This window comes from Pseudomonas sp. JUb52 (genome assembly GCF_004341115.1).
In the GTDB taxonomy this organism is placed as follows: domain Bacteria; phylum Pseudomonadota; class Gammaproteobacteria; order Pseudomonadales; family Pseudomonadaceae; genus Chryseomonas; species Chryseomonas oryzihabitans.
The window spans coordinates 1-113,541 of sequence record NZ_SLYS01000010.1; the positions used below are offsets into that span (position 1 = coordinate 1).

97 protein-coding genes, 3 tRNA genes and 4 pseudogenes (1 of these 104 only partly in view) are annotated in these 113,541 nt (G+C 66.6%); 56 read left to right on the top strand and 48 right to left on the bottom strand.

From position 1 onward, the window contains the following. Positions 1–859 precede the first annotated feature (859 nt). The 6 genes from uvrY (at position 860) to EC839_RS16715 (ending at position 4,365) form a co-directional block, all read left to right on the top strand. Entirely contained in the window at positions 860–1,504 is a 645-nt protein-coding gene (uvrY, locus tag EC839_RS16690; RefSeq protein ID WP_132832913.1) for a UvrY/SirA/GacA family response regulator transcription factor, read from the top strand. A 1-nt stretch (position 1,505) separates the two neighbouring features. Continuing rightward, positions 1,506–3,332, top strand: coding sequence for an excinuclease ABC subunit UvrC (uvrC, locus tag EC839_RS16695; RefSeq protein ID WP_007161860.1), 1,827 nt, complete (start codon positions 1,506–1,508; stop codon positions 3,330–3,332). A gap of 31 nt (positions 3,333–3,363) precedes the next feature. After that, on the top strand, positions 3,364–3,924 hold the full coding sequence (gene pgsA, locus EC839_RS16700; RefSeq protein ID WP_007161859.1) for a CDP-diacylglycerol--glycerol-3-phosphate 3-phosphatidyltransferase: 561 nt from the start codon (positions 3,364–3,366) through the stop codon (positions 3,922–3,924). Positions 3,925–3,985: 61 nt separating this feature from the next. Next, a tRNA-Gly gene (locus tag EC839_RS16705) sits at positions 3,986–4,061 on the top strand. Positions 4,062–4,097: 36 nt separating this feature from the next. Next, positions 4,098–4,171: transfer RNA gene (locus EC839_RS16710), tRNA-Cys, on the top strand. A 107-nt stretch (positions 4,172–4,278) separates the two neighbouring features. After that, positions 4,279–4,365, top strand: a tRNA-Leu gene (locus EC839_RS16715). Between the two features lie 42 nt (positions 4,366–4,407). Here the strand turns inward: EC839_RS16715 and EC839_RS16720 are convergent. The 6 genes from EC839_RS16720 to sseA all read right to left on the bottom strand — a co-directional run bounded on the left by EC839_RS16720 (position 4,408) and on the right by sseA (position 9,114). Continuing rightward, positions 4,408–4,668 carry a hypothetical protein gene (locus tag EC839_RS16720; protein ID WP_007161858.1) on the bottom strand — a complete coding sequence of 87 codons (261 nt, stop codon included), beginning with the start codon at positions 4,666–4,668 and terminating at the stop codon, positions 4,408–4,410. A 126-nt stretch (positions 4,669–4,794) separates the two neighbouring features. Beyond that, positions 4,795–5,022: a TIGR02450 family Trp-rich protein gene (locus EC839_RS16725; RefSeq protein ID WP_007161857.1), complete on the bottom strand. Its 228-nt coding sequence runs from the start codon at positions 5,020–5,022 to the stop codon at positions 4,795–4,797. Continuing rightward, entirely contained in the window at positions 5,019–5,684 is a 666-nt protein-coding gene (locus EC839_RS16730) for a gamma-glutamylcyclotransferase (protein WP_007161856.1), read from the bottom strand. The genes EC839_RS16725 and EC839_RS16730 overlap by 4 nt, the downstream gene beginning before the upstream one ends. A 214-nt stretch (positions 5,685–5,898) precedes the next feature. Continuing rightward, positions 5,899–7,458: an alkyl hydroperoxide reductase subunit F gene (gene ahpF, locus EC839_RS16735; protein WP_007161855.1), complete on the bottom strand. Its 1,560-nt coding sequence runs from the start codon at positions 7,456–7,458 to the stop codon at positions 5,899–5,901. Positions 7,459–7,541: 83 nt separating this feature from the next. Beyond that, complete coding sequence (gene ahpC, locus EC839_RS16740) at positions 7,542–8,105, bottom strand: alkyl hydroperoxide reductase subunit C (RefSeq protein WP_007161854.1); 564 nt, start codon at positions 8,103–8,105, stop codon at positions 7,542–7,544. A 157-nt stretch (positions 8,106–8,262) separates the two neighbouring features. Continuing rightward, positions 8,263–9,114 carry a 3-mercaptopyruvate sulfurtransferase gene (gene sseA / locus EC839_RS16745; RefSeq protein WP_007161853.1) on the bottom strand — a complete coding sequence of 284 codons (852 nt, stop codon included), beginning with the start codon at positions 9,112–9,114 and terminating at the stop codon, positions 8,263–8,265. Between the two features lie 116 nt (positions 9,115–9,230). Here sseA and epsC point away from each other — a divergent pair, with 116 nt between their 5' ends. Beyond that, positions 9,231–10,175, top strand: a complete 945-nt coding sequence (gene epsC, locus EC839_RS16750; RefSeq protein ID WP_007161852.1) for a serine O-acetyltransferase EpsC — start codon at positions 9,231–9,233, stop codon at positions 10,173–10,175. Here the strand turns inward: epsC and tcyN are convergent. The 6 genes from tcyN to EC839_RS16780 form a co-directional block, all read right to left on the bottom strand. After that, positions 10,166–10,930 (bottom strand): L-cystine ABC transporter ATP-binding protein TcyN, encoded by a 765-nt coding sequence (gene tcyN, locus EC839_RS16755; protein WP_007161851.1) that lies wholly within the window; start codon positions 10,928–10,930, stop codon positions 10,166–10,168. The two genes, epsC and tcyN, sit on opposite strands and share 10 nt — an antisense overlap. Next, positions 10,927–11,601 (bottom strand): cystine ABC transporter permease, encoded by a 675-nt coding sequence (gene tcyL, locus EC839_RS16760; RefSeq protein WP_007161850.1) that lies wholly within the window; start codon positions 11,599–11,601, stop codon positions 10,927–10,929. The genes tcyN and tcyL overlap by 4 nt, the downstream gene beginning before the upstream one ends. Then, on the bottom strand, positions 11,598–12,395 hold the full coding sequence (gene tcyJ, locus EC839_RS16765; RefSeq protein WP_007161849.1) for a cystine ABC transporter substrate-binding protein: 798 nt from the start codon (positions 12,393–12,395) through the stop codon (positions 11,598–11,600). Before tcyJ ends, tcyL begins: the two co-directional genes overlap by 4 nt. Before the next feature lie 112 nt (positions 12,396–12,507). Then, positions 12,508–13,500, bottom strand: a complete 993-nt coding sequence (locus EC839_RS16770; RefSeq protein WP_007161848.1) for a D-cysteine desulfhydrase — start codon at positions 13,498–13,500, stop codon at positions 12,508–12,510. Positions 13,501–13,569: 69 nt separating this feature from the next. Continuing rightward, positions 13,570–14,223 (bottom strand): 7-cyano-7-deazaguanine/7-aminomethyl-7-deazaguanine transporter, encoded by a 654-nt coding sequence (locus tag EC839_RS16775; RefSeq protein WP_007161847.1) that lies wholly within the window; start codon positions 14,221–14,223, stop codon positions 13,570–13,572. A gap of 167 nt (positions 14,224–14,390) precedes the next feature. Beyond that, a complete protein-coding gene (locus EC839_RS16780; protein WP_007161846.1) occupies positions 14,391–15,530 on the bottom strand; it encodes a glutathione-independent formaldehyde dehydrogenase in 1,140 nt (379 codons plus the stop codon). 203 nt (positions 15,531–15,733) lie between these two features. Here EC839_RS16780 and EC839_RS16785 point away from each other — a divergent pair, with 203 nt between their 5' ends. From EC839_RS16785 to EC839_RS16795, 3 genes are all read left to right on the top strand, one after another. Next, complete coding sequence (locus EC839_RS16785) at positions 15,734–16,771, top strand: NADP(H)-dependent aldo-keto reductase (protein ID WP_007161845.1); 1,038 nt, start codon at positions 15,734–15,736, stop codon at positions 16,769–16,771. Positions 16,772–16,949: 178 nt separating this feature from the next. After that, positions 16,950–17,654: a gamma-glutamyl-gamma-aminobutyrate hydrolase family protein gene (locus EC839_RS16790; RefSeq protein WP_007161844.1), complete on the top strand. Its 705-nt coding sequence runs from the start codon at positions 16,950–16,952 to the stop codon at positions 17,652–17,654. After that, on the top strand, positions 17,651–18,007 hold the full coding sequence (locus EC839_RS16795; RefSeq protein WP_007161843.1) for an antibiotic biosynthesis monooxygenase: 357 nt from the start codon (positions 17,651–17,653) through the stop codon (positions 18,005–18,007). Before EC839_RS16790 ends, EC839_RS16795 begins: the two co-directional genes overlap by 4 nt. On the opposite strand, the gene EC839_RS16800 is transcribed toward EC839_RS16795, so the two are convergent. Together EC839_RS16800 and EC839_RS16805 are read right to left on the bottom strand one after the other, a co-directional pair. Continuing rightward, positions 17,973–18,347: a hypothetical protein gene (locus EC839_RS16800; RefSeq protein ID WP_007161842.1), complete on the bottom strand. Its 375-nt coding sequence runs from the start codon at positions 18,345–18,347 to the stop codon at positions 17,973–17,975. The two genes, EC839_RS16795 and EC839_RS16800, sit on opposite strands and share 35 nt — an antisense overlap. Before the next feature lie 150 nt (positions 18,348–18,497). Continuing rightward, positions 18,498–18,980 (bottom strand): hypothetical protein, encoded by a 483-nt coding sequence (locus EC839_RS16805; protein WP_223855430.1) that lies wholly within the window; start codon positions 18,978–18,980, stop codon positions 18,498–18,500. Positions 18,981–19,219: 239 nt separating this feature from the next. On the opposite strand from EC839_RS16805, the gene galU reads away from it, so the two are divergent. Both galU and gorA read left to right on the top strand, forming a co-directional pair. Beyond that, the gene (gene galU, locus EC839_RS16810) at positions 19,220–20,050 is read left to right on the top strand and encodes a UTP--glucose-1-phosphate uridylyltransferase GalU (protein WP_007161840.1); all 831 of its coding nucleotides are present in this window, start codon (positions 19,220–19,222) and stop codon (positions 20,048–20,050) included. Between the two features lie 126 nt (positions 20,051–20,176). Continuing rightward, positions 20,177–21,550 (top strand): glutathione-disulfide reductase, encoded by a 1,374-nt coding sequence (gene gorA / locus EC839_RS16815; protein ID WP_007161839.1) that lies wholly within the window; start codon positions 20,177–20,179, stop codon positions 21,548–21,550. Positions 21,551–21,574: 24 nt separating this feature from the next. Here gorA and EC839_RS16820 read toward each other — a convergent pair whose 3' ends face one another. Then, complete coding sequence (locus EC839_RS16820; protein ID WP_007161838.1) at positions 21,575–22,585, bottom strand: bile acid:sodium symporter family protein; 1,011 nt, start codon at positions 22,583–22,585, stop codon at positions 21,575–21,577. 76 nt (positions 22,586–22,661) lie between these two features. Here EC839_RS16820 and EC839_RS16825 point away from each other — a divergent pair, with 76 nt between their 5' ends. Beyond that, positions 22,662–23,456 (top strand): helix-turn-helix domain-containing protein, encoded by a 795-nt coding sequence (locus tag EC839_RS16825; RefSeq protein WP_007161837.1) that lies wholly within the window; start codon positions 22,662–22,664, stop codon positions 23,454–23,456. Here EC839_RS16825 and EC839_RS16830 read toward each other — a convergent pair whose 3' ends face one another. From EC839_RS16830 to EC839_RS16855, 6 genes are all read right to left on the bottom strand, one after another. Next, entirely contained in the window at positions 23,457–24,113 is a 657-nt protein-coding gene (locus tag EC839_RS16830; protein WP_007161836.1) for a glycosyltransferase family 2 protein, read from the bottom strand. Beyond that, entirely contained in the window at positions 24,110–24,697 is a 588-nt protein-coding gene (locus EC839_RS16835; RefSeq protein ID WP_007161835.1) for a trans-aconitate 2-methyltransferase, read from the bottom strand. The genes EC839_RS16830 and EC839_RS16835 overlap by 4 nt, the downstream gene beginning before the upstream one ends. Before the next feature lie 8 nt (positions 24,698–24,705). Further along, complete coding sequence (locus tag EC839_RS16840; protein ID WP_231501018.1) at positions 24,706–25,467, bottom strand: PIG-L deacetylase family protein; 762 nt, start codon at positions 25,465–25,467, stop codon at positions 24,706–24,708. Further along, positions 25,455–26,465 (bottom strand): acyl-CoA dehydrogenase, encoded by a 1,011-nt coding sequence (locus EC839_RS16845; protein WP_372237669.1) that lies wholly within the window; start codon positions 26,463–26,465, stop codon positions 25,455–25,457. Before EC839_RS16845 ends, EC839_RS16840 begins: the two co-directional genes overlap by 13 nt. A gap of 117 nt (positions 26,466–26,582) precedes the next feature. Continuing rightward, on the bottom strand, positions 26,583–29,156 hold the full coding sequence (gene ligD / locus EC839_RS16850; protein WP_007161832.1) for a DNA ligase D: 2,574 nt from the start codon (positions 29,154–29,156) through the stop codon (positions 26,583–26,585). 11 nt (positions 29,157–29,167) lie between these two features. Further along, complete coding sequence (locus tag EC839_RS16855) at positions 29,168–30,043, bottom strand: Ku protein (RefSeq protein ID WP_007161831.1); 876 nt, start codon at positions 30,041–30,043, stop codon at positions 29,168–29,170. A 143-nt stretch (positions 30,044–30,186) separates the two neighbouring features. Between EC839_RS16855 and EC839_RS16860 the strand changes: the two genes are divergently transcribed. The 8 genes and pseudogenes from EC839_RS16860 (at position 30,187) to EC839_RS16890 (ending at position 42,116) form a co-directional block, all read left to right on the top strand. Then, positions 30,187–31,176: an XdhC family protein gene (locus EC839_RS16860; protein ID WP_039976120.1), complete on the top strand. Its 990-nt coding sequence runs from the start codon at positions 30,187–30,189 to the stop codon at positions 31,174–31,176. Between the two features lie 2 nt (positions 31,177–31,178). Beyond that, positions 31,179–31,661, top strand: a pseudogene (locus EC839_RS24595) (NTP transferase domain-containing protein); the annotation flags it as partial. Positions 31,662–31,826: 165 nt separating this feature from the next. Further along, positions 31,827–32,336: a CinA family protein gene (locus EC839_RS24600; protein ID WP_039976138.1), complete on the top strand. Its 510-nt coding sequence runs from the start codon at positions 31,827–31,829 to the stop codon at positions 32,334–32,336. After that, entirely contained in the window at positions 32,333–33,163 is an 831-nt protein-coding gene (gene nadE, locus EC839_RS16870; protein ID WP_007161828.1) for an ammonia-dependent NAD(+) synthetase, read from the top strand. The genes EC839_RS24600 and nadE overlap by 4 nt, the downstream gene beginning before the upstream one ends. 455 nt (positions 33,164–33,618) lie before the next feature. Beyond that, positions 33,619–35,622 (top strand): alpha-1,4-glucan--maltose-1-phosphate maltosyltransferase, encoded by a 2,004-nt coding sequence (locus EC839_RS16875; RefSeq protein ID WP_007161827.1) that lies wholly within the window; start codon positions 33,619–33,621, stop codon positions 35,620–35,622. 133 nt (positions 35,623–35,755) lie between these two features. Beyond that, positions 35,756–39,085, top strand: a complete 3,330-nt coding sequence (gene treS / locus EC839_RS16880; protein WP_007161826.1) for a maltose alpha-D-glucosyltransferase — start codon at positions 35,756–35,758, stop codon at positions 39,083–39,085. Continuing rightward, the gene (gene glgB / locus EC839_RS16885) at positions 39,082–41,301 is read left to right on the top strand and encodes a 1,4-alpha-glucan branching protein GlgB (RefSeq protein ID WP_007161825.1); all 2,220 of its coding nucleotides are present in this window, start codon (positions 39,082–39,084) and stop codon (positions 41,299–41,301) included. Before treS ends, glgB begins: the two co-directional genes overlap by 4 nt. 89 nt (positions 41,302–41,390) lie before the next feature. Continuing rightward, a complete protein-coding gene (locus tag EC839_RS16890) occupies positions 41,391–42,116 on the top strand; it encodes a polysaccharide lyase family 7 protein (protein WP_007161824.1) in 726 nt (241 codons plus the stop codon). A gap of 8 nt (positions 42,117–42,124) precedes the next feature. On the opposite strand, the gene EC839_RS16895 is transcribed toward EC839_RS16890, so the two are convergent. The 10 genes from EC839_RS16895 to EC839_RS16940 form a co-directional block, all read right to left on the bottom strand. Further along, on the bottom strand, positions 42,125–43,171 hold the full coding sequence (locus EC839_RS16895; RefSeq protein WP_007161823.1) for a YbhN family protein: 1,047 nt from the start codon (positions 43,169–43,171) through the stop codon (positions 42,125–42,127). Continuing rightward, a complete protein-coding gene (clsB, locus tag EC839_RS16900) occupies positions 43,168–44,415 on the bottom strand; it encodes a cardiolipin synthase ClsB (RefSeq protein WP_007161822.1) in 1,248 nt (415 codons plus the stop codon). The genes EC839_RS16895 and clsB overlap by 4 nt, the downstream gene beginning before the upstream one ends. Next, a complete protein-coding gene (locus tag EC839_RS16905; protein WP_007161821.1) occupies positions 44,412–45,173 on the bottom strand; it encodes an endonuclease/exonuclease/phosphatase family protein in 762 nt (253 codons plus the stop codon). Before EC839_RS16905 ends, clsB begins: the two co-directional genes overlap by 4 nt. Further along, positions 45,170–47,359 (bottom strand): glycogen debranching protein GlgX, encoded by a 2,190-nt coding sequence (gene glgX / locus EC839_RS16910; RefSeq protein ID WP_007161820.1) that lies wholly within the window; start codon positions 47,357–47,359, stop codon positions 45,170–45,172. The genes EC839_RS16905 and glgX overlap by 4 nt, the downstream gene beginning before the upstream one ends. 249 nt (positions 47,360–47,608) lie before the next feature. Further along, positions 47,609–48,115, bottom strand: a complete 507-nt coding sequence (locus EC839_RS24605) for a DUF2934 domain-containing protein (protein ID WP_007161819.1) — start codon at positions 48,113–48,115, stop codon at positions 47,609–47,611. After that, positions 48,112–50,919, bottom strand: a complete 2,808-nt coding sequence (treY, locus tag EC839_RS16920) for a malto-oligosyltrehalose synthase (RefSeq protein ID WP_132832914.1) — start codon at positions 50,917–50,919, stop codon at positions 48,112–48,114. Before treY ends, EC839_RS24605 begins: the two co-directional genes overlap by 4 nt. Beyond that, positions 50,916–52,982, bottom strand: a complete 2,067-nt coding sequence (malQ, locus tag EC839_RS16925) for a 4-alpha-glucanotransferase (RefSeq protein WP_007161817.1) — start codon at positions 52,980–52,982, stop codon at positions 50,916–50,918. Before malQ ends, treY begins: the two co-directional genes overlap by 4 nt. After that, complete coding sequence (gene treZ, locus EC839_RS16930) at positions 52,979–54,784, bottom strand: malto-oligosyltrehalose trehalohydrolase (protein ID WP_007161816.1); 1,806 nt, start codon at positions 54,782–54,784, stop codon at positions 52,979–52,981. The genes malQ and treZ overlap by 4 nt, the downstream gene beginning before the upstream one ends. Positions 54,785–54,943: 159 nt before the next feature. After that, the gene (gene glgA, locus EC839_RS16935; protein WP_039976118.1) at positions 54,944–56,527 is read right to left on the bottom strand and encodes a glycogen synthase GlgA; all 1,584 of its coding nucleotides are present in this window, start codon (positions 56,525–56,527) and stop codon (positions 54,944–54,946) included. Between the two features lie 348 nt (positions 56,528–56,875). Continuing rightward, positions 56,876–57,997, bottom strand: coding sequence for a mechanosensitive ion channel family protein (locus EC839_RS16940; RefSeq protein ID WP_007161814.1), 1,122 nt, complete (start codon positions 57,995–57,997; stop codon positions 56,876–56,878). Between the two features lie 337 nt (positions 57,998–58,334). Between EC839_RS16940 and EC839_RS16945 the strand changes: the two genes are divergently transcribed. Next, positions 58,335–58,706, top strand: coding sequence for a response regulator (locus tag EC839_RS16945; protein ID WP_007161813.1), 372 nt, complete (start codon positions 58,335–58,337; stop codon positions 58,704–58,706). 205 nt (positions 58,707–58,911) lie between these two features. On the opposite strand, the gene EC839_RS24610 is transcribed toward EC839_RS16945, so the two are convergent. Both EC839_RS24610 and EC839_RS16950 read right to left on the bottom strand, forming a co-directional pair. Then, entirely contained in the window at positions 58,912–59,046 is a 135-nt protein-coding gene (locus EC839_RS24610) for a hypothetical protein (protein ID WP_007161812.1), read from the bottom strand. 104 nt (positions 59,047–59,150) lie between these two features. After that, positions 59,151–60,374 (bottom strand): acyl-CoA dehydrogenase family protein, encoded by a 1,224-nt coding sequence (locus EC839_RS16950; RefSeq protein ID WP_007161811.1) that lies wholly within the window; start codon positions 60,372–60,374, stop codon positions 59,151–59,153. A gap of 634 nt (positions 60,375–61,008) precedes the next feature. Between EC839_RS16950 and EC839_RS16955 the strand changes: the two are divergent. Together EC839_RS16955 and solA are read left to right on the top strand one after the other, a co-directional pair. Further along, positions 61,009–62,007, top strand: a pseudogene (locus EC839_RS16955) (fatty acid desaturase). A 134-nt stretch (positions 62,008–62,141) separates the two neighbouring features. Beyond that, positions 62,142–63,311 (top strand): N-methyl-L-tryptophan oxidase, encoded by a 1,170-nt coding sequence (gene solA / locus EC839_RS16960; RefSeq protein ID WP_007161808.1) that lies wholly within the window; start codon positions 62,142–62,144, stop codon positions 63,309–63,311. On the opposite strand, the gene EC839_RS16965 is transcribed toward solA, so the two are convergent. Continuing rightward, entirely contained in the window at positions 63,308–63,964 is a 657-nt protein-coding gene (locus EC839_RS16965) for an ion channel (RefSeq protein ID WP_007161807.1), read from the bottom strand. The two genes, solA and EC839_RS16965, sit on opposite strands and share 4 nt — an antisense overlap. 90 nt (positions 63,965–64,054) lie before the next feature. Further along, a complete protein-coding gene (locus EC839_RS16970) occupies positions 64,055–65,287 on the bottom strand; it encodes an MFS transporter (protein ID WP_039976114.1) in 1,233 nt (410 codons plus the stop codon). Between the two features lie 176 nt (positions 65,288–65,463). Between EC839_RS16970 and EC839_RS16975 the strand changes: the two genes are divergently transcribed. Both EC839_RS16975 and EC839_RS16980 read left to right on the top strand, forming a co-directional pair. After that, complete coding sequence (locus tag EC839_RS16975) at positions 65,464–65,916, top strand: MarR family winged helix-turn-helix transcriptional regulator (protein ID WP_007161805.1); 453 nt, start codon at positions 65,464–65,466, stop codon at positions 65,914–65,916. A gap of 50 nt (positions 65,917–65,966) precedes the next feature. Continuing rightward, positions 65,967–66,233 (top strand): hypothetical protein, encoded by a 267-nt coding sequence (locus EC839_RS16980; protein ID WP_007161804.1) that lies wholly within the window; start codon positions 65,967–65,969, stop codon positions 66,231–66,233. Here the strand turns inward: EC839_RS16980 and EC839_RS16985 are convergent. Then, entirely contained in the window at positions 66,230–67,420 is a 1,191-nt protein-coding gene (locus EC839_RS16985) for an MFS transporter (RefSeq protein WP_007161803.1), read from the bottom strand. The two genes, EC839_RS16980 and EC839_RS16985, sit on opposite strands and share 4 nt — an antisense overlap. A 161-nt stretch (positions 67,421–67,581) precedes the next feature. Here EC839_RS16985 and EC839_RS25050 point away from each other — a divergent pair. Together EC839_RS25050 and EC839_RS25055 are read left to right on the top strand one after the other, a co-directional pair. Further along, positions 67,582–68,397 (top strand): annotated as a pseudogene (locus EC839_RS25050) (MCP four helix bundle domain-containing protein); the annotation flags it as partial. Positions 68,398–68,475: 78 nt separating this feature from the next. Continuing rightward, the gene (locus tag EC839_RS25055; protein WP_371100803.1) at positions 68,476–69,252 is read left to right on the top strand and encodes a methyl-accepting chemotaxis protein; all 777 of its coding nucleotides are present in this window, start codon (positions 68,476–68,478) and stop codon (positions 69,250–69,252) included. A 13-nt stretch (positions 69,253–69,265) separates the two neighbouring features. Here the strand turns inward: EC839_RS25055 and EC839_RS16995 are convergent, their stop codons facing one another. Beyond that, entirely contained in the window at positions 69,266–70,297 is a 1,032-nt protein-coding gene (locus tag EC839_RS16995; RefSeq protein WP_007161801.1) for a diguanylate cyclase, read from the bottom strand. A 168-nt stretch (positions 70,298–70,465) separates the two neighbouring features. Beyond that, entirely contained in the window at positions 70,466–71,245 is a 780-nt protein-coding gene (locus EC839_RS17000) for an IclR family transcriptional regulator (RefSeq protein ID WP_039976112.1), read from the bottom strand. Between the two features lie 98 nt (positions 71,246–71,343). Between EC839_RS17000 and hmgA the strand changes: the two genes are divergently transcribed. The 7 genes from hmgA to EC839_RS17035 all read left to right on the top strand — a co-directional run bounded on the left by hmgA (position 71,344) and on the right by EC839_RS17035 (position 78,825). Next, entirely contained in the window at positions 71,344–72,666 is a 1,323-nt protein-coding gene (hmgA, locus tag EC839_RS17005) for a homogentisate 1,2-dioxygenase (RefSeq protein ID WP_051119482.1), read from the top strand. Next, positions 72,663–73,961, top strand: coding sequence for a fumarylacetoacetase (gene fahA, locus EC839_RS17010; protein ID WP_007161798.1), 1,299 nt, complete (start codon positions 72,663–72,665; stop codon positions 73,959–73,961). Before hmgA ends, fahA begins: the two co-directional genes overlap by 4 nt. 121 nt (positions 73,962–74,082) lie before the next feature. After that, the gene (gene maiA / locus EC839_RS17015) at positions 74,083–74,721 is read left to right on the top strand and encodes a maleylacetoacetate isomerase (RefSeq protein WP_007161797.1); all 639 of its coding nucleotides are present in this window, start codon (positions 74,083–74,085) and stop codon (positions 74,719–74,721) included. A gap of 137 nt (positions 74,722–74,858) precedes the next feature. Beyond that, positions 74,859–75,938: a 4-hydroxyphenylpyruvate dioxygenase gene (gene hppD / locus EC839_RS17020; RefSeq protein ID WP_007161795.1), complete on the top strand. Its 1,080-nt coding sequence runs from the start codon at positions 74,859–74,861 to the stop codon at positions 75,936–75,938. Between the two features lie 93 nt (positions 75,939–76,031). Then, positions 76,032–77,126, top strand: a complete 1,095-nt coding sequence (locus EC839_RS17025) for a sugar diacid recognition domain-containing protein (protein ID WP_007161794.1) — start codon at positions 76,032–76,034, stop codon at positions 77,124–77,126. Positions 77,127–77,208: 82 nt separating this feature from the next. Next, on the top strand, positions 77,209–78,345 hold the full coding sequence (locus EC839_RS17030) for a glycerate kinase (protein ID WP_007161793.1): 1,137 nt from the start codon (positions 77,209–77,211) through the stop codon (positions 78,343–78,345). 78 nt (positions 78,346–78,423) lie between these two features. Continuing rightward, on the top strand, positions 78,424–78,825 hold the full coding sequence (locus EC839_RS17035; protein WP_007161792.1) for a hypothetical protein: 402 nt from the start codon (positions 78,424–78,426) through the stop codon (positions 78,823–78,825). A gap of 87 nt (positions 78,826–78,912) precedes the next feature. On the opposite strand, the gene EC839_RS17040 is transcribed toward EC839_RS17035, so the two are convergent. Next, positions 78,913–79,755 (bottom strand): GNAT family N-acetyltransferase, encoded by an 843-nt coding sequence (locus EC839_RS17040; protein ID WP_007161791.1) that lies wholly within the window; start codon positions 79,753–79,755, stop codon positions 78,913–78,915. Between the two features lie 183 nt (positions 79,756–79,938). Between EC839_RS17040 and EC839_RS17045 the strand changes: the two genes are divergently transcribed. The 11 genes and pseudogenes from EC839_RS17045 to argE all read left to right on the top strand — a co-directional run bounded on the left by EC839_RS17045 (position 79,939) and on the right by argE (position 93,430). After that, positions 79,939–81,414 (top strand): aldehyde dehydrogenase, encoded by a 1,476-nt coding sequence (locus tag EC839_RS17045; RefSeq protein WP_007161790.1) that lies wholly within the window; start codon positions 79,939–79,941, stop codon positions 81,412–81,414. Between the two features lie 165 nt (positions 81,415–81,579). Continuing rightward, positions 81,580–82,251 (top strand): haloacid dehalogenase type II, encoded by a 672-nt coding sequence (locus EC839_RS17050; protein ID WP_007161789.1) that lies wholly within the window; start codon positions 81,580–81,582, stop codon positions 82,249–82,251. Between the two features lie 27 nt (positions 82,252–82,278). After that, positions 82,279–83,571 (top strand): FAD-binding oxidoreductase, encoded by a 1,293-nt coding sequence (locus tag EC839_RS17055; RefSeq protein WP_007161788.1) that lies wholly within the window; start codon positions 82,279–82,281, stop codon positions 83,569–83,571. Between the two features lie 438 nt (positions 83,572–84,009). Next, positions 84,010–85,647 carry an ABC transporter substrate-binding protein gene (locus EC839_RS17060; protein ID WP_007161787.1) on the top strand — a complete coding sequence of 546 codons (1,638 nt, stop codon included), beginning with the start codon at positions 84,010–84,012 and terminating at the stop codon, positions 85,645–85,647. Positions 85,648–85,718: 71 nt separating this feature from the next. Beyond that, positions 85,719–86,675, top strand: a complete 957-nt coding sequence (locus tag EC839_RS17065) for an ABC transporter permease (protein ID WP_007161786.1) — start codon at positions 85,719–85,721, stop codon at positions 86,673–86,675. Next, positions 86,672–87,574, top strand: a complete 903-nt coding sequence (locus EC839_RS17070; RefSeq protein ID WP_132832915.1) for an ABC transporter permease — start codon at positions 86,672–86,674, stop codon at positions 87,572–87,574. The genes EC839_RS17065 and EC839_RS17070 overlap by 4 nt, the downstream gene beginning before the upstream one ends. A gap of 1 nt (position 87,575) precedes the next feature. Beyond that, a pseudogene (locus tag EC839_RS17075) lies at positions 87,576–89,420 on the top strand (ABC transporter ATP-binding protein). Continuing rightward, positions 89,417–89,722 carry a (2Fe-2S)-binding protein gene (locus tag EC839_RS17080; protein ID WP_007161782.1) on the top strand — a complete coding sequence of 102 codons (306 nt, stop codon included), beginning with the start codon at positions 89,417–89,419 and terminating at the stop codon, positions 89,720–89,722. The pseudogene EC839_RS17075 and the gene EC839_RS17080 overlap by 4 nt, the downstream one beginning before the upstream one ends. Next, on the top strand, positions 89,707–91,128 hold the full coding sequence (locus EC839_RS17085; RefSeq protein WP_007161781.1) for an NAD(P)/FAD-dependent oxidoreductase: 1,422 nt from the start codon (positions 89,707–89,709) through the stop codon (positions 91,126–91,128). The genes EC839_RS17080 and EC839_RS17085 overlap by 16 nt, the downstream gene beginning before the upstream one ends. Continuing rightward, complete coding sequence (locus EC839_RS17090) at positions 91,125–92,282, top strand: FAD-binding oxidoreductase (RefSeq protein WP_007161780.1); 1,158 nt, start codon at positions 91,125–91,127, stop codon at positions 92,280–92,282. Before EC839_RS17085 ends, EC839_RS17090 begins: the two co-directional genes overlap by 4 nt. Beyond that, a complete protein-coding gene (gene argE, locus EC839_RS17095; RefSeq protein ID WP_007161779.1) occupies positions 92,279–93,430 on the top strand; it encodes an acetylornithine deacetylase in 1,152 nt (383 codons plus the stop codon). The genes EC839_RS17090 and argE overlap by 4 nt, the downstream gene beginning before the upstream one ends. Positions 93,431–93,445: 15 nt before the next feature. On the opposite strand, the gene EC839_RS17100 is transcribed toward argE, so the two are convergent. Next, entirely contained in the window at positions 93,446–94,372 is a 927-nt protein-coding gene (locus EC839_RS17100) for a glyoxylate/hydroxypyruvate reductase A (RefSeq protein ID WP_007161778.1), read from the bottom strand. A gap of 232 nt (positions 94,373–94,604) precedes the next feature. Here EC839_RS17100 and EC839_RS17105 point away from each other — a divergent pair, with 232 nt between their 5' ends. Next, a complete protein-coding gene (locus tag EC839_RS17105; RefSeq protein ID WP_007161777.1) occupies positions 94,605–95,318 on the top strand; it encodes a cupin domain-containing protein in 714 nt (237 codons plus the stop codon). 52 nt (positions 95,319–95,370) lie between these two features. Here the strand turns inward: EC839_RS17105 and EC839_RS17110 are convergent, their stop codons facing one another. The 7 genes from EC839_RS17110 to EC839_RS17140 all read right to left on the bottom strand — a co-directional run bounded on the left by EC839_RS17110 (position 95,371) and on the right by EC839_RS17140 (position 103,349). Next, the gene (locus tag EC839_RS17110; protein ID WP_007161776.1) at positions 95,371–95,862 is read right to left on the bottom strand and encodes an Lrp/AsnC family transcriptional regulator; all 492 of its coding nucleotides are present in this window, start codon (positions 95,860–95,862) and stop codon (positions 95,371–95,373) included. 29 nt (positions 95,863–95,891) lie between these two features. Continuing rightward, positions 95,892–96,581 carry a hypothetical protein gene (locus EC839_RS17115; RefSeq protein WP_007161775.1) on the bottom strand — a complete coding sequence of 230 codons (690 nt, stop codon included), beginning with the start codon at positions 96,579–96,581 and terminating at the stop codon, positions 95,892–95,894. A gap of 55 nt (positions 96,582–96,636) precedes the next feature. Next, positions 96,637–97,926 (bottom strand): 4-aminobutyrate--2-oxoglutarate transaminase, encoded by a 1,290-nt coding sequence (gene gabT / locus EC839_RS17120; RefSeq protein WP_007161774.1) that lies wholly within the window; start codon positions 97,924–97,926, stop codon positions 96,637–96,639. Positions 97,927–98,069: 143 nt separating this feature from the next. After that, positions 98,070–99,533 (bottom strand): NAD-dependent succinate-semialdehyde dehydrogenase, encoded by a 1,464-nt coding sequence (locus tag EC839_RS17125; protein ID WP_007161773.1) that lies wholly within the window; start codon positions 99,531–99,533, stop codon positions 98,070–98,072. 132 nt (positions 99,534–99,665) lie between these two features. Then, positions 99,666–100,577 carry a LysR family transcriptional regulator gene (locus EC839_RS17130; protein WP_007161772.1) on the bottom strand — a complete coding sequence of 304 codons (912 nt, stop codon included), beginning with the start codon at positions 100,575–100,577 and terminating at the stop codon, positions 99,666–99,668. 61 nt (positions 100,578–100,638) lie between these two features. After that, on the bottom strand, positions 100,639–102,693 hold the full coding sequence (locus EC839_RS17135; protein WP_007161771.1) for a pyridoxamine 5'-phosphate oxidase family protein: 2,055 nt from the start codon (positions 102,691–102,693) through the stop codon (positions 100,639–100,641). Between the two features lie 44 nt (positions 102,694–102,737). Beyond that, on the bottom strand, positions 102,738–103,349 hold the full coding sequence (locus EC839_RS17140) for a glutathione S-transferase family protein (protein ID WP_007161770.1): 612 nt from the start codon (positions 103,347–103,349) through the stop codon (positions 102,738–102,740). 309 nt (positions 103,350–103,658) lie between these two features. Between EC839_RS17140 and EC839_RS17145 the strand changes: the two genes are divergently transcribed. From EC839_RS17145 to EC839_RS17180, 8 genes are all read left to right on the top strand, one after another. Beyond that, positions 103,659–104,171 carry a sigma-70 family RNA polymerase sigma factor gene (locus EC839_RS17145; protein WP_039976107.1) on the top strand — a complete coding sequence of 171 codons (513 nt, stop codon included), beginning with the start codon at positions 103,659–103,661 and terminating at the stop codon, positions 104,169–104,171. Beyond that, positions 104,165–105,112, top strand: a complete 948-nt coding sequence (locus EC839_RS17150; protein WP_007161768.1) for a FecR domain-containing protein — start codon at positions 104,165–104,167, stop codon at positions 105,110–105,112. Before EC839_RS17145 ends, EC839_RS17150 begins: the two co-directional genes overlap by 7 nt. Positions 105,113–105,182: 70 nt before the next feature. After that, entirely contained in the window at positions 105,183–107,579 is a 2,397-nt protein-coding gene (locus EC839_RS17155; protein ID WP_132832916.1) for a TonB-dependent receptor, read from the top strand. Positions 107,580–107,590: 11 nt separating this feature from the next. Beyond that, positions 107,591–108,508, top strand: a complete 918-nt coding sequence (locus EC839_RS17160) for an iron-siderophore ABC transporter substrate-binding protein (RefSeq protein ID WP_258196663.1) — start codon at positions 107,591–107,593, stop codon at positions 108,506–108,508. Beyond that, complete coding sequence (locus EC839_RS17165) at positions 108,505–109,506, top strand: iron ABC transporter permease (RefSeq protein ID WP_007161765.1); 1,002 nt, start codon at positions 108,505–108,507, stop codon at positions 109,504–109,506. Before EC839_RS17160 ends, EC839_RS17165 begins: the two co-directional genes overlap by 4 nt. Further along, entirely contained in the window at positions 109,496–110,527 is a 1,032-nt protein-coding gene (locus EC839_RS17170; protein WP_007161764.1) for an iron chelate uptake ABC transporter family permease subunit, read from the top strand. The genes EC839_RS17165 and EC839_RS17170 overlap by 11 nt, the downstream gene beginning before the upstream one ends. 10 nt (positions 110,528–110,537) lie before the next feature. Further along, on the top strand, positions 110,538–111,335 hold the full coding sequence (locus EC839_RS17175) for an ABC transporter ATP-binding protein (protein WP_132832917.1): 798 nt from the start codon (positions 110,538–110,540) through the stop codon (positions 111,333–111,335). Further along, positions 111,326–112,096, top strand: coding sequence for an IucA/IucC family C-terminal-domain containing protein (locus tag EC839_RS17180; protein WP_039976106.1), 771 nt, complete (start codon positions 111,326–111,328; stop codon positions 112,094–112,096). Before EC839_RS17175 ends, EC839_RS17180 begins: the two co-directional genes overlap by 10 nt. A 13-nt stretch (positions 112,097–112,109) precedes the next feature. On the opposite strand, the gene EC839_RS17185 is transcribed toward EC839_RS17180, so the two are convergent. Then, the gene (locus EC839_RS17185; RefSeq protein ID WP_132832918.1) at positions 112,110–113,006 is read right to left on the bottom strand and encodes a LysR family transcriptional regulator; all 897 of its coding nucleotides are present in this window, start codon (positions 113,004–113,006) and stop codon (positions 112,110–112,112) included. An 86-nt stretch (positions 113,007–113,092) separates the two neighbouring features. On the opposite strand from EC839_RS17185, the gene EC839_RS17190 reads away from it, so the two are divergent. Next, positions 113,093–113,541: the 5' portion of an SDR family NAD(P)-dependent oxidoreductase gene (locus EC839_RS17190; protein ID WP_007161760.1), read on the top strand. It continues 328 nt past the right edge of the window; 449 of the gene's 777 nt are visible here — the first part of the coding sequence; the start codon lies at positions 113,093–113,095; its stop codon lies off the right edge, out of view.

Genomic DNA, 113,541 nt, shown 5'->3' on the forward strand with positions numbered 1-113,541 from the left:
GTGAAACGATGCATCGCCGATGGTAGTGTGGGGCTTCCCCATGTGAGAGTAGGTCATCGTCAAGCGCCTAACACCCAGCACCCCCGCTCAGTTCACTCTGGCGGGGGTGTTGTCTTTGGGGTGGGAAAAGTTTGGCCGGACGTCAGCATGCCTAGGCGCTGGGGGCAGATGATCGGCCAGCGAAAGCCTGGGGCTAGGTAGCTGAGGTTGCCCTCACCCTAGCCCTCTCCCGGGGGGAGAGGGGACCAGGAGCGGAGCGTCGGAGAGCTTGGCGCAGGGCCTGCTAGACGGGCGCTGCTGGCATTCTGCAAAGAGCCAAAGAGCCACAACAGCCCGGCTGCGCCGGGCTGTTGTGGCCATGGCGGTCCGCCGATGCGGCCGCTCCTGCTAGAAGGCATGCAGTAGGAGCGGCCCATGGCCGCGATCGGATGGCTGGATGTTGGGCTTCGCTACGATCAACCCAACCTACCGTAGCGCTACGCGAGCAAGAAAAAGCCCGGCATATGCCGGGCTTTTGGCGTTCAGGGTTTGCGGGCTATCAGGGTGGCGCGCAGGGGGCGGGGAGGCCTTCGACGGTCAGGCGTGGATCTTGCGGATTGAGCCAAAAGCTCAGCGAACCATTGGTAACCTGACCGGGAATGATTCTGATCTGCTTCATTTCTCCGGCTCTTTTCGGTATACAATGCCCAATGGCCTAAGGCCGGCAGGCAAGGGGTGCGAAGCGTCGTACCCCTTTTTTCTTTGCATGACCAATCAAATTTATAGCGTAGCCTAGGATCCTATTCTTTAACGGGTAGGGCCAGCGGATAGTTGTTTAGGTGACGCAAGCGATGAAAGCGCAAGCGAAGGGGATTCGATTTTGATCAAGGTGCTAGTTGTCGACGATCATGATCTTGTTCGTACCGGCATTGTACGGATGTTGGCGGATGTAGCAGGAATCCAGGTCGTCGGCCAGGCAGACAGTGGTGAAAATGCACTGATGCTGGCCCGTGAGCTCGAGCCGGATGTCGTTCTGATGAACGTTCGGATGCCTGGTATCGGTGGGCTGGAAGCTACCCGCAAGCTCCTGCGCAGCCGGCCCGATCTGAAGGTGGTGGTCGTCACTGCCTGCGAGGAAGATCCTTTTCCGACGCGTCTGCTCCAGGCGGGTGCTGCAGGGTATCTGACCAAGGGTGCGGACATCGAAGAGATGATCACCGCCATCAAGCAGGCCTTCGCCGGTCGGCGTTACATCAGTGCGCAGATCGCCCAGCAGCTGGCCTTGAAACCCTTTCAGTCCAAGGCCGAAGCGTCGCCCTTCGATCAGCTGTCCGAGCGAGAGATTCAGATCGCGCTGATGATCGCGGGTTGCCAGAAAGTCCAGGTCATTTCCGACAAGCTCTGTTTGTCGCCGAAGACCGTCAACACCTATCGCTATCGGATCTTCGAGAAATTATCGATTACCAGCGATGTCGAACTAGCCATGTTGGCTGTTCGCCACGGCATGGTAGATGCAACGAGTTGATATGAGTCAATCTTTCGATGCTGCAGCCTTTCTATCCGGTTGCAGTGGACGTCCGGGTGTCTACCGGATGTTCGATGAGGGCGGCAAGCTCCTCTATGTAGGTAAGGCCAAGAATCTCAAGAACCGACTTTCCAGCTATTTCAGAAAGACCGGCTTGGCTCCCAAGACGGCTTCCATGGTGTCCAAGATCGCTCAGATCGAGACCACCATCACCGGCAACGAGACCGAAGCGCTCCTGCTGGAACAGAATCTCATCAAGCAGTGGCGCCCGCCCTACAACATCCTGTTGAGGGATGATAAGTCCTACCCCTATGTCTATCTCTCGACCGAGGATCAGTATCCGCGGCTGACCATTCACCGTGGAGAGAAGAGAGGGAAGGGGCGTTACTTCGGTCCTTATCCCAGCGCGGGTGCCATCCGCGAAAGTCTTAATCTGCTGCAGAAAGCCTTTCAGGTACGGCAGTGCGATGACAACTACTTTCGCAATCGTACGCGGCCGTGCCTGCAGTATCAGATCAAGAGATGCAAGGGCCCCTGCGTGGCGCTCGTCAGCGAGCAGGAATATGGCGAGGACGTTCGTCATTCGGCCATGTTTCTCGAGGGGCGCAGCAATGCCCTGGCTGAAGAGCTGCAAGCCAAGATGGAAAGCGCCTCCATCAATCTGCAGTTCGAGCGGGCAGCGGAGCTGCGTGATCAGGTGGCCCTGGTGCGACGGGTTCAGGATCAGCAGAGCATCGAGGGTGGTACCGGTGATGTCGATGTCATCGCCGCTCTCGTTAATCCGGGCGGTGCCTGCGTGCACCTGGTCAGTGTCCGCGGCGGGCGAGTTTTGGGCAGCAAGAATTTCTTCCCGGAGGTAGGGATCGAGGAGGATTCCAGCGAAGTGCTGGCCGCCTTCCTGGAGCAGTACTACCTTGCCTACCTGGAGCGGGATCTGCCAGACGAGATCATCGTGAATTCCGTCCACGAGGACTTCGCTACCCTGATCGATGCCTTTGCCGAGGTTCACAAGCGGCAGCTGGTCATTGCTCATCGCGTCCGGGGGACCCGAGCCCGCTGGCAGCAGTTGGCAGTGACCAATGCGGAGCAGGCGCTGAATACGCGACTGGCCAATCGGCAGCACATGGGGGTACGTTTCGATGCCCTGGTGCAGGCGCTGGATCTGCCGGAACCGCCTCAGCGGCTGGAGTGTTTCGATATCAGTCATTCCAGTGGCGAGGCGACCGTGGCGTCCTGCGTGGTCTTCGGGCCGGAAGGACCGCTCAAGTCGGATTATCGTCGTTACAACATCGAGGGTGTAACCGCTGGTGATGACTACGCGGCGATGCATCAGGCGCTGACCCGCCGCTTCAGTCGGCTCAAGGCGGGCGAGGGCAAGCTGCCTGACATCCTGCTGGTGGATGGCGGCAAGGGCCAGTTGGCCATGGCCCGTGAGGTGCTCAGGGAGCTGGCGGTGCCGGATCTGGTCCTGCTGGGGGTCGCCAAGGGCGTTACCCGCAAGCCGGGTCTCGAGGTCCTCTATCTGGACGATCCGTCCAACGAGTTCACCTTGCCGGCTCATTCGCCCGCGCTGCATCTCATTCAGCAGATTCGCGACGAGGCGCACCGATTCGCCATCACCGGGCACCGCGCACGCCGCGGCAAGGCACGCCGGACGTCATCGCTGGAGGAGGTTGCCGGGATCGGGCCCAAGCGTCGGCAGGAGCTTCTCAAGCACTTTGGCGGACTCCGTGAGCTGCAGCGTGCGAGCATCGAAGAGATCGCCAAAGCGCCAAGCATTAGCAAAAAGCTGGCCGAGCAGATTTATGCGGCCTTGCACAGCGAGTAGAATCGCCTCACGTTCACCAACAGCCGCGCCAATGAATATTCCAAATCTGCTTACCGTACTGCGCGTCTTCCTCATTCCGCTCTTTGTCATCCTGTTCTATCTGCCAGTCCACTGGAGTTACTGGACCGCCAGCACCATCTTCGCCATCGCCTGTGCGACCGACTGGCTGGATGGCTATCTGGCGCGGCGCCTGGGGCAGAGCACGCCCTTCGGGGCCTTCCTGGATCCGGTAGCGGACAAGCTCATCGTCGCCGTGGCCCTGGTGTTGCTGGTGCAGGAGCACGCCAATGCCTGGCTGACGCTGCCCGCCGTCATCATCGTCGGTCGCGAGATCGTGGTATCGGCGCTGCGGGAGTGGATGGCCGAGTTGGGCGCCCGGGCGCAGGTCGCAGTATCTAATCTGGGCAAGTGGAAGACGGCGGCGCAGATGCTGGCGCTGGTCATCCTGTTGGCCAACCCGCCGCAGATGACCTTCTGGGTCATCAGTGGTTATGCGTTGCTCATCGTCGCAGCAGCCCTGACCCTATGGTCCATGTGCACCTATCTGATGGCCGCCTGGCCGCATCTGATGAGCGCCGAGAAAAAGAAATAAGTTTTTTGAATCAATGGCTTGACATGAAGGGTAGCTCAGATAGAATGGCGCCCGTCACCAAGCGGGAATAGCTCAGTTGGTAGAGCACGACCTTGCCAAGGTCGGGGTCGCGAGTTCGAGTCTCGTTTCCCGCTCCATGTTTTACATGAGTGTCGCAAGACATTCAGGTTTGAGGCCGGGTGGCAGAGTGGTCATGCAGCGGATTGCAAATCCGTGTACGCCGGTTCGATTCCGACCTCGGCCTCCACTATTGAGAGCCCCGTAGATCCCAGGTCTACGGGGCTTTTCATCATCCAGGGATGTATGAATACTGGATCAGGTTCTACGAATCCGCTTGTCTGAGGGTTCGGTTCTGCCCGAGTGGTGAAACTGGTAGACACAAGGGACTTAAAATCCCTCGACTTAACCGTCGTGCCGGTTCGATTCCGGCCTCGGGCACCATCCAAATGAAAAGGCCACTCCTGTTCGAGTGGCCTTTTTCGTTCAGGAGGGAATCGTCCAGTAGGGCGTTTCATCCGCATCGCGCTCGATACGTGAGCGGCTGTCGAGGATGAAGGCTTCGAGCATGGCCGCGTCGAGCAATTCGGTGCGGGCGATAGGGCGATTCAGTACCGACTGACCGCTGCGGGAAAAGACCTCGACATCGTAGGCGCGCTGATCACGCGTGGATATCACGCAGCGCAACGGCTCGAATCCGCCTTTGAGGGTGTTGAAGGCGCTGGCGAGTTCGACATAGAGGGTCATCCGGAAAAGCTTCCTGTTCAAAGGTGGCACTGTGACAGCATTGGCTGCTACAGGGTTTCACCTTTGCAGAAAAGTGCCGTCATATCGCGATGCTAGTCGCAAAATCCCGGCCCTGCTTTCGGAGTTTCATTGCCAGCCTTGCAGCCAGCATTCTGCATCCTGCAACTCGTGCCAGTCCAGCGTCCAGGTACGACGAGTGAGAACGGCTTGCAGATCTATCTGCGAGATGGGGTCGGTCTCGACTTCCGGGGTATGGACCCGGGTGACGATGAAGTGCTTTTGCCGTTCGCGTGGCTGGACGGCCGTCCATTTGCTGAGCAGCAGCTTGTGGGGGTTGATCTGACGTTGCTTCATCCCTGCATGGCCTCCAGCAGGGGTGCGCTGCGATAGCGCTGCAGCAGGGCTTCCAGGTTGCGATCGGGCATGGCGTGGGCCCTGAGCGCCGTGATGGTGCGCTCGACGTATTCCAGGGTGGTGCCGAAATGGCCGCAGGCCTCGGTCAGGACGCGATTGAGGATGTCATCGGGCAGGCTGCCGGCGTAGCAGGGCAGATTGCGCTTCAGCACGAAGCCGAGCGCCTGCACCTTGCTGCCGTCTTCCAGGTGGCATTGCAGCCAGCGGGGGCGGTAGGACCCATCCGGCATCTCGCGCTTCCAGAGGGCCAGCAGGTGGTCGTCCAGCTGGTCATCCGGCAACTGGTAGGCGAAGCCCGAGCAGGAGCCGCCGCGATCCAGGCCCAGTACCAGGCCGGGTTGCTCGGGGGTACCGCGATGCAGCTGGGACCAGAGATAGAGACCGCGGTGGTAGCCGTGCACCCGCGCCCGGCGCACGGCGACGGCGGGGCACTCGGGGCGCCAGATCAGCGAGCCGTAGGCGAACAGCCAGACCGGGCCGGGTTGGCGTTGAGCCAGGGTGGCTTCCAGGGAGGCCACCAGCTCGGGAGGGGTGAGCGGCGTGGCGGGTGCGAGCTTGGGGGGATAGGAATCGTGGATGCTGGAAGAAATCTGTCTGTGCATATGCCGCCTGGTCCTCTACCGCTGGAGCTGCCAGGTTCAGGAACCCGGCCCTGAGATCCTAACGAAAGTCCGGGAGGAACTCCTAGACCGTTCGTGCCCATCTTTATGACGCCTGGTTAGGTCGCAGCGAGAAACATGCCAAGGTGGACGCAGAAAACGGCGGACGAAAAAAAGCCCGGCAGATGCCGGGCGGGAAAGGGGGGCGTGAGATCGATCAGGCGCTGGTGCGGATCAGGTGATCGAAGGCGGCCAGGGAGGCCTTGGCGCCTTCGCCCAGGGCGATGACGATCTGCTTGTAGGGCACGGTGGTGACGTCGCCCGCGGCGAAGACGCCGGGCAGGGAGGTCTGGCAACGGGCGTCCACTTCGATCTCGCCGCGCGGCGACAGCTCGACGGTACCCTTGAGCCAGTCGGTATTGGGCACCAGGCCGATCTGCACGAAGACGCCTTCCAGGTCGATGTGGTGGAACTCGCTGGAGTTGCGATCCTTGTAGACCAGGCCGTTGACCTTCTGGCCGTCGCCCTTGACTTCGCTGGTGAGGGCGCTGGTGATGACGGTCACGTTGGGCAGGCTGAACAGCTTGCGCTGCAGCACGGCGTCGGCACGCAGCTGGCCGTCGTACTCGATCAGGGTGACCTGGGCGACGATGCCGGCGAGGTCGATGGCCGCCTCGACGCCCGAGTTGCCGCCACCGATCACGGCGACGCGCTTGCCCTTGAACAGGGGACCGTCGCAGTGCGGGCAGTAGGCCACGCCGCGGTTGCGGTATTCGCGCTCACCGGGAACGTTCATCTCGCGCCAACGGGCGCCGGTGGCCAGGATCAGCGTCTTGGCCTTGAGCGAGCCGCCATCGGTGAAGCGGACTTCGTGGAGGCCGCCGGCTTCGTGGGCCGGAATCAGCTGCTCGGCACGCTGCAGGTTCATGATGTCGACTTCGTACTGCTTGACGTGCTCTTCCAGCGCCATGGCCAGCTTCGGCCCTTCGGTCTCCTTGATGGAGATGAAGTTCTCGATGGCCAGGGTGTCCAGTACCTGGCCGCCGAAACGCTCGGCGGCGACGCCGGTACGGATGCCCTTGCGTGCGGCATAGACGGCAGCGGCAGCGCCAGCCGGGCCACCGCCGATGACCAGGACGTCGAAGGCGTCCTTGGCATTGAGCTTGTCGGCGGAGCGAGCGGCGGCGCCGGTGTCGAGCTTGGCGACGATCTCTTCCAGACCCATGCGGCCCTGGCCGAAGGGTTCGCCGTTCAGGTAGACGCTGGGCACGGCCATGATCTGGCGGCGCTCGACCTCGTCCTGGAACAGGGCGCCGTCGACGGCGACGTGCTTGACCCGGGGATTGAGCACGGCCATGAGGTTCAGGGCCTGCACCACGTCCGGGCAGTTCTGGCAGGAGAGGGAGAAATAGGTTTCGAACTGGTAGTCGCCGTCGAGCGCCTTGACCTGCTCGATGACGTCCTGGCTGGCCTTGGACGGATGACCGCCCACCTGCAGCAGGGCCAGGACCAGGGAAGTGAATTCGTGGCCCATGGGCGGACCGGCGAAGCGCAGGTCGATGTTCTGACCGGGGGTCAGCAGGGCGAAGGAGGGGCGACGGGCATCGGTGCCGTCGGTGCTGAGGCTGACCTGATCGGACAGGCTGGCGATATCCTGCAGCAGGCTGTGCATTTCACGGGACTTCGCGCCATCGTCGAGGGACGCGACGATCTCGATGGGGCGCGTGACGCGTTCGAGGTAGGTCTTGAGCTGGGCTTTCAGATTGGCGTCCAACATGGCGACGTGGCTTCCGTAAAAAATGGGCAAAAAAAGAGCGCGCGGGCAAGGCGCCCGGGCGCTCGGGCTAGATCAGGCGGGTGTTAGATCTTGCCGACCAGGTCCAGCGAGGGGGTCAGGGTCGCTTCGCCTTCTTTCCACTTGGCGGGGCAGACTTCGCCCGGGTGGTTGGCGACGTACTGGGCGGCGCGGACCTTGCGCAGCAGTTCGCTGGCGTCACGGCCGATGCCGTTGTCGTGGATTTCGCACAGCTTGATCTGGCCTTCCGGGTTGATCAGGAAGGTGCCGCGCAGGGCCAGGCCTTCTTCTTCGATCAGCACTTCGAAGTTGCGTGCCAGGCGAGCGGTGGGATCGCCTACCAGCGGGTAGTTGACCTTCTTGATGGCTTCCGAGGTGTCGTGCCAGGCCTTGTGCGCGAAGTGGGTGTCGCAGGACACACCGTAGATCTCCACGCCCAGCTTCTGGAACTCGGGGTACAGGTCAGCAAGGTCTTCCAGCTCGGTGGGGCACACGAAGGTGAAGTCGGCCGGGTAGAACACGATGGCGGACCACTTGCCCTTCAGATCGGCCTCGGTCACCTGGACGAATTTGCCGTTGTGGTAGGCGGTCGCGGTGAAAGGCTTCACTTCGGTGTTGATCAGGGACATTGATGACTCCTTGATGGGTTTAAGTCAGGGTTGAAATCGATAGGACGCATACTAATCGCATTTTGACGATTCACCTCATTGTTAAAGGCGATGTCGGCGATTGGGCGTCTCTATCGGATACTACAGGTATTGAATCAAATCAGTACCTTAGCTCGCCTCAGGCCGGACCCAGCGCCTTGGTCGTGGCCGGATGCTGACCCCATTCGCTCCAGGAGCCGTCGTAGAGTCGACCATCCGGCAGGCCGGCGACGCTCAAGGCGAGCAGCAGGACCGCGGCGGTGACGCCACTGCCGCAACTGGTGATCACCGGATGCAGGCCGTCGATGCCCAGAGCCTGGAAGCGCTGGCGCAACTCCTGGGGTGGTAGCAGGGTGCCGTCTTCGCTCAGCAGGCTGTCGTAGGGCAGATTCTGGCTGCCGGGCATATGCCCGGAGGCGACGCCCGGGCGCGGCTCCGCTACCTCGCCGGTGAAGCGCTTGGCGCCACGCGCGTCGAGCACCTGGGTCTGGCCCACGCTGAGCGCGGTCTGCACATCGCCTAGGCCACAGAGCAGGCGATTGTTGAAGATGACGGGGTAGGGCGGCTGCGGGTTGGGCAGGTTTTCACCGGTCTCCAGCGGCAGGCCCTGTTCACGCCAGAGCGGCAGGCCGCCATCGAGCACCATCACCTGGTCATGGCCGAACAGGCGGAACAGCCACCAGGCCCGGGCAGCGGAGAACAGGCCCTTCTGGTCGTACACGACCAGGGTGGTCTCCGGGGTGACGCCCAGTTCGCCAGCCAGGCGGGCGAAGCGTCCCGCGCTGGGGACCATGTGCGGCAGCGCGGTGTCCGGATCGGAGAAGTGTTCGATATCGAAGCGCAGGGCGCCGGGGATGTGCTGCTGCCGATAGGTCTCGTCGGCGATCTGGGGTTCGTTGGGCAGGTAGAGACTGGCATCGAGGATCAGCAGATCCGGACGGCCGAGTTGCTCCTGCAGCCAGGCAGCGGTGACCAGCGGGGAGGCGATCATGGGTGGCGCTCCTTGATGGGCAAAGGACGACAGCTTACCGCGCCTGGCGCGACGTGGGCTGTCAGGGATCGGCGGATACTTTATCCTCGTCAGCCTGGTAACTGGATAGATGACTTATGAGCGAACTTAACGGGCAATCCACGGGCGGCAACGACTGGCAACTCGGGCGCATCGTCGGGGAACTACATGAGGCGCGCAGCCAATGGCGCGAGACCCATGGGCGTTTCCGCGAGTTCAGCGGCCGCGAGCTGCCGTCGCGCAGCGTCATGGCCAGCGTGATCGAATCCCTCAGCGGTGCGCTCTTTCCGCTACGCCTGGGGCCGGATCAGCTGCGCCAGGAAAGCGAGGACTTCTATGTCGGTTTCGAACTGGAGCGGGCGCTCAATGCCCTGGTGATCCAGGCGAAGCTGGAACTGGACTATTTCGCCAAGCAGCGTGGCGAGAACGGCGTCAATCGTGCCGACGAGGCCCGTCGGCTGGTGCAGGCCTTCGCCCTGGCCCTGCCGGACCTGCGGCGCCTGCTGGATACCGACGTGATCGCCGCCTACCAGGGCGATCCCGCCGCGCGCAGCGTGGACGAGGTGCTGCTCTGCTACCCGGGCATCTACGCCATGATCCATCACCGCATCGCCCATCACTTCTATCGCAGCGGCCTGCCGTTGCTGGCGCGGATGGTCAGCGAGCGGGCGCACTCGGCGACCGGGATCGACATCCACCCGGGTGCCCAGATCGGCGAGGGCTTCTTCATCGACCATGGCACCGGTGTGGTGATCGGCGAGACCTGCATCATCGGCGACCGGGTGCGCATCTATCAGGCAGTGACCCTGGGCGCCAAGCGCTTCCCGGCCGATGCCGAGGGCAACCTCAAGAAGGGCCATCCGCGCCATCCGATCGTCGAGGACGATGTGGTGATCTATGCCGGGGCGACCATCCTCGGGCGCATCACCATCGGCCAGGGCTCGACCATCGGCGGCAACGTCTGGCTGACCCATGGCGTGCCGGCCAACAGCAACGTCAGCCAGGCCAGCCTGCAGGGGTGTGCCGGTCTGGCTCAGGAGTAGTCGGCGGCACTGTCACGGACGAACTTGGCCAGGAAGCGCCGGGTGCGTTCTTCACGCGGCCGATTGAACAACTCGGCCGCCGGACCCTGTTCGACGATGCGGCCGCCGTCCATGAACAGCACGCGATGGGCGACGTCGCGCGCGAAGGCCATCTCGTGGGTGACGATGACCAGGGTACGACCCTCCTGGGCCAGCCCGCGAATGGTCTCCAGCACCTCGCCGACCCGCTCGGGATCCAGCGCCGAGGTGGGTTCATCGAAGAGGATGGCCTGGGGACGCATGGCCAGTGCCCGGGCGATGGCGACCCGCTGCTGCTGGCCGCCCGATAGCTGTCCGGGATAGCTATCGGCCTTGTCGGCCAAGCCGACCTTGGCCAGCCATTCACGGCCCTGGGCGATGGCCGTGTCGCGCGCCTCGCCCTGGACGATGATGGGTCCCTCGATCACGTTCTCCAGCGCGGTGCGATGGGGAAACAGATTGAAGTTCTGGAAGACGAAGCCCATGCGCTGGCGCAACTGGCGGATCGCATGCTGCTGGCCCTTGAGCGGTCGGCCGGCGTCGATGCGCAGGTCGCCCAGGCGGATGCTGCCGGCCTCCGGGGTCTCCAGCAGATTGAGGCAGCGCAGCAGGGTGGTCTTGCCCGAACCGCTGGGGCCGATGATGGCGACCACCTCCCCCTGGGCCACCTCGAGGTCGATGGACTGCAGCACCGTCTGCTGCCGGAAGGACTTGGACAGCCCCTGCACCTCGATCATGACTGACCTCGTTCATTGATGTGGCGCCCGTAGTGCCGTTCGAGGCGGTTCTGCAGGGTGGACAGCAGGCTGGCCAGGACCCAGTAGAGCAGTGCCGCGGCCAGGTAGAGGCTGAAGATCTCGAAGGTGCGGGCGGTGATCAGCTGGGCCTGGCGGAACAGCTCCGGCACCTGGATGGTGGCCGCCAGCGAGGTGTCCTTGACCAGCGAGATGAAGCTGTTGCCCAGTGGCGGCAGGGCGATGCGCAGCGCCTGGGGCAGGATGGCGCGCCTCAGGGTCTGCAGCGGCGTCATGCCGATGCTGGCGGCGGCTTCCCACTGACCGCGGTCGATGGCGCCGATGGCCGAGCGGATGATCTCCGCGGTGTAGGCGGCCATGTTCAGCGAAAAGCCGATCAGGGCGGCCGGCAGCGGATCGAGCTGCAGGCCCAGTTCGGGCAGGCCGTAGTAGATGACGAACAGCTGCACCAGCAGCGGCGTACCCCGGAAGAACGAGATGTACAGCCGCGCCAGGCTACGCAGCGGCAGGCTTTGCGAACGGCGCAGCAGGGCCAGGCCGAAGCCCAGCAGCAGGCCGAAGAACATGCCGCCGAGGCTCAGGACCACGGTCCAGATCGCGCCCTTCAGCAGGAAGGGCAGCGAATCGAGCAGGAGCTGTAGCGTGTCGCTCATTGGGTGACGTCGGCCTTGAACCACTTCTCGGAGATCTTGGCTAGGGTGCCATCGGCACGCAGCTTGGCGATGGCTTGGTCGACCGCGGCATGGAATTGCGGATCACCCTTGCGTTCGGCGATGCCCGACTCCTGGCGGCTGAAGGGCTCACCGGCCAGGGCCAGCTTGTCCTTGGTCTTGGACAGCAGTTCCAGGGCGGCCAGGCGGTCGACGAGGATGGCGTCGATGCGGCCGACGCGCAGATCCTGGTACTTGGTCGGATCGTCTTCGTAGGTGCGCACGTCCGCCTTGGGTATGTTCTGGCGCAGCCATTGCTCGTAGTTGGTGCCCAGGCCGACGCCGACCTTCTTGCCGGCGAGGTCGGCGGCGGTCTTGATGCTGTCGACGTCGTCCTTGCGCACCAGGGCCTGGATGCCGGAGACGGTGTAGGGGGTGGAGAAATCGTATTTCTTCTTGCGCTCGTCGCTGATGGTGACCTGGTTGATCACCACGTCCAGACGCCGGGATTCCAGGGCGGCGAGCAGGCCATCCCATTTGCCGGGCTGGATCTTGGCGTCGACGCCCAGCTCCTTGGCCAGGGCCTTGGCGAAGTCCACTTCGAAGCCGGTCAGCTGGCCCTGTTCGTTCTGGAAGCTGAAGGGCGGATAAGTGCCCTCCAGGCCGACGATCAGTTCGCCGCGCTGCTTGACGGTCTGCAGGAGGTCTTCGGCCTGGGCGGTGGCCTGGTGGGCCAGGCCCAGGGCGAGCAACAGGGCGGCGCTACGGAGCAGACGCTGGGGGAGGGGTTTGCGCATGGAAGAGATCCTTGTGGTTATGAGGGTGCGCCACTATGAGGGTGTCTGTTCTGACATCCCAAGTCCGAAAACTGCTGACGTTATGCCATCGTCCTGTGGCTTGGCTAGCCGATCACGCCAACCAGTCGCCATAGGCGAAGGTGCCCGGGGCGCCGCCGGTGTGCAGGAATACCAGGGGGCCGGGTGGGAGGTCCCCGCTGGCGACCATATCCAGAAGGCCCGCCATGGCCTTGCCGGTATAGACCGGATCCAGCACCAGGCCTTCGAGCCGGCCGAGGCGGCGGATGGCGGCCAGGGTGCCGGGATTGGGCTCGCCATAGCGCGGGCCGAAGTAGCCGTCACGCAGGAGCGGAGGATTCTCGGGTAGAGCGACGCCCAGCAACTCGGCCAGTTGCTGCCGCAGCAGGGCGACCCTGGGCAGCTGCTCGGCCTGGGTGCGGGAAACGGTGACGCCGATCACCGGCAGCTCTGGCCGCAGATGATGAAGTGCCAGGTCCAGCCCGGCCTGGGTGCCGGCACTGCCGGAGGCGAGGATGACGGCCGCGGGTTGCAACTGCAGTTCGTGCAGCTGAGCGTCGAGTTCCAGGGCCGCACGAACGTAGCCGAGGGCGCCCAGGGCGCTGGAGCCGCCAATGGGGATCGCCCAGGTTTTGCGCCCTTGCTGGCGCAGGCGCTCGGCTTCGGCTTCCAGCTGCCGCAACGGATCATCGAGCGCCGCGACGGCTCTGATCTCGGCGCCGAAGAGTTCGAGCAGGAGGCGGTTGCCGCCGTGCAGGTAGCCGGGGTCCGCGGTGGCGATGGGATTTTCCAGCAGGGCGACGCAGCCCAGGCCCTGTTGCGCGGCGACGGCGGCGGTCTGGCGCACATGGTTGGACTGGATGGCGCCGGCGGTCACCAGGGTGTCGGCGCCGGCGGCCAGCGCCGCGGCGACCAGGTATTCCAGCTTGCGCACCTTGTTGCCGCCCAGGGCCAGGCTGGTGGTGTCGTCGCGCTTGCAGTAGACCGCGCGGCCCAGCTCCGCCGACAGCCGCGGCAGGACCTCCAGCGGGGTCACCGAGGGCTGCAGCGTCAGGCGCGGAAAGCGGGCGAGGGCGGCGGTGAGCATGGCGGAACCCGAGGCAATTGAAGGGGGCATCACTCTAGGGCCAAGCCGCGCCTGGCAGCAATCCTGCCCTTAGGCGAGGTCCGGACGCCGCGCCCAGGCCTGGGGCACCAGCGAACGCAGCAGCACGCCATAGAGCGGGACGAAGAGCAGCAGGCTGACCGTCAGCTTGACGCCGTAGTCGACCAGGGCGATCTCCGGCCAGTGACTGGCCATGAAGGGGTTGTCGCTGCGCCAGAAGGCGATGGAAAAGAAGGCCAGGGTGTCGAGAGCGTTGCCGAACAGGGTCGAGACCGTGGGCGCCAGCCACCAGTGGCCCGAGCGCCGCAGGCGGTCGAACACCTGGATGTCGAGCAGTTGGCCGAGCACATAGGCACAGAAGCTGGCCAGGGAGATGCGCAGCACGAAGACGTTGACCGCGGCCAGCGCCGCCCAGCCCTGGAAGCTGCCGTCCTGGAACAGCACCGAGACCCCATAGGAAACCACCAGGGCCGGAATCATCACCCGGGCGATCACCTGGCGGGCGGGCGCCTTGCCCATCAGCCGCACGGTGAGGTCGGTGGCGAGAAAGATGAAGGGAAAGCTGAAGGCGCCCCAGGTGGTGTGCCAGCCGAACAGCTGCAGCGGCAACTGCACCAGGTAGTTGCTGGCGATGATGATGAGGATATGGAAAGCGACGAGCGCGGCGACCGCCGTGCGGCGCGCGAAAGCGATACGTTCGAGCATGAGAGGGCCTTTTTGAAAGTGCCTGGGGTGAGGGAACCCAGGCCCCGGAATTCGGGGCGGCGCCATCCTAGCCCAAAGCCGGGGCTTATCACCAGTGATTGGCTGCAGGCGGCGCCCGGCGGGTGGGAGCGGCTCTTCCTGAGCGCTCCCTGGGAAGGTGAACCGCCTCAGGCGGCCGGCTTGAGCACCACCTTGGTCCAGCCATCATCCCGCGCATCGAAATGGCGATAGGCGTCCGGCGCCTCGGCCAGGCTCAGGCGATGGGAGATGATCTGCGAGGGTCGCGCCTTGCCCGCATGGATCAGTCGCGCCAGCTCGCGGTTGTAGTTCTTGACGTTGGCCTGGCCGGTGCGGATCTGCTGGCCCTTGAACCAGAAGTTGCCGAAGTCGAAGGCCATCTTGCCTTGCTTGGCCAGGTCGTTCCGGCCACCCGGGTCCTGGGGCACGAACACCCCGACCACCCCGATACCACCGGTGGCGCGGGTCGAGGCCACCAGGTTGTTCATGGTGAGGTGATTGACTTCGTGCCCGTGGTGATCGCAGCACTGGTAGCCGACGCACTCGCAACCGCGATCGGTCCCGCGCCCATGGGTGAGGTTGAGCAGTTGCTCCACCGCATCGCCTTCCTTGGCGTGGATGGCCTTGGCGCCGAGCTTTTCCGCCAGTGCCAGGCGATCCGGCTGGTCATCGACCACATAGACCTCGGAGGCGCCACGGATCATGGCGGAATGGGCAGCCATGAGGCCGACCGGGCCCGCGCCATAGATGGCGATGGATTCGCCCGGACGCAGACCGGCCAGCTCGGTGGCATGCCAGCCGGTGGGAAAGATATCAGACAGCATCACGTAGTCGTCTTCGCGTTCCGCGGCATCTTCGGGCAGTACCAGGCAGTTGAAGTCGGCGTAGGGCACCCGCAGCAACTCCGCCTGGCCACCCTGGTAGGGGCCCATGTCGGCGAAGCCGTAGGCCGCACCGGCGACGCCCGGGTTGGCGGTGAGGCAGAAACCGGTCAGCCCGCGCTCGCAGTTCTCGCAGAATCCGCAGCCGATGTTGAAGGGCAGGCAGACCCGGTCGCCAACCCTGATGCGATCGACGCCGAGACCGACCTCGACTACCTCGCCGAGATTCTCGTGGCCGAAGACCCGGCCACTTTCGAAGCTGGTGCGGCCTTCGTACATGTGCAGGTCGGAACCGCAGATGTTGGTGGTGGTGATCCTAACGAGGACGTCGGTGGGTTTTTCGATGCGGGCATCGGCTACGTTCTTGACCGCGACGTCGCGTGGGCCCTGGTAAACCACAGCTTTCATGATGTGCACTCCGGAGTGTCGCGTCGGTCCTCTACGGGCACCCGCTTGGGTAGATGGGCGTCTTCCCTAGCAGCGAGCAGCCTGGGCTGTCGCCTCAAGGGGAGGGCATCGGCAAGCGGACGAGAGTTCAAATCGTCAGACGAGTTGGGCTGCGCTTGGGAGTCCTGCTAACGTTGCGGTTTCAACCGCGAAAGAGGCTTGCCATGCACTATCGATCCTTGGGCCGAACCGAGCTGAAGGTGAGCGCCATTTCCCTGGGTACCATGACCTGGGGCGAGCAGAACACCGAGGCAGAAGCCTTCGAGCAGATCCGGGTCGCCAAGGCGGCCGGCGTCAACCTGCTGGATACCGCCGAGATGTACCCGGTGCCGCCGCGCGCCGAGACCTACACCCGTACCGAGACCATCATCGGCAACTATTTCCGCCAGCACGGCGACCGCGCCGACTGGGTACTGGCCAGCAAGGCGGCCGGTCCTGGCCGCGACATGGACTACATCCGCGACGGTGGCCTGGCCTTTACCAAGGCCAATCTCACCGCCGCGCTGGAGGCCAGTCTCAAGCGACTCAACACCGACTATCTGGATCTCTACCAGCTGCACTGGCCGGATCGGCGGACCAATTACTTCGGTCAGCTGGGCTATGTGCACAACGATGCCGACTTCACACCCATCGAGGAGACCCTGGAGGCCCTCGACGGCCTGGTGAAGGCAGGCAAGGTCCGCCATGTCGGCCTGTCCAACGAAACGCCCTGGGGCGTGCAACGCTTCCTGCACCTGAGCGAGACGCGCGGCTGGCCGCGGGTGGTCTCCATCCAGAATCCCTACAATCTGCTCAATCGCAGCTTCGAGGTGGGCCTGGCCGAGCAGGCCATGCGCGAACAGGTGGGGCTGCTGGCCTATTCGCCGCTGGCCTTCGGTGTGCTCGCGGGCAAGTACCTGAACGGCGCCCGTCCGGAAGGGGCGCGACTGACCCTGTTCGAACGCTTCCAGCGCTACAGCAATCCGCAAACGCAGCGCGCGGCCCAGGCCTATGTCGAACTGGCCCGGGAGCGCGGTCTGGATCCGGCGCAGATGGCCCTGGCCTTCGTCACCACTCGGCCCTTCGTGACCAGCAACATCATCGGTGCCACCTCGCTCGCCCAGCTGGAAAGCAATCTGGCGAGCAGCGAGCTGGTGCTGGATCAGGAAACCCTGGCCGCCATCGAAGCCATCCACGTCGACCAGCCCAACCCGGCACCCTGAGTGTCTGGTATCCGGCGCCCGGTACAGCTGCTGTACCGGGCGCTTCCTTGCGCCTGGCGAAAGGCGGGCGTGACCGACAGGGCAGGGACGCAAGGGCTGCTGTCCGCAACGCCTATTAAAACCGTGGGCCCAAAGGGCCTAGAGTCGGTCGGACCTTCCACGCCTGCAGGTGTCCATCATGACGTCATATGAAATCGTGCTCCTGGGTGACCAGGACGCTTCCATCGTGGCCCACCAAGCCATCCCCCAGGCCCTGGCGCTGACCGCCACGGCGCTGGGTGTCACGCTGCAAACACGCTGGCTGCCGACGGTCGAGGCCGATGGCGCCCTTGCCGACTGCGACGGCCTCTGGTGCGTCCCCGGGAGTCCCTATCGCCATCGCGAAGGGGTGCTGGCGACTCTGCGCACGGCGCGCGAACAGCGGATTCCCTTTCTCGGGACCTGTGGCGGGCTGCAGTACGCGTTGCTGGAGTACGTCCAGTCCGTGCTGGGATGGACGGATGCCGCCCACGGCGAAGACGATCCCCTGGCCAGCCGCGCGGTGCTCACGCCCCTGAGCTGCGCCCGCATCGAGGTGCAGAATCAACTCCGACTGCTGGCAGGGTCGCGCCTCGCGGAGGCGACCGGCGCCGAACGGGTCGAGGCCACCTATCGCTGTCGCTTCGGGGTGAATCCCGCCTATCTGCCGGCTTTGCTCGACGCCGGCTGGCGCGTACTCGCCTGGGATGAAGAAGGACTACCCGCTGCCTTCGAACTGACGACCCATCCCTGTTATTTCGGCACCCTCTATCAGCCGGAGCGCGAAGCGCTGGCCGGCCGGGTCCCCGCGGTGGTGCGCGCCTGGCTGGAGGCGATGATCGCCGCTCGGAGCGTGCTGCCATGAAGCGGCTGGAGTTGCCCGCAGACTGCGTGGTGATCGCCTTCATCTCGCAACGGGCGGATCAGGATCCGGACTATGAGCGCATGGCCATGCGCATGGTGGAGCTGGTCGAGGCGCAACCGGGCTTTCTCGGCATGGAATCGGTGCGCGGCGTCGATGGCCTGGGCATCACCCTGTCCTACTGGACCGATGAGGCCGCCGTCGCGGCCTGGGGCGCCCATCCGGAACATCGGCAGGCGCAGCGGCTGGGTCAGGCGCGCTGGTATCGCTGGCATGACACCCGGGTCATGCGCCTGCTGTCGAGCCGCGCCGGTCCTGGCGTCACTCCAGGCGGATCGCGCCCAGGGCCGGGGTGACGCGAATCCAGCCGATGCGGCTGTCTTCGCCGATCAGCATGACCTTCTTCCAGGGGCGAAAGGGGGCGCTGTCCAGGACCAGGATGCGATCGCCCGGTTTGAGCATGGCGATCAGCTGGCGGTTGGCGACCACGCTGCGCTCCGGCATGGCGGGATACTGCATCAGCGGAATCTGGCCGCCGCGGATCTGCCAGGTCTCGCCGCTGGCGGCGTTGATGAAGGTCGGCAGCCGCGTCAGCAGGATGGCCAGCGCGAAGAACCCGATCAGCAGCAGGACGAGCCGCTGCGTCACGGTCCGGACGGCAACGATATCGGGTGACAGCTTGCCAAGCGAGGACATGGAGATGGCTCTGGGCGGCGGACGGTAGAGGCTCGATGCTACCGTCATGCGGCCAGTTGACATCATTCACATCCAGGAAAGGTCAACGGCTGCTCATTCGCCAGCGCCAGACTGTGAACGGCCGCAAAGCGGCCGACTAGAGAGGCGGGTTCAGGGCGCCAGCTGGCGGGTGACTTCCACGGCCTTGTCGAAGGACGGATAGCCACTCTTGGCCACCGCGAGCTCTCCGTAGGCGCTCTTGTAGGTCTGCGCCTGGATCGGGTCGGCCTCGGGCACCAGGAAGGGATCGGTATACATCCGATAGAGCAGGGCATAGGCCAGCGGATAGCGATGATCGGCGGAGGCGTTCAGCAATTCCAGGACGTCATCGGTCTGCGGGCCCTGCTTGATGGCGATCACCGCACGATAGAACTCCACTTCGCCATCGGCGCTGGTTCCGCCATTGCGCAGCAGCAGGGCATCCGCGAGCTTGAGCTGTTCTTCGCTGCCACCCAGGACCAGCAGCTTGGCCTGCAAGAGGTCGTTCTGGCGCAGCAGGGTGGTCTGTTCCGCGCTGAGCGGCCGCGTTTCCGCCGCCTCGTGATGACCGCCCAGGGAGCAGCCGGCGAGGGAAACACACAGCAACGGGAGCATCCATTTCTTCATGTCGAGATCTATCCGCGGAGTCGTGACGCTGGTTCCAAACTTTGGACGATAGCAGTTCTTTGCGGCTTTGCGCAGAACCGGAAGGCAATCCTGGAGTCGTATCCGCACGTCCACAGAGCGCCCATGCCTGGCTATTTCCAGCGTCGCGCGCTTCGGGCATTGTATGCGACAAGCGGCTGGATAGACCGCCGTTCGTTTTGCCTTCACGTACAGATCAAAGGACTCCCATGATCACCAAATGTCTGTTTCCGGCAGCCGGCTATGGCACTCGTTTTCTCCCTGCGACCAAAGCCATGCCCAAGGAAATGCTGCCCATTGTGAACAAGCCGCTGGTGCAGTACGCCGTGGAGGAAGCTCTGGAGGCTGGCCTGCATCAGATCGGGATCGTTACCGGTCGTGGCAAGCGCTCGCTGGAAGACCACTTCGACATCAGCTATGAGCTGGAAAGCCAGATCAAGAACACCGACAAGGAAAAGTACCTGGTCGGCATTCGCAAGCTGATCGACAACTGCACCTTCTCCTACACCCGTCAGGTGGAGATGAAGGGCCTGGGCCACGCCATCCTGACCGGCCGCCCGCTGATCGGTGACGAGCCCTTCGCCGTGGTCCTGGCGGACGACCTCTGCCTGAACCTGGAAGGCGACAGCGTCCTCAAGCAGATGGTCAAGCTGTACAACCAGTTCCGCTGCTCCATCGTGGCCATCCAGGAAGTCCCGGCCAACGAGACCAACAAGTACGGTGTGATCGCCGGCGAGATGATCCGTGACGACATCTACCGCGTGAACAACATGGTCGAGAAGCCGAAGCCGGAAGACGCTCCCTCCAACCTGGCGATCATCGGCCGCTACATTCTGACCCCGGACATCTTCGACCTGATCGAGCAGACCGAGCCGGGCAAGGGTGGCGAGATCCAGATCACCGACGCCCTGATGAAGCAGGCCCAGGACGGTTGCGTTCTGGCCTACAAATTCAAGGGTCAGCGTTTCGACTGCGGCAGCGCGGAAGGCTTCGTCGAAGCCACCAACTTCTGCTTCGAGAATCTGTACAAGGCGCTGTAAGCCTGACGTGCAGTCGACCAGGCCACCTGCGGGTGGCCTTGTCGTTTCTGGCGGTTGGCCAGCCGGGCCGCTGCCCAGGGTGGCCTTGCGTTATGCTGGTCGCCAGCAGCAAAAAGAGAGAGCTCCATGACGACCTATGATTTCGACCTCTTCGTGATCGGCGCCGGTTCGGGCGGGGTACGGGCCGCGCGCTTCGCGGCCGACTTCGGTGCCCGGGTGGCGGTGGCGGAAAGCCGTTACCTCGGCGGGACCTGTGTGAACGTGGGCTGCATGCCCAAGAAATACTTCATCTACGGCGCCTCCTTTCGCGATGAATTCCGCCAGGCCCGTGGCTATGGCTGGGATGCCGAGGTTCCGGCCTTCGACTGGAACACCCTGGTCGCCAGCAAGGACCACGAGATCCGCCGGCTGAACGGCATCTATCGGGCCTTGCTGGTCAACAGCGGGGTGACCTTGCTGGAAGCCCATGCCCGCATCCTCGATCCCCATACCGTGGAGGTGGAAGGCCAGCGCTATCGCTGCGAGCGCATCCTCATCGCCACCGGTGGCTGGCCGGACGTGCCGGACTTCCCCGGCCGCGAGCATGCCATCACCTCCAACGAGGCCTTCTACCTGCCGGAGCTGCCCAAGCGGGTGGTGGTGGTGGGGGGCGGCTACATTGCCGTGGAATTCGCCTCGATCTTCCAGGGGCTCGGCGCCAAGACGACCCTGCTGTATCGCCGGGAGCTGTTCCTGCGCGGCTTCGACAGGGGCGTGCGCGAGCACCTGCGCGACGAGATGCAGAAGCGCGGCCATGACCTGCAATTCAATGCCGATGTGGCGCGGATCGACAAGGCCGCCGATGGCAGCCTGCAGGTGACACTCAAGGACGGTCGGATGCTGGACGCCGATTGCGTCTTCTATGCCACCGGCCGCCGGCCGATGCTGGACGACCTGGGCCTGGAAAACACCGGTGTCGCCCTGGACGACCGGGGCTTCATCAAGGTCGGCGAGACCTTCCAGACCGCGGAGCCTTCGATCTACGCCATCGGCGACGTCATCGGCCGGGTGCAGCTGACCCCGGTGGCCCTGGCCGAGGGCATGACCCTGGCGCGCCATCTGTTCAATCCCGACAGCTATCGCCCGCTGAACTACGACCTGATCGCCAGCGCGGTCTTCAGCCTGCCCAATCTGGCGAGCATCGGCTTGAGCGAAGAAGAGGCGCGTGAGCGTGGCCATCGACTGAAGATCTTCCAGAGCAGCTTCCGGCCGACCAAGCTCAGCCTGACCGATGTCCAGGAGCGCACCCTGATGAAACTGGTGGTGGATGCCGACAGCGACCAGGTGCTGGGCTGCCACATGGTGGGCCCCGATGCCGGCGAGCAGATCCAGTGCCTGGCCATCGCCCTCAAGGCGGGCGCGACCAAGGCCTGCTTCGACGACACCCTGGGCATCCATCCCACCGCCGCGGAAGAGTGGGTCACCATGCGCAAGCCGGTTCGCGAGGACGAGGCGCGCTAGACGGGCGCCTCGCCACCGCGGGGATCACTTCGCCACGGGGGCCGCCGCCACGGGCGCGGCCTCCGCCGTCTCGCGCCTGGCGTAGCGCTGCGCCAGCACCGCGCAGACCATCAGCTGGATCTGGTGGAACAGCATGATCGGCAGCAGCACCGGACCCATGGTGCTGCCGGCAAACAGCACCTTGGCCATGGGCACCCCCGTGGCCAGGCTCTTCTTGGAGCCGCAGAAGACCACGGTGATCTCGTCTTCCTTGCTCATGCCTAGCAGCCGGGCGCTATAGCGCGTGGCGAGCAGGACCATGGTCAGCAGGGTGGCGCAGATGAACACCAGGCCCACCAGCGACAGGATCGGCGTCTCGCGCCACAGGCCTTCGATGACCGCGGCGCTGAAGGCGGTGTAGACCACCAGCAGGATGGACCCCTGGTCGACGAACTTGAGCTTGCCCTTGTGGCGATCCACCCAGTGGCCGATCACCGGACGCAGCAGCTGGCCGGCGACGAAGGGCAGCAGCAGCTGGACGCAGATCTTGACGATGGCATCCAGAGTGCTCTGGCCGTCCGAGCCGCCGTGGGCGTCGAGCAGCAGCCGGACCAGCAGTGGAGTGAGGAAGATACCGAGCAGGCTGGACAGGGACGCACTGCAGACCGCGGCCGAGACATTGCCGCGGGCCATGGAGACGAAGGCGATGGACGACTGCACCGTGGCCGGCAGGGCGCACATGAACAGCACGCCGAGATAGAGCTCCGGCGTCACCAGCGGGGCCAGCAGCGGCTGCAGCGCCCAGCCCAGCAGCGGAAAGCTGACGAAGGTGAAGGCGAACACCAGGAGGTGCAGGCGCCAATGGGTGATGCCGGCCACCAGCGCCTGGCGCGACAGCTTGGCGCCGTGCAGGAAGAACAGCAGGCCGATGGCGATGTTGGTCACCACGTTGGCGATCTGGGCGGCGAGGCCCTGGCAGGGCAGCACGCTGGCCAGGATCACCGTGGCGACCAGCAGCAGGGTGAAATTGTCGGGCATCAGGCGGGGACGAGCCATGGTCTCTCTCGGGTTGTCTGCGGATAGCCCCAAGGCTATCGTCTCCTGACCTAGCCGACTAACGCGAAAAGCCCCAATGATGTCGTCAAACGGACAGTCTGCGGTCGAACGTCCCGTTCCCGAACTCGCGCACCTGCCGCGGCGCCTCTATGCCCGGGTGGAGTCCCTGGCCCAACCGGCCTGGACACCCTGGCACCGGCATCCCTGGGGCCAGCTGTCCTATGCCATCAAGGGGGTGCTCACGGTGACCACCGCCGAGGGCAGCTATGTGGCACCGCCGCAGCGGGCGGTGTGGATCGCCGCCGATGTCGAGCATCAGGTGCGCTCCTCGCCCAGGGCGGAGATGCGCAGCCTCTATGTCGGGGCCGAGGCGGCGCCCTATGTGGGCGAGCGGTGTCGGGTGGTGGCGGTGAGTCCGCTGATCCGCGAACTGATCAAGACCTTCAGCGGCTTCGCCCGGGAATATGACGAGGCGGGACCCGAGGGAAGGCTGGTGTCGGTGATGCTGGATCAGTTGCAGGCGGCACCCGAGGTCGGACTGTCGCTGCCGGCGCCCCAGGATGGCCGGCTGCGCCTGCTGTGCGAGGCCCTGGCGGCCAATCCGTCGGACGATCGCACCCTGGCGCAGTGGTCGGGGGTGCTGGGCGCCTCGGAAAAGACACTGAGCCGGGCGTTCCTGCGCGATACCGAGTTGACCTTCAGAACCTGGCGCCAGCGGTTGCGCCTGATCAGCGCCCTGGAACGCCTGGAACAGGGCGCTGCGGTGACGGAGGTAGCGCTGGATTGCGGCTACAACTCCCCATCGGCTTTCATCGCCGCCTTTCGCCGGCAATTCGGCGCGACGCCCGGGGCCTTCGCCCTGGGCGTTTAGTCAGGCAGTGGCGCCGAGCAGGCTCAGGTAGTCGCCGAAACCACCGCGGGCCCGGCAGTCCAGGCGCGAGCTGGTGCGCACCCGCACGCTGTTGCTCCAGGCGATGCGCGCGCCTTGGGTCTTGAGCGCGGTGACCAGGGTTACGTCTTCGTCCACGGTCATGGACGGAAAACCGCCTGCCTGGAGATAGGCTGCCGTGGAGATGCCGAAGTTGGCGCCATGGATATGCTGATGGCCTTCGCGGTCGTGATAGGCGGCCTCGTAGCGAGCCCTGAGGCCGGGGGAATGCGGGGTCCAGTCGTCCACCTCCACCACGCCGCAAACGGCATCGGCGCCATAGGCGAGCTGGGCGGCGAACCAGTCCGGCGCCACCTCGGAGTCGGCATCGGTGCAGGCCAGCCAGCGGGCGCCCAGCTGAATCAGATGGGCAGCGCCGGTCGCCCGGGTCAGGCCGACGTTGCAGGCCCAGACTTCCAGGGCGGTGACGGGCAGCCGGCGAACGATTTCCGCGGTGCCGTCGGTGCAGCTGTCCAGCACGATGACGACCTCGACGGGTTCACCCAGCAAGGCCGGATGCCGCGCGGCGCGCAGAACCGATTGCAGGCAGCGTTCGACGTGTTGCTCTTCGTTATGGGCGGGTATCACGGCACCTATCATAGAAGCTGCTCCCGGCGGGCGACGGAGGTGGGGTCGGAAGACCAGAGGGTGAGGAGGAAATCGGATTCTTCGAGGTGGCTCAGGCGATGCAGACCGGGCAGGGCGGCCATGCGCTCATGAACCTGGTCGCCGGTCAGGGCACAGCCTTCGATGGGATGGCGCCAGTGACAGCCGAGCAGTATCCCTCCGGGCAGCAGCGCACTGTGGGCGCGATCCAGGAGGGCAGCCAGGCCGGGCTCGCCGAGGTAGTAGCCGATCTCGCTGATGACGATGAGATCGAAGGCGCCGGCCGGCCAGGCGTCCGGCAGCAGCAGGTGATGCACCTCGACATGAGCCTGATCGGCCAGGCGCTCGCGAGCGGTGGCGACCGCGGAGGCATTGCCGTCGCTGACCAGCAGCCGCTCGCAGCGCTCGGCCAGCCGCCGGGACAACTCACCGGTGGAGCAGCCAGGCTCGTAGCCGTGGCTGTAACGACGGTGCGGCAACATGGCCAGGGTCAGATCGCGCTTGCGCGCTTCGTACCAGCGATGGCGGTAGTCCCAGGGATCGTCGCTGCTGGCGTACAGCGAATCGAAATAGCTCATGGAGACGGTCACGTCAGATAGACCTCCCAGGCACGGGTGAGACGGGCCACTACCGCAGGCGGCAGGATAGGTCCCTGTCCCGTGCTGGTGTCCTCGGTCAGCTGACTGCCGAAGGCATTCACCGCGCGCTTCTTCAGCGCCAGGACGTCTTCCTCCAGTTCCAGGCGCCGCGCCCGTTCCCAGGGCACGCGTGGATCGCCCGGGGCGGCCCAGTGCCAGGTCCAGACCGGCACCTCGATGCAGCGGGCCCCGCGCAGGCGGCAGGCTTCCACGGCGGCGCGGCCGGTCGCCTCGTGATCGGGATGGCCATCCAATCGCCAGGTGGCGAAAACCACGTCTTCCGGCGTAAGGATTTCCACCAGCCGCTGCTGCAGGGCGGCTTCCTGCTCGCTTACATGGCCGTCCGGTATCGCCAGGCGGGTCACGGTGGCGCGCTCCAGATGCAGGCGGCGCAGGGCTTCGCGGGTCTCCAGTGGACGGGTATTGCGCAGGCGGGTGGCCGGCCAGAGGGTGGATTGCGGATGGCTGCCATCGCCGTCGGTGACCGCCACCAGTGCCAGACGACGCCCCAGCTCACCCAACTGGCAGAGCAGGCCGCCGCAGCCGAGGATCTCGTCGTCCGGGTGCGGGGCGACGACTACGGCGCGATGGCCGGGCGGGACCAGTTGCGAGGCCTCGATTGCCGGCATCTCGGCGAAGCCGGACCACTGCAGCCACGCCTCGGGCGCGGTGCCAGCTCCTTGAATCTGACGATCGCCTACAGTTGCCAAGGGGCACCCTCCAGCAGATTGAGGTCACCCAGCACCGCCAGGTCGCGTTCGGCGTGGCTCTGGCGCAGGTAGACGGGAAGGTCCGCCATGTGGCGGGCGCAATAGGCGTCGCGACACAGCGGCGCGGCGCCAAAGGCGCGGCCGGTATGGCGGATGACGATTTCGGCGCACTGCTCGACCAGGGCCCGCAACTGGCAGACGGGATAACGGGCGTCCGCCTCGGGGTTGAGGTCCAGCCACTCGGCGGCCTGGCGCAGTGCAGTGGCGGCGCCGAGCAGGGCGGCGTCCACATGGCCCAGGTGAGCGAGGGCATGGGGTTCGCGATGACGCTTGCAGTGAGCGCGCAGGGTATCGGCCAGGGCGGTGGCGGAGCCATACCAGCAGGCGGCGATACCGCCGCCGCCATGCCAGAAGCCGGGACGCTGCAGGTAGCGACCGGGCGCCCCGACCAGCACGCCGGCGGCCCCGTCGAACAGCACGTCGACGCTACCCGTGTGCTGCATGCCGATGGCCCGCCAGCCGTCCTGGGTGACTTCGACGCCGGGTTGCTTCATTTCCACCGCCACCAGCATCGGATGATCGTCCATCCAGGCGGTGACCAGGGCGTGACTGACCAGGGAGGCGCCGGAGCACCAGGACTTCCGGCCGTGCAGGGTGACCACGCCGTCGGCGCTGTAGCGCACCAGCAGGCGGGCATCGGGCGGCTCGGCGGCCCAGACGCCCCAGAGGCTTTCGGGCGGCGCGTAGCCCTCCAGTTCGCTCAGGATGGCCAGGGCATCGGTGTGGCCTTCGTAAAGCTTGACCAGGCCCAGGTCATGATGGGCGACCTGGGCCAGGGCGCGCCAACGGTCCAGGGTCTGACCCTGGCCGGGCAACGGCAGGCGGTCGAGACCGCGCTGGTTGAGAATCTGGAGTCGGTGTTGCAGCAGTGCGGGAGTGACCTCGTCATAGGCCCACTCGTCCAGGGTGTCCTGGAGGCTATCCAGATCGATCGACATCGGCTCCATCCCGTGGCTGGCGACGGCGCTGTCCACGACAGCGCTCGTTAGTGCAGACCACGGGCAGCGATAAGGGGTTTCGCTTAGGCGGTACGCTTGCCGACGGCAGGCGCATCGCTACGCTACGCCGAGCCGCTTGCGCCGCGCTGCGGTAAGGCTCTGGCGTATCTCGGCATACCCGGCCCAGGGGTCGTCCTTGAGCCCTTCGAGGCGTTCCAGCAGGGAGTCGAAGCGCCATTGGTCGCTGGCCTCCAGGGTCGCCAGCTCATCCCGGGCGATGGGTACCGAAACGCCGAGGTGGGGACGGGCGCGCAGGGAAAGGGCGCTGACCGTGGTGGCGCCATGGCGATTGCGCAGGTAGTCGACGAAGATCTTCCCCTGGCGATTCTGGGCGCCCATCTTGGCGGCGAAGAGCTTGGGCAGGGTGTTGGCTAGGTGCTGGGCCGCCGCCTGGGCGAAGGCCTTGACGGTGTCCCAGTCCTGGCGCCGATCCAGCGGCACCACCAGGTGCAGGCCGCGACCGCCGCTGGTCTTGACGAAGGCCTGCAGCTCCAGCTCGTCGAGCAGGGTCAGCACCAGCCCCGTCGCCTCCAGCATGCGCGACCAAGGCAGGGCGGGATCAGGGTCGAGATCGAGAATGAAGCGGTCGGGCCGGTCGATGCGGTCGGCGGTGGCGTTCCAGGTATGGAGTTCCACCGTGCCCATCTGGGCCGCGCCGATGAGGGCCTCGCGACTGTCGATGACCATCAGCGGCGCATGCCCCGGATCCAGCGCCGGATCGAGTTCGCGGATATGGGGGATCGCCAGGGTCTGCTTGTGCTTCTGGAAGATCTGCTCGCCGGCGATACCCTCGGGCGTCCGGACCAGGGCCACGGGTCGGTCGGCCAGATGCGGCAGGATCCAATCGGCGACGGCGGCGTAATAGCCCGCAATGTCGAGCTTGCGTGCGCCGCTGGCCTCGTCGATGACCCGTTCGGGATGGCTGATGCGCACCCCGGCGACGGTGGCGTCCTGCTGCTTGCCCGCAGACGGGCGGCGTGCGGCGGACGGGCGCGGCGCCTCGGCCTCGCGGGCTGGTGTCGCCTCTTCCAGGCCGATGCCCTCGGCCGGCTTGTCGTCGCGCAGGCCGTGGAAGACGCCCTGGCGGACGATGCGGTCCTGGGTCAGCTCGGCATAGGCGATCTCGCACAGCTGCTCGGGCCGCAGCCAGGTCACTTCGCTATAGGCGGCGCCCTTGGGCGGATCCACCACCGGCGGCTGATCGACGATCAGCGGCTGGAAGCGAGCGTGCAGCTGCTTGAGCACGACCGCGGTGAAGCCGGTACCGACCTTGCCGGCATAGTGCAGCTGGCCCTGGTCATCGTGCAGCGCCACCAGCAGCGCACCCAGGTGCTGGCGGCCGCCCTTGGGCGGGGTATAGCCGACGATGATGAATTCCTGGCGGTGGGCGCATTTGAGCTTGATCCAGTCCTTGTTGCGCCGCGAACGGTAGGGACTGCCCAGGCGCTTGCCGATGACCCCTTCGAGCCCGAGTTCGCAGGCACTGGCCAGGATGCGATCGGCCGGCACCTCGAAGGCGGCGGAGAAGCGCAGCAGCTCGCTGTCGTTGCTCTCTTCCAGCAGCTTGCCGAGCAACTCGCGGCGTTGCTCGACCGGCACCTCGCGCAGGTCCGCGCCATTGAGATAGGGCAGGTCGAACAGGTAATAGGTGATGCGGGTCGCCTTGCCGGTCTCGAAGGCATTCTGCAGCGCCTGGAAGCTGGAGACGCCCTGGGCGTCGTTGACCACGATCTCGCCGTCCAGCCAGGCGTTTTCCAGGCCCAGCGCGGCCAGGGCCCTGGCCTGCTCTGGCAGGCGCTCGGTCCAGTCGTTGCCGCTGCGGGTGAAGAGGCGCACCTCGCCGCCCTCGATATGGGCGAGCAGCCGATAGCCGTCGTATTTCACCTCGTACAGCCAGTCGCCGGCCGGCGGACTGTCGACCAGGGTGGCCAGCTGGGCTTCCAGGATTTCGGGCAGCTTGGCCTTGCGCGCCTTGGCGGTGGCCTGGCGTGCCGGCGATTTGGTCGCCTTGGGTTCGGTGGTGGTTTTGCTCTTGGACTTGGCCTTGGACTGCGCCAGCCGGGGCAGGGTCTTGTCGCTCAGCACGCTGTCCGGCTCGGCGACGGTCACCTCGTAGTCGGCGGTGTCACGGGCCTGGTCATCGCGTTCCTTGATCAAGAGCCACTGCGGCTTGTCGCTGTGGCCCTGCAGCCGGGTGCGCACCAGGGTCCAGTGGCCGCGCAGCTTTTCGCCCCTGAGTTCGAACTTGAGCTTGCCCGTGGCATAGCCTTCGGCGGCATCGCCATCCGCCTCCCACTCGCCACGATCCCAGACGATGACATCGCCGGCGCCGTACTGGCCTTCGGGAATGCTGCCTTCGAAGCTGCCGTAGGCGAGGGGGTGGTCCTCCACCTGCACCGCCAGGCGCTTTTCGCCGGGATCGAGGCTGGGACCCTTGGGCACCGCCCAGCTCTTGAGGGTGCCATCCAGCTCCAGGCGGAAGTCATAGTGCAGGCGGCGCGCGTCGTGCTTCTGGATGACGAAGCTCAGGGCCCCCTTGGCCTTGCGCCGGCGGGAGCTGCCCTCGTCACGCGGCTCGGCGGTGATGTCGAAGTTGCGCTTGCGGTTGTATTCGCTGGTCGAGCTGGCCATGGCGGCGCTCCTCACTTGGCCTTGCGGGTGCGACTGGCGGCAGGGCTACGCCGGGTGGTCGAACGGCCGGGGCTCTTGGACTTGGGCGCGTCCTTGGCCTTGTCCTTCTTGCCGCCCAGGCTGCGACGCAGCAATTCGGTGAGGTCGATGACGTCGGCGCCGCTGTCCTCGGCTTCGGGCTCCTCGGCAACGGCTTCGAGCTTGCCGTCCTTGAGCTTGCGCTCCACCAGCGCCATGACGTTGTCCTTGAAGGTGTCGTGGTACTGCTCCGGGTCCCATTGCTCGGTCATGTCGTCCACCAGGCGCTGGGCCATGTCCACTTCCTTCTTGCTGACCTTGGCGTCCAGCCCCTCGAGTCCGACGTCTTCCGCGGACCGCACCTCGTCGGCCCAGCGCAGGGTGTTGAGCACCAGGGCGTCGCCCAGCGGCATGATCACCGCCAGGTGCTGCTTGGAGTGCATCACCAGGTTGGCCACGCCCACCTTGCCGGCGGCGCTCAGGGTGTCGCGGAGCAGGGCATAGACCTTTTCGCCGTTCTTGTCCGGCGCCAGATAGTAGGGCTTTTCGAAGTGCAGGATGGAGATCTCCCGCGCCTCGACGAAGGTGAGGATGTCGATGGTGCGGGTGGCCTCGGGCAGGGCGTTGTGGATCTCGTCTTCGCTGAGCACCACGTACTTGCCCTTGCCGTGCTCGATGCCCTTGACGATGTGTTCGCTGGGCACCTCCTTGCCGGTGGTCTTGTTGATGCGCTTGTAGCCCACCGGATCGAGGCTGCGCTCGTCCAGCCAGTCGAAGTCGATGCCCGATTGCCGGGTCGCCGAGACGACCGACACGGGGATGTGCACCAGGCCGAAGCTGACGGCGCCTTTCCAGATCGAGCGGGGCATGGACGTTCTCCTCTTGGGGTGTCCCCTATGGATAGGCCGGCGATCCACCGGGTTCCGCCCTGGGGAACCCCGCTCCGCTGTTGGGTTCTACCTCCGGAACGACGATTTTGCCGTCGCAGGTGCAAGGTAGAGAGGAGCAGGGCGTGGACAGTGTCGATCAAGAAGTTTTGCGCATGACCCTGGCTTGGCGACAGGCCGGCCATGGCGTCAGCCTGTTCACCGTGGTCCAGACCTGGGGCAGCTCGCCGCGGCCGCCGGGTGCCATGCTGGCCTTGCGCGACGACGGCCAGGTCTGCGGCTCTGTGTCCGGTGGCTGCATTGAGGACGACCTGATCGCCCGGCTGCACGCCGGCCAGTTCGCCGACGCGCGCCCGGAGGTCATCACCTACGGCGTCTCGGGTGACGAAGCCGCCCGCTTCGGGCTGCCCTGCGGTGGCACCCTGCGCCTGGTCCAGGAGCAGGTCGGTGACTGGCGCTGGGTCGAGCAGCTGCTGCAACGCTGCGACGGCCACGAACTGGCCCTGCGTGAGCTGGACCTGGCGACCGGCAAGGTGCGGATCTCCAGCACCACCCGCGACGAGCCGGTCGCTCTGGACGAGCACTTCTTGCGCCTGGTGCACGGACCGCGCTGGCGGCTGCTGCTGATCGGCGCCGGTCAGCTGTCGCTCTATGTCGCCGACATGGCCGCCATGCTCGATTTCGAGGTGCTGGTCTGCGATCCCCGCGACGAATTCCGCCAGGGCTGGGAGACGCGCCAGGCGCGGTTCATCCCGGGCATGCCGGACGACGCCGTGCTGGCGATTCGCCCGGACGAGCGCACCGCGGTGGTGGCCCTGACCCACGATCCGCGCCTGGATGACCTGGCGCTGCTGACGGCGCTGCAATCCGAGGCCTTCTATGTCGGCGCCCTGGGCTCGCTGCGCAACAACGACCGGCGGCGCGAGCGGCTGCTGCAGCTGGACGTGCCGGTGGCGGCGATCAATCGCCTGCACGGCCCCATTGGCCTGCACATCGGCAGCCATACGCCGCCGGAGATCGCCTTGTCGCTGCTGGCGGAGGTGGTGGCGGTCAAGAACGGCATCGCCCTGACCCAGAAGAAGCGCGCCCTGGTGGCCGTGGAGCAGGTCGCCTAGGGATGCCCGGCATTCAGGTGCTGATCCTCGCGGCGGGTGCCGGCAGCCGGTTCCGCGCCGCCGGCGGCGGCGACAAGCTGCAGGCCACCTTGCCCGGGCCGTCCGAGCTGACGGTGTTGCAGGCGACCTTCCGACTGTGGCGAGGCCTGGGTCTGCCGTGCCTGGCCGTGGTCTCGGACAGCGACCCCTGGCGCGCCGCGCTGGCGCGGCAGGAAGGCCTGGCGGTACTCAGCCTGCCCACCACCGGCATGGGCGACAGTCTGGCCGCGGCCGTGCGAAGGACGCCCGAGGCATCCGGCTGGCTGGTCGCCCTGGGCGACATGCCCTTCGTGCAGCCTGCCACGGCCCGCCAGCTGCTGGAACTGCAGCGCCCCGAGCGCATCGTCGTCCCAACTCACCAGGGCCGGCGCGGCCATCCCGTGCTCTTTGGTCGGAATTTTGCCGCTGCGCTGGGCGAACTCGCGGGCGACGAGGGAGCGAAACGGCTCCTGCGCGAGGGTTCGGTGCTAGAGCGGGAGGTGGCGGACGCCGGTATCCACCGCGACATCGATACCCCCGCCGACCTGGAAAATACCCGGCAACTGACCCGAGAACTTCCCCATTTCGCCGTTCTTCCAACGGAGGAGAACCGCTTTTGGGGACAGGCACTCATGAACAAGATCGAGTCCATGCTGGACTATCTCAAGACACGCGAACTGCAACTCACCACGGCCGAATCCTGCACGGCCGGCAAGGTGGTGGGATTGTTGTCGGAGATACCCGGCAGCGGCAGCTGCATCGAATCCGGTTACGTCGTCTATTCGCCCGAGGCCAAGCAGCGCCTGCTGGGCGTCAAGCCGGAAACCATCGAGCGGCACAACCTCACCAGCGAGGAGGTGGCGCGGGAGATGGCCGCCGGCGCCTTGCGCGACAGTCCGGCCCAGGTGGCCATCGCCAATACCGGGCTGGCCGGACCGGGCGGGGCGGATGGCATTCCCCAGGGAACCGTCTGTTTCGCCTGGGGCTACCGCGTCGGTGACGACATCGTGCTCTATTCTGAAACCCAGCATTTTTCCGGCGACCGTGAGGCCGTGCAGCTGGCAGCGGCCCGGCACAGCCTCGGCGCCGTGGTGCCCTATCATCAACGTCTCGAACGCGAATCAGAGGAGAACGCCCGATGACCGAAGCCCTTCAGCGCGACATCATCCAGGCCCTGCAGGTACCCGAGCATTTCGATCCGGCCGAGGAAGCGGAGCGTCGCATCCAGTTTCTCACGGACTATCTGCTGAACAGCCGCCAGGAAAGCTATGTGCTGGGCATCAGTGGCGGTGTGGATTCCTCCACGGCCGGTCGCCTGGCCCAGCTGGCGGCGGAGCGGGCGCGCGAGGAGAGCGGCAATGCGCGCCTCAGGTTCATCGCCATGCGTCTGCCCTATGGCGTACAGCGTGACGAGGCGGATGCCCAGCGCGCCCTGCAATTCATCCAGCCCGACGAGACCCACACCGTCAACATCAAGCCGGCCAGCGACGCCATGCTCGCCTCGGTGCGCGAAGCCCGTGTGGCCTTCGATGATGAACTGCACGAGGATTTCACCCTGGGCAACATCAAGGCGCGCCAGCGCATGATCGCCCAGTACGCGGTGGCCGGCGCACGCCGGGGTCTGGTGATAGGCACCGATCATGCGGCGGAGGCCCTGATGGGCTTCTATACCAAGTTCGGTGACGGCGCCTGCGATCTCACCCCCCTGCATGGTCTCAACAAGCGGCGGGTGCGGGCGGTGGCCGAATGGCTGGGCGCCCCCAACGAGCTGGTGCACAAGGTGCCGACCGCCGATCTGGAATCCCTCTCGCCCGGCAAGGCCGACGAAGACGCCTTTGGCATCACCTACGCCGAGATCGACGATTTCCTGGAAGGCAAGGCGGTGAGCCCGGCCACCTTGGAGATCATCCTCAATACCTACCGGCGTAGCGCCCACAAGCGCGATCTCCCCTATACGCCTTTTCATTGAAATCAACAGGTTATAGATAGTTTCTCACGTGATTTATCGAATGCCGGCTTTAGGGTGATCGTCACTCTGATGTGCGCCTCGGTGCTCTTCAACCAGCATCGAGGCGCCGGTCATTAAGTTGGAATTCGCTTTATATCCGTGCTCCAAGCAGATGATATCAAAGGACTTTTGCTGATTTTCTCTACCTGTCGGCCATTGCGGTTTGGCTGAACTTTTGCGCGTTACCGGCGCTCAGACTCTTTCAGACACACCCGCGTGAGTGCTTCCGGTTGCAGTAGAGCCGCGGTTGTCTGGAGTGGCGTCCCTAGGGGTGTCGCTACGGGTTACCAATGCCCTTCAGGGTTCGGCCAGCCGGGCCTCTTTGGCGGCAAGCCAAGCAGTAGCGGGTTCATGACCAAGGTCGCAGCGCCGGCGCGTTGCGACCTTTCACGCGTCCCAAGATGGAGTCAGGCTCGATGTCGAACACCGATCTCCCCGGTTCTTTTTCCACGCTTTCCCTCGATCCCGCTACCGCTGCCCAGACCCCGCGCATCGCCATAGAGTCGGTCACGCCGGCCGTGGACAATGGCCAGTTTGCCGCCAAGGGCATTGCCGGGCGCGTCGTCGAGGTGACCGCCAAGATCTTCGCCGATGGCCACGACAAGCTGGCCGCCAGCGTGCTCTGGCGTCAGGAGGGCGAGGAGGACTGGCAACAGGCTCCCTTGACCCTGGAAACCAACGATCTGTGGCGCGGCCGCTTCACGCCGCCCGCGGTGGGTCGCTACGAATTCGTGGTCCAGGCCTGGTGGGACGTCTGGGGCACCTATCGCTACGAAATCGAGAAGAAGTACGCCGCGGGTGTCGGGCTGAACCTGGAGTTGCAGGAAGGCCGCATCCATGTCGAGCAGGCCCTGTCCCGCGCCGAAGGCGAGCAGCGCGGTCCCCTGGAGGCGCTGCTGCAGCGGCTGGACCAGGCCGGCAGCGAAGGTGACAAGGTCGCCGTGCTCCTGGCCGGCGAGGCCAGCCAGGCCATGGCGCCGGTGGATGCCTATGTCCACCTGACCCATAGCATCGAATACCCGCTGGACATCGAGCGCCTGCGCGCCGAATTCGCCAGCTGGTACGAACTCTTTCCGCGCTCCATCACCGACGACCCGCAGCGTCACGGCACCTTCCGCAACGTGATCGGCGAATTGCCGCGCGTGCGCGACATGGGCTTCGATGTGCTGTATTTCCCACCGATCCATCCAATTGGCCTGGCCCACCGCAAAGGCAAGAACAATACCCTGGGGGCGGGCGCGGACCAGCCGGGCAGTCCCTATGCCATCGGCAGCCCGGATGGCGGCCATGACGCCGTGCACCCTGAGCTGGGTACCCTGGACGACTTCCGCGCGCTGGTGGCGGCCGCCGCCGATCATGGCCTGGAGATCGCCCTGGACTTCGCCATCCAGTGCTCGCCGGACCACCCCTGGCTCAAGGAGCATCCGGGCTGGTTCTCCTGGCGGCCGGACGGCTCGATGCGCTACGCGGAGAATCCGCCGAAGAAGTACCAGGACATCGTCAACGTCGATTTCTACGCCAAGGATGCCGTGCCGGATCTCTGGCTGGCGCTGCGCGACGTGGTCTGGCACTGGGTCGAGCAGGGCGTGAAGATCTTCCGCGTCGACAACCCCCACACCAAGCCGCTGCCGTTCTGGGAGTGGCTGATCGCGGACATCCGCGGTCGTGACGCCGATGTCATGTTTCTCGCCGAGGCCTTCACCAAGCCGGCCATGATGGCGCGCCTGGGCAAGGTCGGTTACAGCCAGAGCTACACCTACTTCACCTGGCGCAACACCAAGGCCGAGCTGACCGAATACTTCACCCAGCTCAACGAAGCGCCCCTGCGTGATTGCTACCGGCCGAACTTCTTCGTCAACACGCCGGACATCAATCCGGGCTTCCTGCAGACCAGCGGCCGGCCCGGCTTCCTGATCCGCGCCGCCCTGGCCACCATGGGCTCCGGCCTCTGGGGCATGTACGCCGGCTTCGAACTCTGCGAGGGCGCACCGCTCACGCCGGGCAAGGAGGAGTACCTGGATTCGGAGAAATACGAGCTGCGCCCGCGCGACTTCTATGCCCCCGGCAACATCATGGGCGAGATCGCCCAGCTCAACCGCATCCGCCGGCAGAACCCGGCGTTGCAGACCCACCTGGGGCTGAAGATCTACAACTGCTGGAACGACCAGATCCTCTATTTCGGCAAGCGCACCGACGACCTGGGCAACTTCATCCTGATCGCCGTCAACCTGGATCCCTTCAACGCCCAGGAAGGCCATTTCGAACTGCCGTTGTGGGAGCTGGGTCTCGACGATCACGCCACCACTTACGGCGAGGACCTCATGACCGGGCACCGCTGGGCCTGGCACGGCAAGACCCAGTGGACGCGCCTGGAGCCGTCGATGCCCTTCGGTATCTGGCGCATCCAGGCGGGCCACTAGCGCTACCTCGGGCGGCGCGGGCCAGGTGGTGCGGACAGATTCGCACCGTCTGGCCCGGCCGTCATCACTGCCGGGCGGCAAGGACGACCGGTACACGCATTCGATTCAGACGCCCTGTTAAGGACCTGACGACATGGCAAAACCCAATAAAGCTCGTTCCCGCAAACCCGCTGCCTTCATCGACGATCCGCTCTGGTACAAGGACGCGGTCATCTATCAGGTGCACGTGAAGTCGTTCTTCGACTCCAATAACGATGGCATCGGCGACTTTCCCGGCCTGATCGAGAAGCTCGACTACATCGCCAGCCTGGGCGTCAACACCATCTGGCTGCTGCCGTTCTATCCCTCGCCGCGACGCGACGACGGCTACGACATCGCCGAATACCGCGGCATCCATCCCGACTACGGCACCATGGCCGATGCCAAGCGCTTCATCGCCGAGGCCCATGCCCGTGGCCTGCGGGTGATCACCGAACTGGTCATCAACCACACCTCCGACCAGCACCCCTGGTTCCAGCGTGCACGCCGCGCCAAGAAGGGCTCGGCGGCGCGCAACTTCTACGTCTGGTCCGATGACGACCAGAAGTACGACGGCACCCGCATCATCTTCCTCGACACCGAGAAGTCCAACTGGACCTGGGACCCGGTCGCCGGCCAGTACTTCTGGCACCGCTTCTATTCGCACCAGCCGGACCTGAACTTCGACAATCCCCAGGTGATGAAAGCGGTCATCTCCATTATGAGGTACTGGCTGGACATGGGCGTCGATGGCCTGCGTCTGGACGCCATTCCCTACCTGGTGGAACGCGACGGCACCAACAACGAGAACCTGCCCGAGACCCACGCGGTGCTCAAGGAAATCCGGGCCGAGATCGACGCCAACTACCCCGACCGCATGCTGCTGGCCGAGGCCAATCAGTGGCCGGAAGACACCCAGCTGTACTTCGGCGATGGCGACGAATGCCACATGGCCTTCCACTTCCCGCTGATGCCGCGGATGTACATGGCCATCGCCCAGGAAGACCGCTTTCCCATCACTGACATCCTGCGCCAGACCCCGGAGATCCCGGCCAACTGCCAGTGGTCGATCTTCCTGCGCAACCACGACGAACTGACCCTGGAGATGGTGACCGACCGCGAGCGCGACTATCTCTGGAACTACTACGCCTCGGATCGCCGCGCGCGCATCAACCTCGGCATCCGTCGTCGCTTGGCGCCCCTGCTGGAGCGCGACCGTCGGCGTATCGAACTGCTCAACAGCCTGCTGCTGTCGATGCCCGGCACCCCGACGATGTACTACGGCGACGAAATCGGCATGGGTGACAACATCCACCTGGGCGACCGCGACGGCGTGCGTACCCCGATGCAGTGGTCGGTCGACCGCAACGGCGGCTTCTCCCGCGCCGACCCAGCCAGCCTGGTGCTGCCATCGATCATGGATCCGCTCTATGGCTACCAGGCGATCAACGTCGAGGCCCAGTCCCGCGATCCCCATTCGCTGCTCAACTGGACGCGGCGCATGCTGGCCGTGCGCAAGCAGCAGAAGGCCTTCGGTCGCGGCACCCTGAAGATGCTGTCGCCCACCAACAGACGCATCCTGGCCTACCTGCGCGACTTCACCAACGCCCAGGGCGAGCACGAGACCATCCTCTGCGTGGCCAACGTCTCCCGCGCCGCCCAGGCGGTGGAACTGGACCTCTCCAGCTTCGCCGGTCAGGTGCCGGTGGAAATGATCGGCGGCAGCGCCTTCCCGCCCATCGGCCAGCTGCCTTACATGCTGACCCTGCCGCCCTATGGCTTCTACTGGTTCTACCTGGCCGGCAACGAGCAGATGCCCGCCTGGCACACCGAGCCGCCGGCGCCGATGCCCGACTACCAGACGGTGGTCATCAAGCGGCACCTGCAGGAATTGCTGGAGGGTGAGCCACGCCGCATCTTCGAAGAGGTGCTGCCGGTCTATCTGCCCAAGCGGCGCTGGTTCGGTTCCAAGGACGAAGCCATCACCAGCGTGCGCCTGGACTACGCGGCCCAGATCAACACGCCCAAGCTGCCGGTGATGTTCAGCGAGGTGGTGGTGACCAATGCCAAGGGCGAAGAACGCTATGCACTGCCCCTGGGCTTCCTCGCCGAAGAGGACCAGCACTGCAGTCCGCTGGCCACCCAGCTGGCGCTGTCGCGCATCCGCCACGTGCGGCGCGTGGGCCTGGTGACCGATGCCTTCGCCCTGACCAGCTTCGTCCACGGCGTATTCGACGCCTTCCGCAAGGGCGCCAAGATCGCTTCGCCGTCCGGCGAGTTGAGCTTCGAGGTCTATGACCAGCCCGAGGACTTCGCGCTGGATCCGGACATCGAGATCAAGCACCTGGGCGTCGAGCAGTCCAACAGCTCGCTGATCGTCGGCGACCACCTGATGCTCAAGCTGATCCGCAAGGTGGCACCGGGCATCCATCCGGAAGTGGAGATGGGGCGCTACCTGGCCCAGGCCGGCTTCGCCAACATCGCCGCGACCCATGCCGTGGCCCAGCGCATCGCGCCGGATGGCACGCCGCACGTGCTGATGCTGGTACAGCAGCACATCCACAACCAGGGCGATGCCTGGACCTGGAGTCTGGACGGTCTGGATCGCGTCACCCGCGATCTGCTCAGCGGCGGCATCTCCGACGTGGAGAACGAATTCACCGCCATGGGCGATCTGGCGGCCTTCGCCGGCGTACTGGGCAAGCGCCTGGGCGAGATGCACCTGGTGCTGGCGCAGCCCACCGAAGACGCGGCCTTCGCCCCCGAAACCGTGGACGCCCAGGCGGCCAAGGAGCTGGCGCATCGCGTTCGCGTCCAGGTGGACGGTGCCCTGGACACCTTGCAGGGCATGAGCGACAAGCTCGATGCCACCGGCAAGGAGCTGCTGCAGGGTCTGGTCGGCAAGCGCGAAGCCCTGGCCAAGCGCATCGAGGCCCTGGCTGCTGATGTCGAAGGCGGTCTGCGCATCCGCGTACATGGCGACCTGCACCTGGGTCAGGTGCTGGTGGCCCAGGACGACGCCATCCTCATCGACTTCGAAGGCGAGCCGGCGCGGTCGCTGGAAGAGCGGCGCGGCAAGTACGGTCCGCACAAGGACGTCGCCGGGGTGCTGCGCTCCTTCGACTACGCGGCGGCCATGGTCACCCAGTCGAGCAACGCCGGCGCCGATACCTCGGAAGAGCATCTGCAGCTGCGCGCCAAGGCGGCGGAGACCTATCGCAATGCTTCCTACGCGGCCTTCCTGGAAGGCTATCGCGCGGCGGCGGCCGGCATCGGCCACCAGTGGGGCGAGCGCGGCGAGCAGGCGGCGCTGGATCTCTACAGCCTGGAGAAGGCGGTGTATGAGATAGGCTACGAGGCTGCCAACCGACCCACCTGGATCAACATCCCGCTACGTGGCGTCGCTGCCATCGTCGAGACCCTCTTGTCCGGAGCCCGCGCATGACCGATCACAACACCGCTCCCGTCGCTCCCCTGGACGACGCCCGGCTCTCGGCTGCCGAAGCCGAGTCGCTGGCCCGCGGCGAGCACGGCAATCCCTTCGCCGTGCTCGGTCCCCATCCCGATGGCGAGGGCGTGATCGTCCGCGCCTTCCTGCCCAATGCCCTGGGCGTCGAGCTGGTCGATCGCGTCAGCGGTCGGCCCCTGGCCCAGATGCAGCCGGGGCGGGTGCCCGGGCTGTTCGTCGCGCGGCTGGAATATGCCGCGCCCTACAAGCTGGTCATCCGCTGGCCCAGTGGCGTGCAGGAGACCGAGGATCCCTATTCCTTCGGTCTGCTACTGGGGGAGACCGATCTCTATCTGTTCAACGAAGGTCGCCACCGTAACCTCGGCGAGACCTTTGGCGCCCAGCGCTGCCAGGTCGACGGCGTGGAAGGCGTGCGCTTCGCGGTCTGGGCACCCAATGCCCGCCGCGTCTCGGTGGTTGGCGACTTCAACAGCTGGGACGGGCGCCGCCTGCCCATGCGCCTGCGCGCCAACAGCGGCGTCTGGGAGCTGTTCGTGCCGCGCCTGCCGGTCGGTACTTCCTACAAGTACGAGATCCTCGGCCAGCACGGCGTACTGCCGCTCAAGGCCGACCCCATCGCCCTGGCGGCGGAATTGCCGCCGCGCACCGCCTCGGTGGTGGCCGACAACAAGCCCTTCACCTGGCACGACCAGGACTGGATGGCCCGCCGTCGCGAGCTGCAGGGCGTGGAAGCGCCGATTTCGGTCTATGAACTGCACGCCGGGTCCTGGCGCCGCGAAGGCGGTGACGAGGGGCGCCAGTACAACTGGCGTGAACTGGCCGAGCGCCTGATTCCCTATGTACGCGAGATGGGCTTCACCCATATCGAGCTGCTGCCGATCATGGAGCACCCCTTCAGCGGTTCCTGGGGCTACCAGCCACTGGGCCAGTTCGCGCCCACCTCGCGCTTCGGCACCCCGGCGGATTTCGCCGCCTTCGTCGACGCCTGCCACCAGGCCGACATCGGCGTCATCCTCGACTGGGTGCCGGCGCATTTCCCCACCGACGAACACGGCCTGGCCCGCTTCGACGGCACCGCTCTATACGAATACGAGCATCCGTTCGAAGGCTTCCACCAGGACTGGAACACCTACATCTACAACCTGGGGCGCCATGAGGTGCACGGCTTCATGCTGGCCTCGGCCATGCACTGGCTCAAGCATTTCCACATCGACGGCCTGCGGGTGGATGCCGTGGCTTCCATGCTCTACCGCGACTATTCGCGCAAGCACGGCGAGTGGATCCCCAACATCCACGGCGGTCGCGAAAATCTGGAAACCATCGCCTTCCTGCGCCACCTCAACGAGGTGGTCCACGAGGAAGCGCCGGGTGCGCTGGTGATCGCCGAGGAATCCACCTCCTGGCCGGGTGTGAGCGCACCGGTCAGCGAAGGTGGCCTGGGCTTCGACTTCAAGTGGAACATGGGCTGGATGAACGACACCCTCCACTATGTGGAAGAGGACCCGGTCTATCGCCAGTACCATCACCACCAGATGACCTTCGGCCTGGTGTACGCCTGGTCCGAGCGCTTCATGCTGCCCATCTCCCACGACGAGGTGGTGCACGGCAAGGGCTCGATGATCGAGAAGATGCCAGGGGACGTCTGGCAGAAGTTCGCCAATCTGCGCACCTACCTGAGCTTCATGTGGACCCACCCGGGCAAGAAGCTGCTGTTCATGGGCTGCGAGTTCGGCCAGTGGCGCGAGTGGAGTCATGACCGCGAGCTTGACTGGTTCCTCCTGGAGCACGGCACCCACCGCGGTGTGCAGCAGTTGCTTGCCGATCTCAACCAGCTCTATCGCCATGAGCCGGCGCTGTACGAGCGCGACCACCTGCCCGAGGGATTCGATTGGGTGGTCGGCGACGACAATGGCAACAGCGTCTTCGCCTGGTTGCGCAAGGATGCCCAGCAGCGGCCTTTGCTGGTGATCGCCAACTTCACGCCGGTACCGCGGCATGACTACCGGGTAGGCGTGCCCTCGCTGGGCCATTGGCAGGAGATCTTCAACAGCGACGCCGAGCGCTACGGTGGCTCCAACCTGGGCAACGGCGGCGGGGTGAGCGCCGAGGAGATCGGCGCCCATGGTCAGCCGGCCTCGCTGAATCTGCAGTTGCCACCCCTCGGTGTGCTGGTGTTCAAGCCGCAGGGCTGATCCGGGAGCGTCCCGCAAGGGACGCGCTGCGCTGACAGGCATCCCCGTTCTGGGCGATGCTTGTCAGGCATCTGGCAACCGAGAGCACCATGATCGATCTCGCCGAATGGAATCTGACGGTTCCCGTACCCATGCCCGTGGCCCAGGTACAGACCGCCGAACTCAACAGCAGCGCCTTTCGCAGCCCCTATCTCATGCGTGGTGAGGGAGGGTCGCTGCTGTTCTGGGTCCCCGTGACCGGAACCCCGCAACCCTTCAACAGCTATCCCGCCACCGAGTTGCGCGAAACGCGTCCGGACGGCAGCGCCTATGCTTGGAAATATCGCGAGGCCGATGCGCTGCTGCAGGCCGAAGCGGCGGTGCAGCAGGTGCCCTCACGCCCCGAGGTCATCATCAGCCAAATCGAGGACCAGACCGCCGCGCCGGAAGCGTCCCAGGCGTTGTTGCAGCTGGTCTATCGAGTGGAAAGCGCGGCCACTGGCAAGGGGCAGGTCGAGCAGGGCCAGCTCATCGCCCGGTTGCGGGAAAGCCCCACCGACAGCCCCAAGGACGTCATCCTGCTGGAGCATCTGCCGCTCAACAGTCGCTTCAGTTATGACATCAAGCTGGCGCGTACCGGGGTGCTCACTGTACGCGCCCATGGAGCCGGTTCACGCAACGGAGACCTGGGTCTGCAACTGGACAGCGCCTGGAGCAGCCATCACCTGTATTTCAAGGCGGGCGCCCGCTTGCGCGATGGGGAAGGGCCCGCCACCGAGGGCGGGCGTGTGCTGTTCTACCGGCTGATCTCCATGCACCAGCCCAACAACCGATAGGGCACGCCCTAGGTGGCGTGCTTTTCCTGCTGCTTGCGCTCTTCGCGGCGGTCGTTGCTGACCTTGAGCTTCTTGGCGCGGCTCTCCAGGGCGAAGTAGAGCACGGCGGCGATCAGCAGCGGGACGATGAAGTACAGGGTCCGGTAGCCGAGCAGGGCGGCGATGATCTTGCCCTGGGAGAGGCCGTCGTTGGCCAGCAGGGCGATGAACACCGTCTCCAGCACCCCGACCCCGGCCGGGATATGCACGATGACCATGGCGATGCTGGACAGCAGCAGGACGCCGAGCACGTGCAGATAGTCCACCTGACGGCCCAGGAACAGGTAGACGATGGCGGCCATGGCCATCCAGTTGATCGAGGACACCAGCAGCTGCAGACAGGCCATGCGCAGCGAGGGCAGGGCGAGGCGCTGCTTGCGCACCGTCCATTCGCGTTGCTTGGCGAAGGCGCAGACGCCCAGGTAGAACACGATGAAGGCCAGCAGACCAAAGCCGATCAGGCGCAGCGTGGTATCACCGACGAACCAGTTGGGCGGCATGTCCACCACGCCACTGACGAAGATGCCGCCCGCGAGCAGGACGTACCCCAGCCAGTTGGTGGCGATGCTCAGGGAAAAGATCCGGGTGATGGTGCCGCTGGAGAGGCCCAATCGCGAATAGAGGCGATACCTCATGCCGATGCCGCCGACCCAGGTGCTCAGGGTCAGGGTGAAGGCGTAGCAGATGAAGGACACCAGGAACACCTGGCGCTTGACCAGCTTGTGGCCGCAATAGGCGCGCCCGATCAGGTCGTAGCAGCCATACATGATGTAGGACAGCACCACCAGGCCACCGGCCATGGCCAGGGTGGTCCACTTGTAGCCGGTGAAGACCTTCCAGACTTCGCCCCAGTCGACCTTGCGGGCATAGATCACCAGCAGCACCACCACCGCGATCAGAAACACCCAGGTCAGGATCTTCTTGGCCAGCACCCAGTGCTTGTTCTGCGGCTTGTCGGCGGCCTGCTGGTCCACCTCGTCGTCGGCGTGGTCCAGGGTGTCGCTGTGGCTGCTCATCGTTGCGGATACCTTGAGATCGAGGAATCGACCCGGTCCTGGGTTTCGAGCTCGGGCTGCACCGGTGGACTCACCAGTTCGATCTTGGGGGTATGACCGGGCAGCCAGCCGACCCAGGCGGGAAAGTGGCGCAGGAAGTGGAAGACCAGCATCGTCTTGGCCAGGTGCCAGTAGGTGCGTTTGGGCACCTTGCTGCTGTCGACGTGCTCGCAGTGATTCTGGATCAGGGTTTCCAGGCGACCGCGCAATTCACGGTTGAAGGCATGGTCGTGGAAGATCAGGTTGCATTCGAGATTGAGCGAGAGACTCAGGGGGTCGAGATTGCTCGAACCCACGGTGGACCAATGCTCGTCCATGGTCGCCACCTTGCCATGCAGGGGTCTCAGGCAATATTCGTAGATCTCCACCCCGGCCTTGACCAGGTAGTTGTAGAGCATCTGGGCGCCGACCTTGACGATGGCCATGTCCGGTTCGCCCTGCACGATCAACACCACGCGGACGCCGCGCTGCGCCGCGTTGCGCATCTCCCTGAGCAGTCGATAGCCCGGGAAGAAATAGGCGTTGGCGATCACCACCTCGCGCTTGGCGTTGCGCAGCATCTCCAGGTAGTGCTTTTCGATATCGGCGCGGTGCTCGTCGTTGTCGCGGAATACCAGCAGCGCCTGGGCATTGCCGGGATTGCGATTGTCGGCCGGCTTCTGCGAACGCTTGCCCCACCAGCGGTGGGTCTCCTCGGGAGAGTTGATGGCGTCGCGCGCGAAGCGATGGATGTCGTCGACGATGGGGCCTTCGACCTCGACGGCGTAGTCCTGCTTGGCCTCGGGCCCGAAATCGCCCAGGTGCTCGGCGGAGTAGTTGATGCCGCCGATGAAGCCCAGGCGGGCATCCACCACCACGATCTTGCGATGCAGGCGGCGGAAGAGGTTGGTCCTCATGCCCAGGACCAAGGGGCGCGGATCGTAGTAGCGAAAGCGCACGCCGGCATGGACCATCTCGTCGATGAAGGCCTGCGGCAGGTCCGGCGAGCCATAGGCATCCACGGTGATGTCCACCCGGACACCGCGCTTGGCCGCCGCGACCAGCTCCTCCTGCAAGGCCTTGCCGACCTTGTCGTGGAAGAGGATGAAGGTCTCGATGATGACCTCGCGCTCGGCTTCGCGGATCGCCTCGAAGACCCGTGGAAAGAAGTCCTCGCCGTTTTCCAGCAAGGCGATGCGGTTTCCGTCCCGCCATTCGAAGTTCATAGGTGGAAGTCCGCAGCCAGGGGAGCGTGGTCGGAGAGGTGCGACCACGGTTGATTGCCCAGCACCTGTGGGCGCCCGACACTGACGTTACGGGTATAGATGCGATCCAGGCAGAGCAGGGGACGCTTCGCCGGGAAGGTCTTGGGCAAGCGCCCCGCGGTCTTCATGAATACCTCTTCGAGGCCCGCGCCCTGGCCCAGGATGTCGTTGGCCTTCTGGCGCCAGTCGTTGAAATCCCCCGCCACCACGACGGGGGCGTCGCTGGGCAGGGAATTGATGTGTTCGCAGATCAGCTTCATCTGCATCTGGCGGTGCTTTTCCCGCAATCCCAGGTGTACGCAGATCACGTGCAGATCCACACCCTGATCCGGAACACGCAGGACGCAATGCAGCATCCCGCGCTTTTCCGGTCCGGCGATGGAAATGTCGAAGTTGTCGTAACTGACGATGGGAAACTTCGACAGCACCGCATTACCGTGATGGCCGTCCGGGTAGACCGCATTTCGCCCGTAGGCGAAATCGGTCCACATGGAATCGGCCAGGAACTCGTACTGCGGCGCCGCCGGCCAGTTCTCGAAGCGCAACGGGTGCTTTTCGTGGGTACCCAACACCTCCTGCAAGAAGACAATGTCCGCTGACACCGTCCGCACCGCCTCGCGCAATTCCGGCAAGATGAACTTGCGGTTGAAGGACGTGAAGCCCTTGTGCGTGTTGATGGTCAGGACCTTGAACGAAAAACCCTGTTGCGCGTCCGTCATGCCTGGCGCTTCCTCCGCTTGGTCTGGGTCAGCTCGAACAGCAATACCGAGCGTCCGGTGACCTGATAGGTGTCTCCGAAATTGAAGACGTCGCCGGCATCCAGGTCGGGCTGATTGGTATCCAGCTGCAGAGACCAATGCTCGCCCATGGGGACTTCCGGCAGAGTGAAATCCACCACGTCATAATGAGCATTGACCAGAATCAACAGCGAGGTATCCGCGCCCTTGCGACGAATGCCGGTCGGCTGAGCGCGACCATCCAGGAGGATGCCCATGCACTTGTTGCTGCCATCCTGCCACTGCTCGACGCCCATCTCGTCACCGCTGGGTTGCAGCCAGGTCACGTCCTTGACACCCAGTTCCTCGTTGTAGACGCCGGTGAAGAAACGGCTACGACGCAGCAGCGGATAGCGACGACGCAGGTCGATCAGGTTGCGCACGTACTCCTGCAGCTCGGCGCTCTTCTCGCTGATCTCCCAGTTGACCCAGCCGATCTCGCTGTCCTGGCAGTAGGCGTTGTTGTTGCCACCCTGGGTCCGCGCGAATTCGTCACCGGCCAGCAGCATCGGCGTGCCCTGGGATAGGAAGAGGGTGGCGAGCAGGTTGCGCATCTGGCGATAGCGCAGCTCGATGATTTCCGCGTCGTCCGTCTCGCCTTCGACGCCACAGTTCCACGACAGGTTGTGGGAGTGACCGTCGTTGTTGTCTTCGCCGTTGGCCTCGTTGTGCTTGTCGTTGTACGACACGGTATCGGCCAGGGTGAAGCCATCGTGGGCGGTCACGAAGTTCACGGACGAATAGGGCTTGCGACCGCGACGATTGAACTTGTCGCCGGAGCCCAAGAAGATCTTCGCGAAGTCGCCGATCTTGTCTTCGTCACCCTTCCAGAAGGCACGGGCGGTGTCGCGGAAGGTGTCGTTCCACTCCATCCAGCCGGGCGGGAAGTTGCCCACCTGATAGCCACCAGGACCGCAGTCCCAGGGTTCGGCGATGAGCTTGGTCTCGGCCAGGATCGGGTCCTGACGGCAGGCGTGCAGGAAACCGCCGCCCTCGTCGAAGCCGTCCGGCTCGCGACCCAGGATGGTGGCCAGGTCGAAGCGGAAGCCGTCCACGCCCATCTCGGTGGCCCAGTAGCGCAGCGAGTCGGTCACCATCTGCAGCACGCAGGGGTGGCTCATGTTCAGAGTGTTGCCGGTGCCGGTGTCGTTGATATAGTAGCGCGCATCATCGGGCATCAGGCGGTAGTAGTTGGCGTTGTCGATGCCCTTGAGCGAGAGGGTCGGGCCCATCTCGTTGCCTTCGGCGGTGTGGTTGTAGACCACGTCGAGGATCACCTCGAGGCCGGCGTTGTGCATGCGCGCCACCATCACCTTGAATTCGCCGATGGACTGGCTGGCCATGTAGCGCGAGTGCGGGGCGAAGAAGGCCAGGGTGTTGTAGCCCCAGAAGTTTCTCAGGCCCTTTTCCAGCAGGTGGTTGTCATCGAGGAAGTAGTGGATCGGCATCAGTTCGACGGAGGTGATGCCGAGCGACTTGATGTAGTCGATGACCTCGCTTTCCTGCAGACCGGAGAAGGTGCCGCGAGCGCTTTCCGGAACGGCCGGGTGCTGCATGGTGTAGCCACGGACGTGGGTCTCGTAGAACACGGTGCGATCACGCGGGACCCGCGGGTGGGTGGTGTTGCCCCAGGTGAAGGCGGGGTCGATGACGCGGCAGCGCGGCATGAAGGGCGCGCTGTCACGCTCGTCGAAGGACAGGTCGCCATCGGGGTGGCCGATGGTGTAGCCGAACAGGGCGTCGTTCCACTCCAGCTCGCCGACGATCTGCTTGGCATAGGGATCGATCAGCAGCTTGTTGTGGTTGAAACGATGGCCATTCTGCGGCTCGTACGGGCCGTGCACACGGTAGCCGTAGAGGGTGCCGGGGCGGGCGTCGGGCAAATAGCCGTGCCAGATTTCGTTGGTGAATTCCGGCAGTTCGATACGCTCGATTTCTTCCTTGCCTTCGTCGTCGAAGAGACAGAGTTCCACCTTGGTGGCGTTGGCGGAAAAGATGGCGAAGTTCACGCCGGAGCCGTCCCAGGTGGCGCCCAGGGGGTAGGGCAGGCCTTCACGAACACGAGACTTGGACTTGCTGATGAAAGTGGTCGCTTCGGTTAACGGCTTGTTGGACTCGGTTGAAGTCATTTCGACGCTCTCGGGATAGCTAGGAAGGAAGTAGCTCTGACTCGGCTCTCAATACCTGCCGGTGGCTGAATCGATACAGATCCGGCTACCTGCATATGAAAGGCCCGACGCAGCGCAGTTCCGAGCCCTGATGGCGAACCGACAAAGCGTTGTTTTTTCAAGAAAAAATCAGGAAAACGACAATAACGCAGACACCGCAGCGAGGCGGCAGGGGAAGGCCTGGCCGAACGGCCAGGCCGAAACATCACATCACTCGGTGGCGGCGGGCTTGGCCGTGGCTGCCTTGGCGCGGGACGCGCGCGGCTTCTTCGGCGTGGCCGGTGCCACACCTACGCCGGTAGCCTCGACGTTGGCATCGGCCTTGGCCTTGCTGGCGGAGGTCTTGCTCGCGCCGGTCTTGCCTGCACTGGGCTTGACCGCCTGCTTGACCTTGGAGGCGACCTTCTTGGCCGCCGATTCCACCTTCTCGGTTACCGACTCACCGGCCGCTGCGGCTTCGGTAGCGGCCTTCTCGCTGCCACTCTTGGTCTTGCCGGTGGTGCGGGGCTTGCTGGCGACGGGCTTGTCCGCGCTCGCTGCAGCAGCCTTGGTCGCGCGAGGCTTCTTGGCCGCGGTCTTCTTGGCCACGCCTTCCTGTTCGGCTTCGTACAGTCGAGTCGCCATCTCCCAGTGGCGGTCGTGTTCGTGGGCCGGCCGTCCTTCAGACTCCCAGATCTGATAGGCGAGCTGCTGGATGCGTTCGTCTTTTTGGGTCATTGCGGTGCGGCTCCTTGAGTGATGTCTTGTGTGCTGAGCAATCCAAGCGGAAAACGTGCCAGAACCTCGCCGACAGAAAGCTCTTTCTTCTGGTCATGGACAGATGCCGGGGCAAAAGTTTCCCCAAAACGGTACATGGACAAGGTTTCCGGGAGTTTTATCCGGGTGTCCTGCCAAGCCTCTGCAGAAAAGCGCAGACTTCCGTCGCTTTGCATGAGGTCGGAGGCATGCACCGGCACGATGACGATCACTGCCTGTTGCTCCCAGGTACGGGCGAATGCCAGCACCTGATCGGCCTGGGCCCCCACGACGGTCAGGGGCAGGTAGCGACCTTCGGTGAACAGTTGCGGCTGCTGCTTGCGCAATTGCAGAACGGCAGCCAACACCTGCTGCTTGATCTCGCCGTTCTGCCAGGCATCTAAGGCAGCCTCGACGGAGGCGTGCTTGGCCAGCGCCTGCTGCCGCGGGGCGTAGTCCACGGCACGGCGGTTATCGGGCTCCACCAGGCTGAAATCCCAGAATTCACCGCCCTGGTAGAGGTCGGGCACGCCGGGCGCGGTATTGCGCAGCAGCATCTGCGCCAGGCCGTTCAGCGCACCGGCCGGAGCCAGTTCGCGGACCGCGGTGACGATCTCGCCGCGCAGGGCGCGGTAGTTGTCGTCGGTGAGCAGACCTTCCAGGAAGGCCTTGCAGGCCGCCTCGTAGTCGCCATTCGGCGCCCACCAGTCGGACTCCAGCTTCTCTTCGCGCAGGGCCTTTTCCTGCCACTGCAGCAGTCGCTCCAGATAGGCCTCCAGGCCCTTCTGGTCATCGGCCTGGAGATGCAGCGGCCAGCTGGCGAGCAGGGTCTGGTAGAGCATCAGTTCATCGCCCGGGGTCGGCGCCGGGGCATCGTTCCACTGGCCGCGCAGGGGGGCGGCCTGTTCCATCCAGCGACTGACCTGGGCAATGTAGGCGTCAGGGCGTTCCGACACGACTGCCAGGCGCGCACGGGTGTCTTCGCCACGCTTGTGGTCGTGGGTCGCGGTGGTCAGCATGTTGCGCGGGAAGTGCTCGGCACGCCAACCGCTGGCCTGGTGGAAGGCACTGACCGGCTGGGCGAAATGCTGCGGATCGAAGCCCACGTCATTGCGCGACAGCAGCGGCGCGGAGCGATAGCAGGCCGTGTCTTCCACCGCCTTGGCGGCGATCGGTGAGGTGAGTTGCTGGAACTTGGTGATGGCACGGCGCTGCTCGCGCCGGGCCACGCTGCCCACGGACTTGTAACGCGGGGCGTCGCCACCCAGCCAGGCGCGCAGCTGTTCGAGCAGCGGTTGCTCCGCCTCGCTGACATGGGGGCGGGCAGCTTCCAGCGCGGTATCGAACCACTGGGCGTCGTTGCCGACGAAGCCTGCCGCGCCGGCGTAGCTGCGATAGACCTTGAACTGCACGATCAGCTCCAGCAGCACCCGGCGGATGGCGCCCTGGCTGGTGTCGCGGGTGCGCCAGTCTTGCTGGGCCAGCAGGTGCAGGGTATGCACGGCCGATTCGAATTCGCTGTTCAACGCGGTGGTGAGCACCAGGCGGCGCGCTTCCCGCACCTCTTCGAGGAAGTCCTCGGTGCGGCCGGTCCGCTCGGCCCAGAACTGGCGCAGCGGGGCTTCGCCGCTGGCGGCGTGTTGCACCGCCGAGACCTCGTTCATGAATTCGTAGCCGGTGGTGCCGTCGATGCCCCAGCCTTCCCGCAGCTGCTCGCCTTCGGCGAGGATCTTCTCGATGTAGATGGGGAAGCCGTCTTCCGGCGCTCCGCCGCTGCGGCTGGCGCAGAGGTCGTCGACGCGACGGCGCAGCTTGCGGCAATAGGCGCGCGGATTGGCCAGGCCGTCGATGTGATCCAGGCGCAGGCCGTCGAGCAGGCCTTCGCTGATCAGGCGGAAGATCAGCGAATGGGTTTCCTCGAACACCTCGTGGCGCTCCATGCGCAGGCCGCCCAGTTCGGTGATGTCGAAGAACCGCCGCCAGTTGATGTCGTCCGAAGCGGTGCGCCAGCTGGCCAGGCGATAGTGCTGACTCTCCAGCAGGGCGTGCAGCCGCTCCTGGTTGGCCGGCTGGCTACCGTCGAAGGCGGCGACCGCCTTGTCGATGGCGGCGGCGACGGCGGGATCCTTGGCGGCATCGGCCAGCTGGCGCTGGGCGCCGCGGGCTTCTTCCAGGTCCTTGGCCCGTGCCGAGAAGGCATCGGCGAACAGACTCAGCTGGGGCAGGTCGCTTTCGCGCAGGATCTGACCGTAGGTACCCGGATTGATCGGGAAGTGGTGGGCGTAGTACTCGACGCGGAAGGCGCCTTGTTCGGCGTCGAACACCAGCTTGAGTTCGCCGGCCTGCAGCACGTTGCCATAGGCGTCGCCGAGGAAGGGCAGCAGCACCTGGCCTTGCAGATCCGGGTCGGGCCCGTACCAGTTGATGTCGTAGAAGCCGGCATAGCGGCTCTGGCGACCCCATTCGAGGATGTCCAGCCACCAGGCGTTCTCCGAGCCGCCCACATTGGTGTGGTTGGGCACGAAGTCGGCGATCAGGCCCATGCCGTGTTCACGCAGGCGGGCGACCAGGCGCCGCAGTGCCTCTTCGCCGCCCAGCTCCGGGTTGACCCGGGTCGGATCGACCACGTCATAGCCGTGCACGGAACCGGCGCGCGCGGTGGTGATGGGCGAGGCATAGAAATGACTGATTCCCAGCTTGGCGTAGTACTCCACCAAGGGCAGGGCGTCGTCGAAGGTGAAGTCCTTATGGAACTGCAGGCGTACGGTAGCGCGCAAGCGACTCATCGAGTGTTCTCCGGATTGTTACGAGCAGTGCTCAGCACGCGTAGGCGTCGTTCAGGGGTAGCGGCATCCAGCAGCCGCTCGGCGGGGTCGTCCCAGCGGCGCAGCCAGTTGGGGTGTTCGTTGGTGGTGCCGGGCAGGTTGGCCTGCTCCAGCTGACCCAGGGCGTCTTCCACCGGCAGGATGATCAGGGGCGCCGGGGTACGGCCGATGAAGTCGATGGCGGCATCGACGGCGGACTCGACGTTGCTTTCCCGGGTGTCGTCCAGCTCCAGCACCTTGGCCAGCTGCTGACGATCCTTGGCCCGCTCGTCGAGACGGTCCTGGCGCGAGGTGCCATCGGGCAGCAGACCGAGTTCTTCCTGCCAGTCGGCGTCACGGCCTTGCCACCAGCCGGTGAGGGTCGGCAGGTCGTGGGTGGTGGGCATGCCCATGGCCGTGTCCGACCACTGCGCAGCGGGCTTGAAGGCCTCGCCATCGCGCTCGAACAACAGCACCTGCATGCCCATGATGGCGCGCTCGGCCAGTCGCTCGCGAAAGCCCTCGGGTACGGTGCCGAGGTCTTCACCCATGACCACGCAGCGATAACGCCAGGATTCCAGCGCCACCAGCCGCAGCAGATCGTCGATGGGATAGGAAAGGTAGGCACCGTCGGCCGGGGAGGCACCCTCGGGCACCAGCCAGAGACGCTGCAGTCCCATCACATGGTCGATGCGCACGCCGCCGGCATGGGCGAAGTTTGCCCTGAGCATCTCGATGAAGGCGCGGAAGCCATGCTTGACCATGCCAGTGGGGGAGAAGGCGGAAATGCCCCAGCCCTGGCCTTTCTGGTTGAGCAGATCCGGTGGACAACCCACGGTGACCGAGGCCAGCAGCTCTTCCTGACGACTCCAGGCCTGGCTGCCGCCACCGTCGGCGCCCACCGCGATATCGGCGATCAGGCCGATCTTCATGCCCGCTTCGCGGCACTGCGCCTGGGCCGCGGACAGCCCTTCACTGGCCAGCCACTGGGTGAAGGCATAGAACTCCACATCCTGGGCGTGGCGTTCGGCGAATTCGGCCACGGCCGGATTCTTGGGATCGCGATACTGCTGGGGCCAATGCTGCCAGCTGGGCGAGGCATCGCCCTGGGTGAAGGAGGCATGCAAGGCTTCGAAGCGGCAATGGTTTTCCAGGGCGTCGCCACCGTCGCGGCGGAAGGCTTCGAAGCGCTCGCGCAGCTCGCCGCCGGCGGTGCGGAAATCCAGGTGCAGGGTGCGCAGCAGGCGCAGCCGTAGCCTGGCCAGCGCCGGCCAGTCGATCAGTTCCAGCTGCTCCAGGCGCTCGGCTTCGGCCTGCAGGCCGGCGCGCTGCATGGCCTGGCGCACCGGCTCGGCGCCTAGTACCAGCTCCGGCGCGGCATAGAGCACGTTGAAGAACACCCGGCTCGACGGCGAGTAGGGGCTGTAGCGACTGCCGTCGGCGCTGAACATGGCGTGCAGCGGGCTGATGGCCAGGGCGTCGGCGCCCTTGCTACCCGCGGCCTTGGCAAACTGCACCAGGCCCTGCAGATCGCCGGCGCCGCTGCCCCCTTCGCGCCTTAGGCTGTAGAGCTGCACGGCCAGCCCCCAGAGGCGGGCCTGCTCGTTGCTGGTGGCATCGGCGATGGTGAAGCAGCGTTCCGGCGCGACGGCCAGGGTCAGGGCTTCGCCATCGACCTCGGCCTGGTGATAACCGGCGGCGCTGATCGGTGCCAGCTGTCCGCGCTCGTCGACCTGACCGTCCAGACGCTCGCCGTCTTCCAGCTGCACCTGGTAGCGGACGCCACGCTTGAACTGGTCCGGCGCCCCGACCGGCTTGCCGACCACGGCAGTGATGAGCGGCGGCAGATGATGCTTGTCGCCCACCTCGGCCAGCTTGCGCAGGCTGCTGTCGATCTCGTCGTCGCTGTCCGCCGGCAACTCGATGGCCTTGAGCAGATTGCGCAGGGCCTCGGGGCTCACCCGTTGGCGCTTGCCGTCGTAGGCGGTCCATTCGATGGCGATGCCCGCGGCCTCCGCCAGTTGTTCCAGACGATCGCCACTCATGCCTTTTTCTCCAGCCAGACCAGTGCCGAATGAGCGGCCAGGGTGCCGTCCTGGCGGGTCGGCGTCGCGCTGGCGTCACTGCTGTGCAGCAGCTCGCCCCGAGGGGCCTCGTCCACCGGCACGGCCTTGTCGCTCAGGTTGAGTTCGATGGTCAGGCGGCTACCGTCGGCGAGGCTCCAGCGTGCCCGCACGGCGCGCTCGGCCAGGCCTTCGGCGCCCAGGGGACGAGCGCCTTCCAGCCGCGGGAAGAGTTCGCGGCGGCGGATCTCCAGCAGCTCGCGATACAGCCCCAGCCAGGCGGCGTGATCGGGCTGATCGGCTTCGCCGAAATTGGGCTTGGAGTCTTCGAAGGTCTTGGGCGCGTTCGGATCGGGGATCTGCTGGCGATGCTCTTCGCTGGTGAAGAAATCGAAATCCTTGAATTCGTTGCGCCGGCCATCGCGGACCAGTTCGGCCAGCTCGTCGTTGTGGCTGGTGAAGAACAGGAAGGGTTGGCGACTGCCCCATTCCTCGCCGATGAACAGCAGCGGAATCATCGGGCTGAGCAGCAGCAGGGCGGTGGCGGCCTTTAGCGCGGGCTCGGGTGCCAGGCGGGTCAGGCGTTCACCGAAGGCGCGGTTGCCGACCTGATCGTGGTTCTGCAGGAAGATGACGAACGCCGAGGCCGGCAGGTCCTTGCTGGGTTCACCGCGGGCCTTGCCATGGCGGGTCTGCTCGCCCTGGTAGATGAAGCCCTCGCCCAGGCAGCGCACCAGCTTGGCCGTGGCGTCCTCGGTGAAGTCCTGGTAGTAGCCTTCGTTCTCGTCGGTCAGCATGGGGTGGATGACGTTGTGCCAATCGTCCGCCCACTGCGCGTTGTAGTGCTTGCCACCCAGCAGTGTGGCCGTGTTGTCTTCGTTTTCCAGCATCAGGTGGATGTGGCGACCCGGCTCGACGGTGCTGCGAATCTCCTCGGCCATCTCTTCGAGGAAGCCCTTGTCGTTGATGGCGTGGACGGCATCAAATCTGAGGCCGTCGAAGCGATACTCCATCAGCCACATCAGGGCGTTGTCGATGAAGTAGCGGCGTACCGCGTCCTGGCGGAAATCGATGGCGGCGCCCCAGGGCGTATGGATGTCTTCGCGAAAGAAGCGCTCGGCATAGGCGTGCAGGTAGTTGCCGTCCGGGCCGAAGTGGTTGTAGACCACGTCCAGGTAGACCATGACGCCATGGCCGTGGGCGGTGTCGATCAGCGACTTGAGGTCGTCCGGGGTGCCATAGGAGGCCTCCACCGCGTAGGGCAGGACGCCGTCATAGCCCCAGTTGCGATCGCCGGGAAATTCCGACAGCGGCATCAGTTCGATGGCGGTGACGCCCAGTGCCGCCAGGCGCGGCACCAGCTTCTCGACGCCCGCGAAGCCACCCAGGGTGCCGACGTGCAATTCATAGATGACGCTCTCGTGCCAGGGGCGGCCCTGCCACTCGACGGTCTGCCAGTGGTAGGTGGTCGGGTCGATGACGATGCTGGGCTCGTGCACATCGCCGGCCTGGGCGCGAGAGGCCGGGTCGGGGACCAGCAGGTCCTTGATCTGGTAGCGATAGCGGGTGCCGGCACCGCATTGGGCCTCCACCGCGAACCAGCCGTCTTGCTCGGCTTCCATGGGAAGGGTCATGCCACCCTCCAGGACCACCGACACGGCGTCGGCGCTGGGCGCCCAGAAGTGGAAGAGGGTGCGTTCCTTGCTCACCAGGGTGGCACCGGCACGGGTCTGCCAGGCATAGCCCCCGGTCACCGCGGCTGCGTCGCGCGAAATATCAGTCATGGATAGAGAACTCCCGAAACCGGACGGCAGAAAAGACGCTGCGGCCCAGTTGGCCGCAGTTGCTGTTATGACCGGTGAGAGTTGCTCAAAGTTGGGCGGGGAAAGCGCTTTTCGTCGGCCTTTTGGCGAGGGAAAAGCGCTTGGTAGTCAGGTTGCGCCTCAGGCGCCGGCCTGACGCTCCTGGTGAGCGGTGGTCTGGAGCAGATCGAGGTACAGTGAGGCATAGGGCTTGGCGCATTCGGACCAGAAGAACGGGCCCTGCATGGCGCGGTGACGCATGGCCAGCAAGAGGTCCTGGCGTTCGAACACACCCAGGGCGCGGTCGATGGCGCCGATGTAGTTTTCCAGCGACAGCGGGGCGAACAGGAAGCCGGTGGTGCCGTCCTCGATGCTGTCGGCCAGGCCGCCGGTGCGGGTGGCGATCGGCAGGGAGGCGAAGCGCTGGGCATACATCTGGCTCAGACCGCACGGCTCGAAGCGCGAGGGCATCAGCAGGAAGTCGCTCCCGGCGTACATGCGCCGTGCCTCGGTCTCGCAGAAGCCGATGTGGGCACTGACGCGGCCGGGATGGCGCAGGGCCAGGGCCCGTACCTGACGCTCGATGTGCGGCTCGCCGCAACCGATGATCATCAGCTGGCCACCTCGGGCGACGATGTGATCGGCCGCCTCGATGGTCAGGTCGATGCCTTTCTGCTGGACCAGTCGAGAAACCACGGCGAACAGCGGGCCGTTGGAGGGTTCCAGGCCGAATTCCTCGCGAATGCGCGCGGCGTTGACCGCCTTGCCGTCCCAGTCCGATTCGGTGAACTGCTGGCACAGGTGCGGGTCGCTGCAGGCGCTCCAGCCATCGTCGATGCCATTGAGCAGGCCGGTCAGCTTGCCGTCACGGGCCTTGACCTGCAGCAGGCCTTCGAGGCCGCAACCGAATTCCGCGGTGGTGATTTCCTGGGCGTAGGTGTGGCTGACCGTGGTGATGTGGTCGGCATAGACCAGGCCGGCCTTGAGAAAGGACACCTTGCCCCAGAACTCCAGGCCTTCCATCTGGAAGGCGTGGGCGGGAATGTCCAGATCGGCCATGACCGAAGCCGGGAACAGGCCCTGGTACGCCAGGTTGTGGATGGTGGTCAGGCACGGGGTGCTGGCACCCTTCCAGCGCAGGTAGCCAGCCGCGAGGCCGGTCTGCCAGTCGTTGAGGTGCAGCAAGTCCGGTACCCAGCGGATGGAGGCGTCGCCCAGGGCGAAATCGGCGGCAGCGCTGGCCAGGCGACCGAAGCGGATGTGGTTATCGGCCCAGTCGGCACCGTTCAGGTCGCCATAGGGGTTGCCCGGGCGCTCATAGAGTTCGGGGCAGATCAGCACATAGACGACCAGGCCGTCTTCCAGGTTGACGCGACCGATCTCGCAGGCCGGCATGGCGGCGCGGGCGGCGATGCGGCCGACCATCTGCACGCGATCCTTGATCGCGGCCATCACCTGGCGATAGCCGGGGATCAACACCCGGACGTCGTGGGAGGCGGCGAGGGCGCGCGGCAGGGCGCCCGACACCTCGCCCAGGCCACCGGCCTTGACGAAGTCGGAAATTTCCGGGGTCACGAAAAGAATGCGTTTACGACTTTCGACGACGGAGCTCAGCGTCAGCTGAGGCTCGTCCGTGCGCTTGCGGAGAGAGCTGGATCTGGTGGTGCGAGTGGCAGTTTCAACGGGCTCCAGAGCCCCAAATTTCCCCACGACGGCATTTGCCATAGTGCGCTCCCAATGCAGCAAGTTCGAGACTGAGGTTTACCTGATTGCTTCTTTCCTGAAGCTCGATGCTCCTGGTTCAAAAACGCCTACAGCCGAGCTGCTACAGCCTTTTTGCCGGTCACCTCTTCTTGAGATGTCTGGATCTGGGCGAGAACTGCTTCGCGGATTTCCAGATTGCTCTCGCACTGACTCACGGACAACGTCACAAGTTTCCCGCTCGAATGTTGCGGTCTTGCTTCGTATTGCCAGATGCATGCCCAGAAGCCGTTGCGGTTTGGCCCGGCATCTCTTAATTACCGTCAGGTGAACCGCTTGATGGTCACCTGATCGCGACAATTGGCCGAAAAATCAGACTTCTGGCTGACGAACGACCGGCTCTTGCCTTTCGTCGGATAGTGGCGCGGAGTGGGCGTCACGGCGTCCAAGTTCGGTCCGCAGCTTGGGCAGGCAGAGGGGGAATTCGCGATTGATGTAGGTGATCAGCCGCTCGCGCACGAAGCAGCGCAGGTCCCAGTTCCTGGAGGAATCGCCCGAGCTCACCAGCACGCGCAGCTGGATGGAATCGTGGGACGCATCGGTCACCTGCAGCACGCAGACACGGCCATCCCACAAATGGGGCACCTCGGCACAGGCGCGTTCCAATTCGGTGCGGATGGGTGCCAGGGGCAGGGAATAGTCAACCCATATGAAGACTGACCCGATCAGGCTGGAAGACGATCGCGTCCAGTTCTGGAAGGGCGTCTCGATGAAGTATTGCAGCGGCACCACCAGGCGGCGATCGTCCCAGATGCGGACCACCACGTAGGTGCCGGTGATCTCTTCCACGCGGCCCCACTCGCCCTCGACGATGACCACATCGTCCAGCCGGATCGGCTGGGTCACGGCGATCTGCAGGCCGGCGATGAGATTACCCAGGACCGGCCGCGCGGCGATACCCGCGACCAGGCCCGCGACCCCGGCCGAGGCGAGCAGGCTTGCACCCACCTGGCGAACCGCCGGGAAGGTCATCAGCATCAGGGCGATGCCCACCAGCAGGACGATGAAGCTGAGGCTGCGCACCAGCACCCGATTCTGCGTCTGGATCCGCCTGGCCCTCAGGTTGTCCGCCACGTCCACGGGGTTGCGCAGGGCGATGGTCGCGCCGACGGCCTTGACCGCCCGGAGGCCCAGCCAGGTAAAGGCGGCGATGCTCAGCAGGCCGGTGAGGTGCTGTACGGCACGCAACAGCGGCAGGGCATCGGGTGCGGAATTCCAGACACCTTGCAACACCACCAGCGGCACGGCCAGGCGCGCGGGTTTCTCAGCGTACTTGACCAGGTTGCGCGCCAGCAGGAAGGGATTGGCCAGGCGGCGGATGGCCGCGAACGCCAGGGTCAGGGCGACGCTGCTGATCAGCAGGGCGACCCCCGCCGCGATCAGCGTGGTGATCCAGGGGGCGTTGAGCCAACCCGTCCAGTCGATGGCCGTCATGCGCAATTTCCTCAGGCAGACGGCTCCCCGTGATCCAGAAAAGCTGACGCGCCGGAACCGCGGGGAGCCTTTCGAGACACCTGTTTTCCGACTGAGGGGCTTCGCCACGGTTCCCCGGAGGCCCGGCAAACGATCCCTGGACAGTAATACCACCCCAACAGGTGGGGCGCCTGTTGTGCGGTGCTGGCTTTTTTCTGTCGATCAGTGGGGCAGGATGTCGCACCTCGCGTCTAAGCTCAGAGGAGAGTGCGCAGCGGACGCCGGATAGGAGTAGAATTCGCGCCCCAACGAGATACGTCCAGTCAGATGGCGGACCTGCGGAGATCGAGACGGATTTATGAAACCAGTGGTAGTGGTCGTCGAAGACGAGAACATGTTGCTAGGGCTGATGGAAGAGGTGCTCGAAGGCGAAGGCTTTCAGGTGCATACCTTCGGTACCGCGGATCAAGCCTGGGAATACCTGTCGAGTGCGCGTCCGACGCCTGATCTGCTGATCACCGACGTCCGCATGCCGGGTGCCATTGACGGTCTGGAGCTGGCGCGCCGCGTCAAGCAGCAGTTGCCGGGTCTGCCCATCATCGTCTCGTCGGGCTACTTCGAAGAACTCCAGCCCGAGCGCGCCCCGGATATCTTCTACCTGCCCAAGCCCTGGCGCTTCGACGATCTGCTGGCCGGCTGCTTCCGCTTCCTCAATCAGCGCAAGGGCTGATTACCGCCTTCCGCGGCCTGGTTCCAGGCCGCTCTCGCTGGCGCTAATCCAGTGCCCTGATAATCAGAACTTTGTCTGCGACACTCCGCCCGAGCTGAATGGATCTGCATCGGACGCAGATTCCGGGTGACCGTCTATATGCACGACGCGAGGCATCCTGACGGCTTATTCCGGTGGCGGGATACCTCAGCCCTGAAGCGATCGATCAGGTGCCCAGAATATCGATCAGCCCCAGGACGAAGAACAGCACGATGCACACGGCCGCCACCGCGACCGGGATGAAACGCGGATCCTTGATGGCCTTCCACATGGCCTGACGATTGCTGCGAGACCTTTCCATGACACCGCTCCAGGGGGTAAGGCCGGCGAGCTTAAAGCATCGCCGGGGGCGGCGGCCAGCGGCGCAGGGCGGCTCTCGTCGGGGTTTCCGGTCGGTTCGGCGGTCTAGGCGACGCCGATCTTCCACTGCGGCGGCGGCGGGGTTCCGTTGACCGCGAAGTCGCCGACGATTCGATCCTTGTAGATGCGCGGATTGTGGGAGGCGAGGGTGCGGGCATTGCGCCAGAAGCGATCCAGCCCCTGGGGTCTCAGCGTGGCCGAGGCGCCCAGGGCGTCGAACAGGCGTCCGGAGGCCTCAATGATCAGGTCCGTAACCACATTGAGCGATTGGCAGACCTCCAGTTCGGCCAGCGCCACCGCGCGATCCTCGGCGGCCTGGTCGTCCGTCTGCCTGAGGTCATGCACCCGCTGCAAGGCCTCGGCGTTCTTCAGGGCGATCACCCCGGCGCAGTAGGCCGCGCTGCGCACCTGGCCGACCACGGCCAGCACCTGGGGATCCTGGCTGACACGGTCGGCGTTGCCGATGGTGAAGGTGCGGGTGCGAGCGGCGACCGCGGCCGCTACCTCGCTGCTCATGGCCCGTCCCAGGCCCGCCAGGTTGGCGAGGTGAAAGACCTGGAAGAAGCCGGGCGAATAGCGGAAGCGCTCGCCCACCGCCACCACGTCCGCAGGCTCTACGCGCACATTGCTGAAGGTCGCCGTGCCGCTGGCTGTCAGGGTCTGGCCGAAGCCATTCCAGTCATCCACCACCTCGACGCCGGGGGCATCGCGGCGGACGGTGACCATGACGCGATTGCCGGCCTCGTCGGTGGCACCCACGTCGATCCAGTCGGCATAGAGCGAACCGGTGGTATAGAACTTGATGCCGGAGAGCAGCAGGGTGTCGCCCTCGCGGCGTACGCGGGTGCTGAACTCGGCGCGCCGGGCATCGCCGACTTCGCTGGACGCCGGACCTATTGTCTCGCCGGCAGCGATGCGCGCGAACCAGCGGCTGCGGCGCGCCGGGTCGTCGCTGTTGAGCAGGCCCTCGACAAAGCCCATGTGGCCGCGCAGGACCTGGACCAGATTGGAATCCGCCTCGCCCAGTTCGATGAGCAGGGCGAACAGTTCCGGCAGGGTGACACCCGCGCCGCCGTGCTCGACCGGCAGCCGCAGGGCGGTGAAGCCCGCCGCCTTCAACCAGTCCAGCTCTTCGACCGGCAGCCGCCGCTGCACCTCGCGTTCGATGGCGCCCGCGCGGATGCGCTGGAACAGCGGCTGAAAGCGCGCCGAGAGGTCGGCATGGCGCGCGGAAGGGCCGGCGCCCCAGCCTGCGGAAATGATGCTCATGGGAGAGGAGATCCTTCTAGTGCTGTCGGGAGAGATTCGGAACAGGCGAGGCCGAGACGGGCCATTTCGGTCTGGGCGGCGCGGGTGCGGCCGATCAGGGCGATCGCCGCCAGCAGACGGCGGCCCAAGGTCTTAATGACCGATACCCGCGCTGCGGGACGGTATCGGGTGGACGGAGCCCATTCGTCTCGCTGCCCGCCCGCTGGCCTTGCATGCGTCTTTATCGGGGAAGTGGGCGCAGGTTCACCCGTACGGAGCATCTTGCTGGATAAAAGCATGGCGGACTTTTTACAAGTGCAGAATTGGCCCAAGTCTAGAAGGCACTTCGAGCCATTGGCCAGTTGTCAAAAGTGCTAAGGATATGTCTGGAAATATTCCTTGGCAGAAGTGTTGTTCCCGCAACAGTTGGGTCTTGGTATGGATAATTTTTTATAAGCTTATGATTTTATTGGTCGCTTGAATAAGCGTTAGCTGGGCTGCGAAATTATCGCGGCAAGACATTGAATATCGAGCCATTGAATGGCTGAAGGCAGCGGACAACCACTTGTTCATGAAGTAATGCCTTAACGATATTTCACTTCGAGATGCCTTTTTTCTAAGGTCGGCTTTGATTTCTGGTTATCAGGGCCCTGTGGTGACTATCTATCTCGATACGCGGCATCGCCGCTTGGTCAAATTGCTCCTGCATACGTTCACCGCCCGCAGCGAATGGCCGACCTGGGGGCTGGTCGCAGGGGTCTACGCAAGCTGGCTGCTGCTCGTCCTGGCCTGGCCGCTGCTTGGCTACTGGACCCTGCCACCGCTGATTCTGGTCGTCGTGCTGCACCAATCGCTGCAGCACAAGTTGATCCACGGTCATCCCACGCGCTGGCCCCGGGTAAATGCCCTGCTGGCCTATCCACCCCTCGGCCTCTGATTTCCCTTTCCGCTCTATCGGGACAGCCATCTGGCGCACCATCGGCGCGAGAACCTCACCGACCCGGACCTCGATCCCGAGAGCCGCTATGTGGATGGCGAGCTCTGGGAGCGAAGAGGGCAGGCCGGACGCACGTTGCTCTGGCTGGACAAGACCTTGCTCGGGCGTGTCCTGGTGGGACCGGTACTGTCGCTGCACGGCATGCTGGAGTTCGAAGTCCGCCGCTGCCGGCGTGGCGAGCGGGGCGTGCTGGGTGTCTGGCTGATCCACCTGACACTCTGCGCAGGGCTGCTCCTGGCGATCCACGGGCTGTCTGGCATGCCCCTGGCGGTCTATGTGCTGGGGGTGGCCTGGCCGGCGCTGGCCCTGGCGCTGATCCGATCCTTCTACGAACACCGCCCGGCGCTGGATCCGGCGCAAAGGTGCGTGCTCAACGAGAGCGGCGGGGCGCTGTGCTGGCTGTTTCTCAACAATACCCTGCACCTGGTCCACCACGATCTGCCGGGCTTGCCCTGGTATCTGATTCCGCGGGTCTACCGCGCCAGGCGCAGTGCCTATCAGGCGCGCAGCGGAGGCTTCGTGTTTTCCGGCTATCGCGAGCTGGGTCGACGTTTCGCCTGGCGGGCGGTGGATGCGCCGCTGCATCCCGCCACGCAGCGTTCAGCGCACCCGTATGCGGATCAGAGGCGACCTCGCGTATCCTGCTTTCCATGGTAATACCACCCCTATAGTGCGGTGCGTTCCCGCATCCACCTCACAAACCAAGCTGTCGACAGGGAAGGGCGTTGCGCAGGATGGCTCTGGCGGCTCTGCTAGAGTGCCAGCTCCCTTAGCGCTCCAAGGAGATAGGCGTGCAGGACTCCACCTTCGATGTGATCGTGCTCGGCCTGGGCGCCATGGGAGCGGCCACGCTCTACCAGCTGGCGAAGCGTGGGGTCCGGGTCGCGGGCATCGATCGCTATGCGCCACCCCATGAGCTGGGCTCCAGCCACGGTGCCACCCGCATCACCCGTCAGGCCGTGGGCGAGGGCGCGGCCTATGTACCGCTGGCGATCCGTTCGCAGCAGCTCTGGCGCGAGCTGGAGGCGGAGCAGGGCGCCCGGCTGTTCGAGCAATGCGGGGTGCTGATCATGACCGCCACCGCGACGGCGACCTCCCATCATGGCCGCCCGGATTTCACCCGGGCCACCCTGGAGCTGGCGCGCCAGTACGAGATCCCTCATGAAGCCTGGGACGGCACCGCCATTCGCCAGCGATTTCCGCAATTTCGTGTGGCAGACGATGCCCTGGGCTATTTTGAACCAGGCGGCGGTTATCTCTATCCGGAAGCCTGTATCCAGGCGCAACTGGACGGGGCGCGCCAGCGGGGCGCCCAGGTCCATACCGATACCGTCATCGAGCGCCTGGAAGCGGACGAGCAGGGTGTGCGGCTGCATTCGGCGCAAGGCAGCTGGCGGGCGAAACGGGTCATCGTCGCCGCCGGCATGTGGAGCGCTGAATTGCTGGGCGCACCTTTCGACCGGCTGCTGCGTGTCTGTCGGCAGACGCTGCACTGGTTCGAAGTCGCCAAACCGGGACTGTTTCCGGCGGATTCACCCAGCTTCATCCTCGCCCACGGCAGTGGCGACAGCGATCTCTTCTACGGATTTCCCCCCTTGCCAGGCGAAAACGCCGTCAAGGTCGCCACGGAGCAGTACCGAAATAATACCACCCCTACAGAGATTGATCGGTCGATCCAACCGGAAGAATCGAGCAGACTGTTCAGTGATCAAGTGGGGAGGTGGGTTGGCGGTCTTGCAGACCGGGCGGTGTGCAGCGCGGTCTGCGCCTACACCGTGACGCCGGACTTTGGATTCATCGTCGACGAGCATCCGGCGCTGCCGGGCGTAACCGTGGTCAGCGCCTGCTCGGGGCATGGTTTCAAGCATTCGGCCGCGCTGGGCGAGGCGCTCGCCCAGCAGGTGACCACCGGACGCAGCGACATCGATCTCGGCAGCTTCGGCCTGGCGCGATTCGGCTAGCGGCTGCGGACCGTCAGGGTGACCAGCCGGGTCACCACCAGGGCGATGTACATGACACCGGAGAACTGGCCGAGCATCACTAGCGAGCGCGCCATCGGCTTGATCGGATAGATATCGCTCAGGCCCACGCCGGAGAGGATGGCGAAGCTGACATAGAGCAGCTCGGTCCAGGTCCGCGCAGCCAGGGGGTCGTTGGCCGCGGTGAAGCTGTTGGGCTGCAGGATCTGGCAGGCCGAATAGGCGTGGGCGAAGGCCCAGGCCAGCAGGGTGAAGGTCGCACCCACGGCAAAGAGTTCATCGGTGGTCGCGCGCTGGTCTTCCATCATGTAGGCGATGAGACTGCCTGCCGCATAGAAGTAGAAGACCGCATCGAGAACGGCCAGGGACACCACCAGGTGGGGATTGCCGTGCCATTCCACCAGCACCGTGAGCACCAGGATGCAGCCGGCGAGGATGAACCCCAGCCACTGGATGGTCGGACTGCGCCGCACCATGCGCAGGGCGGTGGCCAGGACGATGATGCCGAAGGCGCCGATGATGGCGCGGCCATGCTCTTCCTGTTCCACCAGGGGGTAGAGCAGCAGACCGAGGAGCTGGATGAACAGCAGGTTGGCGGAAGGATAACGGACCAGGTAGTGCAGGGGACTCTTCATCGCGACTCGGCGAAAGGTTCAGGGGGCGGCCAGCGTAGCGGGTGGCGAAGCGCTTCGCCACGGGAGCCTCGCGCTCCCGTGGCCTGCACCTCAGGCCGCCTTGCGGCGGGTGGAGGGCAGCAGGAGGGTGAGGATTCCGAGCAGCGGCATGTAGGAGCACAGCTGGTACACGTATTCGATGCCGCGATGGTCGGCGAGGTTGCCCAGGCCCGCGGCGGCGATGGCGCTGACGCCGAACATCAGGCCGAAGAAGATGCCGGCGATCATGCCCACGTTGCCGGGGACCAGTTCCTGGGCGTACACCACGATGGCCGAAAAGGCCGAGGCCAGGATGAAGCCGATGATGACGCTGAGCACGCTGGTCCAGAACAGATCGACGTAGGGCAGGGCGAGGGTGAAGGGCGCCGCACCCAGGATCGAAAACCAGATGACCGCCTTGCGGCCAATGCGGTCGCCGATGGGGCCGCCGAAGAAGGTGCCGGCCGCCACCGCACCCAGGAATAGGAATAGGTGCAGCTGGGAGCTGGCGACCGAGAGGCCGAAGCGCTCGATGAGATAGAAGGTGAAATAGCTGGTGATGCTGGCCATGTAGATGTACTTGGAGAACACCAGCAGCGCCAGCACGATCAGCGCGAAGGTCACCCGGCCGCGCGACAGGCCATGGCTGACCGCGGCGGCCTTGCGGCCCTTGGCGTTGCGCAGGTGATTGCGATACCAGCGCGACAGCCCGTACTGCACGCCGATGGCGAACAGCGCGAAGAGCGCGAACCAGGCGACATGCGTCTGTCCATAGGGAATGACGATGGCGGCGGCCAGCAGGGGGCCGATGGCGGTGCCGGCATTGCCGCCGACCTGGAAGGTGGATTGCGCCAGGCCGAAGCGACCACCCGACGCCAGGCGCGCTACCCGCGAGGTTTCCGGGTGGAAGGTCGAGGAGCCGACGCCGATCAGCGCCGAGGCGGCCAGGATCGCGGGAAAGCTGCCGACAAAGGCGAGCAGCAGTACACCAATCAGGGTACAGACCATGCCGGCGGGCAGCAGATAGGGTTTAGGATGGCGGTCGGTATGGAAGCCGATCCAGGGTTGCAGCAGCGAGGCGGTGATCTGGAAGGCCAGGGTGATCAGACCGATCTGGGTAAACGTCAGACCATAACTATCCTTGAGCATGGGATAGATCGAGGGCAGGACGGATTGGATCAGGTCGTTGATCAGGTGGGCCAGCGCACAGGAGGCCAAGATTCCCGCCACCATGGGCGAGGCGCCGGTGAGGGCGGGGGTGGAGGTTTCGCCAGGAATGGCTGGCGTGGCAGAGGAAACGGCCATGCAGGTATTACCCTTATTATTTATGTCCAGCCGCGCACTGTGGCATCCTGTGGTATCGGAATCCAGTGCCAGTTACCGGATGTTTCCGGCAACCGAACCCAAGCCAGGCGGCCTTTCGGCTCGCGTTGAAGCGCTCGCACCTTCCACTCTTTTCACGTTTTGTAATGGCAGATCCCATGACAGCCAAAGATCCACTGCTCCTTGACCAGCAACTGTGCTTTTCCCTGTATTCGGCTTCGCTGGCGATGACGCAACTCTACAAACCCCTGCTGGAGAGCATGGGCCTGACCTTCCCGCAGTACCTGATCATGCTGGTGCTCTGGGAGCACGACGGCCTCACGCTCAAGGAGCTGTCCAATCGGCTGCGGCAGGATTCCGGTGCCCTGACCCCCGTGGTCAAGCGCCTGGAGGCGGCCGGGCTGGTCACGCGCCGGCGCAGTGCCGAAGACGAGCGCAACCTGTCGATCGAACTGACGCCAGCGGGTCGCTCGCTGCGTGACCAGGCCAACGGCGTCAACAGCCGGGTGCGGCAGGTCTGCGCGCTGGGCGATGCCGGGCTGGACGATCTGCGCGAGACCCTGGTCATGTTGCGCAACCGCCTGGACGAGGAAGGCAACCCGACGTCCTGAACCAACCCGCCCTGATCGGTTCCCATGGCTACAGTCGCCGGGGAATTCGCATGACCTTCAACTATCAGCCCGACCAGGATTACCTGCTTGTGGATCTCAGCAGCGGGCGCACCGCGGGCAAGCTGCTGCAGGGCGAGCTGCATATCGCCGAAAGCTGCCACGGGGAAGATCCCCGAACCTATGCGCGGCTGCTCGACGAGAAAACGCTGCGCAGCACCCTGGGCGACGAGGTCGGGCAGCGCGAGGGCGATATCCTTACCCTGCGCCGCACCGGTATCAAGCTGCGCCTTGTCCCTCTGGAAATCGCCTGCGACTAGGCCGCGGCGCGGCCGAACAGGGCCCTGATCAGCCAGGCGACCAGGGCCACGTTGACCAGCGCCAGCAGGCAGAGCAGGGCCAGCACCGCCTGGGGGCCGTGATGCTCCAGCACATACCCGCAGAGCAGGGGCGTGGCCGCCTGGCCGAGTAGTGCCGGGCGCGCCATGCGGCCCAGGACGGTGGCGTATTCCGCCGGATTCCAGAGCGCCAGGGGCAGGGCGCCCCTTATGATCGCCCGCAGGCCATTGCCCGCACCGAAGATCACCAGCCCCACGACCGTTACCCAGACCAGGCCAGGCCCCAGGGTCACCAGCAGCAGGCCGGCGGCCGTGCAGACCACCGAGGCCAGGGCCGTCCACAGCGGGTGACCGTTGCGGTTGAGCAGGTCGATGATCCGCGAGGCCACCTGGCTTGGTCCCAGGCAGGTGCTCAGCGCCACTGCACTCGCCAGGCTGTAGCCGAGCCCCTGCAGCAGGGTGATCAGCTGGACGGAAATGGCCGTCATCAGCATCGCGCCCAGGGTGAAGAGGGCCGTGAGCACGGTGTAGAGCGCCCGGTTGACCGGCACGGGCGATGCGGTGTGGCCGGTCCGGGGTGCCTGGGTGGCGAGGGCCGGCGCGGGCAGGGCGCGGCGATAGAGCGGCCAGATCGTCAGCAGCAGGACGGCCGCATAGGCCAGGCAGGCACCGCGCCAGCCGAGGTGACTGACCAGGAAGGCGGCAACGGGCCAGGTGATGGCGGTGCAGAAACCCGATACCAGGGTGATGCCGCTGATGGCCGAACGGGCCTGGGTGCCGTAGCAGGTGCCCAGGGTCGCGAACAGCGCATCGTACAGACCCGCGGCCATGCCGATGCCCATCACCACCCAGGCGAGCAGAAACACCGGCAGCTGCTGGGCGCTGGCCATCAGCACCAGCCCGGCCGCCACCCCCAGGCCGCTCAGCGACAGCAAGGTACGGCCACCCTGGCGGGCGATCAGCCGGCCGCACGCCGGTGCCAGCAGGCCGGAGACCAGCACCCCGAGGGAAAGTCCGCCATAGACCCACTGCCGGGACCAGCCGGTCTCCCGGACCACCGGATCGGCGAGCACCGCGAGAATGAAAAAGGAGCCGCCCCAGACGAGGATCTGGGCGATGCCGAGCAGCAGGATCTGGAAGGACGAAGCCTTGGCGGTAGGGGTAGTCATGACAGCGGCGGGCAGGTTGGCGGACGGAGGGGCGGACCTTAGCCCCAGTTATCTTTCGCCGCAATCGTCAGATTTATCTGGATGAAGGCATTTTGTAATCAGTCCGACATCTTGCTTGCCTAGGCTCCTGTGCTTGACCGTCTTCATGCAGTGACGCCCCCATGCTTCGTATCCTCGCCCCCTTTCGCCGTCTGTCCCGCCGCTCCTGGTTGCGCACGCTCAAGACCGGCCCGCGGATGCTGTGTTCCTTTACCTTCGCCGCCGTGCTGCTCGCCGGGCTGGGCAGCTTTTCGCTGTGGGAAATGCAGCAGCTGCGCCGCCAGGCCCTGAGCATGGAGCAGGACTGGCTGCCCAGTATCGCCATTGCCGATTCCCTGGCGATCAACCTCGGCAAGTTGCGCAACCAGGCCTCGGTGGTGCTGCTCAATGCCGAGGATCCGGGCGCCGTGGCCATGAGCCGCGTCACCCTGGAGCAACTGGTCAACGAGACCGATCAGCTGTTCCGGGATTATGCGCCGGTCGTCACCGATGCGACCGAGGGCGATTCGATCAAGGCCCTGCACGACGCCTACCAGCCCTTCGTGGAAGGGCTGCGCGAGGAGGTGCGGCTGATCGAGCAGCAGCAGATCCCGGCCGCGCGGGTACAGCTGGATACCGTGGTCGGCCTCAAGGGCGATCTGATGGACATGCAGGTGCAACTCCTGCGCGAATTGAACAAGCAGGGCGCCGCCCAGGCCAAGGAGGTGGCCAACACCCAGTTCGTCCAGGCCCGCGCCATCGTCTGGTCGGTCATAGGCGGCGCCATTCTGCTCCTGCTGCTGCTGGCCTGGCGCCTGACCCGCAGCGTGGTGCAGCCGCTGCGCCAGGCCCTGGACATCTCCGGCGGCATCGCCGCCGGTGACCTGCGACAGCACATCCAGCCCGAGGGACGCGACGAGGCGGCCATGCTGCTGCTGGCGCTGGAGCGCATGCAGGGCAATCTGCGCGAGGTGCTGGCCCACACCGGCAATGCCTCCGAGCAGCTGGCCTCGGCCTCCACCCAGGTGAGCGCCGTGATGGATGACAGCTGCCGCAACCTGGAGCAGCAGACGACCGATATCCAGCATGCGGCCAATGCCGTCACCCAGCTCAATCAGGCGGTCCAGGCGGTGTGCGAGCACGCGACCTCCACCTCGGCCGAATCGCAGCGCTGTGTCGATCAGGCCAAGCAGGGACAGGCGCAGGTCAAGCAGACCCTGGCCGCCATCACCCAGCTGGTGGGCAATGTGGACGATGCGGCCAACCAGGCGGACCAGCTGGCCGCGCAATCCAAGGGCATCAGCAAGATGCTCGATGTCATCCGCAACGTCGCCGAGCAGACCAACCTGCTGGCGCTCAATGCCGCCATCGAGGCGGCCCGTGCCGGGGAGGCCGGGCGTGGCTTTGCCGTGGTGGCCGACGAGGTGCGCGGTCTGGCCAGCCGGACGGGCGACTCCACCCGCGAGATCGAGGGCCTGATCGGCGGCATGCAGCAGGTCAGCGAGAAGACCGTGATCGCCCTGGATCAGAGTCGCCTCCAGGCCAGCCATACCCGCGACCAGGCCCAGGCCACCTGGCAGGTGCTGGAAGGCATCACCCAGGCCATCACCGCCATCGGTCAGCGCAATGACGCCATCGCCGCGGCCACCGAAGAGCAGACGGCTACCACGGCGGCGGTCGATCGCAATCTGACGCTGATCCGCGACGCGGCGAACCAGACCGCCGCGGGCGCCCAGCAGACCAGTGCCAGCAGCCAGCAGCTGTCCGCCCTGGCCGCCGATCTCCATGGCGCCCTGCAGCGCTTCGTGGTCTAGGGCGGCCGGGGATTCAGGCCGCCAGCATCACCCGGTCGCGGCCTTCCTGCTTGCCACGATAGAGCGCCCGGTCGGCGCGTTCCAGGGCGCTGGCGAAGGCTTCGCAGTCGCGAATCTCGCACACCGCCAGGGTCGCCGTGACCCGCGCGGGACCGCGTTCGAGGGACTGAGTCACCTCGATCATTCGCTGGCGGATCCGCTCCGCCACGCCCCAGGCCACCTCGGCCTGCGCCTGGGGCAGCAGCACCAGGAATTCCTCGCCGCCCCAGCGCGCTGCCAGATCCGAATGGCGTACCTCGCGGCGGATGACGTCGGCGATCCCCTGCAGCACCAGATCGCCGCAATCGTGGCCGAAGCGATCATTGATGTGCTTGAAGTGATCCACGTCGAAGAGGATGAGGCTGCCACTCACGCCACTGCGCTTTTCCGCCTGGTCGAGAATTCGCCGCCGGTTGTAGAGGTTGGTGAGGCTGTCGTGGCTGGCGGAGTGCAGCAGGTCCAGCTGCATCTTGGTGCTGTGGTGGAAGGAGGCGCCGGTGCCGTAGAGCAACAGACCCAGGGCACTGATGATGTTGATGGTGCCGAACAGCTTCATCGCCAGGGGCGCGAGGGTCGCGGGTGGGTGCAGCAGATAGCCGCCCGCCAGGGTCACCAGGATGGCGGTGACCAGCAGCAGATGGCGGATCGGCGCGGTGCGGTAGTTGTAGATGACGATCGGCAGGATGCACAGCACGTAGTAGTGGAAGTTGCTGTCCCAGCCGAGCTGCCAGGTGGCGATCCAGGCGTGGGCTACGATCTCGCAACTCATGGTCAGGCTGGCGATGCGATAGCGCCGCTGGCGCAGGGCGGCCAGGCAGCCCACATAGGCGGCTACGCTGAGCACATTGGCCCAGGCCATCAGGCGCTGGTCGAGCAGGATGAAAATGACCAGCAGAGCCACATGAATGGCCATGGCCGCCTGAACCACGGGTTTGGCGACCTGCCAGAATTTGCCCAGGGAGTCGTTGAGAGCCTGGTTGCGATCACGATAGGAAAGAGCACTCATGAAGGGATCACCATAAAGCAGTGCGCCAATGATAAACGCGCTAACAGTAAGCTTAATGGCAAACGGCCAGTCTGGGGGATCCTTTAGCCGAATGGAGGGTAGAAAGGATCAAGCGGAGCGCCGCCGCGACCATCGGCGCTCCTGACGGCTGCACTGCGACGCCAATCGTCAGAGCTTTCCGCCCAGCCGCCCGCTGATGGCCTGGGCGGCTGCCCGCAGATGCAGCGCGGCGGGGCCTTCGACCTCGGCCTGGAAGCCTGGCGCGGCACCGACCACGGTCAGGACGCCGGCCAGCCGGCCGCCGGCTCCGAGCAGCGGCGCGGAGAGGGCATTGACCCCCGCCATCAACAGGCCGTGCACCGGCTGGATATGGGTGTCCCTTAGCTGGCGCGCGGCCTCCGCCAGGGTCGCTGCGCTGGGCGCAGCCGGTTGGCGCAGCTCTTCCGCACGCAACGCCGCGGTCTCGACATCCGGCAGGAAGGTGTTGAACACCAGGCCCGTGGACGAGCCCAGCAGCGGCAGCACCGAACCGACCTGGGTCACCAGGGTGACGGCGCGCACCGCCTGTTCCACCAGCACCACCGTCGGCCCCTTGTTGCCCCAGACCGCCAGAAAGCAGGTCTCGCCGACCTCGTCGCGCAGGTCGGCCAGCACCGGCGCCGCCAGCTTCACCACATCCAGTCGACCCAGGGCGGCCAGACCGACGAAGAGGGCGGCCTGGCCGAGTCCGTAGTGATTGGTTCGTGGATCCTGCTCGGCGAAACCGCTGGCGATCAGCGCCTGCAGGTAGCGATGCACCTTGCTGGCGGGCATGTCCAGGTGGCTGGCCAGGCGCGACAGCGATGTGGAGGGTGCCAGCTCGGCGAGGGCCTTGAGGATATCGGTGCCGACCTCGGCCGCCTGCACCTTCTGCCGCCGTGGGGGTGCTGCTTCGGGAATGTCTGTCATCGATTCGATCGCCGTGGAAAGGCAGCGTTATAGCTTGACGCTCCGTCAGGTTCAATTTACTTTTTGCGTAAACCTATTACGCATAATGGGTGGCCCCGTTGAACCAACAAGAACAAGCAGCACCGCCAGTGAGCTACCAGTCCGGCTTTGGCAATCACTTCAGTACCGAGGCGCTGCCAGGTGCCCTGCCGATCGGACAGAACTCGCCGCAACGCGCGCCCTTCGGTCTCTATGCCGAGCAACTCTCCGGCACGGCCTTTACCGTGCCGCGCCACGAGGCCCGACGCTCCTGGCTGTATCGGCTCAGGCCGTCGGCCGCCCATGGCCGCTTCGAGCGCTGCACCGGCCAGTTGACCGGCGCGGACCTGGGCGCCCCCACACCCAATCGCCTGCGCTGGAATCCCTTGCCGATCCCGGCAGTCGCCACCGATTTTCTCGCCGGCCTGGAGCGGATCGTCGCCACCGCCGCAGCCGACCAGGCCGAAGGCGTCAGCCTCTATCGCTATGCCGCCAATGCCAGCATGACCGCCGTCTTCTACGACGCCGACGGGGAATTGCTGATCGTGCCGGAGCAGGGACGCCTGGAGCTGGTGACCGAACTGGGTCTGCTGCGCCTCGAACCGCTGGAGATCGCGGTGATTCCACGCGGAATGAAATTCCGGGTCAAGGTGGTAGCGGGCGAGCCGATACGGGGTTATGTCTGCGAAAACCACGGGCGCTCCCTGCGGCTGCCCGAGCTGGGCCCGATCGGCAGCAACGGTCTGGCCAATCCGCGGGATTTCCAGGCACCCGTGGCCCGCTTCGAGGATCTCGAAGCACCCACCCGGCTGGTGCAGAAATTTCTCGGCGAACTCTGGGAGACCGAGCTGGATCACTCGCCACTGGACGTGGTCGCCTGGCATGGCAACAACGTGCCCTACAAATACGACCTGCGCCGCTTCAATACCCTGGGTACGGTGAGTTTCGATCACCCCGATCCATCGATCTTCACCGTGCTGACGGCCCCGGGCGCCAGCGAGGGGGTGGCCAACATTGACTTCGTGATCTTTCCGCCGCGCTGGATGGTTGCGGAAAACACCTTCAGGCCGCCCTGGTTCCATCGCAACCTGATGAACGAATTCATGGGCCTGATCCAGGGCGCCTACGACGCCAAGGCCGATGGTTTCGCGCCGGGCGGCGCCTCGCTGCACGGCTGCATGAGCGCCCATGGCCCGGACGAGGTGTCCACCCGGAACGCCATCGCCGCCGACCTGCGGCCGCACAGGATCGAGAACACCATGGCCTTCATGTTCGAAACCGGGCGTGTCCTGCGGCCGACCCGTCACGCCCTGGCCTCGCCGCTGCTGCAGCCCGACTACGACGCCTGCTGGGCAGGCCTCACCAAGACCTTTGTCGCGCCCGGCGCGGGAGAATCGGCATGACCCACGAATTGCCCAGCTGGGTGGCCTCGGCCAACGGCCATGCGGATTTCTCCCTGCACAACCTGCCGCTGGGGGTGTTCAGTCGCGGCGAAGAGACGCCCCGCGGCGGCGTGGCCGTGGGTGACTTCATCCTCGACCTGGGCTTCGCCCTCGAAGCCGGGCTGTTCCGTGGCGAGGCCCAGCGGGCCGCCGAACTGGCCGCCCGGGAGACGCTCAATGCCTTCTTCGCCGCCGGCCGGCCGGCGCGGGTCGCCTTGCGCCAGGCCCTGCAGGCGCTGCTGCGCGCCGACCATCCGCAACGCGAGCATCTCGAGGAGCTGGGCGAGCACCTGCTGGTGCCCCAGGGCGCCTGCCGGATGCACCTGCCCGCGCGGGTCGGCGACTACACCGACTTCTATGTCGGCATCCACCATGCCACCCAGATCGGTCGGCTGTTCCGCCCGGACAATCCGCTGCTGCCCAACTACAAGCACGTCCCCATTGCCTACCATGGCCGCGCCTCGACCCTCGGGGTCTCTGGCGAGGCGTTCCGGCGGCCCAAGGGGCAGACGCTGCCGCCCGGACAGGAGGCGCCCGTGTTCGGGCCCTGCCGACGGCTGGACTACGAACTGGAGCTGGGCATCTGGATCGGTCCGGGCAATGCCCAGGGCGAATCCATTGCCATCGGTGACGCCGCCGAGCATATCGCCGGCTTCTGCCTGCTCAACGACTGGTCGGCGCGAGACATCCAGGCCTGGGAATACCAGCCCCTGGGGCCCTTCCTGTCGAAGAGTTTCGCCAGCACCCTGTCGCCGTGGGTCGTGACCGCGGAAGCCCTGGCCCCTTATCGGCAGGCGCAGCCGGCACGACCCGCCGGGGATCCCCAGCCCTTGCCCTATCTGTACGACGAGCATGACCAGGCCCAGGGCGCCCTGGACATCGAGCTGGAGGTGCTGCTGCGCACGCCGCGCATGGCGGAGCAGGGGGTGCCCGCCCAGCGGATCGCCCTGAGCAACACCCTGAACATGTACTGGACGGTGGCGCAGATGGTGGCCCATCACACCGTCAATGGCTGCGCCCTGCAGCCCGGTGACTTCTTTGGTTCGGGCACCCTGTCCGGGCCGGACGCCGGCAGCTGCGGCAGCCTGCTGGAGCTCACCCAAGCCGGCAAGCAGCCGTTGCAGCTGCCGGGTGGCGAGACCCGTACCTTTCTGGAAGACGGTGATGAGGTCATCCTCCGGGCGCGCTGTCAGCGAGCCGGACTGCCCACGATCGGCTTCGGCGAATGTCGCGGTCGGGTAGTGGCGGCAGACTAGACGAGCGGGTATTGGCCGACCCGGGCGGCATTGACAAGCCATCCGGGCCGGCGCAGATTCCACTTAACGTAATCAGCTTACGCATAATAAGAAGCCGAAAGGCAAGCGCGGGGCAGTGTCGATGGACCTCTTCACCTATTACCGTTCGACCTCGTCCTACCGGGTCCGCCTGGCCCTGGCGCTGAAGGGGTTGGACTACCGAGCCGTACCGGTCAATCTGCTGGCCGGCGAGCAGCACCAGCCGGCCTACCGCGCGCTCAATGCCCAGGGGCGGCTGCCCAGCCTGCGCCTCGACAGCGGCGAGGTGCTGATCCAGTCGCCCGCCATCCTCGAATACCTGGAAGAGCGCTATCCGGCCGTGCCCTTGCTGCCGGCCGATCCGCTGCTGCGCGCCCGCCATCGGGGTGTCGCCGCCCTGATCGCCTGCGATGTCCATCCGCTGCACAACGTCTCGGTGCTCAACCGCCTGCGCGGCCTGGGCCTGGAAGAGCCGGTCGTGCTCGACTGGATCTCGCACTGGATCGGCGAGGGCCTGGCGGCGGTGGAGGCGCAGATCGGAGCCAGTGGCTTCTGTTTCGGCGAGGTGGGGCTGGCGGATGTCTATCTGCTGCCGCAGCTCCATGCGGCGCGGCGCTTCCAGGTGGACCTGGCGCCCTATCCACGCCTCCAGCGGGTGGAGGCCCTGGCCAGTGCGCATCCGGCCTTCCAGCAGGCACACCCCGAGGCGCAGCCCGATGCCCCGGTGCGGGTGACCTCATGAAGCTGCTCGGCTGTCAGATGATCCTGGGTGACTTCCTGGCGCGCAGCGTGCGCGGCATTTCCTGCGCACCGCCCTTGACGGGCTGCTAGCCCAGGTTACCGACCACGACCATCACGTCACCCGTCAAGGAGCCAATCATGGCCGATCTGTTTGAAAATCCCATGGGCCTCATGGGTTTCGAGTTCATCGAATTCGCCTCGCCCACGCCCAACGTCATCGAACCCGTGCTGGAAAGCCTTGGCTTCAGCCACGTCGCCAACCACAGATCCAAGGACGTGGTGCTGTTTCGCCAGGGCGACATCAACGCCATCGTCAATCGCGAAAAGACCGGCCACGCCGCCTATTTCGCCGCCGAACACGGCCCCTCGGTCTGCGGCATGGCCTTTCGCTGCCGCGACTCCCACCACGCCTATGCCAAGGCGCTGGAGCTGGGCGCCCAGGCGGTGGACATGCCCACCGGACCGATGGAATTGCGCCTGCCGGCGATCAAGGGTATCGGCGGCGCGCCGCTGTACCTCATCGATCGCTACGAGGAGGGCAGCTCCATCTATGACATCGACTTCGTGTTCCTGGACGGGGTCGAGCGCAAGCCGGTGGGTGCCGGGCTCAAGGTCATCGATCACCTGACCCATAACGTCTATCGCGGGCGCATGGCCTACTGGGCCGACTTCTACGAGCGGCTGTTCAACTTCCGCGAGTTGCGCTACTTCGACATCAAGGGCGAGTACACCGGCCTGACCTCCAAGGCCATGACCGCACCGGACGGCCTGGTGCGTATCCCGCTCAACGAGGAGTCCTCCAAGGGAGCCGGGCAGATCGAGGAATTCCTCATGCAGTTCAACGGCGAGGGCATCCAGCACGTGGCCTTTCTCACCGATGACCTGGTGGCCACCTGGGATCGGCTCAAGGCCTTTGGTACCCGCTTCATGACCGCGCCGCCGGAGACCTACTACGAGATGCTCGAAGGCCGGGTGCCCAACCATGGCGAACCGGTGGAGGCGCTGAAAGCCCGCGGCATCCTGCTCGACGGTACCTCCGAGGGTGGCGAGCGTCGCCTGCTGCTGCAGATCTTCTCTCAGACCCTGCTGGGGCCGGTGTTCTTCGAGTTCATCCAGCGCAAGGGCGATACCGGCTTTGGCGAAGGCAACTTCAAGGCACTGTTCGAATCCATCGAGCGCGACCAGGTACGCCGTGGCGTGCTGAGTACCTCGGCGTAGCCCCTCCCGTAGCTCCACCGGCTTGCCCAGCGGTGGAGGCGCCTCTAAGGTGACGGCGCGCCATGCCGGCGTCCTTCAACCTCCGAGGTGGCCATGGAGCTGAGCCAGACCCTGGCGCAGGAAATCGTCGAACGCGCCATGCGCATCCTGCCCGGCAACGTCAATGTCATGGATGCGTCCGGGCTGATCATCGGCTCGGGCGATCCGACGCGGCTGTTCAGCCACCATGCCGGGGCGCGGCAGGTCATCGCCGAAGGCCGCGCGATGGCGCTGGATGCCAGTGCTGCCGCGGGATTGGCGGGTGCCCAGGCCGGTATCAATCTGCCGCTGTATCACCAGGGCGAACTGGTGGGCGTGCTTGGCGTATCCGGGGAGGACGCCGAGCAGCTGCGCCTGCCCGCCGAACTCCTGCGCCTGACCGCGGAAATGCTCATCGAGCAGGCGGCAGGGCAGCCGCCCGCGACCGCGTGCATGACCACGCCGCTGCTGCGTCAACTGCTCGCGCCCGGTGCCGCGCCCGAACTGGGGCGCCATGCCACGCTGCTCGGCCTGAAGCCGGTCCTGCCGCGGGACGTGCTGCTGCTGGAGTTCGCCGTGCCGGCGCCGGGTTTTGGCGACTGGGCGCAGCAGCGCAGCGTCGATAGCTGGTGCCTGCCCCATGAAGAGCGGCAATGGCTCTGGTATCGACCCGGCGCGCAAGTGCCCGAGGCGCTGCTGGAGGAATTGCCGGGGCAGGGCTGGTCATTGCGGCGCAGCGCCTGGATCCCCGAGCCGCGACCCTGGACGGGGCTGGCCGAGACGACCCGGCGGGCGCTGGACCTGCTGACAGTCGCCAGGCGCCTGCAGCCCGACCTCATCCGGGTGACGCTGGACGATCTGGCCCTGCCGACCTGGCTGCAGGGTCAGGCCGAGTGCGCTCGCGGCGCCTGGCTGCTGGAACCGCTTGCGAGACTGCGCCGCGCCGATCGCGACGGCCAGCTGCTGGCGACGCTGCGCAGCTGGTTCGCCCAGGACGCCAGCCCCCAGGCCTGCGCCGAGGCGCTGGGGCTGCATCGCAATGGGCTGCGGCATCGGCTGGAACGGATCCAGGCGCTGACCGGGCGGGATCCACGCCGTTTCGCGGACGCCACCGAGCTGTATTGCGCCTTGCTGCTATGGGATCAGGGCTGGGCGAATTCACAGTCCTGACCTGTCGAGACTGGGCGTCTGTCCCGTTGCTGCCGTTCCCGATCCAGGAAACACTCGGCGCATAACAACGGAGAATCGCCCCATGAAAATCGTCATCGCTCCCGATTCCTTCAAGGAAAGCCTGTCCGCCGCCGGTGTCGCCAGCGCCCTGGCCCGTGGCCTGCGCCAGGCCCTGCCCGCGGCGGAAATCCGCGAATGCCCCCTGGGCGACGGCGGCGAAGGCACCCTGGATGCCGTACTCGCCGCGACCGGCGGTGAGGTGCGCGAGGCGCGGGTGACCGGTCCCCTGGGCGAGCCGGTGACCGCCCGCTGGGGCTGGCTGGCCGAGCAGCGCACCGCCTTCGTCGAGATGGCCAGCGCCAGCGGCCTGGAACTAGTGCCCAGGGCCCGCCGCGACGTGCGGGTCGCCACCTCACACGGGACCGGCGAGCTCCTGCGCGCCGCCCTGGATGCCGGCGCCGAGCGCCTGGTGCTGGCCATCGGCGGCAGCGCCACCAACGACGGCGGCGCGGGCGTGCTCCAGGCCCTGGGCGTCCGGCTGCTGGACGGGCAGGGCCAGGCGCTGGCACCGGGCGGTGCGGCCCTGTCCTCCCTGGCCAGCCTGGACGTGACGGGCCTGCATCCGCGCCTGGCGGCGGTGGAGGTGGTCATCGCCGCCGACGTCGACAATCCGCTCTGTGGCCCCCAGGGGGCCAGCCAGATCTTCGGACCGCAGAAGGGCGCCTCGCCCGAGCAGGTGCGGGAGCTGGACGCGGCCCTGGCGCATTTCGCCACGGTCACCGCCGCGACCCTGGGCCGTGATGTCAGCGAGCAGCCGGGTGCCGGCGCCGCCGGTGGCGTCGGCTTTGCCGCCCTGGCCTTTCTCCAGGCGACGTTTCGCCCCGGCATCGAGGTGGTCGCGGAACTGGTGGGTCTGGAAGAAGCCCTGCAGGGCGCCGATCTGGCGGTGACCGGGGAAGGGCGGCTGGACGGCCAGACCCTGAGGGGCAAGACCCCGGCAGGCGTACTGCGCCTGGCCCAGCGCCACGGCGTACCGGTGGTGGCCGTGGCCGGCTCGCTGGGCGAAGGCTACGACGCCCTCTATCAACAGGGCCTCGCCGCCGCCTTCAGCCTGGTACCGGGCCCGCTCAGCCTGGAAGAGGCCCTGGCCCAGGCCGAGGGACTGCTGGAACGCACCGCTCGCGATATCGGTCGGCTGTGGCAGGCGGCGAAAGGCTAGCCCCAGAGGGGTCGGGGTGGCTGGCAGGGCTGCGGGATTTACCTCATGCTGGGCGTCCCGCCCCGACCGACTACCGCTATGACCTCGTCTGCACTCCTGCGTACCGGCCTGCTGGCCGCGACTCTGCTGCTGGTGCCTGTCGTCCAGGCGGCCATTCCCAGTCTCAAACCGGCCAACACCTGCGTGCGCAGCGCCTTCGTGCTGCGTTGCCAGGACGGGCAGGGGGGGTGGTACGGGGTGGCGGTCCAGGGCAACGACACCCTGATGCGTGGCTACGATCCGGTTTCAGGTCTGTCATGGGCCCAGACCAGCACCCGCCTGGGACGGCTGCAGTTCTTCAGCGGCCTGACCAGCGACGGCAATCTCTGGCTGGGCCGTACCCGGCAGCTGGGCTGGAACGTCATCAGTCGCTTCTCCACGTCCCAAGGCGACCGCGCCCGCACCAGTTGCAACCGTGTGGCAGGGTGCGAGTGGCGTTAGGTGAACCGGCTAATCGGCTCACCAGATGAGCCAATTACCGGGCTCATTCGGCTCAGGTGTGACGTCCAGTTTGGGCTGATTGCCTGTTCACCCAAGCGCCTGAGTCAGCAGCGCAAACTGATCCAGGCCATCGCGCGACAGCGGCGCCTTGCCACGGGCCATCTGCTCGACCTCATCGACCTGGGGAACGCCGATTTCGCTCAGCCAGGGATTGAGACCGCTGCGGGCCGTCACGTCGAATCTCATATAGCGCCCTTCGGCGTGGCGCAGCAGGGCGAGGATCAGCGCCTTGGCCTGGTCGGTGGATTCGGCGATCACCGGGCCGACCGACAGGCCGCGGCCGTAGGGGCGCAGCAGGGCGAAGCCGCGCAGCTGGCCTTCCAGTTCCAGGCCGACGATGCGCTCGGCCTGGGGCAGCAATTCCTGCAGCAGGGCGCTGCGGTCCAGGCCGGTAGCCGCCTGGGCGAGGGTCTCCAGCTGCGGCGCCGCGGCCGGACTCAGCTCGCGGACCTGGCCTTCCAGTGGCTGACGCTCAGCCATGGCCGGCAGACTCGCCACCTGGTGCTGATAGATGCGCTCATAGGAGTCGAAGCCCTGGCTGCGGTAGAGCGGGGCGCCGCGCAGGGTGGCGACCAGCAGGGGCGTGCGGTTGCCGGCCAGTTGCAGCAGGCCGTCCATGAGGCGGCGGCCATGGCCCTGGCCCTGGTGACTGTCGGCGACGATCACCAGGCCGATGGTGGCGAAGTCGCCCTGGGGCACGCAGAACCCGGTGCCGAACACGCCCTGGTCGTCTTCCAGCACCAGGCCTTCGCCGGTGTGGAACAGGCACTGCCAGTCTTCCGGGCGATGGGGCCAGTGCAGCGCCTGGGACAGCTGGTGGGCGGTGGCGAGGTCGGTTTCGCGCAGGGGTCTTAGGATGGCATGGGACACGGCAGGGCTCCGATTCGGGTCTGGCTGATTCAGGCGTCAGCCTAGCAAGCCGCGACGGCAGAATCGGTTGCCGAGGGGCGGACGCGCCACTGCGCGGCGCCGAAGGCCCCTGCCAGTTCGGCAAAAGATGGCGACCCGCGCGCCTAGCATGGGGCCATGCCCACAGCCCTAGCGGAGCGCGCCATGGCCTCGTTCGACCCCAGAGAAGTTGCGGTTCGTTGTGCCCATTTCAGCGGGGGGCGCATCCGCGACGCCCGCGCCGAACTGGAGGTGTTCCGGCCTTCCGATGGCGGCTTCCAGAGCGGCCTGCCGTGTGCCTCGGCGGACCTGGTGGACGAGGTGGTGGAGGGCACCTGGCGTGCCTGGAAGGCCAGCGACTGGGCCAGCCGGCCGCCGCGCGAGCGGGCGCGGGTGATGCGCCGCTGGGCCGATCTTGTCGAAGCCGATTGCGAGATCCTCGGCCCGCTGGAGGCGGTGGGTTCGACCCGTCCGCTGCGCGAGGTGCTGGCCTGGGACATCCCCTATGTGGCCGAGGGCATCCGCTTCTTCGCCGAATTCGCCGACAAGCACGGCGGCGAGGTGGCGGCCACCGCCACCAGTCACCTGGGGCTGCAGATCACCGAACCTTACGGCGTGGTGGGCGCCGTCGCGCCCTGGAATTTCCCCCTGAGCATGGCCGGCTGGAAGATGGCGCCGGCGCTCGCCGCCGGCAATGCCGTGGTGATCAAGCCGTCGGAGCTGACGCCGTTCTCCATCCTGCGCCTGGCCGAATTGGCCGTCCTGGCGGGTCTGCCCGCTGGCATCCTCAGCGTGGTCCAGGGTGATGGTCGGACCACCGGCGACGCCCTGTGCCGCCATCCGCACATCGGCAAGGTCACCTTTACCGGTTCCACCGGGACCGGTACCGCCATCATGACCGCCTGCGCCGAAAGCGGGCCCAAGCCGGTGACCCTGGAGCTGGGCGGCAAGAGTCCGCAGCTGGTGTTCGCCGACGCCCCGGATCTGGCCCGTACCGCCCGCAGCGTGGCCGCCGCCATCACCGGCAACGCCGGCCAGGTGTGCGTCTCGGGCTCGCGGCTGCTGGTCCAGCGGGCCGCCCTGGAGCCGATGCTGGAGGGCATCCAGGCGGCCTTCGCCGCCTTGCGCCCGGGGCCGACCTGGTCGGCGGAGGCCACCCTGGCGCCGATCATTTCCCACCGCCAGGGCCAGCGCATCCAGGACATCGTCTCGCGCAGCCGGGCGGCCGGCGCGGAGATCCTGGTCGGTGGCGCCCTGGAGGAGGGACTGGGCGGCGCCTACTATCAGCCGACGCTGATCACCGGAGTCGAGGCCGACAACCCCGCGGTGCGTGAAGAGATCTTTGGCCCGGTGCTGACCGTGCAGGTGTTCGACGATGAAGCCGAGGCGCTGGCCCTGGCCGACCACCCCACCTACGGCCTGGCCGCCGGGGTGCACACTGCCGATCTCGGGCGGGCGTTGCGCCTGACGCGGGCGCTGGAAGCCGGTACGGTCTGGGTCAATCGCTATGGCCGCAGCCACGACTGGATCATTCCCACCGGCGGCTACAAGAGATCCGGCATCGGCAAGGACCTGGGTCGCGCCGCCTATGAGGCGACCCTGCGCAGCAAGAGCGTGCTGATCGATCTGGAGCACTCCTGAGGTCGCCGCAAACAATGCTGGGCCTCACCGCTAAAACGGTTTTTTCTGTCTCCCGCGGCGCCTGAAAGCGGACAACTGTCAGGCCCGCCGGTGCTGTAATGCTTGCCAGGGACGCCACCGGCGCCCCGGCCTCTCACCCACGACCCCTGTCAAAGGACCCTTGCCATGACCGCCTTTCGGCCCAAGTACATCACCTTCGACTGCTACGGCACCCTGACCCGTTTCCGCATGTCCGACATGGCCCGCGAGATGTTCGCCGACCGCATTCCGGCCGAGGCGATGGACCAGTTCTGCAAGGACTTCAACGGCTATCGCTTCGACGAGGTGCTTGGCGCCTGGAAACCCTATTCGGAGGTGCTGTACTCGGCGGTGGAGCGTACCTGCAAGCGCTGGGGCATCTCCTTCACCGACGCCGAGGCCAATGCCTACTACGAGGCGGTGCCGAGCTGGGGGCCGCATCCGGACGTGACCGCAGGCCTGGCCAAGATCGCCGACAAGATCCCGCTGGTGATCTATTCCAACGCCGCCGACGAGCAGATCATGTCCAACGTCGACAAGCTGGGCGTGCCCTTCCACCGCGTCTTCACCGCCGAGCAGGGCCAGGCCTACAAGCCGCGCCTGCAGGCCTTCGAATACATGCTGGACAACCTCGGCTGCGGTCCGGAAGACGTGCTGCACGTGTCGTCTAGCTTTCGCTACGACCTCATTCCGGCCGACTACATGAACATCAAGAACAAGGTGTTCGTGAATCGCGGCCATGAGCCGAGCACGCCTTTCTACAGCAACACCGAGATCAAGGACATCGGCGGCCTGGCCGCGGTCGTCGGTCTCGAATAACCCCCTGAGCTGCCGGAGCGCCCGCCCATGAGTCTTGGCCCAGCATCGTCCGATTCCTACTGGCTCGCGACCGCGCCGGGCTTTACCGGGGCCACCCCGGGGCCGGTGGCGGGCGAGGTGGATGTCGCCATCATCGGCGGCGGCTTCACCGGGCTCTCCGCGGCCGTCGCCCTGCGCCGGCGCGGTGCCAGCGTGGCGGTGCTGGAGGCCGGTCGGGTGATCGGCGAAGCCTCCGGGCGCAACGGTGGCCACTGCAACACCGGCGTCGCCCAGGACTACGCGGCCCTGCACGCCAGCCTGGGCGCCGAAAAGGCCCGGGCCTTCTACCAGGCCTATGCCGATGCGGTGGCCAGCGTCGAGGCGGTGATCGCCGAAGAGAGCATCGCCTGCGACTTCCACAAGGCCGGCAAGCTCAAGCTGGCGGCCAAGCCGCAGCACTACGACAACCTCGCGCGCACCTGCGAACTGATCCGCCAGGAGGTGGATCCACAGGTCGAACTGCTCAGCGCCGCCCAGGTGCGGGTCGAGGTGGCATCCGACGATTTCCATGGGGGGTTGCTGCAGCACAACGGTGCCCAGATGCATATGGGCCGCTTTGGCGTGGGGCTGGCCGAGGCGGCGGTGCGGCGGGGCGCCCAGGTCTACGAGGGCGCGGCGGTGAGCGATCTGCAGCGCCTGCCCGATGGCAGCTTTCGGGTGATCAGCGCCAAGGGCGAGTTGCGCGCCCGCCAGGTGCTGGTGGCCACGGGCAACGCCAGCGTCGGCCCCTTCCAGTGGTTTCGTCGCCGCATCGCCTCGGTGGGCAGCTTCATCATCGCCACGGCGCCGCTGCCCAAGGCGCAGCTGGACGAACTGCTGCCCAATCGGCGCACCTATGTCACCAGCCGCATCATCGGCAACTATTTCCGCACCACGCCGGATCACCGGCTGATCTTTGGCGGGCGGGCGCGTTTCGCCCTGTCCGATCCGCGCCAGGACGCCAAGAGCGGCGCCGTGCTGCGCAACGCCCTGGGCCAGCTGTTTCCCGGCCTGGCCCAGACACCCATCGACTATTGCTGGGGCGGTCTGGTGGACATGACCGCCGACCGCCTGCCCCGGGCCGGCGAGCAGGATGGCCTGTTCTACGCCATGGGCTACAGCGGCCACGGGGTGCAGATGTCGGTGCACATGGGCCGGGTGATGGCCGAGGTGCTGGAAGGGCGCAGCCAGGCCAACCCCTGGCGGGTGCTGGACTGGCCGGCCATTCCCGGCCACTTCGGCAAGCCCTGGTTCCTGCCGCTGGTAGGGTTGTATTACCGGGTCCAGGATCGCCTGCACTAGCCGTCGCTCCCGCAACCGCCCGCCCAGGCCCTGCCATGCGCAGTGCCTGCGCGGGCGGTTTTGCGTTTCCGCAGCCCGTCGGGCGCCGACTGGCAGCGCTGCGCAGAAACTGCTGCCACCGCGAGGTTCTCGCGGCATCCAGCCTCTCTTCGCGGTCCGCACCGCGCTCCGTTACCCCAAGCGAAACGCCGCGCCAGCGCGCCAAAGACGGGCATGGCGGGCCCTGATGCGCCGTCGCGACGCACACCGCAAACAATGCTGAGCGGCTTGGTCAAAACGGTCTTTTCTGTCTCGCCGCAGGGGCAATTCGACGGTAATCGGCGAGGGGCCGGTGCTGTAATGAACCAGGCCGCATGACCAGGCGGCCAAAAGGACAGCGCCGTGCGCCCGGGGAGGGGTGTACGGACTGGTGACCGAGCCCCCAACGAGCGAGCCGACATGACCGAGAAAAAGACTGGAAGTCCCCTGATAGGAGCTGCTGAAAGCGTTCGGGCCTTCGAGGCCCTGCATCGGGGGCTGTCGCGGCGCGATGCGCTGCGCCTGCTGGGCGCCGCCGGGTTGCTGGCGACCGGGGTGGGCAGTCTGCTCGGCCGTGACGGCCAGGCGTTCGCCGCAGAAGATTCGGTCAGCGGCACCCCGCGCCGTGGCGGTCGGGTGCGCGCCGCCGCGGCCGGGTCGTCCACCGCCGATACGCTCGATCCGGCCCGCGGCGCCTTCTCGGGCGACTATGCCCGGCAATACTTCTTCTACAACGGTCTGACCGTCTTCGACAGCCACCTCGAACCCCAGATGGCGCTGGCCACGAGTTTCGATACCCAGGACGCCCTGACCTGGACGATCAAGCTGCGCCAGGGTGTGCAATTCCACAACGGCAAGACCTTCGACAGCGCCGACGTCGTCTACTCGCTGTTGCGCCACAAGGACCCGGCGGTGGGTTCCAAGGTCAAGGCCCTGGCCGATCAATTCGCCGAGGTCACCGCGGTGGCCCCCGACGAGGTGCGCATCCGCTTGGTGTCGCCGAACTCCGAGCTGCCCGCGGTTCTGGCCATCTCGCCGTTCCTGATCATCGCCGACGGCACCAAGGATTTCTCCACCGCCAACGGCACCGGACCCTTCAAGGTCAAGGAATTCAAACCGGGCGTGCGCACCGTGGGCGTCCGCAATGAGAACTACTGGAAGTCCGGCAAGCCCTATCTGGACGAGATCGAGCTGATCGGCATCGGCGACGAGCCTTCGCGGGTCAATGCCCTGCTGGCGGGCGACGTCCAGCTCACCGTCTCGGTGGATCCGCGTTCCGCCGACCGCCTCAAGCAGAGCGGCAAGCTCAAGGTGGTGGCCAACACCTCGGGTGGCTACACCGACCTGATCATGCGCATTCCCAACCGGCCGTTCAACGATCCCAACGTAGTCGAGGGCATGAAGCTGCTGTTCGATCGCGAGCAGATCCTCAAGTCGGTGTTCCTTGGCTACGGCACCATCGGCAACGACCAGCCGATCATGCCGGGCACACCTTATTACGCGGCGGATCTGCCCCAGCGACCCTACGATCCGGACAAGGCCAAGTTCCTCTTCCAGAAGGCCGGCATCGCCGGCGCGCGGATGCCGCTGGTGACCTCCACCGCCGCCGACAACGCCAACGAGATGGCGCTGGTGCTGCAGCAGTCGGCGCGCCAGGCCGGCCTCAACCTGATGGTCAATCGGGTCAGCGCCGACGGCTACTGGGACAACCACTGGATGAAGGATCCACTGGGCTTCGGCAACATCAACGCCCGGCCCACCGCCAACATCCTGCTGTCGCAATTCTTCAAGTCCGATGCGCCCTGGAACGAATCCGGTTGGAAAAACGAACAATTCGACCAGTTGCTGGTGGCCTCCCGCGGCGAGACGGATGTCGCCAAGCGCAAGCAGATGTACGCCGACATGCAGCTGCTGATCCACCAGCACAGCGGCATCGGCCTGCCGATCTTCACCAGCTCCATCGATGCCCATTCGCCCAAGCTCGGTGGCTACGGAATCATCCCCATCGGCGGCTTCATGGGTTACATGTTCGCCGAGCACGTCTGGCTGGAGGCCTGACGCTCGTTGCCTCACGGCGAGTCGCTCCGCAGTGACCGGCTCGCCGCTCCACGCTCAAGCAGGAGGTGGCTTTGGACCTTTCCGTCTTTTCCCTCATCGCCAGACGCCTCGGGGGCGGGTTGCTGACCCTGCTCATCGTCTCGTTGCTGGTGTTCTTCGTCTCCGCGCTGTTGCCGGGCGATGCCGCGCAGCAGGCGCTGGGCCAGTTCGCGCTGCCCGAGCAGGTCGCCGCGCTGCGGGCCCAGATGGGCCTCGACCAGCCGGCGCTGCTGCGCTACGTCCACTGGCTGAGCGGTCTCCTGCACGGTGATCTCGGCCAGTCGCTGGCCAGCCAGATGCCCATCTCCGCCATGATCGGCGATCGACTGGGCGGCTCCCTGATGCTGGCCGGGGTCACCGCGCTTGTGTCGGTACCCCTGGCGCTGGGCCTGGGCATCGCCTCGGCGATGAACGCCGGCGGTCGCCTGGACCGCGCCCTCAACGTCTTTACCCTGGGCATCGTCGCGGTGCCGGAATTCCTGGTGGCGACCCTGGCGGTGCTGGTCTTCGCCGTGCACCTGCAGTGGACCTCGGCGCTGACCTTCGCCCACGACATCGACGGCCCCCTGGACTTCCTGCGCGCCTATGCGCTGCCGGTGGGCACCCTGTGCTGCGTGATCGTGGCGCAGATGGCGCGGATGACCCGCGCCGCCCTGGTGGAGCAACTGCAGAGTCCCTATGTGGAGATGGCCCGGCTTAAGGGCGTCGGTCCGGTACGCGCCGTGCTGCGCCATGCCTTGCCCAATGCCGTGGGCCCCATCGCCAACTCCATCGCCCTGAGTCTTTCCTACCTGATGGGCGGGGTGGTGATCGTCGAGACCATCTTCAACTACCCGGGCATCGCCCAGCTGATGGTGGACGGCGTCGCCAGTCGCGACCTGCCGCTGATCCAGGCCTGCGCCATGCTGTTCTGCTGCGCCTACCTGGTGCTCATGACCCTGGCGGACCTCTGCGCCATCCTGTCCAATCCGAGGCTGAGAACGCTATGACCCGACCCGTGATTCCCGTACGTGCCGCGTCCGTCGTGCCGGTGGATGGCAAGACGCTCGACGCCCAGCTGTCACCGCCGCGGACCCGTCGGCGCAGCCGCTGGTCCCTGACCGGCATCATCGGCGGCGTCCTGGTGGCCTTCTGGCTGTTCATCGCGCTGTTCGGCGCCTGGCTGGCCCCCTATGACCCTGGCGCCCTGGGCGACAGCGCGGTACTGGCCAGCTATAGCCCGGCGCACCTGCTGGGCACCGACTACCTGGGCCGCGACGTGCTCAGCCGCATCCTCGACGGCGCCCGTTTCACCGTGGGCCTGGCGCTGGTGGCGGCGGTGCTGGCCTGCGTCCTGGGCACCGGCCTCGGTCTGCTGGCGGCACTCTCCGGACGCTGGGTGGACGAGCCGCTGTCGCGGCTGATCGATGCGCTGATCTCCCTGCCGAGCAAGATGCTGGCGCTGGTGATGGTCTCGGCGTTCGGCTCTTCGGTACCGCTGCTGATCGTCATGGCGGTGGTGGGCTATGCCCCCGGCTGCTATCGCATCGCCCGCAGCCTGGCGATGAACCTCACCGAGCTGGAGTACGTCCAGGTCGCCCGCACCCGCGGCGAAGGCCGGCTGTACATCGCCCTGCGCGAGATGCTGCCCAATATGCGCCTGCCGCTGCTCACCGACCTGGGCCTGAGATTCGTCTACATCGTGCTGCTGCTCAGCGGCATGAGCTTTCTCGGCCTCGGCGTGCAACCACCGAACGCCGACCTCGGCTCCCTGGTGCGGGAAAACATCGGCGGTCTGGCCGACGGCGCCCCGGCGGTGCTGATGCCGGCGCTGGCGATCGGCACCCTGACCGTGGGCGTCAACCTGCTCATCGACCGGTTCGGCGCGCGTCGCCGGGGAGGGCGCTGAGATGGAACTGCTGGTAGAGGTCAAGGACCTGCGCGTGGTCGCCCAGGGCGACGACGGCAGCGAAACCACCATCGTCAAGGACGTCGGCTTCAACCTGGCCAAGGGCGAGGTGCTGGCGCTGATTGGTGAATCCGGCTCGGGCAAGACCACCATCGCTCTGTCGCTGCTCGGCTATGCCCGCGCCGGCTGCCGACTGGCCGGCGGCTCGATCCGCGTCGGCGACACCCAGGTGCTGGAGCTGGACGCCGGGGGCCTGCGCCGGCTGCGTGGCCGCACCGTGGCCTACATCGCCCAGAGTGCGGCGGCGGCCTTCAATCCGTCGCGGCGGCTGATGGAGCAGATCATCGAGAGCGCGCTGATCCATGGCGTGCTGACGCGCCGGGAAGCCGAGGCGCGGGCGCTGTAGCTGTTCAAGGAGCTGGCGCTGCCGGATCCCGAGCACATCGGCCAGCGCTATCCGCACCAGGTCTCGGGCGGACAGTTGCAGCGACTGATGGCGGCCATGGCGCTGATCACCGATCCGACCTTGGTGATCCTCGACGAACCCACCACGGCGCTGGACGTCACCACCCAGATCGAGGTGCTGCGCGTCTTCAAGCAGGTGGTGCGCGAGCGGGGCGTGACCGCCATCTATGTCTCCCACGACCTGGCCGTGGTGGCCCAGATGGCCGATCGCATCCTGGTGCTCAACGGCGGCGAGGTCTATGAGAATCGCCGCACCGAGCGCCTGCTGGCCAATGCCCGCCATCCCTATACCCGCAGTCTGCTGGCCGCGGCCCAGCCGGAGCCCCTGGCGGAGCGTGGCCTGCCCACCGTGGAGACCGCAGCGCCAGTGCTGGAGGTCAAGGACCTGGTGGCCGGCTATGGCCCCATCGGCGCCGATGGCCTGCCGCGCTATCGGGTACTGGAAGGCATCGACCTGCGCATCGGCGCCGGCCAGGCCCTGGGCGTGATCGGCGAATCTGGGTCGGGCAAGTCGACCCTGGCGCGGGTGATCGCCGGCCTGCTGCCGCCGGCCCAGGGCAGCGTGCGCCTGGGTGGCGAATTACTGCCGCCCGGTCTGGACGGCCGCACCCGCGAGCAGTTCCGCCGGGTGCAACTGGTCTACCAGAATGCCGACACGGCGCTCAATCCGGCCCACAGCGTGGAGCGCATCCTCATGCGCCCGCTGGAGACCTATCACGCCTTCGACAAGGCCACCCGCCAGCGCAAGGTCCGCGAGTTGCTCGACCGGGTACAACTGCCGGCCAGCCTCGCCAGCCGGCGTCCGGGCGAGTTGTCCGGTGGCCAGAAGCAGCGGGTCAACCTGGCCCGGGCGCTGGCCGCCGAACCCGAGCTGATCCTCTGCGACGAAGTCACCTCGGCGCTGGATACCGTGGTCGGCGCCGCCATCCTCGATCTGCTTGCCGAATTGCGCCGCGAGCTGGGGCTGGCCTATCTGTTCATCAGCCACGACATCTCCACGGTGCGCAGTCTCTGCGACGAGGTGCTGGTGCTCTATGCCGGCCAGCCGGTGGAGCTGGGCACCCCGACCACGCTGCAACATCCGCCGCTGCATCCCTACACCGAGTTGCTCACCGCCTCGGTACCGGCGCTGCGCCAGGGCTGGCTGGAAGAGCAACCCATCCGCACGGCGGTCCCCCTGGTTTCGTCGCCGCCCGCCAGCGGTCGGCTCTGCAGCTTCCTGCAGCGCTGCCCGGTACGGCTCGAAGGCCGTTGCGACCGGGTGCCGCCCAGGCCCCAGACCCTCGCCGGGGGCAACCGCATCCTCTGTCATCATGATGGCGAGACCCTGCAGCGCCTGCAGGGTGGCGCCCTGCTGCACACCCAAGGAGTTCGCGCATGACTTCCCGTTTTCAGCGACTCGGCGAGACCGGCCGGCCGCAGGTCAGCCTCAGCGTCGACGGCCTGCCGGTCACGGCGCTGGCCGGCGACACCCTCATGGTCGCCTTGCTGGCCAACGGTCCGGCACTGCGCCGGTCCGAATTCGGCGACGAGCGCCGCGCCGGCTTCTGCCTGATGGGCGCCTGCCAGGATTGCTGGGTCTGGACCGCCGCGGGCGAGCGCCTGCGCGCCTGCGGCACCGAGGTCCGCGAAGGCCTGCAGATCCTCACCACGCAACCGGAGGCGGTATGGAATCGAGCCTAGCGAAGGCGGGCGGCAACCCGCCGCGGGTGGTCATCGTCGGGGCCGGTCCGGCCGGCGTGCGCTGCGCGGAAACCCTGCTGGCCGCCGGTCTCACCCCGGTGGTGATCGACGAGAATCGCCGTGACGGCGGCCAGATCTATCGCCGCCAGCCCGAGGGCTTTCAGCGTCCCTATGCCACCCTCTACGGCAGCGAGGCAGGCAAGGCCGAAAGCCTGCACCGCACCTTCGACGGCTTGCGCGGACGCCTCGACTACCGGCCCGACACCCTGGCCTGGCACCTGCACGAGCGCACCCTCTACACGGTGCAGGGCAATCGCCAGCGCCAGCGCACCCTGGACTTCGATGCCCTGGTGCTCTGCACCGGGGCCGGTGACCGCCTGCTGCCGGTGCCGGGCTGGAACCTGGCCGGCACCTATACCCTCGGTGGCGCCCAGATCGCCCTCAAGGCCCAGGCGGTGTCCATTGGCCGGCGGGTGATCTTTCTGGGCAGCGGCCCCTTGCTCTACCTGGTCGCCGCCCAATACCAGCAGGCCGGCGCCACGGTGGCCGCGGTCCTCGATACCGCGCCGCTGCGCCTGCGCGCCCAGGCCACGCCCAAGTTGCTGGCCCGCCCCGGCGTGGCCTGGAAGGGCGTGCAACTCATGGCCTCGCTCAAGCGCGCCGGGGTGCCGCTGCACTTTGGCGTTACCCCGCTGGAAATTCTCGGCGATGCCGAACAGGGCGTGCGCGGCGTAGCCTTCGCCGATGCGCGTGGCCTGCGCCAGGAGGTGGCGGGCGACGCCGTGGGCCTGGGTTATCACCTGCGCCCCGAGACCCAGCTGGGCGATCTCGCCCGCTGCGCCTTCGAATTCGAGCGCGCCACTGGCCAGTGGGTGCTGCAACTGGATGCCGACGGCCGCACCTCCACGCCGGGCGTCTATGCCGCCGGCGATGGCGCCCGGGTACGGGGCGCCGACGGGGCGGAGCTGGCCGGGCAACTGGCCGCCTGCGCGGTTCTGAGCGATCTCGGTCGCACCCCGCCCGCCGGCCTCGCCGAGCGCTGCCGCGAGGCTATAGCGGTCCAGGAGCGCTTTCGCCTGGGCCTGGCCGAGGCCTTTCCCTGGCCCGCGAGACAGATGGCCAGCCTGCCGGATACCGCCGTGGTCTGCCGCTGCGAGGGCATCACCGCCGGAGAATTGCGCGCCGTGGTACGCGAGAAGGGCGCCCAGGAAGCCAATCGGGCCAAGGCCTTCAGCCGCGTCGGCATGGGTCGCTGCCAGGGTCGCTATTGCGCCCAGGCCGGCGCCGAGATCATCGCCGCCGAATCCGGGGTGCCGGTGGAGGCCGTTGGCCGCCTGCGCGGCCAGGCACCGGTCCGGCCATTGCCGCTGGGCATCGTCACCAGCGAAGAGGAGCTTTCGTCATGAACCAGACCGCCAACCGCGCGGACGTCATCGTCGTCGGCGCCGGCATCATGGGCAGCGCCAGTGCCTTCTTCCTGCGCCGTCGCGGCCTGTCGGTGCTCCTGCTGGAGCGCGACCAGGTCGGGCGCTTCGCCAGCGGCACCAATTTCGGCAACGTCCGCCGCCAGGGCCGCTACCTGACCCAGGTGGCGCTGTCCAACCGTTCCCGCGGCCTCTGGGGTCGCCTGCCCGAGTTGATCGGCGATGACCTGGAATTCATCCCCGGCGGCCACCTGCGGGTGGTCTACGATCCCGGTCGCATCGCCATGCTGCACGAGTATGCCCGGGCGCCGGAGACCGCCGCCCTCGATCTGCAGGTGCTCGAAGGCGCGGCCCTGCACGAGAAGTTTCCCTACCTGGGCCCCGAGGTGGTGGCCGGCTCCTATGCGCCCCACGATGGCCACGCCAATCCGCGCCTGGCCGCGCCGGCTTTTGCCCGCGCCGCGGTGCGCGGGGGCGTCAACCTGCAGGAAGGGGTGGAGATCACCCAGGTCACCAAGCCGGATGGCGATTTCCTGGTGCAGGCCGCCGATGGCCGCCGCTATCGGGCGCCGCGGCTGCTGATCACTGCCGGGGCCTGGGGCAGTCGGTTGTCGAGCCAGTTCGGCGAGCCGGTGCCCATCGAGACCCACGGACCCCAGATGGGCGTCACCGAGCCCTTGCCCTATGCCTTCAAGGAAGCGGTGGGCGTCTCTTCGCCGCTGGTGAGCGAGACCATCTATTTCCGCCAGATCCCGCGCGGCAACGTCATCTTCGGCGGTTGCTTCCGCACCCGCCCGGATCTGGACACCCGTCTGGCCCGCGCCGAGCCCCATGGCCTGCTCAATCAGCTCACCCAACTGCGGCGTCTGGCACCGGCCCTGGCCAGGGTCAACGTGATCCGCACCTGGAGCGGGGTGGAAGGCTATATCGCCGACGACCTGCCGATCATGGGCCCGAGCAGCCAGGTGGAGGGTCTCTACTACGCCTTCGGCTTCTGTGGCGCCGGCTTCCAGCTCGGCCCGGGCGTGGGCGACACCATGGCCGAACTGATCGCCACCGGTCGTACCGAGACGCCGCTGGCGGCCTTCGACATCGGCCGCTTCGCGCAACCCCGCAGCGAGAGCCTCGCCGGATGAACAGCCAGGATCTGCTGCGCACCCTGATCGGCTTTCCCACCATTTCCGCCGACTCCAACCTGGCGCTGATCCAGCATGTGCAGGGGCTGCTGGAAGCCGCCGGCATCGCCTGCCGCCTGGTGCTCGACGAGAGCGGGCGCAAGGCCAATCTTTTCGCCAGCGTCGGCCCGAGCGATGTGCCCGGCGTGCTGCTCTCCGGGCATACCGACGTGGTGCCCGTGGCCGGCCAGGCCTGGACCCTGCCGCCGTTCGAAGGGACCCTCAAGGACGGCCGGATCTATGGCCGCGGCGCCTGCGACATGAAGGGCTTCGTCGCCTGCGCCGTGGTGGCCCTGCTGGCCGCCGCCCGCGGCGCACCGTTGAAACGCCCGTTGCAACTGGCCCTGTCCCACGACGAAGAGATCGGCTGCGTCGGGGTGCGCCGCCTGCTGGACGTACTGGAACTGGCGCCGGTGCGACCCTTCCTCTGCATCGTCGGCGAACCCACGGACCTGCAGGTCGCTCTCGGCCACAAGGGCAAGGCCGCGCTGCGCGCCCACTGCCATGGCCAGGAGGGCCATTCCTCCTTGGCGCCGCTGCACGTCAACGCCATCCACCTGGCCAGCGACCTGGTCGGCGCCCTGCGCGCCAGCCAGCGGCGCCTGGCGGAAGCGGGCGCCCACGACGCGGCCTACGACATCCCCTACACCACCCTGCATGTCGGGCGGATCGACGGTGGCAAGGCGCTGAATATCGTGCCCAACCTCTGCACCCTGGACTTCGAGATACGCCACCTGCCGGCGGACGATCCTGCCAGCCTGGTCGCCGCGCTGCAGGAAACGGCGGACAGCCTGGTCCGGGAAGCACGGCAGACCTCGGCCAAGGCCGCCATCGAGATCGAGACGGTCAACGCCTATCCGGGCCTGGATACCCATCCCAGCGTCGAAGCCGTGCGCTTCCTGCAGACCCTGGTCGAGCCGGGCACCGCCCAGCTCAAGGTGGCCTTCGGCACCGAGGGCGGCCTCTTCGCCAGCCGGCTGGACACCCCGGTGGTGGTCTGCGGCCCCGGCAGCATCGAGCAGGCGCACAAGCCGGACGAATATGTCGAACTGAGCCAGCTCGATGCCTGTGACGCCTTGCTGGGACGCTTGCGGGTGGCCCTGGGTTGAGGCCACCCGGTCTGTTCAGTAGCCCCGCTGGCGATCCACCAGACCCCGCAGGGGCTCACCGCGCTGGTGGCGGCGGATATTGTCCAGCAGCACGGTGAACGCCGTTTCCGGCACCGTCATGGCGCCCACGTGGGGCGTCAGCCAGATCCGCGGATGCTGCCAGAAGGGGTGGTCGGCTGCGGGCGGTTCCGGCTCCACCACGTCCAGCACCGCCTGGCTCAGCTGACCGCTGTCCAGCGCCGCCAGCAGGTCGGCTTCCACCAGCTGGGCGCCACGACCGAGGTTGATCAGGCTGGCGCCGCGGGGCAGGGCGGCGAACAGGCGGGCGTCGAGGATACCGCGAGTCTCCCCGGTCAGCGGCAGCAGGCAGATGAGGATTTCGCAATCGGCCAGGAACGCCGGCAGCTGCTCGGCGCCGGCATGGCAGCGCACCCCCGGCAGCTCATGAGCCGAGCGCGACCAGCCCGAGAGCTGGAAGCCAAAGGTGGCGAGCCGCTCCAGCACCGCCTGGCCGATCTGGCCGAGACCCAGCACGCCGACGCGTCTGTTGTTCGCCGTCACCAGGGCATGTTCCTGCCAGCGTCCCGCGGCCTGCTGGTCGAGATAGAGCGGCAACTGGCGATGCAGCGCCAGCACCATGAGGGTGGCGTACTCCACCATGCCGGCGACGATGCCGGGATCCAGCATCCGCACCACGGGCAGCGCTGGCGGCAACAGATTCAGGTCGAACTGGTCGACGCCGGCCGAGGTGGCGAACAGCACCTCCAGGTTGGGAAAGCGGTTGGCCAGGTCTTCCGGCGGTTGCCAGCAGGCCAGGTAGCGGACTTCTTCGGGATTGCCCACGTCCGGCCACTGGCGGAAGGCGATATCGGGCGCGCGTTCCTGGAACAGGCGTCGCCAGGCCTGGCCGCGTTCGGGATCGGCCTTGTAGAGCAGCGTCATGGGGAGGTCTCCGGCAAAGCTCAAGGATGGCGCAAGCGTGCGGTAGTTTGTCCCGAATTCTCCGCTGCCGCCGCCATGATCGGTGGTGCGGTGGAAACTGCGCCACATCTGGGAAAAACGGCAGCTTCTGTGCTGGCCTGGGCCCCAAAACGCCATAACCCCGGTGCCTTGCGCGTCGATACTGGCCGGGTCCGCGGCGCCCCTGCCGCGCCGCTCGACACGAGGATCCGCCATGCCTTTGCTGCACTACTGCCAGCCGCTCGGTGACCGCCAGCTGCCCCGGGCGCTCCAGCCGCTGCACGATGACCCCCTGGCCGCCGGCCGCGAATTGCACCTGCTCGATGGCCGCCTGGGCTATGTGATGGGCAGCGCCGTCACCCATTCCGCTGATTGCCGGCTGGACGACTACCCCTGGGTGGAAGTCAGCCTCCTCGAGGCCGGCGAGTTGCAGCTGGAATGGGAGGGGAATGCCCTGCACCTCAAGGCCGGCGATGCCTTCATCCTGCCGCGTGGCTTGAGCTGCCGCTGGCGTCACAGTGGCGAATTGCGGCGGCTGTTCATGGCCTTTCCCGGCCGGGCCAGCGAAGGCCCGATGCCCCAGGCACCCGTGCTGCTGGATCCCTCGGCGCCGCGCGAACCCTCGCCGCCGCCGGCGGCCAGCGTCCTGCTCAGCCCCGAGCCCGAGGCCACCGGCTGCGACCTGTTCGAAAGCGGTGGCGGGGCCCTGCGGATCGGGATGTGGGAGTGCACGGCCTATACGCGCAAGGCGGTGAGCAATCCCCACTGCGAGCTGATGCTGCTCTATACCGGCGCTGTGACCCTCGCGGTCGAGGGCGAAGCGCCCTGCACGGTCCATGCGGGCGAGGCGGTGCTGGTACCGGCGGAAACGGCCATGGCCTGGGACAGCCGGGAGCGGGTGCGCAAGCTGTATTGCATCCTGCGCTGAGAAGAGGGCGCTCCGGCAGCGGGATGCTGGCGGAGCGTTGCGGCGAGGGGGGTCAGCCGGCCTTGATCAGGCTGCGCAACGGCAGGGCGTTCTTGACCACCGGCGACTTGATGACGATGTAGCTGAAGTACTTCTCGATACCGACGTTGCGGTCGAGGATGGATTCCATCAGCTCCTGGTAGTGGCCGATGCTGCTGCACATGAAGCGCAGCAGGTAGTCGTAGCCGCCGCTGATGAGGTGGCATTCGAGGATCTCGTCGACCCCGCGGATGAAGGACTCGAACTTCACGAAGTCGGCGCGCTTGTGGTCGGAAAGGGTGACCTCGGTAAAGACCGTCACCGAGTTGGCGATCTTGGCGAGGTTGACGTGGGCTTCGTAGCCGCTGATGTAGCCGGCCGCCTCCAGGCGTTTGACGCGCTGCAGGCAGGGGCTGGGGGAGAGGCCCACGGCTTCGGCGAGACTGACATTGGTCATCCGGCCATCCTTTTGCAGTTGCACCAGGATGTTGATGTCGATGCGGTCCAGTTTTGTTGCGGCGTCCATCGTCGTTCCTCGCAGTCGTGAACGTCAGGCTAGGCACGCAGGGCGGTCTGATGCGCATGCACCAGATCGGCGAGACTCGCGTACTCGCACCGCGTGCCATCCAGGGCCTGCCGTGAAAGGTTCCAGGGCCGCGAGCGATCACGGCGCAAGGTACACAGCGGAAAATCCACCAGGGGGTTCCAGGGGTCGTCCGGTTCGCTGCCTCTTACCGGTAGCAGATCCCCGCGCGCCAGGCCCAGTTCTTCCAGGGTGTTGTCCAGCGCCAGGCGCAGATCGCCGCCGCGGTTGGGGATCACGGCGGCGAACACCTCGGGCAGCCGCGCCGTGACCGCTGCCGCGTCGCCGTCATCGGGCGAGGCCAGCAACACCAATCGATAGAACTTGCTCAGGTACTGCAGCGCGCCCGGCGCATCCTCGAACACCGGCCAGCACGACGTGGCGTTTCCAAAGGCCACGCTGGCATCCAGGTCGGCTTCCTGCTGCAACTCTTGCGCCAGCTGCTGGTGGATGCGCAGGTGCAGGCTGGTCTGACTGGCGTTGGGCGTGGCCTGGCGCAACTCGCGGGCGAGCCGGTGATAGCTGCCGAGCAGCCAGTCGGGATGGGTGCCGAGGCCCGCCTGCGCCACAAGGGGGCGCAGGGCTTCGAGGATGCCCCCTTCGCGGTCGACGAGGGTGCCGTAGCAGGAAAAGCCTATGGCCTGGTAACGCGTGATTCTCATGGTCGGTTTCCCCTTGGCGCCGCTCTGTCGATGTCAGGCGGCGTTACGTTCGACCTCAGGCACCGGCCTGGGCGAGGGCTTGGCCGAACATGTGCAAGGCTTCGGCCAGTTGTGCCTCGGTGGTCACCAGCGGTGCCAGGAAGCGGATGACGTTGCGTTCGACACCGCACTTGATCACCAGCAGGCCCGCCTGGCGGGCGCCGTCGATGACCTGCTGGGCGAGGGCGGCGTCCGGACTGTGGCCATCGGCGCCGACCATCTCCACCGCCAGCATGAAGCCGCGGCCGCGCACCTCGCCGATGCGTGGATGCCGCCGCTGCAGCTCGAGCAGACCGCCGCGCAGCTGCTCGCCGAGGGCGACGCCACGGGCGACCAGGTCCTCTTCCTCGAACACGTCCAGCACCGCCAGGGCCGCGGCGCAGGCCAGGGCGTTGCCGCCATAGGTGCCGCCGAGGCCGCCGGGCAGGGGTGCGTCCATGATGGCGGCGCGCCCGACCACCCCGGAGAGCGGCAGGCCCCCGGCCAGGCTCTTGGCCACCGTCACCAGGTCGGGCTGGACGCCGGTCTGCTGGAAGGCAAACAGGCTGCCGGTGCGGCCGAAGCCGGTCTGGATCTCGTCGGCGATCAGCACGATGCCGTGCTGGTCGCAGAGGGCGCGTAGCGCCTGGAGAAATTCCACCGGCGCCGGGCGGAAGCCGCCGTCGCCCTGCACGGGTTCGATCAGAATCGCGGCCACCTGATCGGGCGCGACCTGGGTGGCGAAGACCTCGCGCAAGCCGGCCAGGGCCTGCTGGCTATCCACCCCGCGGAAGGCATCGGGGTAGGGCGCGTGGTAGATGTCACCGGGGAAGGGGCCGAAGTTCTGCTTGTAGGGCTGGGCGAAGCCGGTCAGGGTCACGCCCAGCAGGGTGCGGCCGTGGAATCCGCCGCGGAAGGCGATCACCCCGGGCCTTTTGGTGTGGGCGCGGGCGATCTTGATGGCATTTTCCACGGCTTCGGCGCCGGAGGTCAGCAGCAGCGTCTTGTAGGCTTCGCCGTTGCCGATGAGGGCGTTGAGACAATTGGCCAGCTCCAGGTAGGGCTCGTAGGCCATTACCTGGAAGCTGGCGTGGGAGATCTCCCCGACCTGGCGACGCACGGCCTCCACCACCCGCGGGTGGTTGTGACCGACGTTGAGTACGCCGATGCCGCCGACGAAGTCGAGGTAACGGCGACCGTCCACGTCCCAGACTTCGCTGCCCTGGGCGCGGGCCACCACGACGGGATGGGCGGTGATGATGCCGCGGGGGACGCCTTGTTCGCGAAGACCCAGCAGGCGGTCGGTGGCTTTGGCAGCGGAATTCATGCAGCGATACTCCAGGCAGGGGCGAGAGTTCCAGCCTACGCAGGCCGCAGGGTCGGTAACGCTGAAGTTGCCGGCCGCGGCATCGTGATCGGCTGTTTTGCTTGGGGGCGGCGGCATTTTCGGTTGCCTGCCGCCCAGGGGTATCAGTCGAGGCCGCCGAGGTGCCAGGCCTTCACTTCCAGGTACTCATCCAGCCCCAGGTGCGAGCCTTCGCGGCCCAGGCCGGATTGCTTGACGCCACCAAAGGGCGCGACCTCCATCGACAGGGTGCCGGTGTTGAGGGCCACCATGCCGAATTCCAGCTGCTCGCCGACGCGCCAGGCGCGGCGCAGGTCCTGGGTGTAGTAGTAGGCGCCCAGGCCATAGGGCGTGGCATTGGCCAGCGTCAGCGCCTCGGCTTCGTCGCGGAAGCGGAACAGCGGCGCCACCGGGCCGAAGGTCTCCTCGCGGGCCAGCAGCATGTCCGCCGTGGCGCCGGTGAGCACCGTGGGGGCGACGAACTGGTCGCGGCCGCTGGGCAAGCCGCCGAACAGCGCCTTGGCGCCCTGGGTCAGGGCGTCGTCGACGTGACGCGCGACCTTGTCCACCGCCAGGCGATTGATCAGCGGACCGAGGGTCACGCCGGCCTCCAGGCCGTTGCCCACCTTGAACTTGGCCACCTCGGCAGCCAGGCGCTCGGCGAAACGGTCGTGGATGCCGTCCTGCACCAGGATGCGATTGGCGCAGACGCAGGTCTGGCCGGCGTTGCGGAATTTGCTCTGCAGCACCCCGGCGATGGCGAGGTCCAGGTCGGCGTCGTCGAAGACGATGAAGGGCGCATTGCCGCCCAGTTCCATGCTGGTGCGCTTCACCGTGGCCGCGCACTGCGCCAGCAGCAGCTGACCGATGCGCGTGGAGCCGGTAAAGGACAGCTTGCGCACCGCCGGATTGCCGGTCAGCTCACCGCCGATGCCGACGGGCATCCCGGTGACCACGTTGAATACGCCGGGCGGAAAGCCGGCGCGATCGGCCAGTTCGGCCAGCGCCAGGGCCGACAGCGGGGTGAGATCAGAGGGCTTGATCACCACCGGGCAGCCGGCGGCGAGCGCCGGGGCGGCCTTGCGGGTGATCATGGCGTTGGGGAAATTCCACGGGGTGATGGCGGCGGCGACCCCCACCGGTTGCCGCAGCACCAGCACCCGGCGATCCCGGGCCGGTGCGGGCAGGATGTCGCCAAAGCTGCGCCGAGCTTCCTCGGCAAACCATTTGACGAAGCTGGCGCCATAGGTGATCTCGCCACGCGCCTCGGCCAGGGGCTTGCCCTGTTCCAGGGTCATCAGCAGGGCCAGGTCGTCCTGGTGCTCCAGCATCAGCGCGTGCCAGCGCTCCAGCAGGGCCGCGCGCTCGGCGGCCGGACGCTCGCGCCAGGCCGGCCAGGCGGCCTCCGCCGCGGCGATGGCGCGGGCGGTTTCCACCGCCTCCAGGGCGGCGACCTGGGCGAGGGTCTCGCCAGTGGCGGGGTTGTCCACGGCAAAGGTGGCGCCGTTGTCGGCGGCGATCCAGTGGCCGTCGACATAGGCGGAGGCTTTGAACAGGCGGGGATCCCGCAGATCGAGGTGCAGCGGCATGGTGGCGCTCCCAGTGGCAGGTCAGGCCCTGAGTCTAGGGAGGGGTGGCGGCCACCGATGCCGAATTGCCCCGCCCGAAAGGGCGAGGGAACGCGTTCGCCGCGGCCTGGCCGCAGTTTCTGCGGTGACCTCTCAGCGTGCAGCGCCCGGCGGATCGCCAAACAGCGGATCGCCGCGCAGCGCGGCCACCGCCAATTCGACGAAGGCCCTGACCTTGGCCGCCGCCTGGCGGCCCTGTGGATAGACCAGGTGCACCGGCAGCGGCGCTTCTTCATGGTCCGCCAGCACGATCCGCAGGCGGCCCTCGGCCAGCGCCGGGGCGATCTGGTAGTGCAGCACCCGGGTCAGTCCATGCCCCGCCTGGGCGGCGGCGATGGCGGCTTCGTTGGTGTTGCACAGCAGCAGCGGATCCACCACCACCCGCTGTCCGCGGGCGAAGCGCCATTCCGGCGAGGCCCAGGCGCCCTGGCAGGCGAGGATGCGGTGCTTCTTGAGTGCGGCCGGGGTGGCGGGAGTACCCTGGGCTTCCAGGTAGCCCGGGGCCGCGCAGACCACCCGCCGCATCTGGCCGACCTGGATGGCGGTAAGGCCCGAATCCGGCAACTGGCCGATGCGCAGGGCGACATCCATGCCTTCGTCCAGCAGATTCACCTGGCGGTCGACGAAAAAGGTGCGCACGCGCATGTCCGGATAGCGGGCGAGAAATTCCAGCACCAGCGGCAGTACGTGCAACTGGCCGAACAGCATGGGTGCGGTGACGGCCAGGGTGCCCGAGGGCCTGGCCTGGTGTCCCGCCACGGCCAGCTCCGCCTCGGCGATTTCGCCGAGGATGCGCCGACAATCCTGCAGATAGCGCGCGCCGGCCTCGGTGGGTTTCACCGAACGGGTGGTGCGCACCAGCAGGCGGGCGCCGACCAGCGCTTCCAGGCCGGCCACCAGGCGGGTCACCGCCGGTGCGCTGAGGTGCAGTTCGCGGGCGGCGCGGGCGAAACTCTCGGTCTCGGCCACCTTCACGAACACGCGCATCGCCTGCCAACGATCCATCTGCCTCGCCACCCTGTCTTGTCGACCAGGCTCCATGGTAGTCAACTTCAGGCGGCGCGGATCACAGATCGAGTTCCAGGCGGTCGGTGCCAGCCGCCGGCACCGCGCAGCACAGCAACGCCTCGCCGTCGGCGACCCGGGCCACCGGCTCCCGCGCATAGGTGACGGCGCCGCCGAGCAGCCGTGTCCGGCAACTGCCGCAATGACCTCTGCGGCAGCTGAAGGCGGGATCGAGGCCACGGGCTTCGGCCAGTTCCAGCAGCGAGCCCGCCGCGGGTGTCCAGCGCGCTTCCTTGAGCGAGGCGGTGAAGACCACTGGCACGCTGTCCATGGCCGCGGCTGGACGCACAGGCGGCGCCGCTTCCAGGGGCTGACTGCGGCGCAGCGCCGCCGGTCCGAAGCCTTCGGCATGGATGCGCGCGTCCTCGATGCCGTAACCACGCAGGCCGTCGTACAGTGCCTGGGTGAAGGCCGCCGGGCCACAGAGGTAGAAGGCGTGATCGCCGAAGGGCAGGAAGCGGCCCAGCACGCCCAGGTCGATCCGCCCGGCCACCTCGTAGTCGGTATCCGCCACGGCCTCGTGGGTATCGCTCAGCGCCCGCACCAGGCGCAGCGAGCCGCCGGCGGCGGCCACCAATTCGGCCAATTCCGCATCGAAGGCGCGCTCGGCCTTCGACCGAGCGCCGTAGAAGAGGGTGATCCGGCGCTGCCGCTGGGTCCGGCGTCCTTCGTGAACCAGGTGCCTGAGCATCGCCAGCAGCGGGGTGATGCCGATGCCCGCAGCCAGCAGTACCAAGGATTGGTCAGCGGCGGCTCCCAGGGTGAAGTCCCCCGCCGGCGGGCGCGTGTCGAGCAGATCGCCCTCGCGCAGCCGGTCATGCAGCCAGGTGGACACCAGCCCCTCGCGCTTGACGCTGATGCGGTAGTGCCCGTCGGCCGGCGCGCTGGACAGGCTATAGCTACGCAGCGCCGGGGCCTGGCCGGCGACCGGAGTGAGGCGTACCGGCAGGAACTGGCCGGCCTGGGCGGGTGGCAAGGCGGTGCCGTCCGCCGCGGCGAGATGGAAGGAGCGGATGGTGGCGCTCTCCTCGACGATGCGGATGACGCGCAAGGGTCGCCAGCGATTTCCGAGTTCTCGGCTCAGCAGACGCTCGCGCGCCTGCGCCCAGCTGCCGGTCAGCTGGCTGCTGTCCGACTCGCCTCCGGCCCGCGCCTGCCAACGCAGCGCCAGGGCGGTGCGACGCCGGACGATACGCTGCGGGCGAAAGGTCCAGAGGCGTTCAGCGCCCTCGAAGGCGGCGATTTCGGGGGAATCGAACAGCACCTCGGCGGTGCCGCTCAGCTGCAGCAGATCGCCGCGCGCGTCGTCGACGAACAGCAGTCCGGCCTGGCCGTTGACGGCGATGTTGCCCAGGGTGTTGAAGAACAGGTTGCCGTTGAAGTCGGGAATGGTCAGCAGACCCTCGGCGTCCACCCGGACGAAGCCCGGCTTGCCGCCGCGGTGGGAGACGTCCACCCGGCGTCGTCCCTCCTGCTCGGCATAGGAGGCGACGAAGAAGGTATCGGCCCCTTCGATCAGCTGGCGTGCCGCCTCATTCAGTGTCTCGAGGGCTTCGGCGGCCGGAGCGGGCGTCTTGTCCGGTGCTTGGTTGGGTTGCAGGTCGCGCAGCTGGATGTAGCGCGGGCAGTTGCCGAAGCTCTGGTCCACGGTCACCCGCAGGCCCTGGGGCGTCAGCTCGACCTCGCCGTTGACGCGGTTGCGGCGCCGAGTGTGCAGCTCGATGCCCAGCAATCCCACGGCGGCGCCGTCCGCCAGGCTGGCGCCCGCCGGATCACCTGCCGGTAGGCTGGCCGCGATGTCCAGCCGCGTTGGCGTCGGTGCGCTGACGAAGCCCGGCGCGCCTTCCAGGATCGTCGCCCAGGCCGCGCCGGTCGCGTCCACGCTACCCAGCACCAGGAAGGGCAGTTGCTGGTAGAAGGCGCGGTGCTGGTCGGGCATGAAGCTGCGGATCACCCGCGGGCCGACCTCGGCCATTCGCTGGCGGACGCCGACGCGCTCCTGCAGGGCGGTTTCGCCGGGGTGCCAGGTGGGCAGAGCGTTCAGGGGCGTGCTCATCGAGGTTGCTCCTCGCGGTGGGGAAGGCGGGTGATCCAGCGGCTTCAGGCGCGCAGACCGGCAGCCGTCTGCGGAAAGGGCACGAAGCCCGGCAGGGCTTCCACCCGCTGCAGGAAGGCCTGCACAGCGGCATAGGGGGCCAGGTCCACGTTGCCTTCCGGCGCGCCAGCCAGGTAGCTGTAGAGGGTGACGTCGGCGATGGTCGGATGATCGGCGGCCAGCCAGTCGCGGTTCGCCAGATGAGCTTCCAGCCGCTCTAGGAGGACATGGGCGCGGGCGATGACTTCCTCGGGATTCAGACGGGCACCGAATACCGTGATCAACCGCGCCGCTGCCGGGCCATAGGCCAGTTCGCCCGCGGCCACCGACAACCAGCGCTGGACGGCGGCGGCCCCGGCCGGGTCTTCCGGCAGCCAGTCGGTGCGGCCCAGTTTCTTCGCCAGGTAGACGAGGATGGCGTTGGAGTCGGCGACGATCACGCCAGCATCCTCCAGCACCGGCACCTGGCCGAAGGGATTGAGGGCGAGGAACGCCGGGGTGCGGTGCTCGCCGGCCGCGAGGTCGACCTCGACCAGTTCGGGCGCGAGGCCCAGCAACGAGGCGAACAGCACGGCGCGATGGGCATGACCGGATAACGGCAGGTGGTAGAGCTTCATGATCCAACTCCTGGCAGGCATCGGGCCGAGGGTGGTCCCGATTCGTGCTACCAGCTTGGGATCAGAGCGCTTTCGAGGGAATGGGCCTTCTGGTCAGTTCAGCATTCCGCAAAATGGAATGATCGGGTTAGCGGCAGGCGGAGGTCGGCGATTGAGGGACCAAGAACGTCAGCTGTGCCTTCATAAAGTTTGAGATCAGGTCCATCTCCACAACTGGACCGCAGGTTAGAGCGCCCAGCGCTGGTCGATGCGTAGGCCGTAAAGTAGAATCAATATCATCCAGGCATCATCGACCAGGTAGCCGCCGGCATGAGTGACATGGCTTTCGAGTCCTCCCGTGATCTTCACGCGCTTTATCGCGACCACAGTGGTTGGCTGCAGAGCTGGCTGCGTCGTCGACTGGGCAGCGAATGGGATGCGGCCGATCTTAGCCAGGAAGCCTTCTTGCGGCTGGTGCGCAATCCCGAGGTGCTCGGCGAACTGCAGGAGCCGCGGGCGTATCTGGTGACCATTGGCAAGCGCCTGTTGATCAACTTCCGGCGCCGGCGCAGCCTGGAGCAGGCCTACCTAGACGCTCTGGCCGAGCTGCCCGAAGCCTGTGCCCCATCACCCGAGCAACGCTGGGTCCTGCTGGAAACCCTGCAGGCTCTCGATGAGCTGCTCGATGGCCTGCCCGCCAAGGTGCGCCACGCCTTCCTGCTCAGCCAGCTCGAAGACCTGACCTATCGCGAGATCGCCGAGCGCTTGCGCGTCTCCGAACGCACCATCAAGAGATACATGGCCCAGGCCTACGAGCATTGTCTGTTGGCTGAGCTGTGCTGAGGAGCGAACGGGAGCGCCAGCGCAGAGCCGTCCGTGAGGCAGCCGGCTGGCTTGCGCTGCTGGAAGCGGGCGAGGCGAGTGCGCACGAGCTAGAGCTCCTGCAGGAATGGCGCGCGGCCGATGCCGAGCACGAGCGCGCCTGGCAGGCGGCATCGCAGCTGCAACAACGCTTTGCCGCGGTGCCTTCGCGGTTGGCGATGGCCAGTCTACAACCGGCTGATCGTGGGCGGCGCATCGCCCTGCGCCAGTTGCTCGGTCTGGCGGTGGTGGTACCGACTGGCTGGTGGCTGATGCAGGACATGCCGCTGGATGCCTGGACCGCCGATCTCAGCACGGCCACCGGCGAACGCCGCAGCCTGCCCCTGGCGGATGGCAGCCTGCTGCAACTCAATACCGCGACCGCCGTGGACCTGAATCAGACCCAGCGACGCCTGACCCTTTTACGCGGCGAACTCTCGCTGCGGGTGCCTGGTGCGCAGGCGCTGACGCTGGATACCCGCTTCGGCGCCCTGATGGTGGAGCAGGCCGAGGTCTGCGTGCAGCAGGACGATGAAGGGTGCGACGTGCGCGTGGTCAGCGGCAGCGTCGAGGTGCGGCCGCTGATGGGGCTCGGGTTGACCTTGGGCAAGGGCCAGCAGTTGCGCCTGAGTACCCTGGGCATCGGCGCCATCGAGCCGTTTTCCCCGACCCTGCTGAGCTGGCGCCAGGGCGTGCTGATCGCCCAGGACCAGCCGCTGGGCGAATTCCTGCAGGAACTCAGTCGCTATCGCCCCGGCCTGCTGCGCTGGGATCCCGCGGTGGCCGACCTCAGGGTCACCGGCAGCTTTCAGCTCGCCGACACCGAACGGGTACTGGTCCTCCTGGCCGCTACGCTGCCGGTGGAGCTGCACTGGCGTACCCGCTTCTGGGTGACGCTGGAACCGCGCCAGGTCAACGCCTGAAAAAGCCTGTCCCCTTTTCTGCACTCGTGGGTCATTACCGGCACAGGACAACCAAAAGGAGCGGGATTCGATGGTGGCATTGGTATGGCGTCCGTTGCTGCGCACGGGCTTGCTGGTGGCGTTGAGTGGTACCCCCTGGTGGGCCGGTTCGGTTGTGGCGCAGGAGGCGCTCCGTCGGCATTACGAGATTCCCGCGGGTAGTCTCGCCCAGGCCCTGACCCGCTTTGCCGCGGAGTCTGGCGTCAATCTGGCGGTGGACCCGAGTCTGGTGGGCAGTCGCTCCAGTCGCGGGCTGCTGGGTGACTATGGGGTAGAGGAGGGCTTTGCCCGCCTGCTGGCCGGCTCCGGTCTCAGGCTCCAGCCCTTGGGCCAGGACGACTTCACTCTGGTGCCGGCTGCAGAGGAGAACGGCGTCCAGCAACTGGCGGCCACCTCCATCGTCGCCTCCAGCCTCCAGGTGGAAGACGCACCCTACGCCGGCGGCCAGGTCGCGCGGCAAGGCTCCCAGGGACTGCTGGGCAATCGCGACTTCATGGACACCCCCTTCAGCCAGACCTCCTACACGGCGCAGACCGTGCAGAATCTGCAGGCGCGTACCCTCAGCGATCTGGTCGCCAGCGACCCCTCGGTGCGTTCCACCAATCCATCGGGCGGACGCTTCGAGCAATTCACCATCCGCGGACTCAGCCTCTACAACAGCGACGTGGCCTACAACGGCCTCTATGGTGTGCTGCCGACCTATTCCATCGACATGGAGATGGCCGAACGGGTCGATATCCTCAAGGGCCCCAGCCAACTGCTCAACGGCATCTCGCCACGCGGCAGCGTCGGCGGTGGCATCAACCTGGTGCCCAAGCGCGCCACCGACCAGCCCATCACCGAGTTCACCGGCAGCTACGCGTCCGACAGCCAGATCGGCGGCGCGGTGGACATCGGCCGTCGCTTCGGCGAAGACAATCGCTTTGGCCTGCGCTTCAACGGCGTCAAGCAATCCGGCGACACCACCTGGGATCACCAGCACGTCGATCGCCAGCTGGGTGTGCTCGGACTGGACTATCGCGTGGAGCGCCTGCGCCTGGGTCTGGATCTCGGCCATACCGAGCGCGACACCGACGCGCCCCAGGAGCGGGTGCTGGTGGGGGCCAACGCCCGGGTACCCGATGCCGACGACGTGCGCCACAACTATGCCCAGCGCTGGACCCGCGCCCAGACCAGGGACACCTTTGGCGCCCTGCGCGGCGAATTCGACGTCGACGACTCGCTGATGGTCTATGGCGCCGTGGGCGCGCGTCGCAGCGATCACGATTTCCTCCGCCACAACGTCTCCATCACCAACAACGCCGGCGATTTCAGCGTCCAGCCGCGGGATTTCACCCGGGACGAGAACGTGCGCACCGCCAACGTCGGTGCCCGCAAGTGGCTGCAGACCGGACCGGTCAGCCACGAGCTCAACGTCAGCGCCGACTACTTCTACATGGATTTCGAGAACGGCGGCGGGCGCTACGCCAGTGGGCCGAGCAACCTGTACAACCCCAGTGACCTGCCCGCGCCCGGGATCCAGACCCGCTCCGACGGCAAGGACTACACCGAGAACCGCTTCAGTGGCGTGGCCCTGGCCGACACTCTGGGCTTTTTCGACGATCGCCTGCTGGTGACCCTCGGCGCCCGCTGGCAACGGGTCAAAGTAGACGACTGGTCCGATGGCGTGAAGCAGGCCACCGCCTACGACGAGGAAAAGGTCTCGCCGTCGGCGGGCGTGCTGTTCAAGGCCAGCGAGCGGCTGTCGCTCTATGCCAGCTACATGGAGGGCTTGAGTCAGGGCAAGATCGCGCCCTCATCCGCGATCAACGAAGACCAGATCTTCCCGCCCTTCGTGAGTCGCCAGGCGGAAGTGGGCGCCAAATACGACTTCGGCACGGTGGCCGTCACCGCCAGCGTCTTCCGCATCAAGCAGCCGGCCTACGAGACCAATGCCACCAGCCGGGTCTTCGGCCCTAATGGCAAGCGGGTCAACGACGGGGTGGAGCTGAACGTGTTCGGCGAGCCGCTGGCGGGATTCCGCGTGCTTGGCGGCCTGATGTACATCGACAGCGAGCTCAAGGATACCGTGGGTGGCGCCGTCGACGGCAATCGCGCCCCGGCCACGCCCAGGCTCAATGCCAACCTCGGCGCCGAACTGGACATCCCGGCGGTGCCGGGGCTGACCCTGACCGGGCGGGGCATCTATACCGGTTCCCAGTACCTGGACCAGGCCAACAGCAAGCGAATCGATGCCTGGCACCGCTTCGACGTGGGGGCGCGCTACGCCTTCAAGGTCGACGCCACCCGGGTAACCCTGCGAGCCTCGGTGGAAAACGTGATGAACGAGCGCTATTGGGCCTCGGCGGGGGCTCCCGACGATGCCGAGCCGGGGCTGACGATTTCTACCCCGCGTACTCTGGTGCTTTCGACCAGCCTGGCGTTCTGACGGCCTTGACGTTGCATCGTCGTGGCACATCCGGACTGACCCGTCGGCAACTGCTCACGCACGGCGGCGTGCTCGCCACCGGCCTGGCGCTGCAGCCGGGTGTTGCCCGGGCGCAGCCAACCCGGGTGGCCACGCTGTTCCAAGGCGCCACCGACAGCGCCGTGGCCCTGGGGCTCAGGCCCTGCGGGGTAGTCGAGTCCTGGAGCGAGAAGCCCGTCTATCGCTACCTGCGCCCGGCGCTGGCGGGGGTGCCCTCGCTGGGCCTGGAAACCCAGCCAAGTGTGGAGGACCTGGCGCTGCTGGCGCCCAACCTGATCGTCGCCTCGCGCTTTCGCCATGGCCGGATCGCGCCGTTGCTGCAGCAGCTGTGCCCGGTGGTGATGCTGGAGGAGGTTTTCGAATTCAAGCAGACCCTGCTGGCCCTGGGCACCGCCGCGGGGCATGAAGCGGAGGCCACGGCCCTGCTGCAGGCCTGGCAGGCGCGCATCGCCCACCTGCGCGAGGCGCTGCAACGCCACTACGGCGCCCAGTGGCCGCCAACGGTGGCGGTCCTGGACGTGCGCGCCGATCACCTGCGCAGCTACCTGCCCGACAGCTTCGCCGGCCGGGTGCTCAGCGAGCTGGGCTTCGCCTGGCCTGCGGCCAGCCTGGGCAGCGCCGCGCCCTCGATCAAGCTGACCTCGCGGGAAAGCCTGCCGGTGGTGGAGGCCGATGTCTTCTTCGTCTTCCTGCGCGCCGACCAGGCCGCGGTGCAGCGCAACTACGAGCGTCTGCTCGAGCACCCGCTCTGGCAGCGCCTGAGCGCGCCTCGGCGCGGACAGGTCTGGCGGGTCGATGGGGTGGCCTGGAGCCTGGGCGGCGGCATGCTCGCGGCGAATCGGCTGCTGGACGACATCGAGCGCGTGCTGGTCGACCAGGGGGCCGCATGAACGCACCCCTCAGACTGCTGCTGCTCGCCCTGGCCCTGGCGCTGATCGCCGTGCTGAGTCTCTCGGTCGGCGCCCGCTGGATCGCGCCGGGTACCGTAGTGACGGTGCTGGTGCAGGACCCCTCGCTAGGGCTGGATGCCACCCTGGTCAATACCACTCGGCTGACGCGCCTGCTGGTCGCCCTGGTGGTGGGCGCCAATCTGGCGGTGGCCGGCGCCCTGATGCAGGCCATGACCCGCAATCCCCTGGCTTCGCCGGGACTGTTCGGCATCAACGCCGGCGCCACCTTCGCCCTGGTGCTGGGCATCACCCTGCTGGGGCTGTCCAGCACGGAAGGCTGGGTGCTCTGCGCGCTGCTGGGCGCGGCGGTGGCCGGCACCCTGGTCTGGACCCTGGGCAACCGAGGCCAGGCGCGGCTGACGCCGCTGCGCATCGTGCTGGCTGGCGCCGCCCTGGCGGCCCTGTTCACCGCCTTCAGCCAGGCACTGCTGGTGATCAACCAGGAAGGCCTGGACAGCGTGCTGTTCTGGCTGGCCGGGTCGGTTGGCGAACGCAACCTCGCCACGGCTGCGCCGCTGCTGGTGTTCAGCCTGCTGGCTCTGGCCGCTGCCACGGTCCTGGCCGGGCAGCTGGATGTGCTGGTCGCCGGTGATGACCTGGCCCGTGGCCTGGGCCAGCCCATCGGCCTGATCCGGTTGCTGGCCGGGGTACTGGTGATCTGCCTGGCCGGCAGCGCCGTGGCCCTGGCCGGCAACATCGGCTTCATCGGCCTGATGGTGCCGCACCTGGTGCGCGGGCTGTTGGCCCGCGCGCGACACGAGCATCGCTGGCTGATCCCCGGCTGCGCCCTGGGCGGGGCCTTGCTGCTGGTACTGGCTGACAGCCTGGCGCGGGTGGTGATCCTGCCCCAGGAGGTGCCCGTGGGCATCATGACCGCGCTGTTCGGCGGGCCCTTCTTCATCCATCTCGCGCGCCGGGGAGGCCGTCATGGCCGCTGAGATCGTCTGGCGGCTCGGCCGTTTCTCCCGCCGCCTGGCCCCGGCCACCCTGGGACGGCTGGCCGTCGCCGCGCTGGTGGCCCTGGCGGCCCTGCTGCTGTGCCTGTGCCTGGGCAAGGTCTGGTTGACGCCCACCCAGGTGTTCGCCGCTCTGGTCGAACGGCAGGGCGGAGGTCTGGGCTTCATCGTCATGCAGCTGCGCCTGCCGCGGGCGCTGCTGGCGGCCCTGGTCGGCAGCGCCCTGGCGGTGTCCGGCCTGCTGCTGCAGGGCCAGGTGCGCAATCCCCTGGCCTCGCCGGACCTGCTGGGCATCACCAGTGGCGCCAGCGCCGGGGCGGTCTTCTATCTGGCGGTCCTGGCCGGCAGCCTGGGGCCCCATGGCCTGCCGCTGGCCGCGATGCTCGGCGCGGGCCTGGCGGCGCTGCTGGTCTATGGCCTGGCGTGGAATCATGGCGCCTCGCCGCTACGCCTGGTGCTGGTGGGGGTAGGGGTGTCGGCCATGCTCGCCGCGGCCACCACCTTCCAGATGGTGTTCAGCCCGTTGACCACCACGCTGTCCGCCTACGTCTGGCTGACCGGCAGCGTCTATGGCGCCAGTTGGCCGGAGGTGCGCGCCCTGGGGCTGTGGTGGCTGGTCCTGCTGTTGCCGCTGGCGACCCTGGCGCGCCACGCCGTGCTGGCGCAACTCGACGATGACCTGGCCCGCGGCCTCGGGGTGCGCCTTCAGGTGCAGCGCGCAGCCTTGCTGGCGCTGGCCGTAGCCCTGGCCGGGGTGGCCATCGCCTGGGGGGGCTCCATCGCCTTCGTCGGCCTCATCGCGCCCCATATCGCCCGCCGCCTGCTGCCCGCGGGTTTCGCCGCTCAGGCGCTGATGGCGGCCCTGGTGGGGGCGTTGCTGGTGATGCTCGCCGACCTCCTGGGTCGTACCCTGTTCCTGCCCCTGGATCTGCCCGCCGGCATCTTCGTCGCCGCCCTGGGGGCGCCCTTTTTCCTCTACCTGCTGATCCGGCAGCGTCCCTGAAGGAGTCTGCATGGCAACCCTGGCCAGCCGCGGCCTGACCCTCGGCTACGGCACCCAGACCATCATCGAGGCCCTCGACCTCGAGTTACCGCCGGGTCGCGTCTCGGTCCTCATCGGCAGCAACGGCTCCGGCAAGAGTACCCTGCTCAAGGCCTGTGCCCGGCTGCTTGAACCGCGCCAGGGCCAGGTGCTGCTCGACGGCCAGGACATCCACCGGCAGTCCACCGCCGCCCTGGCCCGGCAACTGGCGGTCCTGCCGCAGACCCCGGTGGCGCCCGAAGGTATCAGCGGGCGGCAACTGGTGAGCCTGGGCCGCTATCCCTATCAGAACTGGATGCGCCAATGGTCGGCGGACGATGCCGCGGCGGTGGACCGGGCGCTGCGCCTCACCGACCTGCTGGCGTTGGCGGAGCGACCGGTGGACGACCTCTCCGGTGGGCAGCGCCAGCGCGCCTGGATCGCCCTGACCCTGGCCCAGGACACCGATTGCCTGCTGCTGGACGAGCCCACCACCTACCTGGACCTGGCGCACCAGATTGAGGTGCTGGACCTGCTGCGCCAGCTGAATCGGGAGGAGGGCAAGACCATCGTCATGGTGCTGCACGACCTCAATCTCGCCTGCCGCTACGCCGATCACCTGGTCGCCGTCCACCAGCGTCGCGCCCATGCCCAGGGCGCTCCCGCAGAGGTATTGACGGAAGCCCTGGTGTGCGAGGTCTTCGCCCTGGAGTGCCGGATCATCGCCGATCCCTATTTCGGCACGCCGCTGTGCATTCCCTTCGGTCGCGAGGTCCCGCCATGTGCCTGAGACCTGCCTGGGCGGCTGAGCATCTTCAGGTATTGCGCGAGACCTTTGGCCTGCGCGAGGCGAGCGAGCGCGATGCGCTGCACAGCCAGCCGGTTTCCGCCTGGCTGGAGCCGGCCCGGTGCGCGGAGCTGCTCGATGACCTGGCGGCGCGGATGGGCGCGCCTTCGCGACGCGTGGCGGCTTCCCTGCTGACCAAGCGGCTGGGTTTTCTCACCACCGGCGTGGCCTTTTATGGCCTGTCGGCCGCTGATCTCCAGCTGGATCTACGGCCGGGTAACGTCTGGATCGAAAGCGGCTTTGTGCAGGAGCGCTGGCAATCGTCCCTGCCGCTGGCGGACAGCCGTCCCTTACCCGCGCCTGGAAATCATGCCCAGCTCCGTGCCCAGGTGGCGCGTACGCTGTTTGGCGAGTTGCTTGGCCCGCTGTGGGAAACCCTGGCCAGGGTAGGGCGGGTCTCACCGCGCATCCTCTGGGAAAACGCCGCAGTGCGGCTCTATTCGCTGTATGACCAGCGCTTGCCAGAACTCGCCGCGCCTGAGGCGCAGGCTCGCTGCGCCGAAGACTTCGCCTGGCTGCTGGCGGCCGCGCCCGCCGAGCTGGGGCTGGAGCTGAACCCACTGGCACAGTTTCGGCGACCGGCAGTAGCCGGTGCGGTGGGCCGAAGCATCCGTTTCCGACGCACCTGCTGCTTCTATTATCAGGCCACCACGCCTGCCGAGTACTGTTCCAATTGCCCGCTGATCCGGCCCCGCGAGACCTGATCACCCGGATTCGCTACTCCGGCTTGGTGCCGATCTGCTCGCGCAAGAGTTGCAGATAGCGCCGCGCGCCTAGGCCCTGGGGGCGGTTCTTGATCCAGATGACGTCGATCCAGCGGCGGATCTGGCTGGCCATGTTGTCGAATTGCACCTGTTCGAGCAGGCCGGTGGCGATCAGCGGCCGCACCAGCGGGTGGGGCAGATAGGCCCAGCCCAACCCGGCCTGCACCAGGTCCAGCGTCGCCAGGTAGCTGTCGGTCAGCCAGACGCGTTGCGACAGCACGATCTGCGGGTCCGAGGCGTTGCGGTCGCCCCCAGCAACGACGATCTGGCGGGTATCGGCCATCAGCGTTTCGCCCAGTGGCCGGTCCTGGCGGGAGGCGGGATAGCCGGGCGCGGCCACCGCCGTGAGCAACTGGCTGCCAGCCTCGGCGAAGCCCTCCAGCGCGTTGATCCCCGGGCGCTCGAAGATCAGCGCCATGTCCACGCTGCCCTCGTGCAGCAGGCGGATCGCCTCGGCGCGGGCCGCCGAGCGGATCTCGATTTCCAAGGCCGGAAATTCCTCCGCCAGGGTCACCAGCGGCCGACTCCAGGCGCCGGTCTGCAACTCCGGCGCCATCACCAGCACGAAGCGCCGTTCCAGCCCCGCATGCAGCTGCAGGGCGTGGGCGTCGAGCAGCGTGAGCTGGCTGGCCACCTGCCGCGCCTGGGGTTCGAGGGCGCGCGCGGCGGGGGTCGGCAAGGCCTTGCGGGTGGCGCGATCGAACAGCACCAGGTCCAGCTCGGCTTTCAGTTGGGAGATCGCCATGTTCACCGCGGAGGGCACCCGCCCCAGGACGCGAGCCGCGGCGGAAAAGGAGCCCTCGTCGATCACGGCGAGAAAGACCCTGAGCGTTTCGCCGGTAAAGGCCATGGTTGTCAATTTTGCTGATATCGATCGTCTTTTTGTATCAGCCGAACCGGCTTACAGTCCAGCTGGACAACAGCGGAGACAGCCACATGAGCGAGTCGATGACGGGCCAGGTGGCCCTGATCAGCGGTGCCGGCAGCGAAGCCGGTATCGGCATGGCGATCGCCCGGTGCCTGGGCGCGGCGGGGGCGCGGTTGATCGTCACCGCCAGCAGTGCCCGGATCGCCGAGCGGGTGGCGGAATTGCGCGCCGCCGGCTTCACCGCCGAAGGCCGGGCGCTGGATCTCACCGAAGAGGCGGCCGTTGGCGAGTTCTGCCAGTGGGCCGAGGCGCGCTGGGGCCGTATCGACATCTTGGTCAACAATGCCGGCATGGCCATGCAGGGCAGTCCCGAGCCCCTGGTCGAGGTGGCGCGGATGACCCTGGCCGACTGGAATCTGACCCTGGCGCGCAACCTGACCACGGCCTTCTTGCTGACCCGCGCCGTATTGCCCGGCATGCAGGCGCGCGGCTATGGCCGCATCGTCCACGTCAGTTC

Excerpts from the sequence above, each read along its gene's own strand:
- uvrC (WP_007161860.1), top strand. The coding sequence starts at position 1,506 with ATGAGTCAATCTTTCGATGCTGCAGCCTTTCTATCCGGTTGCAGTGGA.
- pgsA (WP_007161859.1), top strand. The coding sequence starts at position 3,364 with ATGAATATTCCAAATCTGCTTACCGTACTGCGCGTCTTCCTCATTCCG.
- EC839_RS16720 (WP_007161858.1), bottom strand. The coding sequence starts at position 4,668 with ATGACCCTCTATGTCGAACTCGCCAGCGCCTTCAACACCCTCAAAGGC.
- EC839_RS16725 (WP_007161857.1), bottom strand. The coding sequence starts at position 5,022 with ATGAAGCAACGTCAGATCAACCCCCACAAGCTGCTGCTCAGCAAATGG.
- EC839_RS16730 (WP_007161856.1), bottom strand. The coding sequence starts at position 5,684 with ATGCACAGACAGATTTCTTCCAGCATCCACGATTCCTATCCCCCCAAG.
- ahpF (WP_007161855.1), bottom strand. The coding sequence starts at position 7,458 with ATGTTGGACGCCAATCTGAAAGCCCAGCTCAAGACCTACCTCGAACGC.
- ahpC (WP_007161854.1), bottom strand. The coding sequence starts at position 8,105 with ATGTCCCTGATCAACACCGAAGTGAAGCCTTTCACCGCGACCGCCTAC.
- sseA (WP_007161853.1), bottom strand. The coding sequence starts at position 9,114 with ATGATCGCCTCCCCGCTGGTCACCGCTGCCTGGCTGCAGGAGCAACTC.
- epsC (WP_007161852.1), top strand. The coding sequence starts at position 9,231 with ATGAGCGAACTTAACGGGCAATCCACGGGCGGCAACGACTGGCAACTC.
- tcyN (WP_007161851.1), bottom strand. The coding sequence starts at position 10,930 with ATGATCGAGGTGCAGGGGCTGTCCAAGTCCTTCCGGCAGCAGACGGTG.
- tcyL (WP_007161850.1), bottom strand. The coding sequence starts at position 11,601 with ATGAGCGACACGCTACAGCTCCTGCTCGATTCGCTGCCCTTCCTGCTG.
- tcyJ (WP_007161849.1), bottom strand. The coding sequence starts at position 12,395 with ATGCGCAAACCCCTCCCCCAGCGTCTGCTCCGTAGCGCCGCCCTGTTG.
- EC839_RS16770 (WP_007161848.1), bottom strand. The coding sequence starts at position 13,500 with ATGCTCACCGCCGCCCTCGCCCGCTTTCCGCGCCTGACGCTGCAGCCC.
- EC839_RS16775 (WP_007161847.1), bottom strand. The coding sequence starts at position 14,223 with ATGCTCGAACGTATCGCTTTCGCGCGCCGCACGGCGGTCGCCGCGCTC.
- EC839_RS16780 (WP_007161846.1), bottom strand. The coding sequence starts at position 15,530 with ATGAAAGCTGTGGTTTACCAGGGCCCACGCGACGTCGCGGTCAAGAAC.
- EC839_RS16785 (WP_007161845.1), top strand. The coding sequence starts at position 15,734 with ATGCACTATCGATCCTTGGGCCGAACCGAGCTGAAGGTGAGCGCCATT.
- EC839_RS16790 (WP_007161844.1), top strand. The coding sequence starts at position 16,950 with ATGACGTCATATGAAATCGTGCTCCTGGGTGACCAGGACGCTTCCATC.
- EC839_RS16795 (WP_007161843.1), top strand. The coding sequence starts at position 17,651 with ATGAAGCGGCTGGAGTTGCCCGCAGACTGCGTGGTGATCGCCTTCATC.
- EC839_RS16800 (WP_007161842.1), bottom strand. The coding sequence starts at position 18,347 with ATGTCCTCGCTTGGCAAGCTGTCACCCGATATCGTTGCCGTCCGGACC.
- EC839_RS16805 (WP_223855430.1), bottom strand. The coding sequence starts at position 18,980 with ATGCTCCCGTTGCTGTGTGTTTCCCTCGCCGGCTGCTCCCTGGGCGGT.
- galU (WP_007161840.1), top strand. The coding sequence starts at position 19,220 with ATGATCACCAAATGTCTGTTTCCGGCAGCCGGCTATGGCACTCGTTTT.
- gorA (WP_007161839.1), top strand. The coding sequence starts at position 20,177 with ATGACGACCTATGATTTCGACCTCTTCGTGATCGGCGCCGGTTCGGGC.
- EC839_RS16820 (WP_007161838.1), bottom strand. The coding sequence starts at position 22,585 with ATGGCTCGTCCCCGCCTGATGCCCGACAATTTCACCCTGCTGCTGGTC.
- EC839_RS16825 (WP_007161837.1), top strand. The coding sequence starts at position 22,662 with ATGATGTCGTCAAACGGACAGTCTGCGGTCGAACGTCCCGTTCCCGAA.
- EC839_RS16830 (WP_007161836.1), bottom strand. The coding sequence starts at position 24,113 with ATGATAGGTGCCGTGATACCCGCCCATAACGAAGAGCAACACGTCGAA.
- EC839_RS16835 (WP_007161835.1), bottom strand. The coding sequence starts at position 24,697 with ATGAGCTATTTCGATTCGCTGTACGCCAGCAGCGACGATCCCTGGGAC.
- EC839_RS16845 (WP_372237669.1), bottom strand. The coding sequence starts at position 26,465 with ATGTCGATCGATCTGGATAGCCTCCAGGACACCCTGGACGAGTGGGCC.
- ligD (WP_007161832.1), bottom strand. The coding sequence starts at position 29,156 with ATGGCCAGCTCGACCAGCGAATACAACCGCAAGCGCAACTTCGACATC.
- EC839_RS16855 (WP_007161831.1), bottom strand. The coding sequence starts at position 30,043 with ATGCCCCGCTCGATCTGGAAAGGCGCCGTCAGCTTCGGCCTGGTGCAC.
- EC839_RS24600 (WP_039976138.1), top strand. The coding sequence starts at position 31,827 with ATGAACAAGATCGAGTCCATGCTGGACTATCTCAAGACACGCGAACTG.
- nadE (WP_007161828.1), top strand. The coding sequence starts at position 32,333 with ATGACCGAAGCCCTTCAGCGCGACATCATCCAGGCCCTGCAGGTACCC.
- EC839_RS16875 (WP_007161827.1), top strand. The coding sequence starts at position 33,619 with ATGTCGAACACCGATCTCCCCGGTTCTTTTTCCACGCTTTCCCTCGAT.
- treS (WP_007161826.1), top strand. The coding sequence starts at position 35,756 with ATGGCAAAACCCAATAAAGCTCGTTCCCGCAAACCCGCTGCCTTCATC.
- glgB (WP_007161825.1), top strand. The coding sequence starts at position 39,082 with ATGACCGATCACAACACCGCTCCCGTCGCTCCCCTGGACGACGCCCGG.
- EC839_RS16890 (WP_007161824.1), top strand. The coding sequence starts at position 41,391 with ATGATCGATCTCGCCGAATGGAATCTGACGGTTCCCGTACCCATGCCC.
- EC839_RS16895 (WP_007161823.1), bottom strand. The coding sequence starts at position 43,171 with ATGAGCAGCCACAGCGACACCCTGGACCACGCCGACGACGAGGTGGAC.
- clsB (WP_007161822.1), bottom strand. The coding sequence starts at position 44,415 with ATGAACTTCGAATGGCGGGACGGAAACCGCATCGCCTTGCTGGAAAAC.
- EC839_RS16905 (WP_007161821.1), bottom strand. The coding sequence starts at position 45,173 with ATGACGGACGCGCAACAGGGTTTTTCGTTCAAGGTCCTGACCATCAAC.
- glgX (WP_007161820.1), bottom strand. The coding sequence starts at position 47,359 with ATGACTTCAACCGAGTCCAACAAGCCGTTAACCGAAGCGACCACTTTC.
- EC839_RS24605 (WP_007161819.1), bottom strand. The coding sequence starts at position 48,115 with ATGACCCAAAAAGACGAACGCATCCAGCAGCTCGCCTATCAGATCTGG.
- treY (WP_132832914.1), bottom strand. The coding sequence starts at position 50,919 with ATGAGTCGCTTGCGCGCTACCGTACGCCTGCAGTTCCATAAGGACTTC.
- malQ (WP_007161817.1), bottom strand. The coding sequence starts at position 52,982 with ATGAGTGGCGATCGTCTGGAACAACTGGCGGAGGCCGCGGGCATCGCC.
- treZ (WP_007161816.1), bottom strand. The coding sequence starts at position 54,784 with ATGACTGATATTTCGCGCGACGCAGCCGCGGTGACCGGGGGCTATGCC.
- glgA (WP_039976118.1), bottom strand. The coding sequence starts at position 56,527 with ATGGCAAATGCCGTCGTGGGGAAATTTGGGGCTCTGGAGCCCGTTGAA.
- EC839_RS16940 (WP_007161814.1), bottom strand. The coding sequence starts at position 57,997 with ATGACGGCCATCGACTGGACGGGTTGGCTCAACGCCCCCTGGATCACC.
- EC839_RS16945 (WP_007161813.1), top strand. The coding sequence starts at position 58,335 with ATGAAACCAGTGGTAGTGGTCGTCGAAGACGAGAACATGTTGCTAGGG.
- EC839_RS24610 (WP_007161812.1), bottom strand. The coding sequence starts at position 59,046 with ATGGAAAGGTCTCGCAGCAATCGTCAGGCCATGTGGAAGGCCATCAAG.
- EC839_RS16950 (WP_007161811.1), bottom strand. The coding sequence starts at position 60,374 with ATGAGCATCATTTCCGCAGGCTGGGGCGCCGGCCCTTCCGCGCGCCAT.
- EC839_RS16965 (WP_007161807.1), bottom strand. The coding sequence starts at position 63,964 with ATGAAGAGTCCCCTGCACTACCTGGTCCGTTATCCTTCCGCCAACCTG.
- EC839_RS16970 (WP_039976114.1), bottom strand. The coding sequence starts at position 65,287 with ATGGCCGTTTCCTCTGCCACGCCAGCCATTCCTGGCGAAACCTCCACC.
- EC839_RS16975 (WP_007161805.1), top strand. The coding sequence starts at position 65,464 with ATGACAGCCAAAGATCCACTGCTCCTTGACCAGCAACTGTGCTTTTCC.
- EC839_RS16980 (WP_007161804.1), top strand. The coding sequence starts at position 65,967 with ATGACCTTCAACTATCAGCCCGACCAGGATTACCTGCTTGTGGATCTC.
- EC839_RS16985 (WP_007161803.1), bottom strand. The coding sequence starts at position 67,420 with ATGACTACCCCTACCGCCAAGGCTTCGTCCTTCCAGATCCTGCTGCTC.
- EC839_RS25055 (WP_371100803.1), top strand. The coding sequence starts at position 68,476 with ATGGATGACAGCTGCCGCAACCTGGAGCAGCAGACGACCGATATCCAG.
- EC839_RS16995 (WP_007161801.1), bottom strand. The coding sequence starts at position 70,297 with ATGAGTGCTCTTTCCTATCGTGATCGCAACCAGGCTCTCAACGACTCC.
- EC839_RS17000 (WP_039976112.1), bottom strand. The coding sequence starts at position 71,245 with ATGACAGACATTCCCGAAGCAGCACCCCCACGGCGGCAGAAGGTGCAG.
- fahA (WP_007161798.1), top strand. The coding sequence starts at position 72,663 with ATGACCCACGAATTGCCCAGCTGGGTGGCCTCGGCCAACGGCCATGCG.
- maiA (WP_007161797.1), top strand. The coding sequence starts at position 74,083 with ATGGACCTCTTCACCTATTACCGTTCGACCTCGTCCTACCGGGTCCGC.
- hppD (WP_007161795.1), top strand. The coding sequence starts at position 74,859 with ATGGCCGATCTGTTTGAAAATCCCATGGGCCTCATGGGTTTCGAGTTC.
- EC839_RS17025 (WP_007161794.1), top strand. The coding sequence starts at position 76,032 with ATGGAGCTGAGCCAGACCCTGGCGCAGGAAATCGTCGAACGCGCCATG.
- EC839_RS17030 (WP_007161793.1), top strand. The coding sequence starts at position 77,209 with ATGAAAATCGTCATCGCTCCCGATTCCTTCAAGGAAAGCCTGTCCGCC.
- EC839_RS17035 (WP_007161792.1), top strand. The coding sequence starts at position 78,424 with ATGACCTCGTCTGCACTCCTGCGTACCGGCCTGCTGGCCGCGACTCTG.
- EC839_RS17045 (WP_007161790.1), top strand. The coding sequence starts at position 79,939 with ATGGCCTCGTTCGACCCCAGAGAAGTTGCGGTTCGTTGTGCCCATTTC.
- EC839_RS17050 (WP_007161789.1), top strand. The coding sequence starts at position 81,580 with ATGACCGCCTTTCGGCCCAAGTACATCACCTTCGACTGCTACGGCACC.
- EC839_RS17055 (WP_007161788.1), top strand. The coding sequence starts at position 82,279 with ATGAGTCTTGGCCCAGCATCGTCCGATTCCTACTGGCTCGCGACCGCG.
- EC839_RS17060 (WP_007161787.1), top strand. The coding sequence starts at position 84,010 with ATGACCGAGAAAAAGACTGGAAGTCCCCTGATAGGAGCTGCTGAAAGC.
- EC839_RS17070 (WP_132832915.1), top strand. The coding sequence starts at position 86,672 with ATGACCCGACCCGTGATTCCCGTACGTGCCGCGTCCGTCGTGCCGGTG.
- EC839_RS17080 (WP_007161782.1), top strand. The coding sequence starts at position 89,417 with ATGACTTCCCGTTTTCAGCGACTCGGCGAGACCGGCCGGCCGCAGGTC.
- EC839_RS17085 (WP_007161781.1), top strand. The coding sequence starts at position 89,707 with ATGGAATCGAGCCTAGCGAAGGCGGGCGGCAACCCGCCGCGGGTGGTC.
- EC839_RS17090 (WP_007161780.1), top strand. The coding sequence starts at position 91,125 with ATGAACCAGACCGCCAACCGCGCGGACGTCATCGTCGTCGGCGCCGGC.
- argE (WP_007161779.1), top strand. The coding sequence starts at position 92,279 with ATGAACAGCCAGGATCTGCTGCGCACCCTGATCGGCTTTCCCACCATT.
- EC839_RS17100 (WP_007161778.1), bottom strand. The coding sequence starts at position 94,372 with ATGACGCTGCTCTACAAGGCCGATCCCGAACGCGGCCAGGCCTGGCGA.
- EC839_RS17105 (WP_007161777.1), top strand. The coding sequence starts at position 94,605 with ATGCCTTTGCTGCACTACTGCCAGCCGCTCGGTGACCGCCAGCTGCCC.
- EC839_RS17110 (WP_007161776.1), bottom strand. The coding sequence starts at position 95,862 with ATGGACGCCGCAACAAAACTGGACCGCATCGACATCAACATCCTGGTG.
- EC839_RS17115 (WP_007161775.1), bottom strand. The coding sequence starts at position 96,581 with ATGAGAATCACGCGTTACCAGGCCATAGGCTTTTCCTGCTACGGCACC.
- gabT (WP_007161774.1), bottom strand. The coding sequence starts at position 97,926 with ATGAATTCCGCTGCCAAAGCCACCGACCGCCTGCTGGGTCTTCGCGAA.
- EC839_RS17125 (WP_007161773.1), bottom strand. The coding sequence starts at position 99,533 with ATGCCGCTGCACCTCGATCTGCGGGATCCCCGCCTGTTCAAAGCCTCC.
- EC839_RS17130 (WP_007161772.1), bottom strand. The coding sequence starts at position 100,577 with ATGGATCGTTGGCAGGCGATGCGCGTGTTCGTGAAGGTGGCCGAGACC.
- EC839_RS17135 (WP_007161771.1), bottom strand. The coding sequence starts at position 102,693 with ATGAGCACGCCCCTGAACGCTCTGCCCACCTGGCACCCCGGCGAAACC.
- EC839_RS17140 (WP_007161770.1), bottom strand. The coding sequence starts at position 103,349 with ATGAAGCTCTACCACCTGCCGTTATCCGGTCATGCCCATCGCGCCGTG.
- EC839_RS17145 (WP_039976107.1), top strand. The coding sequence starts at position 103,659 with ATGAGTGACATGGCTTTCGAGTCCTCCCGTGATCTTCACGCGCTTTAT.
- EC839_RS17155 (WP_132832916.1), top strand. The coding sequence starts at position 105,183 with ATGGTGGCATTGGTATGGCGTCCGTTGCTGCGCACGGGCTTGCTGGTG.
- EC839_RS17165 (WP_007161765.1), top strand. The coding sequence starts at position 108,505 with ATGAACGCACCCCTCAGACTGCTGCTGCTCGCCCTGGCCCTGGCGCTG.
- EC839_RS17170 (WP_007161764.1), top strand. The coding sequence starts at position 109,496 with ATGGCCGCTGAGATCGTCTGGCGGCTCGGCCGTTTCTCCCGCCGCCTG.
- EC839_RS17175 (WP_132832917.1), top strand. The coding sequence starts at position 110,538 with ATGGCAACCCTGGCCAGCCGCGGCCTGACCCTCGGCTACGGCACCCAG.
- EC839_RS17180 (WP_039976106.1), top strand. The coding sequence starts at position 111,326 with ATGTGCCTGAGACCTGCCTGGGCGGCTGAGCATCTTCAGGTATTGCGC.
- EC839_RS17185 (WP_132832918.1), bottom strand. The coding sequence starts at position 113,006 with ATGGCCTTTACCGGCGAAACGCTCAGGGTCTTTCTCGCCGTGATCGAC.